General features: G+C 57.1%; 108 protein-coding genes, 1 tRNA gene and 1 pseudogene (2 of these 110 cut by a window edge). 63 read left to right on the top strand and 47 right to left on the bottom strand.

The window, feature by feature from the left end; genetic code table 11:
• Both mgtA and LG383_RS16635 read left to right on the top strand, forming a co-directional pair.
• Positions 1-1,418, top strand: partial view of a magnesium-translocating P-type ATPase gene (mgtA, locus tag LG383_RS16640; RefSeq protein WP_225759725.1) — the 3' portion only. The gene continues 1,285 nt to the left of window position 1, outside the view; 1,418 of the gene's 2,703 nt are visible here — the last part of the coding sequence; its start codon lies beyond the left edge, outside the window; its stop codon occupies positions 1,416-1,418.
• A gap of 229 nt (positions 1,419-1,647) precedes the next feature.
• The gene (locus LG383_RS16635) at positions 1,648-4,032 is read left to right on the top strand and encodes a beta-N-acetylhexosaminidase (RefSeq protein WP_225759724.1); all 2,385 of its coding nucleotides are present in this window, start codon (positions 1,648-1,650) and stop codon (positions 4,030-4,032) included.
• A gap of 125 nt (positions 4,033-4,157) precedes the next feature.
• Here the strand turns inward: LG383_RS16635 and gbpA are convergent, their stop codons facing one another.
• The 5 genes from gbpA to LG383_RS16610 form a co-directional block, all read right to left on the bottom strand.
• A complete protein-coding gene (gbpA, locus tag LG383_RS16630) occupies positions 4,158-5,618 on the bottom strand; it encodes an N-acetylglucosamine-binding protein GbpA (protein WP_225759723.1) in 1,461 nt (486 codons plus the stop codon).
• 184 nt (positions 5,619-5,802) lie between these two features.
• Entirely contained in the window at positions 5,803-6,189 is a 387-nt protein-coding gene (gene ridA / locus LG383_RS16625) for a 2-iminobutanoate/2-iminopropanoate deaminase (protein ID WP_103823057.1), read from the bottom strand.
• A 72-nt stretch (positions 6,190-6,261) separates the two neighbouring features.
• Entirely contained in the window at positions 6,262-6,723 is a 462-nt protein-coding gene (pyrI, locus tag LG383_RS16620; RefSeq protein WP_106994111.1) for an aspartate carbamoyltransferase regulatory subunit, read from the bottom strand.
• A 12-nt stretch (positions 6,724-6,735) separates the two neighbouring features.
• The gene (gene pyrB, locus LG383_RS16615) at positions 6,736-7,668 is read right to left on the bottom strand and encodes an aspartate carbamoyltransferase (protein ID WP_106994112.1); all 933 of its coding nucleotides are present in this window, start codon (positions 7,666-7,668) and stop codon (positions 6,736-6,738) included.
• 34 nt (positions 7,669-7,702) lie between these two features.
• Positions 7,703-7,807: a pyrBI operon leader peptide gene (locus LG383_RS16610; protein WP_181247286.1), complete on the bottom strand. Its 105-nt coding sequence runs from the start codon at positions 7,805-7,807 to the stop codon at positions 7,703-7,705.
• A 203-nt stretch (positions 7,808-8,010) separates the two neighbouring features.
• Here LG383_RS16610 and LG383_RS16605 point away from each other — a divergent pair, with 203 nt between their 5' ends.
• The 5 genes from LG383_RS16605 (at position 8,011) to LG383_RS16585 (ending at position 14,835) form a co-directional block, all read left to right on the top strand.
• Positions 8,011-8,463 carry a YhcH/YjgK/YiaL family protein gene (locus LG383_RS16605; RefSeq protein ID WP_106994114.1) on the top strand — a complete coding sequence of 151 codons (453 nt, stop codon included), beginning with the start codon at positions 8,011-8,013 and terminating at the stop codon, positions 8,461-8,463.
• 245 nt (positions 8,464-8,708) lie between these two features.
• Positions 8,709-9,617 (top strand): dihydrodipicolinate synthase family protein, encoded by a 909-nt coding sequence (locus LG383_RS16600; RefSeq protein ID WP_225759722.1) that lies wholly within the window; start codon positions 8,709-8,711, stop codon positions 9,615-9,617.
• 14 nt (positions 9,618-9,631) lie between these two features.
• Complete coding sequence (gene yagF, locus LG383_RS16595) at positions 9,632-11,599, top strand: xylonate dehydratase YagF (protein WP_225759721.1); 1,968 nt, start codon at positions 9,632-9,634, stop codon at positions 11,597-11,599.
• Between the two features lie 227 nt (positions 11,600-11,826).
• A complete protein-coding gene (locus tag LG383_RS16590; protein ID WP_225759720.1) occupies positions 11,827-13,209 on the top strand; it encodes an MFS transporter in 1,383 nt (460 codons plus the stop codon).
• A 12-nt stretch (positions 13,210-13,221) separates the two neighbouring features.
• Positions 13,222-14,835 (top strand): glycoside hydrolase family 43 protein, encoded by a 1,614-nt coding sequence (locus tag LG383_RS16585; protein ID WP_225759719.1) that lies wholly within the window; start codon positions 13,222-13,224, stop codon positions 14,833-14,835.
• Between the two features lie 4 nt (positions 14,836-14,839).
• On the opposite strand, the gene LG383_RS16580 is transcribed toward LG383_RS16585, so the two are convergent.
• Entirely contained in the window at positions 14,840-15,598 is a 759-nt protein-coding gene (locus LG383_RS16580) for an IclR family transcriptional regulator (protein WP_225759718.1), read from the bottom strand.
• A 267-nt stretch (positions 15,599-15,865) separates the two neighbouring features.
• On the opposite strand from LG383_RS16580, the gene LG383_RS16575 reads away from it, so the two are divergent.
• Positions 15,866-16,228, top strand: a complete 363-nt coding sequence (locus LG383_RS16575; protein WP_225759717.1) for a hypothetical protein — start codon at positions 15,866-15,868, stop codon at positions 16,226-16,228.
• Positions 16,229-16,295: 67 nt separating this feature from the next.
• On the opposite strand, the gene argF is transcribed toward LG383_RS16575, so the two are convergent.
• Entirely contained in the window at positions 16,296-17,300 is a 1,005-nt protein-coding gene (gene argF / locus LG383_RS16570) for an ornithine carbamoyltransferase (protein ID WP_225759716.1), read from the bottom strand.
• A gap of 164 nt (positions 17,301-17,464) precedes the next feature.
• Here argF and rraB point away from each other — a divergent pair, with 164 nt between their 5' ends.
• The 7 genes from rraB to LG383_RS16535 all read left to right on the top strand — a co-directional run bounded on the left by rraB (position 17,465) and on the right by LG383_RS16535 (position 23,519).
• A complete protein-coding gene (gene rraB, locus LG383_RS16565; RefSeq protein WP_166181443.1) occupies positions 17,465-17,887 on the top strand; it encodes a ribonuclease E inhibitor RraB in 423 nt (140 codons plus the stop codon).
• Positions 17,888-17,889: 2 nt separating this feature from the next.
• On the top strand, positions 17,890-18,693 hold the full coding sequence (miaE, locus tag LG383_RS16560) for a tRNA isopentenyl-2-thiomethyl-A-37 hydroxylase MiaE (protein ID WP_370635170.1): 804 nt from the start codon (positions 17,890-17,892) through the stop codon (positions 18,691-18,693).
• Positions 18,694-18,727: 34 nt separating this feature from the next.
• A complete protein-coding gene (locus tag LG383_RS16555) occupies positions 18,728-19,459 on the top strand; it encodes a topoisomerase II (RefSeq protein WP_225759714.1) in 732 nt (243 codons plus the stop codon).
• A gap of 104 nt (positions 19,460-19,563) precedes the next feature.
• Positions 19,564-19,648 (top strand) — tRNA-Leu (locus LG383_RS16550).
• Between the two features lie 151 nt (positions 19,649-19,799).
• The gene (locus LG383_RS16545; RefSeq protein ID WP_225759713.1) at positions 19,800-21,059 is read left to right on the top strand and encodes an integrase arm-type DNA-binding domain-containing protein; all 1,260 of its coding nucleotides are present in this window, start codon (positions 19,800-19,802) and stop codon (positions 21,057-21,059) included.
• A gap of 699 nt (positions 21,060-21,758) precedes the next feature.
• Positions 21,759-22,859 carry a hypothetical protein gene (locus tag LG383_RS16540; RefSeq protein ID WP_225759712.1) on the top strand — a complete coding sequence of 367 codons (1,101 nt, stop codon included), beginning with the start codon at positions 21,759-21,761 and terminating at the stop codon, positions 22,857-22,859.
• Between the two features lie 9 nt (positions 22,860-22,868).
• Positions 22,869-23,519 carry a hypothetical protein gene (locus tag LG383_RS16535; RefSeq protein ID WP_225759711.1) on the top strand — a complete coding sequence of 217 codons (651 nt, stop codon included), beginning with the start codon at positions 22,869-22,871 and terminating at the stop codon, positions 23,517-23,519.
• A gap of 435 nt (positions 23,520-23,954) precedes the next feature.
• On the opposite strand, the gene LG383_RS16530 is transcribed toward LG383_RS16535, so the two are convergent.
• On the bottom strand, positions 23,955-24,209 hold the full coding sequence (locus tag LG383_RS16530) for a helix-turn-helix transcriptional regulator (protein WP_225759710.1): 255 nt from the start codon (positions 24,207-24,209) through the stop codon (positions 23,955-23,957).
• Between the two features lie 200 nt (positions 24,210-24,409).
• Here LG383_RS16530 and LG383_RS16525 point away from each other — a divergent pair, with 200 nt between their 5' ends.
• From LG383_RS16525 to LG383_RS16515, 3 genes are all read left to right on the top strand, one after another.
• Complete coding sequence (locus LG383_RS16525) at positions 24,410-24,718, top strand: helix-turn-helix domain-containing protein (RefSeq protein ID WP_225759709.1); 309 nt, start codon at positions 24,410-24,412, stop codon at positions 24,716-24,718.
• A gap of 204 nt (positions 24,719-24,922) precedes the next feature.
• Positions 24,923-25,951: a hypothetical protein gene (locus LG383_RS16520; protein WP_225759708.1), complete on the top strand. Its 1,029-nt coding sequence runs from the start codon at positions 24,923-24,925 to the stop codon at positions 25,949-25,951.
• Positions 25,952-26,245: 294 nt separating this feature from the next.
• Positions 26,246-27,913 carry a hypothetical protein gene (locus LG383_RS16515; protein ID WP_225759707.1) on the top strand — a complete coding sequence of 556 codons (1,668 nt, stop codon included), beginning with the start codon at positions 26,246-26,248 and terminating at the stop codon, positions 27,911-27,913.
• A 111-nt stretch (positions 27,914-28,024) separates the two neighbouring features.
• On the opposite strand, the gene symE is transcribed toward LG383_RS16515, so the two are convergent.
• Positions 28,025-28,357, bottom strand: a complete 333-nt coding sequence (gene symE / locus LG383_RS16510; RefSeq protein WP_106996103.1) for an endoribonuclease SymE — start codon at positions 28,355-28,357, stop codon at positions 28,025-28,027.
• Between the two features lie 383 nt (positions 28,358-28,740).
• Here symE and LG383_RS16505 point away from each other — a divergent pair, with 383 nt between their 5' ends.
• The 4 genes from LG383_RS16505 to LG383_RS16490 all read left to right on the top strand — a co-directional run bounded on the left by LG383_RS16505 (position 28,741) and on the right by LG383_RS16490 (position 30,849).
• Positions 28,741-29,199: an STM2901 family protein gene (locus tag LG383_RS16505; RefSeq protein ID WP_225759706.1), complete on the top strand. Its 459-nt coding sequence runs from the start codon at positions 28,741-28,743 to the stop codon at positions 29,197-29,199.
• On the top strand, positions 29,193-29,525 hold the full coding sequence (locus LG383_RS16500; RefSeq protein ID WP_225759705.1) for a DUF1493 family protein: 333 nt from the start codon (positions 29,193-29,195) through the stop codon (positions 29,523-29,525). Before LG383_RS16505 ends, LG383_RS16500 begins: the two co-directional genes overlap by 7 nt.
• A 21-nt stretch (positions 29,526-29,546) precedes the next feature.
• Positions 29,547-30,032 (top strand): type VI secretion system tube protein Hcp, encoded by a 486-nt coding sequence (locus LG383_RS16495; protein ID WP_225759704.1) that lies wholly within the window; start codon positions 29,547-29,549, stop codon positions 30,030-30,032.
• A gap of 475 nt (positions 30,033-30,507) precedes the next feature.
• Positions 30,508-30,849, top strand: a complete 342-nt coding sequence (locus LG383_RS16490; protein ID WP_225759703.1) for a helix-turn-helix domain-containing protein — start codon at positions 30,508-30,510, stop codon at positions 30,847-30,849.
• 86 nt (positions 30,850-30,935) lie between these two features.
• Here LG383_RS16490 and csiR read toward each other — a convergent pair whose 3' ends face one another.
• From csiR to glaH, 5 genes are read right to left on the bottom strand one after another with little or no spacing between them, the layout of a single operon-like run.
• On the bottom strand, positions 30,936-31,619 hold the full coding sequence (csiR, locus tag LG383_RS16485) for a DNA-binding transcriptional regulator CsiR (protein ID WP_225759702.1): 684 nt from the start codon (positions 31,617-31,619) through the stop codon (positions 30,936-30,938).
• Between the two features lie 45 nt (positions 31,620-31,664).
• Entirely contained in the window at positions 31,665-32,948 is a 1,284-nt protein-coding gene (gene gabT, locus LG383_RS16480) for a 4-aminobutyrate--2-oxoglutarate transaminase (protein ID WP_225759701.1), read from the bottom strand.
• Positions 32,949-32,962: 14 nt separating this feature from the next.
• Positions 32,963-34,411, bottom strand: a complete 1,449-nt coding sequence (gene gabD / locus LG383_RS16475) for an NADP-dependent succinate-semialdehyde dehydrogenase (protein ID WP_225759700.1) — start codon at positions 34,409-34,411, stop codon at positions 32,963-32,965.
• 23 nt (positions 34,412-34,434) lie between these two features.
• The gene (lhgO, locus tag LG383_RS16470) at positions 34,435-35,703 is read right to left on the bottom strand and encodes an L-2-hydroxyglutarate oxidase (protein ID WP_225759699.1); all 1,269 of its coding nucleotides are present in this window, start codon (positions 35,701-35,703) and stop codon (positions 34,435-34,437) included.
• An 11-nt stretch (positions 35,704-35,714) separates the two neighbouring features.
• Positions 35,715-36,692, bottom strand: a complete 978-nt coding sequence (glaH, locus tag LG383_RS16465; protein ID WP_225759698.1) for a glutarate dioxygenase GlaH — start codon at positions 36,690-36,692, stop codon at positions 35,715-35,717.
• 350 nt (positions 36,693-37,042) lie between these two features.
• On the opposite strand from glaH, the gene LG383_RS16460 reads away from it, so the two are divergent.
• The 12 genes from LG383_RS16460 (at position 37,043) to LG383_RS16405 (ending at position 47,801) form a co-directional block, all read left to right on the top strand.
• On the top strand, positions 37,043-38,524 hold the full coding sequence (locus LG383_RS16460; RefSeq protein ID WP_225759697.1) for an APC family permease: 1,482 nt from the start codon (positions 37,043-37,045) through the stop codon (positions 38,522-38,524).
• A 31-nt stretch (positions 38,525-38,555) separates the two neighbouring features.
• A complete protein-coding gene (gene patD / locus LG383_RS16455) occupies positions 38,556-39,980 on the top strand; it encodes an aminobutyraldehyde dehydrogenase (RefSeq protein WP_225759696.1) in 1,425 nt (474 codons plus the stop codon).
• Positions 39,981-40,100: 120 nt separating this feature from the next.
• On the top strand, positions 40,101-40,385 hold the full coding sequence (locus tag LG383_RS16450) for a hypothetical protein (protein WP_106996114.1): 285 nt from the start codon (positions 40,101-40,103) through the stop codon (positions 40,383-40,385).
• An 11-nt stretch (positions 40,386-40,396) separates the two neighbouring features.
• The gene (locus tag LG383_RS16445) at positions 40,397-40,792 is read left to right on the top strand and encodes a hypothetical protein (protein ID WP_225759695.1); all 396 of its coding nucleotides are present in this window, start codon (positions 40,397-40,399) and stop codon (positions 40,790-40,792) included.
• 284 nt (positions 40,793-41,076) lie between these two features.
• Positions 41,077-41,775: a hypothetical protein gene (locus LG383_RS16440; RefSeq protein WP_225759694.1), complete on the top strand. Its 699-nt coding sequence runs from the start codon at positions 41,077-41,079 to the stop codon at positions 41,773-41,775.
• Positions 41,772-42,200 carry a hypothetical protein gene (locus LG383_RS16435; RefSeq protein WP_225759693.1) on the top strand — a complete coding sequence of 143 codons (429 nt, stop codon included), beginning with the start codon at positions 41,772-41,774 and terminating at the stop codon, positions 42,198-42,200. The genes LG383_RS16440 and LG383_RS16435 overlap by 4 nt, the downstream gene beginning before the upstream one ends.
• A gap of 5 nt (positions 42,201-42,205) precedes the next feature.
• Positions 42,206-42,625: a FosA8 family fosfomycin resistance glutathione transferase gene (locus LG383_RS16430; protein WP_225759692.1), complete on the top strand. Its 420-nt coding sequence runs from the start codon at positions 42,206-42,208 to the stop codon at positions 42,623-42,625.
• Positions 42,626-42,979: 354 nt separating this feature from the next.
• Complete coding sequence (locus tag LG383_RS16425) at positions 42,980-44,221, top strand: MFS transporter (RefSeq protein WP_370635199.1); 1,242 nt, start codon at positions 42,980-42,982, stop codon at positions 44,219-44,221.
• Between the two features lie 17 nt (positions 44,222-44,238).
• Entirely contained in the window at positions 44,239-45,390 is a 1,152-nt protein-coding gene (locus tag LG383_RS16420; RefSeq protein WP_225759691.1) for a mandelate racemase/muconate lactonizing enzyme family protein, read from the top strand.
• Positions 45,384-46,280, top strand: coding sequence for a dihydrodipicolinate synthase family protein (locus tag LG383_RS16415; protein ID WP_225759690.1), 897 nt, complete (start codon positions 45,384-45,386; stop codon positions 46,278-46,280). Before LG383_RS16420 ends, LG383_RS16415 begins: the two co-directional genes overlap by 7 nt.
• Positions 46,277-47,170: a 2-dehydro-3-deoxygalactonokinase gene (locus tag LG383_RS16410; protein ID WP_225759689.1), complete on the top strand. Its 894-nt coding sequence runs from the start codon at positions 46,277-46,279 to the stop codon at positions 47,168-47,170. The genes LG383_RS16415 and LG383_RS16410 overlap by 4 nt, the downstream gene beginning before the upstream one ends.
• Positions 47,160-47,801: a 2-dehydro-3-deoxyphosphogluconate aldolase gene (locus LG383_RS16405; RefSeq protein ID WP_225759688.1), complete on the top strand. Its 642-nt coding sequence runs from the start codon at positions 47,160-47,162 to the stop codon at positions 47,799-47,801. The genes LG383_RS16410 and LG383_RS16405 overlap by 11 nt, the downstream gene beginning before the upstream one ends.
• On the opposite strand, the gene LG383_RS16400 is transcribed toward LG383_RS16405, so the two are convergent.
• From LG383_RS16400 to LG383_RS16380, 5 genes are all read right to left on the bottom strand, one after another.
• A complete protein-coding gene (locus tag LG383_RS16400) occupies positions 47,739-48,428 on the bottom strand; it encodes a helix-turn-helix domain-containing protein (protein ID WP_225759687.1) in 690 nt (229 codons plus the stop codon). The two genes, LG383_RS16405 and LG383_RS16400, sit on opposite strands and share 63 nt — an antisense overlap.
• 134 nt (positions 48,429-48,562) lie before the next feature.
• On the bottom strand, positions 48,563-49,384 hold the full coding sequence (locus LG383_RS16395) for an alpha/beta fold hydrolase (protein ID WP_166181463.1): 822 nt from the start codon (positions 49,382-49,384) through the stop codon (positions 48,563-48,565).
• Between the two features lie 30 nt (positions 49,385-49,414).
• Entirely contained in the window at positions 49,415-51,025 is a 1,611-nt protein-coding gene (locus LG383_RS16390; protein WP_225759686.1) for an MFS transporter, read from the bottom strand.
• On the bottom strand, positions 51,022-51,432 hold the full coding sequence (locus tag LG383_RS16385) for a DoxX family protein (protein WP_370635197.1): 411 nt from the start codon (positions 51,430-51,432) through the stop codon (positions 51,022-51,024). The genes LG383_RS16390 and LG383_RS16385 overlap by 4 nt, the downstream gene beginning before the upstream one ends.
• Positions 51,433-51,437: 5 nt before the next feature.
• Positions 51,438-53,309 carry an amidohydrolase gene (locus LG383_RS16380; RefSeq protein WP_225759685.1) on the bottom strand — a complete coding sequence of 624 codons (1,872 nt, stop codon included), beginning with the start codon at positions 53,307-53,309 and terminating at the stop codon, positions 51,438-51,440.
• Between the two features lie 237 nt (positions 53,310-53,546).
• On the opposite strand from LG383_RS16380, the gene LG383_RS16375 reads away from it, so the two are divergent.
• Genes LG383_RS16375 through LG383_RS16355 form a run of 5 tightly spaced genes read left to right on the top strand, consistent with a single transcriptional unit; the run spans position 53,547 to position 60,817 of the window.
• Positions 53,547-54,239 (top strand): hydrolase, encoded by a 693-nt coding sequence (locus tag LG383_RS16375; RefSeq protein WP_106995638.1) that lies wholly within the window; start codon positions 53,547-53,549, stop codon positions 54,237-54,239.
• Between the two features lie 59 nt (positions 54,240-54,298).
• Positions 54,299-54,508 (top strand): DUF1427 family protein, encoded by a 210-nt coding sequence (locus tag LG383_RS16370; RefSeq protein ID WP_032616311.1) that lies wholly within the window; start codon positions 54,299-54,301, stop codon positions 54,506-54,508.
• On the top strand, positions 54,505-54,762 hold the full coding sequence (locus LG383_RS16365) for a DUF1427 family protein (RefSeq protein ID WP_225759684.1): 258 nt from the start codon (positions 54,505-54,507) through the stop codon (positions 54,760-54,762). Before LG383_RS16370 ends, LG383_RS16365 begins: the two co-directional genes overlap by 4 nt.
• A 26-nt stretch (positions 54,763-54,788) precedes the next feature.
• Positions 54,789-55,157, top strand: coding sequence for a response regulator transcription factor (locus LG383_RS16360; RefSeq protein WP_225759683.1), 369 nt, complete (start codon positions 54,789-54,791; stop codon positions 55,155-55,157).
• A 56-nt stretch (positions 55,158-55,213) separates the two neighbouring features.
• Positions 55,214-60,817, top strand: coding sequence for an AAA family ATPase (locus tag LG383_RS16355; RefSeq protein WP_225759682.1), 5,604 nt, complete (start codon positions 55,214-55,216; stop codon positions 60,815-60,817).
• A gap of 9 nt (positions 60,818-60,826) precedes the next feature.
• Here LG383_RS16355 and LG383_RS16350 read toward each other — a convergent pair whose 3' ends face one another.
• The 6 genes from LG383_RS16350 to LG383_RS16325 form a co-directional block, all read right to left on the bottom strand.
• Entirely contained in the window at positions 60,827-61,426 is a 600-nt protein-coding gene (locus tag LG383_RS16350; protein ID WP_106995642.1) for a response regulator transcription factor, read from the bottom strand.
• 288 nt (positions 61,427-61,714) lie between these two features.
• Positions 61,715-62,290, bottom strand: coding sequence for a PIN domain-containing protein (locus tag LG383_RS16345; RefSeq protein ID WP_225759681.1), 576 nt, complete (start codon positions 62,288-62,290; stop codon positions 61,715-61,717).
• Positions 62,290-62,751 (bottom strand): helix-turn-helix domain-containing protein, encoded by a 462-nt coding sequence (locus LG383_RS16340; protein WP_106995644.1) that lies wholly within the window; start codon positions 62,749-62,751, stop codon positions 62,290-62,292. The genes LG383_RS16345 and LG383_RS16340 overlap by 1 nt, the downstream gene beginning before the upstream one ends.
• Positions 62,752-62,906: 155 nt before the next feature.
• Positions 62,907-63,293, bottom strand: coding sequence for a VOC family protein (locus LG383_RS16335; protein ID WP_225759680.1), 387 nt, complete (start codon positions 63,291-63,293; stop codon positions 62,907-62,909).
• Position 63,294: 1 nt separating this feature from the next.
• A complete protein-coding gene (locus LG383_RS16330) occupies positions 63,295-64,452 on the bottom strand; it encodes an MFS transporter (RefSeq protein WP_166181468.1) in 1,158 nt (385 codons plus the stop codon).
• Complete coding sequence (locus LG383_RS16325) at positions 64,449-64,607, bottom strand: hypothetical protein (protein ID WP_166181469.1); 159 nt, start codon at positions 64,605-64,607, stop codon at positions 64,449-64,451. The genes LG383_RS16330 and LG383_RS16325 overlap by 4 nt, the downstream gene beginning before the upstream one ends.
• Positions 64,608-64,705: 98 nt before the next feature.
• Between LG383_RS16325 and LG383_RS16320 the strand changes: the two genes are divergently transcribed.
• A complete protein-coding gene (locus tag LG383_RS16320) occupies positions 64,706-65,476 on the top strand; it encodes a DeoR/GlpR family DNA-binding transcription regulator (RefSeq protein WP_225759679.1) in 771 nt (256 codons plus the stop codon).
• Here the strand turns inward: LG383_RS16320 and LG383_RS16315 are convergent.
• Positions 65,466-66,179, bottom strand: coding sequence for an HAD family phosphatase (locus tag LG383_RS16315; protein ID WP_106995648.1), 714 nt, complete (start codon positions 66,177-66,179; stop codon positions 65,466-65,468). The two genes, LG383_RS16320 and LG383_RS16315, sit on opposite strands and share 11 nt — an antisense overlap.
• A gap of 100 nt (positions 66,180-66,279) precedes the next feature.
• Here LG383_RS16315 and LG383_RS16310 point away from each other — a divergent pair, with 100 nt between their 5' ends.
• A complete protein-coding gene (locus LG383_RS16310) occupies positions 66,280-67,191 on the top strand; it encodes a LysR family transcriptional regulator (RefSeq protein WP_106995649.1) in 912 nt (303 codons plus the stop codon).
• A 65-nt stretch (positions 67,192-67,256) separates the two neighbouring features.
• A complete protein-coding gene (locus tag LG383_RS16305; RefSeq protein WP_225759678.1) occupies positions 67,257-67,859 on the top strand; it encodes an ATP-dependent Clp protease proteolytic subunit in 603 nt (200 codons plus the stop codon).
• A gap of 30 nt (positions 67,860-67,889) precedes the next feature.
• Here the strand turns inward: LG383_RS16305 and LG383_RS16300 are convergent, their stop codons facing one another.
• A complete protein-coding gene (locus LG383_RS16300) occupies positions 67,890-68,186 on the bottom strand; it encodes an SH3 domain-containing protein (protein ID WP_225759677.1) in 297 nt (98 codons plus the stop codon).
• A gap of 206 nt (positions 68,187-68,392) precedes the next feature.
• On the opposite strand from LG383_RS16300, the gene LG383_RS16295 reads away from it, so the two are divergent.
• A complete protein-coding gene (locus LG383_RS16295) occupies positions 68,393-69,514 on the top strand; it encodes a cupin domain-containing protein (protein WP_166181472.1) in 1,122 nt (373 codons plus the stop codon).
• Positions 69,515-69,555: 41 nt separating this feature from the next.
• Here LG383_RS16295 and LG383_RS16290 read toward each other — a convergent pair whose 3' ends face one another.
• On the bottom strand, positions 69,556-69,741 hold the full coding sequence (locus tag LG383_RS16290; protein ID WP_106995658.1) for a DUF2767 domain-containing protein: 186 nt from the start codon (positions 69,739-69,741) through the stop codon (positions 69,556-69,558).
• A 211-nt stretch (positions 69,742-69,952) separates the two neighbouring features.
• Between LG383_RS16290 and LG383_RS16285 the strand changes: the two genes are divergently transcribed.
• The 3 genes from LG383_RS16285 (at position 69,953) to foxA (ending at position 73,543) form a co-directional block, all read left to right on the top strand.
• Positions 69,953-70,186 (top strand): DUF2171 domain-containing protein, encoded by a 234-nt coding sequence (locus LG383_RS16285; protein WP_106995659.1) that lies wholly within the window; start codon positions 69,953-69,955, stop codon positions 70,184-70,186.
• Positions 70,187-70,333: 147 nt separating this feature from the next.
• Positions 70,334-71,314, top strand: a complete 981-nt coding sequence (locus tag LG383_RS16280; RefSeq protein WP_225759676.1) for a helix-turn-helix domain-containing protein — start codon at positions 70,334-70,336, stop codon at positions 71,312-71,314.
• A gap of 120 nt (positions 71,315-71,434) precedes the next feature.
• The gene (foxA, locus tag LG383_RS16275) at positions 71,435-73,543 is read left to right on the top strand and encodes a ferrioxamine B receptor FoxA (protein WP_225759675.1); all 2,109 of its coding nucleotides are present in this window, start codon (positions 71,435-71,437) and stop codon (positions 73,541-73,543) included.
• A 106-nt stretch (positions 73,544-73,649) separates the two neighbouring features.
• Here the strand turns inward: foxA and LG383_RS16270 are convergent, their stop codons facing one another.
• Positions 73,650-75,065: a PLP-dependent aminotransferase family protein gene (locus tag LG383_RS16270; RefSeq protein ID WP_225759674.1), complete on the bottom strand. Its 1,416-nt coding sequence runs from the start codon at positions 75,063-75,065 to the stop codon at positions 73,650-73,652.
• Between the two features lie 176 nt (positions 75,066-75,241).
• Between LG383_RS16270 and LG383_RS16265 the strand changes: the two genes are divergently transcribed.
• Entirely contained in the window at positions 75,242-75,403 is a 162-nt protein-coding gene (locus tag LG383_RS16265; RefSeq protein ID WP_225759673.1) for a DUF1127 domain-containing protein, read from the top strand.
• 93 nt (positions 75,404-75,496) lie between these two features.
• Here LG383_RS16265 and LG383_RS16260 read toward each other — a convergent pair whose 3' ends face one another.
• Both LG383_RS16260 and LG383_RS16255 read right to left on the bottom strand, forming a co-directional pair.
• On the bottom strand, positions 75,497-75,751 hold the full coding sequence (locus LG383_RS16260; protein ID WP_106995664.1) for a DUF4282 domain-containing protein: 255 nt from the start codon (positions 75,749-75,751) through the stop codon (positions 75,497-75,499).
• A gap of 115 nt (positions 75,752-75,866) precedes the next feature.
• Positions 75,867-77,258: a PLP-dependent aminotransferase family protein gene (locus LG383_RS16255; protein WP_225759672.1), complete on the bottom strand. Its 1,392-nt coding sequence runs from the start codon at positions 77,256-77,258 to the stop codon at positions 75,867-75,869.
• A 101-nt stretch (positions 77,259-77,359) separates the two neighbouring features.
• On the opposite strand from LG383_RS16255, the gene LG383_RS16250 reads away from it, so the two are divergent.
• A complete protein-coding gene (locus LG383_RS16250) occupies positions 77,360-77,839 on the top strand; it encodes a carboxymuconolactone decarboxylase family protein (RefSeq protein ID WP_142488079.1) in 480 nt (159 codons plus the stop codon).
• On the opposite strand, the gene LG383_RS16245 is transcribed toward LG383_RS16250, so the two are convergent.
• A complete protein-coding gene (locus LG383_RS16245) occupies positions 77,826-78,728 on the bottom strand; it encodes a LysR family transcriptional regulator (RefSeq protein WP_225759671.1) in 903 nt (300 codons plus the stop codon). The two genes, LG383_RS16250 and LG383_RS16245, sit on opposite strands and share 14 nt — an antisense overlap.
• Before the next feature lie 100 nt (positions 78,729-78,828).
• Between LG383_RS16245 and LG383_RS16240 the strand changes: the two genes are divergently transcribed.
• On the top strand, positions 78,829-80,244 hold the full coding sequence (locus tag LG383_RS16240) for an aldehyde dehydrogenase family protein (RefSeq protein WP_225759670.1): 1,416 nt from the start codon (positions 78,829-78,831) through the stop codon (positions 80,242-80,244).
• A 391-nt stretch (positions 80,245-80,635) separates the two neighbouring features.
• Positions 80,636-81,025, top strand: coding sequence for a hypothetical protein (locus tag LG383_RS16235; protein WP_225759669.1), 390 nt, complete (start codon positions 80,636-80,638; stop codon positions 81,023-81,025).
• Positions 81,026-81,081: 56 nt separating this feature from the next.
• Here LG383_RS16235 and LG383_RS16230 read toward each other — a convergent pair whose 3' ends face one another.
• Positions 81,082-85,167: an autotransporter outer membrane beta-barrel domain-containing protein gene (locus LG383_RS16230; protein WP_225759668.1), complete on the bottom strand. Its 4,086-nt coding sequence runs from the start codon at positions 85,165-85,167 to the stop codon at positions 81,082-81,084.
• A 387-nt stretch (positions 85,168-85,554) separates the two neighbouring features.
• Here LG383_RS16230 and LG383_RS16225 point away from each other — a divergent pair, with 387 nt between their 5' ends.
• The 7 genes from LG383_RS16225 to LG383_RS16195 all read left to right on the top strand — a co-directional run bounded on the left by LG383_RS16225 (position 85,555) and on the right by LG383_RS16195 (position 93,026).
• The gene (locus tag LG383_RS16225) at positions 85,555-86,118 is read left to right on the top strand and encodes a LuxR C-terminal-related transcriptional regulator (protein ID WP_166181486.1); all 564 of its coding nucleotides are present in this window, start codon (positions 85,555-85,557) and stop codon (positions 86,116-86,118) included.
• A gap of 109 nt (positions 86,119-86,227) precedes the next feature.
• On the top strand, positions 86,228-86,695 hold the full coding sequence (locus LG383_RS16220; RefSeq protein WP_225759667.1) for a MarR family winged helix-turn-helix transcriptional regulator: 468 nt from the start codon (positions 86,228-86,230) through the stop codon (positions 86,693-86,695).
• The gene (locus LG383_RS16215) at positions 86,695-87,762 is read left to right on the top strand and encodes an HlyD family secretion protein (RefSeq protein ID WP_166185067.1); all 1,068 of its coding nucleotides are present in this window, start codon (positions 86,695-86,697) and stop codon (positions 87,760-87,762) included. The genes LG383_RS16220 and LG383_RS16215 overlap by 1 nt, the downstream gene beginning before the upstream one ends.
• Entirely contained in the window at positions 87,752-88,819 is a 1,068-nt protein-coding gene (locus LG383_RS16210; protein WP_166181488.1) for a DUF2955 domain-containing protein, read from the top strand. Before LG383_RS16215 ends, LG383_RS16210 begins: the two co-directional genes overlap by 11 nt.
• A 69-nt stretch (positions 88,820-88,888) precedes the next feature.
• Positions 88,889-90,562 (top strand): hypothetical protein, encoded by a 1,674-nt coding sequence (locus tag LG383_RS16205; RefSeq protein ID WP_225759666.1) that lies wholly within the window; start codon positions 88,889-88,891, stop codon positions 90,560-90,562.
• A 242-nt stretch (positions 90,563-90,804) separates the two neighbouring features.
• Positions 90,805-91,860: a hypothetical protein gene (locus LG383_RS16200; RefSeq protein ID WP_225759665.1), complete on the top strand. Its 1,056-nt coding sequence runs from the start codon at positions 90,805-90,807 to the stop codon at positions 91,858-91,860.
• A complete protein-coding gene (locus tag LG383_RS16195; protein WP_225759664.1) occupies positions 91,857-93,026 on the top strand; it encodes a glycoside hydrolase family 105 protein in 1,170 nt (389 codons plus the stop codon). Before LG383_RS16200 ends, LG383_RS16195 begins: the two co-directional genes overlap by 4 nt.
• Here LG383_RS16195 and LG383_RS16190 read toward each other — a convergent pair.
• Together LG383_RS16190 and LG383_RS16185 are read right to left on the bottom strand one after the other, a co-directional pair.
• Positions 92,922-94,202: a DUF445 domain-containing protein gene (locus tag LG383_RS16190; RefSeq protein ID WP_166181492.1), complete on the bottom strand. Its 1,281-nt coding sequence runs from the start codon at positions 94,200-94,202 to the stop codon at positions 92,922-92,924. The two genes, LG383_RS16195 and LG383_RS16190, sit on opposite strands and share 105 nt — an antisense overlap.
• Before the next feature lie 69 nt (positions 94,203-94,271).
• Positions 94,272-95,036, bottom strand: coding sequence for a metallophosphoesterase (locus tag LG383_RS16185; RefSeq protein ID WP_225759663.1), 765 nt, complete (start codon positions 95,034-95,036; stop codon positions 94,272-94,274).
• A gap of 117 nt (positions 95,037-95,153) precedes the next feature.
• On the opposite strand from LG383_RS16185, the gene LG383_RS16180 reads away from it, so the two are divergent.
• Both LG383_RS16180 and LG383_RS16175 read left to right on the top strand, forming a co-directional pair.
• On the top strand, positions 95,154-96,152 hold the full coding sequence (locus LG383_RS16180) for a type IV toxin-antitoxin system AbiEi family antitoxin (RefSeq protein ID WP_225759662.1): 999 nt from the start codon (positions 95,154-95,156) through the stop codon (positions 96,150-96,152).
• Complete coding sequence (locus tag LG383_RS16175; protein WP_166181495.1) at positions 96,115-96,930, top strand: nucleotidyl transferase AbiEii/AbiGii toxin family protein; 816 nt, start codon at positions 96,115-96,117, stop codon at positions 96,928-96,930. Before LG383_RS16180 ends, LG383_RS16175 begins: the two co-directional genes overlap by 38 nt.
• On the opposite strand, the gene LG383_RS16170 is transcribed toward LG383_RS16175, so the two are convergent.
• Together LG383_RS16170 and LG383_RS16165 are read right to left on the bottom strand one after the other, a co-directional pair.
• Entirely contained in the window at positions 96,927-97,562 is a 636-nt protein-coding gene (locus LG383_RS16170; protein WP_225759661.1) for a LysE family translocator, read from the bottom strand. The two genes, LG383_RS16175 and LG383_RS16170, sit on opposite strands and share 4 nt — an antisense overlap.
• A gap of 47 nt (positions 97,563-97,609) precedes the next feature.
• Positions 97,610-98,352 (bottom strand): annotated as a pseudogene (locus tag LG383_RS16165) (helix-turn-helix domain-containing protein).
• Positions 98,353-98,552: 200 nt separating this feature from the next.
• On the opposite strand from LG383_RS16165, the gene LG383_RS16160 reads away from it, so the two are divergent.
• The 4 genes from LG383_RS16160 (at position 98,553) to LG383_RS16145 (ending at position 103,360) form a co-directional block, all read left to right on the top strand.
• Entirely contained in the window at positions 98,553-98,840 is a 288-nt protein-coding gene (locus tag LG383_RS16160) for a BrnT family toxin (RefSeq protein ID WP_225759660.1), read from the top strand.
• A complete protein-coding gene (locus tag LG383_RS16155) occupies positions 98,827-99,129 on the top strand; it encodes a BrnA antitoxin family protein (protein WP_225759659.1) in 303 nt (100 codons plus the stop codon). Before LG383_RS16160 ends, LG383_RS16155 begins: the two co-directional genes overlap by 14 nt.
• A 105-nt stretch (positions 99,130-99,234) precedes the next feature.
• Positions 99,235-100,605, top strand: coding sequence for an NAD-dependent succinate-semialdehyde dehydrogenase (locus LG383_RS16150; protein WP_106995688.1), 1,371 nt, complete (start codon positions 99,235-99,237; stop codon positions 100,603-100,605).
• A gap of 217 nt (positions 100,606-100,822) precedes the next feature.
• Positions 100,823-103,360 (top strand): penicillin G acylase, encoded by a 2,538-nt coding sequence (locus LG383_RS16145; protein WP_225759658.1) that lies wholly within the window; start codon positions 100,823-100,825, stop codon positions 103,358-103,360.
• 93 nt (positions 103,361-103,453) lie between these two features.
• Here LG383_RS16145 and LG383_RS16140 read toward each other — a convergent pair whose 3' ends face one another.
• The 10 genes from LG383_RS16140 to rfbD all read right to left on the bottom strand — a co-directional run.
• Positions 103,454-103,999, bottom strand: coding sequence for a YfaZ family outer membrane protein (locus LG383_RS16140; RefSeq protein WP_225759657.1), 546 nt, complete (start codon positions 103,997-103,999; stop codon positions 103,454-103,456).
• Positions 104,000-104,331: 332 nt separating this feature from the next.
• Positions 104,332-105,285, bottom strand: a complete 954-nt coding sequence (yjiA, locus tag LG383_RS16135) for a GTPase (RefSeq protein WP_106995690.1) — start codon at positions 105,283-105,285, stop codon at positions 104,332-104,334.
• Positions 105,286-105,295: 10 nt separating this feature from the next.
• The gene (locus LG383_RS16130; protein ID WP_032616354.1) at positions 105,296-105,499 is read right to left on the bottom strand and encodes a YbdD/YjiX family protein; all 204 of its coding nucleotides are present in this window, start codon (positions 105,497-105,499) and stop codon (positions 105,296-105,298) included.
• Positions 105,500-105,592: 93 nt separating this feature from the next.
• On the bottom strand, positions 105,593-107,743 hold the full coding sequence (locus tag LG383_RS16125) for a carbon starvation CstA family protein (protein WP_225759656.1): 2,151 nt from the start codon (positions 107,741-107,743) through the stop codon (positions 105,593-105,595).
• Between the two features lie 220 nt (positions 107,744-107,963).
• A complete protein-coding gene (locus tag LG383_RS16120; protein WP_106995692.1) occupies positions 107,964-108,851 on the bottom strand; it encodes a YafY family protein in 888 nt (295 codons plus the stop codon).
• 203 nt (positions 108,852-109,054) lie between these two features.
• Positions 109,055-110,299, bottom strand: a complete 1,245-nt coding sequence (locus LG383_RS16115) for a capsule biosynthesis protein (RefSeq protein ID WP_225759655.1) — start codon at positions 110,297-110,299, stop codon at positions 109,055-109,057.
• An 85-nt stretch (positions 110,300-110,384) separates the two neighbouring features.
• A complete protein-coding gene (locus LG383_RS16110) occupies positions 110,385-112,388 on the bottom strand; it encodes a capsular polysaccharide biosynthesis protein (protein WP_225759654.1) in 2,004 nt (667 codons plus the stop codon).
• 50 nt (positions 112,389-112,438) lie between these two features.
• Entirely contained in the window at positions 112,439-112,987 is a 549-nt protein-coding gene (rfbC, locus tag LG383_RS16105) for a dTDP-4-dehydrorhamnose 3,5-epimerase (RefSeq protein ID WP_225759653.1), read from the bottom strand.
• Between the two features lie 51 nt (positions 112,988-113,038).
• Positions 113,039-113,911: a glucose-1-phosphate thymidylyltransferase RfbA gene (gene rfbA / locus LG383_RS16100; protein ID WP_225759652.1), complete on the bottom strand. Its 873-nt coding sequence runs from the start codon at positions 113,909-113,911 to the stop codon at positions 113,039-113,041.
• Between the two features lie 86 nt (positions 113,912-113,997).
• A protein-coding gene (gene rfbD / locus LG383_RS16095; protein ID WP_225759651.1) for a dTDP-4-dehydrorhamnose reductase crosses the window boundary here: on the bottom strand, positions 113,998-114,029 show its final stretch. The gene runs 856 nt beyond the window's last position; the window shows 32 of its 888 coding nt (coding positions 857-888); its start codon lies off the right edge, out of view — the gene reads right to left on this strand; the stop codon is at positions 113,998-114,000.

Genomic DNA, 114,029 nt, shown 5'->3' with positions numbered 1-114,029 from the left:
AAGCCGCCGCCCGTACCCTCTCAACCCGCTGGCAGAAGGTGGATGAGATCCCCTTTGATTTTGAGCGCCGCCGCATGTCGGTGGTGGTGAGCGAAGAGCAGGGCGTGCATCAGCTGATCTGCAAAGGAGCGCTGGAGGAGATCCTCAGCGTCTGCACGCAGGTGTGGCATAACGGTGAAATTGTCCCGCTGGACGACAGCATGCTGCGGCGCATCCGGCGCGTCACCGACAACCTCAACCGCCAGGGGCTGCGGGTGGTGGCGGTAGCCAGCAAGTTCCTGCCGGCCCGCGTTGGGGATTACCAGCGCATCGACGAATCGGATCTGATCCTCGAGGGGTATATCGCCTTCCTCGATCCGCCGAAAGAGACCACCGCCCCGGCGCTCAAAGCGCTGAAAGCCAGCGGCATTACGGTGAAAATCCTTACCGGCGACAGCGAGCTGGTGGCGGCGAAAGTGTGCCGTGAAGTGGGGCTGGACCCGGGTGAGGTGGTAACGGGCAGCGAGATCGAAACGCTCTCCGACGACGACCTGGCGTCTCTGGCTAAGCGCACCACGCTGTTTGCGCGCCTGACCCCGATGCATAAAGAGCGCATCGTCACCCTGCTGAAGCGCGAGGGGCATGTGGTGGGCTTTATGGGGGATGGCATCAATGATGCGCCGGCGCTGCGTGCGGCGGATATCGGCATCTCCGTCGACGGCGCGGTGGATATCGCCCGGGAAGCGGCGGATATCATTCTGCTGGAGAAGAGCCTGATGGTGCTGGAGGAGGGGGTGATCGAAGGCCGCCGCACCTTCGCCAATATGCTCAAGTACATCAAAATGACCGCCAGCTCCAACTTCGGCAACGTCTTCAGCGTACTGGTGGCGAGCGCGTTTCTGCCGTTCCTGCCGATGCTGCCGCTGCATCTGCTGATCCAGAACCTGATGTACGACGTCTCCCAGGTGGCGATCCCGTTTGATAACGTCGACGAGGAGCAGATCCAGAAGCCGCAACGTTGGGAGCCGGCAGAACTCGGCCGTTTCATGCTCTTTTTCGGCCCGATCAGCTCGATCTTCGACATTCTGACCTTCTGCCTGATGTGGTTTGTGTTCCACGCCAACACCCCGGATCAGCAGACCCTGTTCCAGTCCGGCTGGTTCGTGGTCGGGCTGCTGTCGCAGACCCTGATTGTGCATATGATCCGCACCCGGCGCATTCCGTTCCTGCAGAGCAGCGCCGCCTGGCCGCTGATCGTAATGACGGGGCTGGTGATGGTGCTCGGCATCGCGCTGCCGTTCTCGCCGCTGGCGGGGTATCTGCAATTGCAGGCGCTGCCGCTGAGCTACTTCCCGTGGCTGATGGCGATCCTTGCCGGGTACATGGTTTTGACCCAGATGGTGAAAGGGTTCTATAGCCGTCGGTACGGGTGGCAGTGAAACCTTACCCCTCACCCCGGCCCTCTCCCCAAAGGGGCAAGGGAGAAAAGACGGCTCCGTGCAATCCCCTCTCCCCTATGGGGAGAGGGTTAGGGTGAGGGGAGAGGGATCCGTTTCCTCCCAAATTCAACAACCTGTGATCGCCGTCACCCGCCGCGCTTGACGCTAATTTGCGCACATGTTAACAGAATGTTTTGCCTTTTTTCGGCCCGTCAAATAAGGAACATTCATGTTACGGTACAGCCTCCTGACCGCCGGGCTTATGCTCGGTTTTTCTGCGTTTGCCGCCCCGGCAGGCGATCTCCCCCTGATGCCCTGGCCTGCGAAGGTCGAACGTCCTGCCACTCAGGGCGCGCTGGTCATCAACGATAACTTCTCCGTCAGCGTCACCGGGGACGATCTCGGCGACGCGGTGACCCGTCTGCGTCAGCGGGTGGCGCTGCAAACCGGCTGGACGCTCCGGCCGCAGACCGACAAACCGGAAAAACCGACGGTGACCATCGCCATCGCCCGTAAGGTGGCTCCGCAACCCAAACCGGACAGCGATGAGAGCTACACACTCACCGTCGACGCCAGCGGGGTGGCTATCACCGCTAACACCCGCTTCGGTGCCCTGCGGGCGATGGAGACCCTGCTCCAGCTGATCCAGAATGGCCCGGAGAACACCTCCCTGCCGTGGGTCGCCATTGAGGATGCGCCGCGCTTCCCGTGGCGCGGCCTGCTGCTCGACTCGGCCCGTCACTTTATTCCGCTCGATGACATCAAGCGTCAGATCGACGGCATGGCGGCGGCGAAGCTCAACGTCCTGCACTGGCACTTAACCGACGATCAGGGCTGGCGCTTTGCCTCGAAGCGCTACCCGAAACTGACCGAGCTGGCCAGCGACGGCCTGTTCTACACCCAGGATCAGATGCGCGACGTGGTGCGCTACGCCACCGCGCGTGGCGTTCGCGTGGTGCCGGAAATTGACATGCCCGGCCACGCCTCGGCTATTGCGGTGGCCTATCCGGAATTGATGAGCGCCCCCGGCCCCTATGAGATGGAGCGCCACTGGGGCGTGCTCAAGCCGGTAATGGATCCCACCAAAGAGGCCACTTATACCTTTGCCAGCGCGATGATCGCCGAACTGGCAGCGATCTTCCCGGATCCCTACCTGCATATCGGTGGCGATGAGGTAGATGACAGCCAGTGGAAAGCCAATCCGGCGATCCAGCAGTTTATGCGCGACAACAAGCTGGCCGACAGCCACGCGTTGCAGGCGTATTTCAATCGCAAGCTGGAGACGATCCTCGAGAAAAACCAGCGCCAGATGGTGGGCTGGGACGAGATCTTCCACCCGGATCTGCCGAAGAGCATCCTGATCCAGTCCTGGCAGGGGCAGGACGCGCTGGGCGAGGTGGCGAAGCAGGGCTACAAAGGGATCCTCTCCACCGGCTTTTATCTCGATCAGCCTCAGTACACCGCCTATCACTACCGGAATGAGATCGTGCCTCAGGGGCTGAACAACGTGGACGCGATCACTGACCGCGACAGCGCCCAGAGCTGGTCCTTCACCCTGCCGCGCCTGAAGGGCAAGCCAGTGGAGGGGAGCTTTACGCTGGTGAAAGGCGACACGGGCTGGCGCGGATTTATCGATTTCGCTGGCAAATCCCGGCGGGCGGTGCAGGAGATCGACTGGCGCAGCGACAACCAGGTGAGCTTTACCGTCGATACCTGGATGGGGGAGACCCGTCCGGTGGTGACGGTGAAAGACGACAAGATTGAGGGCTATTTCCTGCTGGGCAACAGCCGCTACCCGGTGACCGGCCAGCGGCTGGATGCGGTGCCGGAAGGGATCGCCCCGGCGGTGCCGGATGCCAGCCAGCAGGCCAATCTGCTGGGCGGTGAGGCGGCATTGTGGGCAGAAAACGTTGCCGCCCCGGTGCTGGATATCAAGCTGTGGCCGCGGGCATTTGCGGTGGCGGAGCGGCTGTGGTCGGCGCAGGAGGTGAACGACGTGGATAACATGTACAGCCGCCTGCAGGCGATGGACAGCTGGTCGACGGTCTCGGTGGGTCTGCAGCAGCATGCCCGCCAGCAGGTGCAGTTCACCCGTCTGGCAAACACCACCGACACCATGCCGTTGAACATCCTCGCTCAGGCGCTGGAGCCTGCCCAGTATTACACCCGCAATCATCTCAAGTTCCAGGCCGGGAACTACGATCTGTTTGAGCCGTTGAACCGCCTGGCGGATGCCCTGGCGCCGGAAAGCAACACCGTGCGGCAGATGAACCGCTGGGCCGAGCGGCTGGTGAGCGATGCGGAAGAGAGTGAAAGCGCCGAGTCGCTGCGTCATCTGTTTACCCGCTGGCAGAGCAATACTCCGGACGCGCTGGCGCTGGCTGAGAACAGCTATCAGTTAAAAACGATGAAGCCGGTGATTCAGACGGTGGATAAACTGGCGGCGATTGGGCTGCGCTTAACGGATCTGGTGGCGCGTCAGGGAACGCTGGATGATACCGAGATTGCGTCGATTCAAGGGGAGCTGGATAAGGCGGCACAGATTCAGGATGAAGTGGTGATTGCAGCGGTTTACCCGCTGGAAAAATTGCTGCGCGCGACGCGCAATCAGTAAAAAATGCCCGGTGGCGCTACGCTTACCGGGCCTGTAACGTCCGCACCAACCCGTAGGCCGGGTAAGGCGAAGCCGCCACCCGGCAAACAGACCGCACAAGCCTGTTTGCCGGGCATCAGGACACCTTACTTCTTCAGGGTCCACGCCATCTGCCAGTGGGAACCTACACCTGGTTCGTACTGGTTAGCGGCAGGTTTGTACTGGACGCAGTAGCCGCTGTATGGCGCTTGCTTACACTGGTACGTTTTGCCATTTTTTGGCTGCAGCACCACGGTACCCGCTTTGTAAGAAGAGAGGTTCTGTGGGAAGGTAAACTCGTAGTTACCCGCTGCACCGTTGTCGGTGTTTGACGCTTCGCCTTCCAGCATCATGTCAATTACGTCCTGCGCGAACATTACGCCATCTTTGTTGGTCGCGTAGTATTTCAGCATGTGGTGACCCGGGGTCACGTCAGTCAGGTTCATGGTAACGTCCTGGTTGGCGTTATTCATATCCTGCTTCACATAACCTTTTTCAGCACCGGCGTGGTTCATCACGCGCGCTTCCAGGTTTACATCACCCTGGGTGTTGACGTGGAAGGTCACGGTTGCCGCGCCATCTTTGATTTTGCTGAACTGCACGTTGGACACAGCGATATCTTCGCTGGCCTGAGTCTGCTGCTCTTCATAAGAGATGGCGACAGATTTCAGCGAGCTGCCGTCTTTCACGTAGACGTTGTTCGCGCCGTGAACCGGGTTAACCACACCGCTTTCATCTTTCATACCGACGCGCACATCACTGTGTGCCGCGTTGATCGCCTGTGCCAGGTCGTAGGACCACTGGCTTGCCTGACCCTGGGACGCAGAGGAGACAGTCAGTTCGGTACGCAGGGAGCTAACTTCGCCATTCGCATCGAAGAAGCGAGCGATAACTTTGTCGCCTGCGTTGATGTTGTTACCAGAGATCTGGCCGTCCAGCGTTTTGGTCCACTCGGAAACTACTGCTGGGGTTTCGTCTGGGGTGACGTTGCCGCCGTTACCGAAATCAACGTCGATCGCCTGGTAGAAGCTGTTAGTGGTATCGGCAATTTCCCATACTGCGTAAATAACCTGGTAGCCAGTACGCTGTGGAACATTACAATTCATTTCCTGACGCTGAGCAGGTGCCTGGCCATTACCGTTAACAGTACAGAATGGGGTGGATTCAAATTGATCGCGGGTCAGCGGTTTATTTGGATTCCAGTCTTGCTTGGTAATATACCAGCGCCAGTTAACAGTTTTATGTGGTGCGGTGTGGAACCAGGTAAATTTATTTGCACCCGCCGTGATCGGGGTTTTGGTCCAGGCATTCAGGCTCTGTTTGTCCAGCTGAGAATACTGGGAAATACCGGCGCTGGCCAGCTGTCCATCCGGTGGCAGTGCGCCAGTCGGGAAGCCGGAAGTGCGTTCTACGCTCTGTGGTTCATATTGCACAGTGCCGCAGTCGATATTTTTACCGAGCTTACACATATAAGCGCGGCTGGCTGGAGATTCTACATAACCATGAGCTAAAGCCGATGAAGCAACCGTGAGTGTGGCAAGTGCCAATGCAATTTTAGACAGTTTCATTTTTTATTCCATTAAAGGGGATTAATGCTTTTTGGGCACGGCTAGTGTCGTCCGGAATAAAAAATTAGTCATTTTAAGCTGCGATGAAAAAGAATAATGAAAATGCTTGAAGGTTATTTCGCTCTGTGTATTCAGGAAATAAAAAAGGCAGCTCAGGCTGCCTTTTGCATATTAAAATCAACTATTAGCGACGCACGGCAATCGCTTCAATTTCGATTTTCACGTCTTTTGGCAGACGCGCCACTTCCACGCAGGAGCGCGCCGGGAAGCTGGCGTTGTGCTCGGTGAAGAAGGCTTCATAGGTGGCGTTAACGGTGGCGAAGTCGTTGAGATCTTTCACGAATACCGTCGTTTTAACGATATCGCCCACTTTCAGGCCAGCGGATTCGACGATCGCTTTGACGTTTTCCAGCGACTGACGCGCCTGCGCAGAGACATCTTCCGGCACGTCACCGGTTTTTGGGTTCACCGGGATCTGGCCGGAGGTGATGATCATGCTGCCAAGATCAACGCCCTGAACGTATGGGCCGATAGCTGCAGGTGCATTTTCCGTCGCGAGTACTTTGGTCATGATTTCTCCTGAATAACAGCGTTATGAATATGCCTGCCATTATAGAGAGGCAGGCATGCATTACCACTGCGATTAGTTGGCCAGCACCACATTATGGGAAAACTCTTTTTCGCAGTATTTACATTTGAGTGCGATGTCATTGGCGCGTTTTTTCACTGCAAAACTGGAGTTTACCGGCTCAGCATGGCTAATGCAGTTGCTGTTCGGGCACACCAGCACGCCGTTAATGCGGTCCGGCAGGCTCGGACGGGATTTACCCACCACTTCGTAGTCGTCAATGCGGTTCACGGTAGCATCCGGCGCGTACAGGGAGAGCTGGTTAACCTGCTCGTCGGTCAGGAAGGTGTTCTCGATTTTGATCAGATCTTTGCGGCCCATCTCGCCGGAAGGCAGGTTCAGGCCGATGGTGATGCGCTGGTCAGTTTCAGTCAGTTTGAACAGGGTCAGCAGCTTGAAGCCCACCTGCGCAGGGATATGGTCAATTACGGTGCCACGTTTGATGGCTTCGACCTGGAGTTTGTTATCGTGTGTCATGGTCATTTCCCCTTACAGAGCTAAGTCGCGATTCAGAACCAGTGCCAGTAACGCCTGGCGAGCGAAGATGCCGTTCCCGGCCTGCTGGAAGTACCAGGCGTGCGGCGTTTTATCCACGTCGGTGGTGATCTCATCGATACGGGGCAGCGGGTGCAGCACCTTCATGTTGCTGCGCGCGCCTTCGAGGTCGCTGGCGCGCAGAACGAACTGTGCCTTGACGTTGGCGTACTCCGAGGGATCCAGACGCTCCTTCTGCACGCGGGTCATATAGAGAATATCCACCTCGGCCATCATCTCTTCGATGCTGGCGTGCAGGCTCCACTGGATGCCTTTCTCATCGAGCATATCGAGGATGTACTGCGGCATCGCCAGCGCGTCCGGAGCGACAAAGTAGAAGCGGTTGCCGTTGAACTTCGCCAGCGCCTGGGTCAGGGAGTGGACGGTGCGGCCATATTTCAGGTCGCCGACCATGGCGATGTTCAGGTTCTCCAGACGGCCCTGGGTCTCCTGAATGGTGAACAGATCCAGCAGGGTCTGGGTCGGGTGCTGGTTAGCCCCGTCCCCGGCGTTCAGTACCGGAATGCCGCCCGAGAACTCGGTCGCCAGGCGCGCGGCACCCTCCTGCGGGTGACGCATTACGATGGCGTCAACGTAGGTGCTGATCACCGAGATGGTGTCCGCCAGAGTCTCGCCTTTTTTGCCCAGCGAGGTGTTGCTGCTGTCGGAGAAGCCCACCACGCTGGCGCCCAGACGGTGGATGGAGGTCTCGAACGACAGACGGGTACGGGTGGAGGCTTCGAAGAAGCAGCTGGCGATCACCTTGTGCTTCAGCAGCTCGGGTTGTGGATTGGCCTTCAGTTTTGCCGCGGTTGCCAGAACCAGCTCCAGCTCTTCACGGCTGAGGTCGTTGATGGAAATGATGTGTTTTTGATAAAGCGGATTCATTTTTATCTCCTGACGCCGGGCAAAAAAAAGCCCCTCAAATGAGGGGCTTCTGGAATAGGGATTGCAACGGGAAGAAAAACGGCAGGCCAGCGTCTGTTTTAAGACGCGCTACGGCACTCTGTCGACCATGTTTGACCATGCTTCCTCCTGGCAAATTGTGGGGCATTATACGCAGCCTGAATGATGGATCAAGCGAATAATGCACACTTTAAGCAACGTAAAGGTTTCCGCGTGCATGGTTATGCGCAAGAGCAAATCCCGGACAAAAAGGGGTGGTATGGCAGCTGAATTTCTCGTATAAAAGTTGAAAATGAAACGATGTTTTATATTGAGGATTTCACCATGATCGTAGGCAACATTCACAACCTCCAGTCCTGGCTACCGCAAGAGCTGCGTCAGGCGATTGAGCACGTTAAAGCGCATGTATCAGACGCGACCCCAACCGGTAAGCACGACATCGATGGTAACAATCTGTTCTTCCTGGTTTCTGAGGACATGACCCAGCCGTTCGAAGAGCGCCGCGCGGAGTATCACGCCCGTTATCTGGATATCCAGATCGTGCTGAAAGGCCAGGAAGGGATGACCTTCAGCACCCTGCCAAACGGCACGCCGGACACCGACTGGTTGGCGGATAAAGATATCGCGTTTCTGCCGAGCGGCGAGCAGGAGAAAACCGTGGTGCTGAACGAAGGCGACTTTGTGGTGTTTTACCCGGGCGAAGTCCACAAACCGCTGTGCGCAGTAGGCACCCCGGCGCAGGTGCGCAAGGTGGTAGTTAAGATGCTGGTAGGGTAATACCTTCCCCCTCACCCTAACCCTCTCCCCGGAGGGGAGAGGGGACTGCACGGTGCGGTCTTTTCCCCCTCGCCCCTTTGGAGAGAGGGCCGGGGTGAGGGGAAATAATTGTGATCCAGCTTAAATTTCCCGCACTCCCTGTTCTCCTCTCATTTACCTGCGCTTTTTCTGCGTCATAGTATGATCGTTAAATAAACGAACGCTGTTCTATAATGTAGAACAAAATGAGTCAGCAAGGAGATCGCATGCAGCAGACCGTACAGTTCTCGGGGATTATTCCTCCCGTCTCCACACTCTTCAGCGCCGACGGTGCCCTGGATAAAGCCGGTACCGCCGCGTTAATCGACAGCATGATCGACGCCGGCGTCAATGGCCTGTTCTTTCTCGGCAGCGGGGGCGAGTTTTCCCAGCTCAACACCGACGAGCGTAAAGCCATTGCCGAATTCGCGATTGCCCATGTGGATCGCCGCGTACCGGTGCTGATCGGCACCGGAGGCACCAACGCCCGGGAAACCATCGAGCTCAGCCAGCACGCCCAAAACGCGGGTGCGGATGGCATCGTGGTGATTAACCCTTACTACTGGAAAGTCTCGGAAGCGAACCTGATCCGCTACTTCGAGCAGGTGGCCGACAGCGTCACCCTGCCGGTGATCCTCTATAACTTCCCGGCGCTGACCGGGCAGGATCTGACCCCGGCGCTGGTGAAAACCCTGGTGGACTCCCGCCGCAATATTGTCGGCATTAAAGACACCATTGATTCGGTGGCCCATCTGCGCAGCATGATCCTCACCGTTAAAGCGGCGCACCCGGACTTTGTGGTGCTGTGCGGCTATGATGATCACCTGTTCAATACCCTGCTGCTGGGCGGCGACGGAGCGATCTCGGCCAGCGGCAACTTTGCCCCGCAGATCTCCGTGAATCTGCTGCAGGCCTTCCGCGACGGCGACCTGGCGCAGGCGGCGCACTATCATCAGACCATGCTGCAAATCCCGCAGATGTATCAGTTGGATGCCCCGTTTGTGAACGTGATTAAAGAGGCGATTGCGCTCTGCGTGCGTCCGGTCTCCACCCACGTGCTGCCGCCTGCCGGGCCGCTGGATGAACCGCGCAAGGCGCAGCTGAAAGCGCTGCTGCAACAGCTCAAGCTCTGCTGAACCGGAAGGTCACGATGTCGATAGAAACGATTTTTACCCCGCAGGATGATGCCTTTTATTCGGTGATCACCCACGCCGCCGGGCCACAGGGGGCGCTGCCCCTGACCCCGCAGATGCTGATGGAATCCCCGAGCGGCAACCTGTTTGGTATGACCCAGAACGCCGGGATGGGCTGGGATGCCAATAAGCTCACCGGCAAAGAGGTGCTGATTATCGGCACCCAGGGCGGGATCCGCGCGGGCGATGGCCGCCCGGTGGCGCTGGGTTACCACACCGGACACTGGGAGATTGGTCTCCAGATGCAGGCCGCGGCAAAAGAGATCACCCGTAACGGCGGGATCCCCTTTGCGGCCTTTGTCAGCGACCCGTGCGACGGTCGCTCCCAGGGCACGCACGGCATGTTTGATTCCCTGCCGTACCGCAACGACGCGGCCATCGTCTTTCGTCGGCTGATCCGCTCCCTGCCCACGCGTCGGGCAGTGATTGGCGTCGCCACCTGCGACAAAGGCCTGCCCGCCACCATGATTGCGCTGGCGGCGATGCACAACCTGCCGACCATTCTGGTGCCGGGTGGCGCCACGCTGCCGCCAACTTTCGGCGAGGATGCCGGGAAGGTCCAGACCATCGGGGCGCGTTACGCCAACCATGAACTCTCCTTGCAGGAGGCCGCCGAGCTGGGCTGTCGGGCCTGCGCCTCCCCGGGCGGTGGCTGCCAGTTCCTCGGTACCGCAGGCACTTCCCAGGTGGTGGCCGAAGCCTTAGGTCTGGCGCTGCCGCATTCGGCGCTGGCTCCCTCGGGGCAGGACGTATGGCTGGAGATTTCCCGCCAGTCCGCGCGGGCGGTCTTTGAACTGGATAACCGCGGCATTACCACCCGCGATATCCTCACCGACAAAGCCATTGAGAACGCGATGGTGATCCACGCCGCGTTCGGCGGCTCCACCAATCTGCTGCTGCACATCCCGGCCATCGCCCATGCGGCGGGCTGCACAATCCCGGACGTCGACCACTGGACGCGCATCAACCGCAAGGTGCCGCGGCTGGTGAGCGTATTGCCCAACGGGCCGGATTATCACCCGACGGTGCGGGCGTTCCTTGCGGGCGGCGTGCCGGAGGTGATGCTCCATCTGCGCGACCTCGGTCTGCTGCATCTGGATGCCATGACCGTTACCGGCCAGACCGTCGGGGAGAATCTCGACTGGTGGCAGGCTTCTGAGCGGCGGGAGCGCTTCCGCCAGTGCCTGCGGGAGCAGGACGGCGTGGAGCCAGACGACGTGATCCTGCCCCCGGAACGCGCCAAAGCTCGCGGGCTCACCTCCACGGTGGCCTTCCCGGTGGGCAACATCGCCCCGGAAGGATCGGTGATCAAGGCCACGGCCATCGACCCGTCGGTGCTGGGTGAGGATGGCGTTTACCGCCATACCGGCCGGGCACGGGTATTTGTCTCGGAAGCCCGGGCGATCAAGGCGATCAAAAGCGGCGAGATCGAGCAGGGCGATATCATGGTGGTGATCGGCGGTGGGCCGTCCGGCACCGGAATGGAAGAGACCTATCAGCTGACCTCGGCGCTCAAGCATGTCTCCTGGGGTAAAACCGTATCGCTGATCACCGATGCCCGCTTCTCGGGCGTCTCCACCGGGGCCTGTTTTGGCCATGTCGCCCCCGAAGCGCTGGCGGGCGGGCCGATTGGCAAGCTGCGCGATAATGACATCATCGAGATCGCGGTGGATCGCCTCTCCCTGACCGGCAGCGTCAACTTTATCGGCACACCACTGGCACCGCTCACCCCGGAAGAGGGGGCGATGGAGCTGGCGCGTCGTCAGCCACACCCGGAACTGCACGCCCATGATTTTTTACCCGACGATACGCGGCTGTGGGCAGCATTACAGTCGGTAAGCGGCGGGACCTGGAAAGGCTGTATTTACGATACCGATAAAATTATCGAGGTAATTAACGCCGGTAAAAAAGCGCTCGGCATTTAATTATTTTTTAGAATAAAACCGTTTGCGGGAAATATTCCGCGGACGGCTTTTTCGTTTCTGTAATTTATCAATATAAACAATCAGTTAAAATATATCGCGTGGCATCACAAAAGCAAAATTACATAATTCAGAAACAAGATATGACCATTGCTGGTTAATTGAACAGCTTATTACACTCCATTAACACGATGTTGTCATTCAGCACACGAAATAAGGGTGTATATCTGATGATGCAATTAACCATGAAAGATAAAATTGGCTACGGGCTGGGTGACACCGCCTGCGGCTTTGTCTGGCAGGCGACCATGTTCCTGCTGGCCTATTTCTATACCGATGTGTTTGGCCTCTCCGCGGGCATCATGGGGACGCTGTTTTTAGTCTCTCGCGTGCTGGATGCGGTGACCGACCCGCTGATGGGGCTGCTGGTGGACCGCACCCGCACCCGTCACGGCCAGTTCCGCCCGTTCCTGCTGTGGGGGGCGATCCCGTTTGGCATCGTCTGCATGCTGACCTTCTACACCCCGGATTTCTCCGCCAACGGCAAAATTATCTACGCCTGCGTCACCTACATCCTGCTGACCCTGGTCTACACCTTCGTGAACGTGCCCTATTGCGCCATGCCGGGGGTGATCACCGCCGATCCGAAAGAGCGTCATGCCCTGCAGTCGTGGCGCTTCTTCCTCGCCGCGGCGGGATCGCTGGCGATCAGCGGTATTGCTCTGCCTCTGGTGGGGATCATCGGTAAAGGCAACGAACAGCTCGGCTACTTTGGCGCGATGTGCGTGCTGGGGCTGAGCGGCGTGGTGCTGCTGTACGTCTGCTTCTTCACCACCAAAGAGCGCTACACCTTTGAGGTGCAGCCGGGATCGTCGGTAGCAAAAGATCTCAAGCTGCTGCTCGGCAACAGCCAGTGGCGGATCATGTGCGCCTTCAAGATGATGGCCACCTGTTCCAACGTGGTGCGCGGCGGGGCAACGCTCTACTTCGTGAAATACGTGATGGACCATCCGGAGATGGCGACCCAGTTCCTGCTGTACGGCAGCATTGCCACCATGTTTGGCTCGCTCTGCTCCTCCCGTCTGCTGGGGCGTTTCGACCGGGTGAAGGCCTTCAAGTGGATTATCGTTATCTACTCCCTGATCAGCCTGCTGATTTTCTTCACCCCGGCCGAACATATGGCCCTGATTTTCGCCCTCAATATTCTGTTCCTGTTCGTCTTTAACACCACCACGCCGCTGCAGTGGCTGATGGCCTCCGACGTGGTGGATTACGAAGAGAGCCGCAGCGGTCGCCGTCTGGACGGGCTGGTGTTCTCGACCTACCTGTTCAGCCTGAAGATTGGCCTGGCGATTGGTGGCGCGGTGGTGGGCTGGATCCTGGCGTACGTCAACTACTCCGCCGGTAACAGCGTCCAGCCGGTTGAGGTGTTAACCACCATCAAAATTCTGTTCTGCGTGGTGCCGGTGGTGCTCTACGTGGGCATGTTTACCATGCTGTCGTTCTATAAGCTCTCGGATGCGCGAGTGGAGGCCATCAGCCAGCAGTTGCTCAGGCATCGCGCGGCGCAGGGCGAGGCGATTCCCGACGCGGCGACGGCACCATCTCATTAAGAAGGAGGCACTATGTACACCATAACTAACCCGATTCTGACCGGCTTCAACCCGGACCCGTCGATGTGCCGTCAGGGCGAGGATTACTACATCGCCACCTCGACCTTTGAGTGGTTCCCGGGAGTGCGTATCTACCACTCCCGCGACCTGAAAAACTGGCGGCTGGTGAGCACCCCGCTGGATCGCGTGTCGATGCTGGATATGAAGGGCAACCCCGATTCCGGCGGCATCTGGGCGCCGTGCCTGAGTTACGCCGACGGGCAGTTCTGGCTGCTCTACACCGATGTGAAAATTGTCGATTCGCCGTGGAAAAACGGGCGTAACTTCCTGGTGACCGCCCCCTCCATCGAAGGCCCGTGGAGCGAGCCGATCCCGATGGGCAACGGCGGGTTCGATCCCTCCCTGTTCCACGACGACGATGGCCGCAAATACTACATCTACCGCCCGTGGGGGCCGCGGCATCACAGCAATCCGCACAACACCATCGTGATGCAGGAATATGATCCGCAGACCTGCACCCTGTCGCCGGAGCGTAAAACCCTCTTTACCGGTACGCCGCTGTGCTACACCGAAGGGGCGCACATTTACCGTAAAGAGGGCTGGTACTATCTGATGGTCGCCGAAGGGGGCACCAGCTACGAACACGCGGTGGTGGTGCTGCGGGCAAAAACGCTGGACGGCCCGTACGAGCTGCACCCGGAGGTGACGATGATGACCAGCTGGCATCTGCCGGAGAACCCGCTGCAAAAAAGCGGGCACGGCTCGCTGCTCCAGACCCACACCGGGGAGTGGTATATGGCCTGGCTCACCAGCCGTCCGCAGCGTCTGCCGGGCATTCCGCTGCTGGGAGCCGGCGGACGCGGATACTGCTCCCTGGGGCGTGAGACAGGCATCGCACGCATCGAATGGCGCGACGGCTGGCCGTACGTGGAAGGGGGTAAACACGCCCAACTGACGGTGCCAGGCCCGCAGATGGCCGAGAGTCCGGGCGTGGCTCAGCCCGACTGGCGGGATGATTTCGACGGCGAGCGCCTCGATCCGGAGTTACAGACCCTGCGCATTCCGTTCGACGATAGCCTCGGCTCCCTGCGGGCGCGTAAAGGCTTTTTACGCCTGTACGGCAACGACTCCCTCAACTCGACCTTCACCCAGTCCACCGTGGCGCGCCGCTGGCAGCACTTCACCTTCCGCGCCGAAACGCGGATGGAGTTCGCCCCGCGTCACTTCCAGCAGAGCGCGGGCCTGACCTGCTACTACAACAGCAAAAACTGGAGCTATTGCTTTGTCGATTTCGAGGAGGGGCAGGGCAGAACCATCAAGGTGATCCAGCTTGACCACAACGTGCCGTCGTGGCCACTGCACGAACAGCCCATCCCGGTGCCGGATGAGGCGCAGAGCATCTGGCTGCGCGTGGAGGTGGATAAGCTGGTCTATCGCTACAGTTACTCCTTTGACGGGGAGCAGTGGCACACCGTGCCCGTCACGTATGAGGCGTGGAAACTGTCGGATGATTATATCGGCGGGCGCGGCTTCTTTACCGGCGCCTTTGTGGGGCTGCACTGCGAGGACATCAGCGGTGACGGCTGCCACGCTGATTTTGATTACTTCACCTACGAGCCGGTATAACGGCTCAGGCCGGGTAGCCCAGGGCGCGTGAGAGCTGGCGCCCGGCCTCCTGCAACTGCTCGCGGAACTGGGTCAGTTCGGCATCATCAACACGCGAGGTCAGGGTCGACAGGCTCAGGGCGGCGATCACCCGGGATTCATGGTTGCGCACCGGAACCGACACGCAGCGCACCCCCTGCTCGTTCTCTTCGCTGTCGAGGGCATAACCCTGCTCGCGGGTTTGCGCCAGCGCGGCGAGTAGCGCCTCGCGTGACGCCAGAGTCGCGGGAGTAAAGGTGGTGTACTGATAACCCTCCAGCAGGGTGTTCAGCTCGGCGTCGCTCAGCCAGGCGATCAGCACCTTGCCGATGGCGGTGGCGTGCACCGGCAGGCGACGGCCAATGCGCGAGTAGGCGATGGCCGCCAGCTTGCCTTCAATCTTCTCGATATAAACCCCTTCGCGCCCGTCCAGAATGCCCAGATGGGTGGTCTGCCCGGTGCGCTCCGACAGCGCCGTCAGCCAGTGCTTCGCCTTCTGGCGAATATCCATGGTGCTCACCACAAAGTGACCGCGCTCGACCAGCTTCATGCCCGGGCGATATTTGCCGTTCTCCGGATTCTGATCGATATAGCCGTGCAGCTGCAGGGTTTTAAGCAGCGAGTGGATCGTGCTCTTGCTCAGGCCCATCTGTTTACTGATGTCGGTGATTTTGAGTTCCGTCGCCTGCTCGTTAAACAGATCGAGGATCTGCAAGGCACGTTCAACAGATTGAATAATAGGCATAAGATCGGCACATCCGCGCTGGAATTAAGGCCAAAACCTACCCTGTTTGCGCTGAAAAATCAATCGACCCGGGAGGCGCGGCCCCGGCCGATCGCAATAACGGCCCTGACGAGCATGGCTGTAAAATTTGACTTAAGTCATATCTAATGCTTATGGATTGCAATTAAAAAGATAGGCTGTGCCTATTACTCATAGGGTAATTGTTCTTTTACACTCATTAACCGTATGGCTTTCCGCATTTTGCATGGCTCGTTTAAAAGGTATTTTATGACTGCTTCGAAAACATGGATCTCTTTGGGTACAATTGCCAGTCCGGCGACTGGAACGTTATTTTCCAAAATTCTTACTCAGCATAATCATAAATATATTCTGTGGTATAACGGCGAGCAGCTATTTAAACCCGGCGACAAAATAGAAGTGTGTTACAACCGTTTATTCGTCAATGACGAGCTATGCGATATCAATATTTTGCAGATCGACAAATACAGTCCCACCCTGTGGCGCGTGATGCACAACATGTCCAGCTGCCCCGGCCATCGCGAGCCTGACAGCAAGACGTGCACTGCTACGGCAAAATGTATTTTTAAAAAGTGCCCCTACGGCAAGACGCGGGTAGCGGCAAATAATTAATATCCCGAACGGATAATATATATATATCAGGAGGGCGCCAACCCTCCCGTCATTTTAAACGCAGAGATTATTCACCCAGCGTGGCGACCATCACCGCTTTAATGGTGTGCATCCGGTTCTCGGCCTGGTCAAATACAATACTCGCCGCCGACTCAAATACCTCGTCCGTCACTTCCATCCCGCCGTGCAGATCGAACTCCTTCGCCATCTGCTGACCCAGGGTGGTCTGGTCATCGTGGAACGCCGGCAGACAGTGCAGGAACTTCACGTCCGGGTTACCGGTCAGCGCCAGCATCTGGCTATTCACCTGATAACCACGCAGCAGCGCAATCCGCTCCGCCCACTTCTCTTTGGCTTCGCCCATCGACACCCACACGTCGGTATAGATAAAGTCCGCGCCCTTCACGCCCGCGGCGACATCTTCGGTGAGGGTGATTTTGCCGCCGTTCTTCTCTGCCAGCGCGCTGCACTCCGCCACCAGGCTCTCTTCCGGCCAGCAGGCTTTCGGGGCCACCAGACGCAGATCCAGCCCGGTGAGCGCCGCCGCTTCCAGCATCGAGTTACCCATGTTGTTGCGCGCATCGCCGGTATAGACCAGCACCATCTCGTTAAACGCCTTACCCGGGAGATGCTCCTGCATGGTGAGCAGGTCCGCCAGCAGCTGGGTCGGATGGAACTCGTTGGTCAGCCCGTTCCACACCGGCACGCCGGCAAATTCCGCCAGGGTTTCGACAACAATCTGGCCATGACCGCGATACTGAATGCCGTCGTACATCCGCCCCAGCACGCGGGCGGTATCCTTAATTGATTCTTTATGCCCAATCTGGCTGCCGCTCGGCCCGAGATAAGTGACGCGAGCGCCCTGGTCAAATGCGGCAACTTCGAAAGAGCATCGGGTACGGGTTGAGTCTTTTTCGAAGATGAGCGCGATGTTTTTGCCAGTAAGCTTCTGTACTTCAATCCCTTTTTTCTTATCGGACTTCAATTGTGCCGACAGGGCAAGCAGGGAGTTAAGCTGTGCAGGGGTAAAATCGAGCAATTTCAGGAAGTGTTTTTTATACAGTTCAGACATTTTATCCTCACATGGCAAAGGCCACTTTTTGAATTAAAATTCAATTTATATGTATCAATATGCAGTTGCAAGCCTGTTTCACAAATCTTTCTTACAAAGGTGGAGGCAAACACATCCGTGTGTGAAAATAGAAGTATCTGCCGCACTTTAAAGAGGAACGAGCCATGGCAAACCCAGAACTGCTGGAAGAACAGCGCGAAGAGACGCGACTGATTATTGAAGAACTGCTGGAAGACGGCAGCGATCCGGATGCGCTGTACACCATCGAGCACCATTTCTCTGCGGATGATTTCGAAGCGCTGGAAAAGCTGGCGGTTGAAGCGTTCCGTCTGGGTTACGAAGTGACAGAGCCAGAAGAGCTGGAAGTGGAAGAGGGCGACACCGTTATCTGCTGCGATATCCTGAGCGAAGGCGCGCTGAAGGCAGAGCTGATCGACGCCCAGGTTGAACAGCTGATGGACCTGGCTGAACGTTTTGAAGTGGAATACGACGGCTGGGGCACCTACTTCGAAGATCCGAACGGCGAAGAGGGTGACGAAGAAGACGACGAAGATTTCGACGAAGACGATAACGGCGTGCGTCACTAAGTATGATTTGCGGCAGCTTCGGCTGCCGCTGTGTTTCAGGAATAACAATGGATTACCCGCAGATACTCGCCCCTGTTCTCAACTTCCTCCAGTGCCCGACCCCGCAAGCATGGATTGATAAAGCCCGCGACCCGGCGAACCTGCCGCTGCTGCTCACCGACCATATGGTGTGCGAACTTAAAGCTGCACAGACCGCGCTGCTATTAGTGCGAAAATACGTTGCCGACGAGAGCGGTGCCGACGCCCTGTTGGAGTGGCTCAAGCCCTATGAAGCCTTTACCTTCCGCGAAGGCCCGGAACCGGATTTTGTCGCCCTGCATAAGCAGATTGGCAAAAGCGTGATGCCAAAGACCGACGACCCCTGGGGCCAGGCGCTCATCGACAGCATGGTGCTGCTGATTAAAGAGGAGCTGCACCACTTCTGGCAGGTGCGCGAGGCAATGCTCTCCCGCAACATCCCCTACGTCAAAATCACCGCCAGCCGCTACGCCAAAGGGATGCTGTCCGCCGTGCGCACCCACGAGCCGCTGACGCTGATCGACAAGCTGATTTGCGGCGCCTATATAGAAGCGCGCTCCTGTGAACGCTTCGCCGCGCTGGCGCCGTTCCTCGACGAGGAGTTGCGGAAGTTTTATTTATCCTTATTGCGCTCCGAGGCGCGGCACTATCAGGACTATCTGACGCTTGCCCAACAGGTCAGCGATGACGATATCTCTCCCCGCATACAGCTTTTTGGCGAAATAGAAGCCACACTGATCTCATCACCGGACAATACGTTTCGCTTCCATAGCGGCGTGCCGGTGTAAACCGGCATAGCTAAAGGAACAAGGATGCGTAACGATGAGAAGAGCGTGGACTCGTATAGCAGTGGTAGCGGTTATCTCCGCAGCAGTGGCCTTCTGGGTTTATTACGACAAGCAGCGCCTGCAGAACACCCCCGAACATCGACTTGATACCGTCCTCAACGCCATGCCCTTCTGGCAGGTGCTGAAGGAGCAGGACCCCCGATTTGTGACACGCATCCGCGAGCAGATCCTCACCATGCACAAAGCGGGGGAGTCTGAGCAGGAGATCATCGACGTGGTCCAGCCGCAGATCCTCGAGCTGCAGATGTCGCGCCTGCAATATGCCCCCGATGCCAATGCGGTGGCCTGGATGACCATCAACATGGAGCAGACCGCCGCCATTCAGAAGGTGAGTGACGATGCCTGTTTCCGCTTCTTATTTCCGGCCGTGAAGGGCGGCGTCAACCCGATGCGGGTGCTGGATAAAAATATGATGCAGCGCCGCCTGCAGGCCGACGCCGACATGATGCGCGCGGGCTGGGGTAAAGATCGCCACACCGTGACCCCGGAAGAACACGCCGCCGCCGTGGAGGATGTGCGCCCGATTATGCAGGACCTCGCCAGCCAGTACGGGGTGGCGATCCAGCTGCTGGTAATGCCGGAGAACGCCGTGGGCAAAGAGAAGCTCACCTGCGAGTTGGTGCAGGCGATGTGGGCCAAGGTGCTTGCGCTGCCGGAGCAGAAGGCGGCGAGGGTGATTCGGCTGGCGGTTACGGAACTGGATTGAGAGGGGCGCTGGTTTTTTGGGCACTTAGCGCGGTTTAGCGCGTCGCCGCTTGCATGGCGGCGCGCGACAGGTATAATCCACAACGTTTCCGCATCCCCTTCAGTGCCGAAGTGGCGAAATCGGTAGACGCAGTTGATTCAAAATCAACCGTAGAAATACGTGCCGGTTCGAGTCCGGCCTTCGGCACCATTAGTACTTCCAAGACCATCCGAGAAAGTCCACCAAACCCTTCAAAATCAATGCTTGCAGCGTTTTTTATGTCCTGAGTCGTCCGAGGTAGTCCGTTGAAATCCGGATGTTATTGGGGGCATCTTAACTTCGATTAGAAATGTGCCCCCAAATGAAGCTCAACGCCAGACAGGTCGAGACCGCAAAGCCAAAAGAAAAAACCTACAAAATGGCCGATGGCGGCGGTTTGTATCTCGAGGTTTCGGCCAAGGGTTCTAAATACTGGCGCATGAAATACAGACGTCCCTCTGACAAAAAAGAGGATCGCCTCGCTTTTGGTGTTTGGCCTACAGTCACGCTTGCTCAGGCAAGAACAAAGCGTGAAGAAGCTAAAAAGCTGTTAGTGCAGGGCATTGACCCAAAAGCCGAACAGAAAGAAGCTCAGGCCGAGAATTCGGGTGCATACACTTTCGAAACCATTGCTCGTGAATGGCATGCCAGTAATAAGCGATGGAGTGAAGACCATCGATCGCGCGTTCTTCGCTATCTTGAGCTTTATATCTTCCCCCACATCGGTTCGTCTGACATTCGTCAGCTCAAAACCAGCCACCTTTTAGCCCCGATTAAAAAAGTTGATGCCAGTGGTAAGCACGACGTCGCTCAGCGCCTGCAACAGCGCGTCACGGCCATTATGCGGTATGCCGTACAGAACGATTACATCGACTCAAATCCAGCAAGTGACATGGCCGGTGCTTTATCGACAACCAAAGCGCGACATTACCCCGCTTTACCCTTTAGCCGCTTCCCTGAGTTTCTTACTCGTCTTGCTGAATATCGTGGCCGGGTAGTGACACGGATCGCGGTTGAGCTTTCCTTACTGACTTTTGTTCGCTCCAGTGAGTTACGTTTCGCACGTTGGGATAAATTCGACTTCGAGAAATCTCTTTGGCGTATACATGCAAAACGAGAAGAAATGAAAGGTGTGCGTTACTCGTATCGTGGCATGAAAATGAAAGAGGAGCATATCGTTCCTCTCAGTCGACAGGCGATGATTTTGTTAGGGCAGCTTAAGCAGATTAGTGGTGATAAAGAGCTGCTGTTCCCAGGGGATCACGACGCGGCCAAAGTTATGAGTGAAAATACGGTAAATAGCGCATTGCGCGCGATGGGCTATGACACGAAAACCGAAGTTTGCGGGCATGGATTTAGAACAATGGCGCGTGGTGCTATGGGAGAGTCAGGTTTATGGAGCGATGATGCGATAGAGCGTCAGTTAAGCCACTCGGAACGTAACAATGTGCGTGCGGCGTATATTCATACTTCTGAACATTTGGATGAGCGTCGTTTGATGGTGCAGTGGTGGGCTGATTATCTAGATGTAAATCGCGACTCACATGTAACCCCTTATGATTTTGCTAAAATTATAAAATAATAATTGTGTTTTTATTTATTATGGTTTTTTGTTTCTGAAATATTAGGTCATTTTTTTCGTAAAGATCTAAGGTTGTATTTAGTATTACCAATAATTTTTTCATGTAATTAAGAGCTTGCGTAAAAGTTAAATGAAGAAATTATAAGAAAGGCATATGTTTAATATATTGCCTGTGTTGTATATCTCTAGTAATGACATGCAGTTTGATTGCTTGCAACTTTCGACCCTTTCGCGTCCTTCTGAGGTTTCGAGGGGTCATTGGTCTGAGAATGTATCAGTGCATAGTCTTGGGCAATTCCTGCAGAGCGGATGAAATCCAAACGAGAGCAACTTGCTCATCATTCACTACGGGCTATAGATAATTTGCAAGTCATGGAGCCATCAAAAATTCATTTTTACTGGTAGATGTGATCCGAAGCAACCTATGAACCGTCAAACGGAGAATGCCGCTTTGAAGCGTATAGGCTAAGAAGGTAGACTGATCATTCATGGGATGCACTACAGAGCCAGTATGGCATTGAACGAGCTAGGTTTTAGTGAGGCTGCAATCACTCAAGTGGCATTGCCTATCTCACTCAATGTGAAGAACTGATGGAAGGGCTGGGGGAGCAATGCCTTTCGCAATTCTCATCCATGGCAACAAGTGGCCCACACCAAATTTGATGTTTTGTTCATTAAAACACACAGCAAGGGTTTGATATGTACATTCAAGATATTCCTAAGGACTCAAAGTTTTGGGTTGTTCGCTCTGGTGATGGCGGTATGTTTTACGACCACTTTGTTCATAATTCCATCGCAGCAATAGGTCACATTGATGCCATGGACTTCAACGATCAAATTTTCAGCGATAAAGATGAAGTAGTTAAACTAGTCCTTAATTACAAAAATACTTTGCTTGAGAAAAAAGAATCACTTGCATCTGCATCTAATAAAGCAGGTCAAGTTCTTCGTTTTATTAATGAAATGTCGATCGGTGATATAATTATCACCCTTGATGCAAAGAGAATCATTGTCGGTAAAATTACATCAGATCCTTATAAGGATGTTGATAGTGTAACACTAATGAATGTTGATGGTTCTACAGACGAAAAAATACTTAAATTTAGTCTTAGAAGAAAAGTTGAATGGGGTAAAGTACAGTTTCGGGAAAAGTTACCTTTGGCTATTAATAACAGCTTTAGAGCTAATCAAACAGTTTTTTCCGCGAATGAACATTGGAAGGAATTAAACCACTGGCTGTCTGTTGCATTTATTTCAGACGGTGAGGCTTATATTTCCTCTCGTATTGAACAAAAAGATGGGATTAACAATTTTGATATTGCTCAATACTCTATTATTATAAATAAAATTGAGGCTATTGCTGAAACGATTGTTAATAGTGGTAATCTTAATGATGATAAACAGCTCCTAACTATTTTTGAAGAAAAATATAAAGAGCTACGAAAATATAGATCATTTACAGTTACGACACAGCAGGTGTTTCTTTCTCCAGGGGATCTTTGGGCAAAAACTTCCGGAAGTCGTACCAAAAGTCTATTGGTAGTTTGCACGTTTTTAGTGATGTTTAACATACAGCCAACTTTTGCAGATAAAAATGATGAGATATTTTTTGAAAATAACTATGATTCTATTTCTTTGTTAATTAATAAAGTTAAAGATGATGAAAGTTTTGAGGAAGTGAAACACGGATTAGCATTAAAGGTTCCCGCGCAAAAACTAAACAAAAAAAATAAACCCGCAAATCCTCAGAAAAAAAGCTATGATGACGATGTAGAACCAGATGACTTTGAGGGTATTTAAGAGGTGATTATGGGGTTCATAAAAAAATGGTGGGATAACCATGATAAATCGAATAATTTTTTATCTGGTATCCATTACGTAGTCATTTCAGTTGCCATCATAATTGGTGGCGTGTGGGCTTTGTACACTTTTAACGCATTGCAAATGGCTAGCAATGCGGAACTCCAATTAAATAAAGCTAACGAAGAATTAAAGCAAATTAAAGAACAGATTAAGGGAACAGACTCTAGTAGTATTGCTATTAATGTTACTCCCTTAAAAACTCAGTTAGGGATGATTGTTAATGTAACTATAAAAAATAACGGTAAGCGGCCGTTGTCTTTTGACACATCTAAAGGTGCTGTAATTATATATAAGGTAAGCGCCAATGGTGATAAGGTTGAACAATCTGAGTCTTTCATGCCTAATCTTTATACGGTTTTAAGAGATAAAGAGGGTGATCCTGAATCAAAAAGTAAGTCATTATCTAAAACTCACGTATTGATCGGGGCAGAAAAAACTCTTAGCTATATCGTTGGGCTGAAAAAAACAGGAGTATACTACATTACGTTTAGATCAACCCCTGACGATAATTTTGATGGAGAAGATCTTAAAAACAACAAGCCTGTTGAATGGTTCGCTTCTACGTATGTTGAAATAACTTCTCCAAAAATAAAGTGAATAAGTAGCTTTAAAATTTAATTATTCCAGAGTGTAGCTTGAGAGCAAAGGTGCTCTCATTCCTTATATGACAATATAAATGTTTGATTAGCAGTGTGACATTTTTTTTGAGGTTTTAATTTTTTATTTTTAAAACTTATTATATTGTGATTTCGAATGGCAGATAATACTAATTATTTTAATGGTGCATGTAAGAAAGGCGTAATGTGTTAGATGCGACGTTCTTTCCAAAAAGAATCACCCCGCGCCAGTAGTTCTCCAGCGTAGGGTCAGCCTGGTAAAATTCCATCAATGAAATCCTGTTACGGTGGGTGAGGTAGCTAACTACCGAAACCTGTAACAGGATCACATAACAAATGAAGGGTGATGTAAACCGTGAATCTATCGAATTGATGAATTTGTGAGGTGGTTCAGTGGATGGTACGCGGGCAGGGGTTACGCCACTCTCTTCCTTATCAGTAACCGACGATCCACAAGCTCCCCATCCTTATAATATCGACTCGGCCAGATCTCCTCCGGCGAAACGCCAATCGCCTCAGCGATAATAAGTTCTACTTTAGGCCACGGCCTCTCAAGCGCGTTAGATAATGTTGAAGAACTCAATCCCGCCTCCCTGGAGAGCGCAGCAAGGGAAGTCCCTTTCTTTCTTAACGACGCGATGATGTCAGCTTTATGCCAGTCCATTTTCATGTGCTTTTCCTTTTGTCAGCTATCTATGAAGAAAAGACTACGTTATTCGTAGCGTAAGGTGAACACTGAAAACTACGTTTATCGTAACTCTGGAAAGAGGATCGAGTTTTTGTGAAATAAGCATGTATGCAGGAGAGAAAATCATAAAGCTACGTTTTGCGTAGTATCCGCTAAGTACAATAACTACGACTATCGTAGCTATGAACGAACTTACTACTCATAATCAAATCTTTAGTCGGCGTCTTAAAGAAATACGTCTGGCGAAAGGGTTATCTCAAAAACGTCTCGGTATCCTTGCGGGTATCGATGAGTTTGTCGCAAGCACGCGCATTAACCGGTATGAAAAGGGCGTCCATCAGGCAAACATCGAAGTTGTGCAGCAGCTTTCTGCTGTGCTTGAAGTTCCCCTGGCGTATTTCTATACCGAAGATGACGACCTGGCATCGCTACTTTTGGGCTGGATAAAAATGGATGCTGAAAAGAAAAAGCGCATTCTGGCGTTGATGTGATCCCGTTCATTTTAAACCGCAGCGAGCGGCCAACGGCATAACATAAAGGCGACCACCGACGCCTTACTCACTTATCTGATTTCTCAGCCTCTCGAAGCCTTCGCCGATATCACTCCAACACCTTTAATCAGGTGACCAAATTTACTCTGCCATTCCCATCACCTATATTTTAATGCTCTGCAAGCCGCTCACAGGAAAGGGAAAATGACGCAATGCTGGTGGAAAGATTTATTGGATCGCAATAATCGCTGGCAGGGGCTGGAGCTGACGGTCCGGGCTGAGCAGCATCCCGGTCATGCCATGGAGATGCTCAGCGGCCACCATGGGCGCATGGCATTGCAGTTTCAGGGCGAGACGCTGTTCTGGGCCACAGTATTGAAAGATCATTCCGGCGTCTGGCTGGTCTTTAACGCAGATCATCCCGGTCAGCAGGCGCTATTACCATCAGTGACCTCGGCAGATGTGGAGTCGATTAAAGCGCAGGGCGCGCAGGCATGGATAGGCGAATGGTGTCGCTACTTTGCCCGGCGGCTGATGGATTCGCCAGCGCCATTGCTGACTGCCGGCCGTTGGCTGTTAAGGCCTATGGCACCGGTAAGTCGCTCCACGCAACCCTCTGTACCCATCGCAGACTGGCGATTTGATTCCCCAGCCAGCGCCGGAAATATGGGCTGCGACTGGGTGCTCTATGGCGAGGACTTCCCTGATTTAGCGGATCCGCAAAAAGTCAGGTACGTAGACTGGTGGTGGGGCGGCAATTTGCTGTTGGGACGTTACCCGATAAACACCGATGCGGGGCGGCTGAAATGGTGGCGTAAAAAATGCCGCGAGGGCGCACTGCCCCCGGTGTTGGTCAGGCACATTGCCGGGCTGGCGTCTTTTGTAATCCTTGATGGTCATTATCGTCTGCAGGCGGCCATTGCAGAGGGGATCCCGCCGCAGTTTTTGGTGCTCAGTGAACTGCATGAGAGAGAGTTTCCCTCCGATCCGCAGCATCAGGAGCGTATTGTCCGTGCGCTGGCGCTACAGCAACGTAAAAACCCCGCATGCAGCGTTGAGGGGATAAATCAGACGCTGATTAATCTCTATGATACCCGCTATCTCTATGCTTCAACCTATAGTCGCGCCCTGCTTGGCGACGGAGAAAACTGGGCGCGGGAAATTGAGGCTTATTTGCATAAACATCAGCTTGGAGAATATCTAAGAAGGATCCTTGAGCGGGTGGAGGTTTAAATCGAAGATGCGCTGAGGCTAAGAGCGCTGGCTCCGGCTTCAGTCCATCAGCAACCTTTAAAAAAATGAGGTTATGCGTTTTTTAGGCCTTTCAGGCGTGGGATGACATTTAATAAAAATGAATTAATTATTGGCTTTACGCGAGGCGTTAATTCAGTTCGATTTCCACTCATTTTGTTTTATATATGCAAGATGCGTCATGCTTAATGCCCCCAACTCCGTTTATTAGTAGTTGCCTGACGTAGGCAAAGCCATATCATTCTGCCGAAACAAATCTCAATTTAGGGAATGAAGATGAAAGACGCGTGGCTGGATACGTGCTCTACCACCATCCAAAACTTCGTGGAACGCTCTACGAGGCTACAGCCAGATAATCTTGAACTGGACCTGGTCGAAAAAATCGATTTTGACTACCAGATTAACTTAAGTCTCGATTTTCGTATTAAGGCTACAGAATATACTCAGGTGGGGAGAGTCAGCCCCGGGAGCGGCACGCGGATTTTTACGGGTAATTTCCAGTACAACGAGGCTCTCCAGGCGGAAACCAGCGCGGTCTTGTCCCGGGCAGAAACACTGCGTGAAGCTCACGCGCTGGTCCTTTCCCAGCCTTACGGGGCTCTTGAAAAAGAGCAAGAAATCTACTCCCACCCAACGCGCCTCTGTTTAATTGAAAACTGCACTAGCTGCAATGGACGCGGACAGGTCAACTGCTCCTGGTGCTATGGTTCTGGTCGCGTGAGCTGCACCACCTGTGGAGGAAGTGGGCAGGTACTGGAACAGCGAAGCCATTTCGATCACTACACCAATCAGTATCGCACGGAGAGCCACTACCGGATGTGCTACACCTGCACTGGCGGTAAGGTGAACTGCGGCCACTGTAGCGGCTCGGGAAACCAGCGCTGTTCCCCCTGCGACGGAACAGGCGAAACAACCCGCATTACCCGGCTTGCCAGCGTGGCCGTGCCTCGTTACCAGTTGATCTACCATCGTGAAGATGTGCCGACGTTCATTAAAGATGGCCTCTACAAAGCGGGCATCCCGGAACTGGCAAGTTATGGCGCCGTTGAGCCGGCAGATTCCAGTATTGATGAGGATTTGCGTAACGTTAATTTTATCTACAACGCCAGCGTACCCTTTGCCCGATTTACGAGCCAGTTACGTCAGGCTCAGCTTGCTGAACAACCTGTTAACTGGGTCGTTTACGGTCGTCATCCGCAGATACTGGATGCGGGACATGTCGTTGAGTTGATGCTGAAAAACGATCTCAATGAGCTTGTCTATCGAAGCACAAAAGGGAAGTTGCTGAACCCGCTTGTTGCGGCGGTTAGCCGTAAAACGGTGGCCACCTTTATGGAATCGGAAGCCCATCAGGACATGCTGGATGCGAACCGTGCGGGTAAATCCGGGGAGATGCTCCGCGAAGCGATGAATCGTGGGGTCACTACGACCTATATTGATGAAGCCCTGACCAGCCTGAAAGCCATTACCCAGGCGGTCCAGAACTGGTCGGTGGTGAAGTGGGCAATCTTCAGCGCGGTCGTAATCTATCTGTTTATGCCTCTGTACACGGCCTATGGCGACATCTGGTTCAACGACATGACAGGACGGGTCTATCTTACCCCGCTCCTGCGCTGGGATAACCAGCATAATTTACTCACTTCCCTGGAAATAATGGCGCGTTACTGTGGCTTATTTATCGCCATCGTTGCCATTGCGATCGCTTTCCTGGGTTATTTATGGCGCAGGGGATGGGTCCGCTGGCGGATGGGTCAGCATCTGGCTAAGTGGGCGGTTAACAGGAAGATTTTACGTAGCGGCTGGTTCATGAGTTTTATTTTGACAAGCCTGCTCACAACGTCCCTGTTACTGTTTTTCCCGATCTGGGTAACAAATGAGGGCGAACTGTTTGGGCAGTATTCCATAATTGAATTCATTCGCTGGGGTGTTCAGTTTATAAAATAATATGACCCGGGCTTCCGGTATGTTTTCAGGGAGCCTCGCTTTTTACCCATCAGCCCGTTTTCTACAAACATGAAAGGCGCCCACCAGCGCCTTTCTCATTTCATCGTTGCCTTAAGCCTTTCGAAGCTTCCCGGAGATCACTCCAACAAAGTCCATTACCTGCTGTTGCTTCTGGTCCGACAGTTGGCTCACCTCACGCATCAGCGTCTCTATCTCTGGCTCTCCCTGGCGGGACGTCAGGATCATGCAGCCCTTCATCACCTTCACGTCCACCTTCGTTCCGGTGCTGAATCCGGCTTCATTGAGCCACAGGCCTTTCATGATAAACGCAGGGATGCGGGTGTAATCTCCATACCGCGTCGCATAACTCACGGTAAATACCCGGTCGTCAGCTTCAAATACTTCTGGTTGCAGCGATTCTGCAATACAATCGATATCAGTCATGGTTACTATTCTCGCTAAATAGTGATTGTGATGAGCGATACGGGCATGTTGGCGCATGCCCGTATTGCGTTAAATAACACCTGTAAATCTAACCAGTAAATAAAAATAAGTCCAGAGTAATATAAAACGTAATAAGCGCGATTAGACTGCTTTAAAATATTAATGCGACGAATGATATGGGGGGTTTAATAATGGTGTTATATGATTTTAGTAACGCATCAGCGTTGAAACATCTCCCGCTTTTAAAATAACTATCGCGAATGATTAATGCTGTTTTCATTTTATATATAGTCTGAATATTATAAAACCATGCACTTTCTCGCAGATTTAATAAACAATACGAGTTTATTATCCCTGCTCAGGATTTTTCAAAGGATTGAAGCATGGATACGACTGAAGAACTCAATGGAACTTATTTTTACGCAGGAATATCTAATCTCACGGCAAGCGGTCTTTTCTTTATGATCTATTGTGAATCTATTGCCGATCATTTTGGTATTGATGATGTGCTGGGTATCGCCGCGCTATACAGTGGCGCTAACAATCAGACGACCAGACAAAAACCCGGAAACGCTCTGGAGGGCACCTCGCGAGCCTCAAAAGCTATGAGGAATTATTTCAAGACAGCAAAATTTCCTTATGGAGTTAAGCTTCCAACGTGGATTGGTGGTTACACGCCATGGACGGTAAAACGCGTTATGGTTACACAAATTAGTACGTTTATAGGAAGAACGATTCCTCTGATAGGAATGGTAATATTAGTTTCGGATGTTTCAATAATCACTTATTGTGCTGTACGTGATTACAACCGCATCGCACGGGGAAATGACAAATTATGGTAGAGGATATTGAACAACGTATCTACGCCCTCGCCAGACGTCATAATGGCGTGTATCTCATCAATAACGAGAAAAAGCAAAAGCTACTCAACGCAGATACAGACATCGATACTGATATGTTGCTTGATGTCGACGAGGCCGAAGAACTCATGGAGGAGTTTTTTAGAGAATTCAGCGTTGATAGGGGAAGCTTTAATATAAAGGTCTACTATCCCGATGAGCCTTTTTCCTGGAATCTTTTCAAGAAATCTACACCTATTCCTGTGCCCGATTTCACTATTGGCATGTTAATCGAATCAGCAAAAGCCGGGAAATGGTTATACGACTAATCATAAGCAAGGAGCTAAAAAATGGCGGTACCTGTACACTTATTTTTGACTGATGACGGCGGCGCAATGATTCGCGGTTCTTCTGATGTTCAACATCGTGAAGGGAGCATTGAGCTGCGCGGATTGCATCACAGCTTAAATCTTCCTACCGATCCGATGACAGGTAAGGTGACTGGCACGAGACAGCATTCACCTTTTCAATTCACCAAAGAACTCGATAGCGCTTCACCCTATCTCTTCAAGGCCGCAGCAACGGGGCAGACACTCAAGGCTGCTGAGTTCAGGTTTTATCACATTGATTATGCAGGGCAGGAAGTCGAGTATTACCGAATCACCCTTGAAAATGTAAAGGTGATATCTGTAAGCCCAATAATGCACGACACGCGAGGCTGTCCGGGAACAGGTCATATGGAAGAAGTCGCTCTTAACTATGAGAAAATTACCCACCTGTACAAAGATGGCAACCTGTTAGCCCATGACGCATGGAACGAGCGTCCAACAGCATAAGGGAAAGTTGGCTATTCATTTGCCTCCGGCAAAGCCAGCGTTATTGCTGGCTTTGTCCATAAGAAGGGAGGCTCGAATGAGCCCCAAATTAATTAACACGCTAATCAGCGTGCCTTTAATGAGTGTGATTATTAGCGCTTATAACGCTATTACCCGTACAGCGAAGCCTGCTGAGATCCCACTCGAGTGGGCGTTATCCACATTAAGACGTTCGCGAAAGTAGCTCTTTATACTTTCCTGTTTTGGGCGCTGATCCTTTTTCTATCCTGGCAAACCCTGTTTCCTGATAATCAAAATTTACCGCTTTTATTGCAGTCGCGTTTTAGGTCTTTAACCTGTTTTTGACGTCAATTTGCTACTGGTTCATCACGAAAAAATTCACTAATAAAAGGCGCTTTTATCATGGCTGAGTCCGCTTACACGCGGCTTATGGACGGATGGGCAGCAGCTATCAAAGCCTGTTTTAAGGTGCAACATGAAGCGTACACAGAAGAATTTACTCTCTACTGATTTGAGCCGTCAGCTATCTGACCTGGGCTATGTGCTGGCGCAAAGCCGTATTGCACGAAAAATTCCGCAGTCTGATGTCGCGGTACGCGCCAATATCAGCCGTAACACAATCAGTCGTATCGAGAATGGCGACGCCGGTGTCGCTATCGGTCAGATTTTGCGTTACCTCGATGTGGTGCGTCCCGGGGCAACGCTTGCCGATGTCATGATGAAAGAAGATAACGCCGTACTGGCGGTGGAGAACTTACGCCGCCCTCGTCGGGCACGGCCATTGAGTGACAAGGAACTGGAAGAATATGATTTTTGAATATATCGCGGAGATTGGAGTGGCTTAATTGCACCTGAAAAAGCACCTTAACCCGATAACGCCTGTTTTAAGGTGCCTTTAACTTTTCAGGTCGCCAAACCCACCCCCATCGCCCCCCTAATTATCGGAATCGGCGTCAGCAAATGCTGATACATCAATTCCCCCGCCTCATCCGCATCCCGCGCCAGCACCGCGTCCATCAGCTTCTGATGCTCCACGTGCTTCTCCTCCAGCATCGCCACCGACAGCACAGTCTTCCGCAGCCACACATACCGATACCGCGCCGCCAGGTCGAACAGCCGCTCCCGCATCTGCATCAGATACTGCGACCCACACCCCACCACAATCGCGGTATGAAACGCCTGATGCCGCTGGTCCCACTCGTCCAGCATCGTCTCGCTGGCGTCGCGGGATTCCAGTTTGTTCAGCAGATGCATCCGGGCGAGGAGGTCGGCTTCCCACTCTTCGCCGCCGCGCTCGATGGCGAGGCGCACCAGCATCGCCTCCATATTGGCGCGGGCATCAAAGATATCGAGCAGCTCCTGTTCGGACATCGGGGCCACCCGGTAGCCTTTCTGGTTAATGACCGTGACCAGCCCCTCGGCAACCAGCTGCGACAGCGCTTCGCGCAGCGGACCGACGCCCAGTTCATACCGGGAGGTCAGCAGGCTCATCCGCAGCTTCTCATCCGGGTGATACACCCCGCGGATAATGTCGTTCTTCAGCCAGCGGTAGCCATCGATGGCCGTTGCCTGGGAAATGATGGTCATGGTCGTGCTCCTTGAATACGGCCCGGCCTGCACCGGGCGTAAAGATTAACCCTGCTTCGCCTCGTCAAAACACGCGGCGATAATTGCCAGCCCCTGCTGAAGCTGCGCCTCTTCCACGGTCAGCGGCACCAGGATGCGCAGCACGTTATGGTACGGGCCACACGAGAGCAGGATCAGCCCTTTGTCCCGCGCCAGGGCCACAATCTGCGCCGTCAGGGCGGCGTTCGGTTTATGGTGGTCGCCCTCCTCAAACAGCTCGATGGCGATCATCGCCCCCAGGCCGCGAACGTCGCCAATCTCCGGGTGTTTTTCGGCGATAGCCAGCAGACCTTCACGTAGGGTGTTGCCTAACTTGTTGGCTTTGCCCAGCAGATCGTCCTGCTCGAAGACTTTGATTACCGCCAGCGCGGCGGCGCAGGCGATCGGGCTCCCGGCGTAGGTGCCGCCCAGCCCACCCGGAGCGATGGCGTCCATCACTTCGGCGCGTCCGGTGACGCCCGCCAGCGGGAAGCCGCCGGCAATGGATTTGGCGAAGGTGGTGATATCCGCCGCCACGCCCATCTGCTCCATGGCGAAGAAGGTCCCGGTGCGGCCCGCGCCGCTCTGTACTTCATCGGCGATCAGCATGATGCCGTGCTCGTCGCACAGGTCGCGCAGGCGCTGCATAAAGGCCGGGGAGGTGGCGTAGAAGCCGCCTTCACCCTGCACGGGTTCGATCACGATGGCGGCGATATCTTCCGGCGCGGCATCGTTCTTGAAGATGCGATGGATGCTGGCGATGGCGTCGTCATCGCTGATGCCGTGCAGGGCGCACGGATAGAGCGCGCGATAGACGTGGCCCGGCATTAAGCCCATACCCGCTGAGTAAGGGTTCACTTTCCCGGTCAGCGACAGGGTGTAGTGGGTGCGGCCATGATAGGCCCCGGTAAAGGCGATGGTGCCGTTGCGCTTAGTCGCCGCGCGGGCAATCTTCACCGCGTTCTCGACCGCTTCGGAGCCGGTGGTCACCAGCAGGGTTTTTTTCGGGAAGTCCCCCGGCACTTTCTGGTTCAGGGTTTCACAAAGCTCCAGATAAGGTTCATAGGCCAGCACCTGGAAGCAGGTGTGCGACAGCTTTTTCAGCTGCTCTTCCACGGCGCTGACCACCTCCGGGTGCAGATGCCCGGTGTTGAGCACCGCAATCCCTCCGGCAAAATCAAGATACTCACGGCCTTCGACGTCCCACACCCGGCAGTTCTCGGCCCGGGCGGCAAAGATAGGGTGGATCTGACCCACGCCGCGGGGCACGGCATTGCTACGACGCTGCATTAACTCTTTGTTGGTGCTCATTGGATGCTCCTGAATTAAAGGCCGATGCACATATATTTGATTTCTAAGTAATCTTCGATGCCGTATTTGGAACCTTCCCGACCCAGGCCGGAGGCTTTGATCCCGCCGAACGGAGCCACTTCGTTGGAGATAATCCCGGTGTTGATCCCGACGATGCCGTACTCCAGCGCCTCGCCGACGCGGAACACGCGGCTCAGATCGCGGGCATAGAAATAGGCGGCGAGGCCGAACTCGGTGTCGTTAGCCATATGGATAACATCTGCTTCATCTTTAAAGCGGAACAGCGGCGCCAGCGGGCCGAAGGTCTCCTCTTTGGCCACTTTGGCATCACCGGGTACATCTACCAGAATAGTCGGTTGGAAGAAGTTGCCGCCGAGTTTATGCAGCGATCCACCGGTAATAATCCGCGCGCCTTTCTCCAGCGCGTCGGCAATGTGTTCTTCGACCTTATCCACCGCCTTGCTGTCGATCAGCGGCCCGATAGTCACGCCCTGAGTCAGGCCGTCGCCAATCTGCATCTTAGCCACCGCCTGCTGGAGTTTTTCGGCAAAGCGGTCGTAGACTCCGTCCTGCACGTACAGGCGGTTGGCGCAGACGCAGGTCTGCCCGGCGTTGCGGAACTTCGAGGCCAGCGCCCCTTCCACGGCCTTATCGAGATCGGCATCGTCAAAGACAATAAAGGGTGCGTTGCCCCCCAGCTCCAGGGAGACCTTTTTGATGTCCTTCGCGCACTGGGCCATCAGCTGGCGGCCAATCTCGGTCGAGCCGGTAAAGGAGAGCTTGCGCACCAGCGGGTTGCCGGTCAGCTCATTGCCGATGTCGGACGCCGAACCGGTCACCACGTTAAACACGCCTGCCGGGATCCCGGCGCGGTGCGCCAGTTCCGCCAGCGCCAGCGCGGAGAACGGCGTCTGGCTGGCGGGTTTGAGGACCATGGTGCAGCCGGCTGCCAGGGCCGGGCCGGCCTTGCGGGTGATCATCGCCGCCGGGAAGTTCCACGGGGTGATGGCCGCCGTCACGCCAATCGGCTGCTTAATCACGATTAAACGCTTGTCCGCCTGATGGCCTGGAATGGTGTCGCCGTAGACGCGTTTTCCCTCTTCGGCGAACCACTCAATAAAGGAGGCGGCATAGCTGATCTCACCTTTGGCTTCCGCCAGCGGTTTGCCCTGCTCGAGGGTCATCAGCTGAGCCAGATCGTCCTGGTTGGCCATCATCAAATCGAACCAGCGGCGCAGAATGTTGGCGCGCTCTTTGGCAGTGAGCGCTCGCCAGGCGGGCAGGGCGCGGTTCGCAGCCTCAATCGCCTCCCGGGTCTCGTCGGCGCCCATTTTCGGCACGCTGCCCAGGGTTTGGCCGTTCGCCGGGTTGGTCACAGCGAGCGTCTCACCACGGTGGCCGTCGCGCCACTCTCCTTCTATATAAGCCTGCTGGCGGAATAAGCTGGGATCGTTGAGTTGCATGATGGCTTCCTGTCTCAGAATGATTAACGGGTAAACGCGGCATGTAAGGTCTCCACACTACCGGCTGCCCGCAGCGCACGCCCGGGGTTGTGCTGGCTGGCCAGTAAGGTCTGCACTTTGCTGACGATATGGGCACCAATCGGGATCGCCGACGTCGCTGCCGGAGAGGGGGCATTACAGGTATGGATGGTTCGCGGCGTGGTGACAAATAAAAAGTCGTCGATCAGCTTACCTTCTGGCGAAACTGCCTGCGCCCTCACACCCGCAGGCCAGGGGTGCAGATCTTTTACCGTCAGGCTCGGGCAGTACTTCTGCACCAGCTTCAGATAGCCGCTTTTGCACAGGGAGTTTTTCATCTCACCCAGGCCCGAGCGCAGGTTGTTCTGCAATACGCGGCGGATGCCCGTTGAGCCAATAATTTCCAGCATATCGGACAGGGAGAAATCGCCCTTGCGGTAACCCTCGCGCTTAAAGGCCAGCACCGCGTTCGGCCCCACCGTCACACTGCCGTCGATCATCCGGGTGAGATGCACCCCGAGAAAGGGCATCGCCGGGTCGGGGATGGGGTAGATAAGGTGGTTGACGATCTGATTGTGCTCCGGCGCGAGGCGGAAATACTCCCCGCGGAACGGGCAGATAATAAACCCGGGGTCGATACCGAGCATCTTCACTAGCCGGTCGGCCATCAGCCCGGAGCAGCTGATTAAGGTGGAGGCTTCAAACTCGCGTCCGTCATGGGTGTGGATCACCACCCCGTCGGCGTGCTCTTTCAGGCCGCAGACCTCGGCGCGATAAAACACCTCTCCGCCCTTCGCCTGAAAGCGTTTCGCCATCGCCGCCGCGACTTCGCGATAGCTGACGATCCCGCTGGAGGGGACAAAAATCCCGCCCAGCCCGGTGATGTTCGGCTCACGCTCGCGCAGTTCGGCGGCGCTGAGCCACTCGCGCTCGATGCCGTTGGCGGCAGTGCGATCCCACAGGGCCCGCATCCGTTCCATTTCGAGTCCGGAGGTGGCCACCAGCATCTTGCCGCAGGTGTCGTAGCGAATATTATTTTGATCGCAGAAGGCTTTGGTCGCCCAGTTCCCCGCCAGGCAGAACTGCGCCTTCAGGCTGCCGGGGGTGTAATAGACCCCGGCATGGATCACCCCGCTGTTGTGCCCGGTCTGGTGGCTGGCGGGGCCTGCCTCCTTTTCAAGCAGCGCAATGCGGGCGTCCGGGTAGAGTTCAATCAGCTGCATGGCGGTGGACATGCCGATAATGCCGCCGCCGATAATCACGAAGTCATACATCCGCGCCATCCCTACTGATGAGTCTGATAGTGAGTAGTGGCGTAGCTGATATAGCCCCGCTGGCGCATCAGCTCCCGGCGCAGATCCGGGTGCGGGGTAAAGCGATCCCGGCCGTGCAGCCAGAACATATTGTTGATCAGCAGGAATTTACCCACCGGAACAGGAACGGAAACGATGCTTTTGCTGCTCTCGAGCGCGTCAGAAAGTTCGCTCAACCAGACGCCCTCCTCAAAATCTTTCGGCTGGACGAACTGGTCGATATAGCGCATCACCGGGCGGCCCTGCTGGTCGACGTCAAACACCGAGTGGAAGACATCCGCGGCCACGTTTTTACTCGGGGGTGCCGTCCAGCGCAGAGGGCGACGGGCCAGCGGATGGCTGAAGAATTTATCCAGCGATTCCCAGTCGTCGAGATGCAGCAGCAGGGAGTTGCCGCCCTGCATGTTCTGCTCGTCGATCTTCATCATCAGCACGTAGTCGGTGACTTCGTCGACGAAGGTGCCGTCGTTGTGCAGCTCCAGCACGCGGTGGGGCTGGCGCAGATAGCTGTCGGAGTTATCAACGTTTTTCACCGTAAAGCGGGCGTAGTACTGGCCGCTCATGGCGTCGTAATTTGAGCGGCCAATCAGGTGCGCGACCGCGGTGGCAATCTTCACCATCTCGTCGGCCTGGGCGACGTTATCTATCCCCTCGGCGTCGATCAGCAGCGCCCCCTGGTCCCGGCTGAGCAGGGTGTTCAGCAGCAGGGGCTGGAGCTGATTGCCGCACAGGTCATCGAGGATCTTCGCCACCCGAAAGCGCAGGAACGATTTGTACTCCAGGGCCTGAATGGGCCACTGCTCCACCTCCCGCAGGAACTGCTGCGTGACCTCCGCTGAGAACGTCAGCTCCAGCAAACGCGGAGACTGCACGGATGTCGCGATGCTGAAACCGGTGATGGTCCGGGACAACGCCTCGTCGGGCTGTTTAACGGCGGTAAGTGCATTCATCAGAATCAATCCTCTCAGAAAGTTTCAGGAGCAGGGCAGTGCATTTCGTAGCCATAAATTAAAAATATCTACATTTTTAAGAAATGGGCCTGTTCCGCAGTGAATGTTTGAATTTTGTGATGAAGGCGTGAAAAACGGCGAAATGGCGGGGAAAATGCATGTACAGGTAGAGATGTGAAAAACCTCGCGTGATGCGCCTCACGGAAAATCAGGGTTATCATTAACAAAAACGTGACATATCCATACAAATCTTAACAAATCGCCCGAGCGACGCTGTACGGCCTTGAGGCGCTCTTCTATACCTTGATTCGTGTTACCTGCGACTCAACCACATCACAGAGAATAAACGTATGGAACAGACTTCTGGCAATAAAAGTGAAGCAATTCATAGCGATACTACACAGCATTTCAACCGCTCCATCGGCCTTATCTCTAACTTTTCGCTCGGGTTCACCTACCTCTCACCGCTGACGGCGGTCTACTCCCTGTTCGCGCTGGCGGTGACGCTGGCGGGGCCACCGGCGATCTGGTGGATCCCGATAGTGGCCTGCGGGCAGCTGCTGGTGGCGCTGGTGTTTGGCGAAGTGGCGTCGCAGTACCCGATCACTGGCGGTCTCTACCCCTGGGCGCGCCGCCTGTGGGGCCGTAAATATGCGTGGATCGCCGCCTGGATCTACCTCTGGGCGCTGGTGGTGACCATTACCTCGGTGGCGGAATATACCGCTACCTTCGTCGGGTCGCTGTTCGGCTTTGAAATTTCGGCTGGCAATATGCTGATCACCTCGGTGGTGCTGCTCCTGCTGATGATGGCGGTGAACATGTCGGGCACCAAAAACCTCGCCCGGGTCGCCCGGATTGGCTTCTGGTGTGAGATCGTCAGCGTGATTGCGCTGGGGATTTATCTCCTGCTGTTCCACCGCGCGCAGCCCTTCTCGGTGGTCTTCGACTCGATGGGGGTGATCGCCAAAGACGGCAGCTACCAGCCCGCGTTTATGGCGGCGGCGCTGATCGGCCTGTTTATGTTCTTCGGCTTTGAAGCCTGCGGCAACGTGGCGGAAGAGGTGAAAAACCCGAGCAAAAAGATCCCGATCGCGATGATCCTCAGCATCGTGTTTGGCGCCCTCTCGGCGATGGTCTCGATCCTCGGCTACCTGCTGGCCTCCCCGAACCTGATGAATATCGTCAACGGTCAGATCGCCGATCCCATCCTGGCAATCCTCAACGAAGCCCTCGGCGAGACCGGTGCCACGGTGTTTATCATCATCGCGGTGATCGCCATGCTGTCGTGCATCCTCTCCCTGCAGGCCGCGTTAAGCCGCCTGATCTTCTCCTTCTCCCGCGACCAGATGCTGCCGGGTAGCGCCTGGATGTCGAAGCTGTCGAAAAACAGCGTCCCGGACAACGCGATGATCGTCAGCTGCCTGTTGCCGGTGCTGATCTGCGTGTGGGTTTACTTCCAGCCGGACAACCTGGCGCGCATCACCGCCTTTGCGGTTATCGGCATCTACATCTCCTTCCAGATGGTGGTGCTGGCGGCGCTGCGCCAGCGGCTGAAAGGCTGGAGACCGGCCGGGGAGTGGAGCGTCGGCGGCTGGGGGATGCTGGTCAATATCCTGGCGCTGGCCTACGGCCTGTGCGGCATCTGGCTGCTGGCGCAACCGGCCGAGAGCGCGAGCTTTATCGACCGCTGGACGGTGCTGGTGGGCCTGGCGGTGGTGGTGATCTCCGGCCTGATTTACATGGCGCTGGCCCGTCCGTTCGGGCGCTCGAACGCGCCGGAAAATGACGCGATTGAGCATGCAAAACGCCTCAACGCAGGACAACCTCTGTAATTCCCGGAACATAAAAACAATGGAGTCGGCTATGCAAGACAACTTATTGATTAATGGCGAACTGATTGCGGGTTCAGGTGAGAAGCAGCCCGTCTATAACCCGGCCACCGGCGAGGTGCTGCTGGAGATTGCCGAAGCCAGCCCGGAGCAGGTGGATGCCGCGGTGCAGGCCGCCGATCGTGCCTTCCGCCAGTGGGGCCAGACCACGCCGAAAGCGCGTGCCGAATGCCTGCTGAAACTGGCGGATGTTATCGAGCAGAACGCCGAAACCTTCGCCAGACTGGAGTCGCTGAACTGCGGCAAACCGCTGCACTGCGTGCTGAACGACGAGATCCCGGCCATTGTCGATGTGTTCCGCTTCTTCGCAGGTGCCACCCGCTGCCTGAACGGCCTCGCCGCCGGGGAGTACATGGAAGGGCACACCTCGATGATCCGCCGCGATCCGGTGGGCGTGGTGGCCTCTATCGCCCCCTGGAACTACCCGCTGATGATGGCGGCGTGGAAGCTGGGCCCGGCGCTGGCGGCAGGGAACTGCGTGGTGCTCAAGCCGTCGGAGATCACCCCGCTGACCGCCCTGAAGCTGGCCGAACTGGCCAAAGATATCTTCCCGGCAGGGGTGATTAACGTCCTGTTTGGTCGGGGTAAAACCGTGGGCGACCCGCTGACCGGCCACGACAAAGTGCGGATGGTCTCCCTGACCGGCTCTATCGCCACCGGGGAGCACATCATTTCCCACACCGCGCCGTCGATTAAGCGCACGCATATGGAGCTGGGCGGCAAAGCGCCGGTGATCGTCTTTAACGACGCCGACATCGACGCGGTGGTCGAGGGCGTGCGCACCTTTGGCTTCTACAACGCCGGGCAGGACTGCACCGCGGCCTGTCGCATCTATGCCCAGAAAGAGGTCTACAACGCGCTGGTGGAAAAACTGGGCGTCGCCGTCGCCAGCCTGAAAATGGGCGCCCCGGAGGATGAGACCACCGAGCTGGGACCGGTCAGCTCCGCCGCCCATCTGACCCGCGTCAGCGAGGCGGTAGAACGCGCCAAAGCCCTGCCGCACATCCACGTGGTCACCGGCGGCAACGTGGCGGGTGGCAAGGGGTATTACTTCCAGCCAACCCTGCTGGCCGGGGCGAAGCAGGAGGACGAGATTATCCAGCGCGAGGTCTTCGGCCCGGTGGTGAGCGTCAGCGTGTTCGATGACGAAGAGCAGGTGCTGGAGTGGGCCAACGACTCACAGTACGGCCTGGCCTCATCGGTCTGGACTCAGGACGTGGGTCGCGCGCACCGTATGAGCGCCCGCCTGCAGTACGGCTGCACCTGGGTGAACACCCACTTTATGCTGGTAAGCGAGATGCCACACGGTGGGCAGAAGCTGTCCGGCTACGGCAAGGATATGTCGATGTACGGGCTGGAGGATTACACCGTGGTACGGCATGTGATGGTGAAACACTAATATTATCCGGCGGCAATATCGGCTGATATTGCCGCCGGAACGGATATATACATTCTATATGGATCATTTTTTCGCCTCTCTATATACTTTGCATATAGCTGTAAAGAAGAGAGGATAATCATGCCCACCCCAACCCGTACCGCGCCGAAAAAATTCCTGTTTCAGCTCCGTTCCGTTGATAACGAATTTGGCGTCAGCGAGGACACCTTTGCTCGTCTGATGGCAGAGCTCTCCCTGAACCAGACCGAGCTAGTCCATAAGGCGTTACGCAACCTTGCCAAAGAGGTGCTGCCCGCCTACCAACAGGATGATGGCCCGCTAACCGACGCACAACACGCTGCCGTCAAAAAACTGTCAGGCCTCGATATTGCCGAGGACGATCTGGACTCTCCGTTATTTAAATAAGCAGGATGCTTATGACTAATAATTACAACCCGTTACCGGCAATCGGTGACATTATCTGGTGTAAGTTTCCTCAACATGAGGATCTGGGTCATCCGGGGCCAAAAGCGCGCCCCGGCCTGATTTTAAATGTCTTCCCGGATCTTCATGCTGTCCTGATTGTCTACGGCACATCCCGAACGGAACCTGTTTATAAAGGCGAGTTTGTGATCGATACCCAGCTTGAAACGGCAGGGTTAAGTTGGCCGACGAAGTTTGATCTTAATCGGCTGCAAAAGCTGCCTTTTAATACGGAGTGGTTTGCAGTAGCGCCGGGCGTGGAGATCGCTACGCCGTTGCCCAAAATGGGCGTGATCCCGCCAGTGTTTATTCCGGTTATGCGTGCCGCCTGGGCTAAAAGAGGGCAGTAGGCATTGCCCGGCGGCGCTTCGCTTGCACGGGCCTACGAGTTTTGTAGGCCGGGATCGCTACGCGTCACCCGGCGTAAATGCTGGTGAGCGATAGAGAATAATTCCACTGATTCTTAATACCGAAATAATTAAGCAACCTATGCAATGATAAAATCTGCTGAATAAAGCGTAATAACGTGTTTATAAGATTGTTCGGGTTAAATTCCGAATAATTAAGCCTGGAATAGACAACAATAAAATAGAGTACGTACCATCAGAGCTTTACGTCTGTAAGGATATATATCGTGAGTTCAAGACAAGATATCAGGGATGGAGCCGACTTCGATCATTCCTCAAGAGGACTTATTTATACGGATGTGCTGGGGTGGATAGATATGGGCCACGCTCGTGGCGACGATGTCGAAGAGCTCAGAAGACAGTTCATGCAGGGTGAGAGTAGCGGGCGGGATTACTATGTCGTGATGTATCGTCAGGATATGCACATAGCTAAATTTGGCTCTCGAGTGGGTATTGGAAGATTCGCCAGATGGGAAATCAAACGCGGCCGCGATATGCACGATATCAATCGTATGATGTTGGCGATGATGATGAGTACCGCGTTGAATTTCGAAGACTTACAAAGCTTTCGGTTATTTACCTGGTACACTGACAGCGGCTTCAGTGGAGAGGATTTAGTTTCTGACTTGTTTGGATTCTATCGTGCTATCACGCCAGGATTCTATGCCGATCAGGTGAAGCCTGTAAGCCATGAATCTGCGTTACGGCGCTGGGATTACTACGGAGCTATTGGTTCTTTTAAAAATCGAGGTTTTAAACCCATCATTTTTCCTGATCCGGACGACCCTTGTGTTAAGCACGTACCTTACATCGCTGAACTTCCCATGTTTATGAGATGGTTATATCCCTGGGATGATTTTACGTCTGGCATCGTCAATGTCCTTACAGAAAATGGTACAGCATTTAGCTATAAAGGAATTAGATGATGCTTACCACTTTTGCTAGATCCCTCATTGCTATATCCATCACCGCATTAATCCTCTGCGGGTTATTTATCTCTCTCATCGCATCAAACATAAACGGGGTGACGGTTTACAAAGAAACCGACCGTTATAACTATTACTCTCTCACCTACAATGAAATTCAAAACGCGCCAAGAATCTCGCAAAATTATTATTTTGAATCTCAACCCGGCGACGGATACGCGCCATCAAATGCCATCATTTTCAAAGACGCCACCAACCCAGAACCACTGCGAGCTTACCTGGTAAACTTAGGGTACGTCAGAGAGCAACGCAGGCTGCGTGGAATGGAAGTGTGGTGCCAGCCGGACAAAGAGGGCAAAGCTCGCTTCTATTTATACGTCGATAAACATGCTAAAGAAGTGACATTAACCCTTATTCAGGACTAGCCCCCATGCTCCACGCCCTTAACCATCTGACCCTCGCCGTCAGCAACCTGTCGGCCAGCATCGCTTTCTGGCGCGATCTTCTTGGTCTGCGCCTGCACGCTGAATGGCACACCGGGGCATATCTCACCTGCGGCGATCTCTGGCTCTGCCTGTCATATGATGAAACCCGAAAATTCGTCCCGCCGCAGAGCAGCGACTACACCCACTACGCGTTCTCCATCGATCCAGAACACTTCGAAAGCTTCACGCAAAAGCTTCAAGACGCTGGCGTCACCGTCTGGAAAGAGAACAAAAGCGAAGGGGAGTCGTTCTACTTTCTTGACCCGGATGGGCACAAGCTGGAACTGCACGTAGGGGATCTCGCCGCGCGGCTGGCGGCGTGTCGGGAGAAGCCTTATGCGGGAATGGTCTTTACGTCGGCCTGATGCCCGGCGGCGCTGCGCTTGCACGGGCCTACAGGTTTCGTAGGCCGGGTAAGCGCAGCGCCACCCGGCGTAAAAGTTTTCAGGCCAGTTCGGGTATATAGCCTCAGCCCGTTTTCTCACTGTTTCACTATGTGAAACATTTCGCTCGACGCTTCTTTGATTCCCCTCACGCATCCCGATCCTGCGCTCGTCAGCCTCTGCGGATTCCTTACACTCAGCTTCATAACAATCACGTCACATTTGTTGACTCCTTTCCTGACCTCAGGAGGTTATATGGCTAATACCGACTCTGAATTCGCAGGGGATTACGCCCCTGCCGGGCAGCAAGCGCCCGCCCAAAGCCGTACCAAAATGATGCTCTCGGCGGGCATCGGGCATTTTATCGAGTGGTTTGATTTCGGGCTTTACGGCACCCTGGCGGCGATTATCGCCACCAACTTCTTCGCCAGCGGCGATCCGGTCATCGGGCTGCTGAAATCCTTCGCGGTCTTCGGCTCTGGCTTTCTGATGCGTCCGCTGGGCGGGCTCTTCTTTGGCTCGATGGGTGACAGACAGGGGCGGCGCAAGGTGCTGGTGACCGTCATCGTCATCACCTCCTGCTCCACCTTCGTGATGGGCATTTTGCCGACCTGGCATCAGGTCGGGATACTCGCCCCGGTGCTGTTGGTGATTACCCGTCTGGTGCAGGGCTTTGCCGCTGGCGGTGAAAGCTCAGGCGTCATTACCTATCTGGCCGAAAGCGCCAAACCCAACCGGCGCGCTACGCTCACCTGCTGGAGTGAAAACTTCAGTTTTATGGCCTTCGTCTGTGGCTCCGGGCTGGTGCTGTTTCTCACCCATACCCTCGGCGAAAGTGCCATGAACGACTGGGGCTGGCGCATTCCGTTCCTGCTGGCGGCCCCACTGGGGTTAGGCGGGCTCTATATGCGCCGAAATATGGAAGACTCCAGCGAATTTAAAAAGCTGAAACAGACCGGCAAGCTGGAGAAATCGCCCCTGCGCAAATCGCTCTCCACCTCTTCACGCGCCTTGTTGTTCTGCACCGGCTTCGTGGTGGTAAAGGCGGTCAGCAGCTGGGTGCTGCAGTCCTTTATGCCGGGCTATCTCTCGACCCATTTGCACTACAGCAAAACCGACGCCTATCTCATCACCACGCTCGGATTACTGAGCGTCGCGGTCTGTATGCCGATCACCGGCTATCTCTCCGATATCTGGGGGCGCCGCCCGCTGATGCTGATGGGCTGTGGGGGCTTCATCCTGCTCACTTACCCGGCAATGCTGGTGATGAGCCAGGGATCGGTGGGTTCCTCCATCGCGGCCATGAGCATGCTGGGCATCTTTGTCGCCATGTTTAACGGCGGCTGCGGCGCGGCGATGGTTGAACTGTTCCCGACCGCCATTCGCTACGGCAGCATCGCCATCGCCTACAACCTTACCGTGGCGATCTTCGGCGGCGTCACGCCGCTGGCCTCCGCCAGCCTGATCTCGCTAACCGGCGATCCGCTTTCCCCTGCGTGGTACGTGATGATCACCGCGCTTATCTCATTCATTGCCGTGTGGCTGGCCAAAGAGACCGCCGGCAAGGTGCTGGATTAACTGTTCCCGGAGTTGTTATGAAAATACGTCACGTTGAATGTTTTCCGCTGAAGATTACCCCAAAGCAGGCCTATCTCGGGGGGAGCGTTGAGGGGCACGACAGCGATTACTACTATCGCCCGGAGTACCGCTGCGTCTACTCGCGCAAAATGGAGACCTGCCTGGTCAAAATTACCACCGACGACGGCTGCGTCGGGTGGGGAGAGGCGCTGGCCCCGGTGGTTCCGCAGGTGATCGCGGAACTTATCACCCAACTTTTTGCTCCGCTGCTGATCGGGCAATCGCCTTTTTCAAGCGGGGTGCTGAACGCCCGCATGTACGATGCCATGCGCGATCGCGGCCATATCACCGGCTACCATATCGATGCCCTTGCCGCCGTGGATATCGCTCTGTGGGATCTCAAAGGCAAGCTGCTCGACCAGCCGGTGTGGCAACTGCTTGGTGGCGCTTATCGCCAGACGATCCCCTGTTATGTTTCCGGGCTACCCGAGCCGGACCTGCCCGCCCGTTGTCAGCTGGCGAAACGCTGGCAGGAGAAGGGCTTTAATGCCGTCAAGCTGGCGCTGGGCTACGGCGTGCGGGAAGACATTGCCAACGTGAAGGCCATACGTGAAACCCTGGGCGAAGAGGCGCAAATCTTCCTCGATGCCCACTGGAATTACAGCGTGGCAGAAGCCGCCGAGCTGGCGACGGCGTTGCGCGAATTCGGCGTCGGTTTTCTCGAAGCGCCATTGTTGCCGGAAGATGTGGCAGGGCACCGTGAGCTGCGGGCCAAAAGCCCGGTGGCGATTGCGCTGGGCGAAACCGAGCGCACCCGCTACCAGTTCAAACCCTTTATCGAGCAGCGGGCGGCGGACATTCTACAGCCGGACGTGGGCCGCACCGGCATCAGCGAGCTGATGCACATCGCCTCGCTGGCGGAGACCTGGAACCTGAAGGTCGCCCCGCATCTCAGCGTCGGTCTTGCGCCCTGTATCGCCGCGTCGCTGCACGTCGCCGCCGCCATCCCCAATCTCTACATGCTGGAGTATCAGCCTCCGGTCTTTGAGATTGCCAACCAACTTCTCACCACGCCGCTCATCTGCCAGCAGGGGGCGTATCAGCTGCCGCAGGGGCCGGGGCTGGGTATTGAAATCAATGAAGACGCCGTCATGGAGGCAACATGTTAAAAGGCAACGTACCGATTCTGGCCACCGCGTTTGATGCAGAGGGCGAAGTGGATTTCGCCTCGATTGAGCGGCTGGTGAAATTCCTCCTGCAACAGGGCATCGATGGCCTGGCGCTGTTCGGCAATGCCTCTGAAGGCTATGCCCTGACCCTGGGCGAAAAAGAGGCGCTGTTCGCCTGCGTGAAAAACCTCACCGGCGATCTGCCGCTGGTGGCCGCCGCCGGGGGAGCCGCCTCTGCGGTGGCGATAGAAGATATCGCCCGGATACAGCGCTGGGGGGCGCAGGTGGCGATGGTCAATCCGCCGTCGGTGGTGAAACCTGGCCCGGAGGAGATCGTTAATTTTTACCGGGAGATCTGCGCGGCCTGCGATATCGACATCATGATTCAGGACGCGCCGCTGATGACCGGGGTAAACATCCCGGTGGCCACGCTGGTCACGCTGTGCCAGTCGTTTCCGGCTATCAAGTACATCAAAGTGGAGCAACCGCCCACCACGCTGAAAATCACCGCCCTGAAGCAGGCGCTGGGCGACAGCGTCGGGCTGTTCGGCGGCCTGAACGCCGGTTTTCTCTACGAAGAGCTACGCCGCGGGGTGATCGGCACCATGCCCGCCTGCGAATTCCCGGACGTCATCAACATGATTTTGCAGGCCTGGCAGCATAACCCGCGGGAAGCGCAGTCGCTCTTTTACCGCTATCTTCCCTTCCTGCGCTATGGCGTGCAGCCGGGCATCGGCGTGGCGATCCACAAAACCGTGCTGCACCGGGCGGGGATCTTCACCACCGACGTGGTGCGCGAACCGGCCAAACGGCTGGACGCGGTCACCCGCGACGAGTTGCAGGATCTCACCGACGCGCTGCCGCTGGCGGTGTCTGGAGCGCGGGTATGAATTACATTGCCGTTGACTGGGGGACCAGCAATTTTCGGGCGATAAGCGTGCGCGACGGCCAGGTGATCCGCACCGTGCAGGAGACCTGCGGCGTGGCGAGCTGCGAGCGCGCTGAATTGCCGTCGATCCTGCGTAAGCAGTTGCTGCGGCTGGAAGAGGCCTGGGACCCGCATCTGCCCATGCTGCTGTGCGGCATGATTGGCAGCAATATTGGTATTGCCGATGCGGGCTACATGGCGTTGCCGCTGAGCTTCCGCGACCTGCTGGGTAAGGGCCGCGACTTGCCCGGTATCCTCAGCAACCCGCTGACCTTGCGACCCGGTATCTGCGATCCGCGGGCTAACGAAGTCTGCCGTGGCGAAGAGATGCAGTTAGCCGGGGCCATCGCCCTGACGGACGCCTGCACCTTTGCCGCCGTGGGCACCCACAGCAAATGGATGACCATTGACCGCCAGCAGCAGCGCGTGACGGGCCTGCGCACCCTGATGACCGGCGAGCTCTATCACCTGGTGTTAAATCATTCGGTGGTGGGTAAAGGGCTCCCCCCTCAGGTGACCTCCGCCAGCGCCTTCAGCGAGGGCGTCGCCGTGGCGCAATCGGTCGAGGCCGGGCAGGGCGAGCTGGTGAGCGAGCTGTTCCGCTGCCGGGGGCGATACATTCTGGGGGATCTCGACCCGGCCAGCGCCGCAAGCTGGCTCTCTGGCCTGCTGATCGGACACGAGATCCTGCGCGGTCACCCGGGGAATGCGCGCGTCTGTTTTATCGGCAGCCGTGCCTTGCTTCCCCTCTACCAGCAGGCCTGCGAGCAAATCGGGCTGCCCTGTTCCACCCTCGAGGCGGAAACCGCGCTGATTGCCGGGCTCAATGAGGTATTTCGACATGATGGTTAGCGCCGGGATTATTGCGATTTTACGTGGCATCACCCCTGCCGATTGCGTGGAGCAGGCGGCCTGCCTGCGCGATCATGGCATCACCACTATTGAGATCACCACCAACTCACCGGAGTGGATCACCAGCCTGCGACGGCTGCGTGATGCCTTTGGCGATGGGGTGACGGTGGGCGCTGGCACAGTGTTAACGCCAGAGCATGTCGCGATCTGCGCCGCCGCCGGGGGGCAATTTATCCTCACCCCCAACCTCGATCTGCGGGTGATCCACGCGGCAAAAAGCCAGGGGCTGGGGGTGTGCGCCGGGGTGATGACGCCCAGCGAGATTTTCAGCGCCTGCGAGGCGGGGGCCGACGTGCTGAAGATTTTCCCGGCCAGCGCCCTACCGGAAAACTATCCGCAACTGATCAAGGGCCCGCTGTCAGCGCCGGTGCGCTTTTCGGCGGTGGGGGGCGTGGACGTCAATAACGCCGCCGATTACCTGCGCTACTACGACAGCGTGGGGATCGGCAGTGCGCTCTATCGCCCCGGGCAGCCGGTCGCCGCCACGGCGGAGCGCTGCGTGCAACTGCTAGAGGGGCGGGAGCGCGGCGCCGCTGATTTTGCGCGCGGCAGAGATCAGAAAATGGCGTAGTTTGTCGATGTCCAGCTTATCGCCCTGGATGTTCGACAGGGCGATGGCGGCCTGCATTCCCGGAATAATGCAGGCCATCCGGTAATCCGTTTCGTTAAAGGTTTTACCAAACACCTGATGGCGCCGGGCCTCTTCGATATCGCGTTTAAGCAGTTGATAATCGTGTACGCCGAGGCGCGCCACGATCTCTTCGTCACTCATGGCCGACAGCAGTTTGATGCCAATCACCGAGTCATGCACCGGAAAAGATTCGTAGTTTCCGATGGCTCTGGCGATGCTTTTGCCGCCGCGGGTATGAATGAGATAGACCACGTTTTTGCCGCTTAACACCCCCACGACAATCGACACCGAGTGGCTGCCGGTCTCCTCCAGCATCTCCAGCACGGCGGTATAAAACGCCGAATTATGGATCGCGTTCGCCGAGAGACGATGGATGCCCATCCCCAGGCTGTACTTGCGCCTGGCGTCCTGCTGCACCATCTCCAGCGCCAGTAGCGTTTGCATCAGGCGGGAGACTTTCGCCGGATCCAGCCCCATCTCACGGCCAATCTCACGAATACCAAAAGCACGACTCCCTGTTGCCAGCAGATTCAGGCAACGGAATGCGTCAAAGACAGTGCTGTTCATCTCACCTTCCGGGCAATGTATTCAGTGAGTTGAGTGTAAGGCGAGAAGGGGAGGAAAAGTATTGTCGGCAACGACGAGTGTGAACACGACGGGAAAAAAGATAACCGGGGAGCTCACGCTCCCCGGGCAACGCCTTACAGCGACTTCACAAACGTCAGCAGATCTTCGTTCAACTGGTCCTGATGGGTCAGCGCAAAGCCGTGCGGTGCATTGTCATACACCTTCAGTTCCGCCTTGCTAATCAGCTCCGCCGCCACTTTGCCGGTGGTTTCGAACGGTACGATCTGGTCGTTGCTGCCGTGGATCACCAGCGTCGGCACGTCGACTTTCGCCATATCCGGGCGGAAGTCGGTTTCGGCGAAAGCGGTCACGCAGTCGAGGGTGCCTTTCAGCGACGCCAGCAGGGCGATGTTCAGAGTCTGGGTCAGGCCGCCTTCAGAGACGTTTTGCCCGGCGTTGAGGCCGTAGAACGGGGTGGCGAAATCGCTGATGAACTGGGCGCGATCTTTCAGCAGTCCGTCACGAATACCGGCGAAAACAGACTGATCCACGCCCTGCGGGTAAGAGTCGGATTTGCCAAAGATCGGCGTTACCGCACCCAGCAGCGCCAGGCCCGCCACGCGCTCGGTGCCGTAGGTGCCGATATAACGGCTCACGTCGCCGCCGCCCATCGAGAAGCCCACCAGCGTCACGTCGCGCAGATCCAGCGTGGTGATCAGGTCGTTGATGTCGGACGCAAAGGTGTCATAGTCATAGCCATTCCACGGCTGATCCGAACGGCCAAAGCCGCGGCGATCGAAGGCGATGGCCCGGAAACCGCGCTCAGCCAGATAGTTAAGCTGGCTGTCCCACATGTCGGCATCCAGCGGCCAGCCGTGGCTGAACAGAACCGGTTTACCTGCACCCCAGTCTTTGTAGTAAATCTGAGTACCATCTTTCGCTTTAATCGTCGCCATAGTCTCTTCCTCAAAAAGTTGTTTTAGGTTTTAAACCGGCGCCACCAGATAACGGGTCGCCGGGGGTGCATCGCCCTGATGAAAAGCCAGCACGCGGCTTTGCAGCAGGTGGTCATTCATGGTGTGACGCTCCTGCAGGCGCAGGTGTTCAACCCAGGATCCCATCAGGAAGGTCTCGATATAGAGACCCGGCTGGTCGATATCTTCATACACCGCCCAGCTGATGGCGCCCGCGCGGCGGCGCACCCGGCGCAGCTCATGGACGGCCTGCAGGAAATCGCTTACCGCTTCAGGATCAATCAGATACTCACAGGAGACCAGAACCGGGCCGCGCTCGTTGGGGATGCTCTCCCGCGCGTCGTCGGCAATCAGGCCGCTGGTGTCGAGGTTCAGGTTGGGATCTTTCTCCAGCTTCCAGCGCAGCGCCGTGGTGCTGGCCAGCAGCATCCCGATCGTCGCCACACAGAGTGACGTGGCGGTGTTAACGTGCGAGGCAATCTGTCCCCAGATGGCGCTGCCCGCGGTCATCGAGCCGAAGAAGACCGTCAGATAGACCGCCAGCGCGCGGGCTTTTACCCAGCGTGCGGCGCTGCGCTGCGCCCCCAGGTTGAGGGTGGAGAGCACCGCGATCCACGCAAAGCCGGTAAAGAACTCAAACAGGTTCAGCAGCCAGAAGTGGCGCACAAAGGCCAGAGCCAGCATGGTGAGGGCGAAGACCAGGCTTGCCGCCACCATCAACTGGTCGGCGTTCAGGCGCTGGCGCAGACGCGGCAGCAGCACCGCTCCGGCAATCGCGCCGAGCCCGATGCAGGCCAGCATCGTGCCGTACCCCGCCGGGCCAAGGCCCAGTTCCCGACGCGCCACCAGCGGCAGCAACGCCCAGCCCGCGCTGGCGAAGACGAAGAACGCCACGGTGCGGATCAAGACGTTACGCAGCACCGGGGCAGCGTGGACGTAGCGCACCCCGGCACGCACCGCCGAGAAGAAGTGCTCCGGCGGCAGGCGCTGCACGGATGCCGCAGGCTTCCAGCGCCACAGCACCCAGGCCACGCCCAGCACCGACAGGGCGTTGAGCATAAACACCATCCACGGCCCGGCCAGCGAGAGTAAAAAGCCCCCCAGCGCCGGGCCGATGGCGCGACTGATGTTCACCCCGAGCGAGTTCAGCGCTACCGCCGGGCCCAGCTCCGCCTTGCTCACCAGATCCGGGACCACCGCCTGGAACGGCGGCGAACTCATGGCGCTGCCGACGCTCAGCAGAAACGCCGCGCCCAGCAGCACCGTCGGCGTGACCTGCCCGGTAAAGCTCAGAACCGCCAGCCCTGCGGCGGCAATAAACATCCACAGCTGGGAGAAGAGCAGGTACTTACGCCGGTCGACGATGTCCGCCATCACCCCGGAAGGCAGGGCGAAGAGGAACATCGGCAGGCTGCTCGCCGCCTGCACCAGGGCGATATCCAGCGGATCGGCGCTCAGCGTCAGCATGCTCCAGTTGACCCCCACGTCGCTCATCCAGGAGCCAACGTTGGAGACCACCGTGGCGATCCACAGCATGCGGAATACCCGCTGGTGCAGCGGCTGCCAGGTGGACATCGTCGGGGCAGGCGGATGTTCCACATGCGCGTCGGTAATCTGGGTCATGCGAATCTCTCCGTGACACGCGAGCGTACCCGCCACGCGCCGGGGCCGGTGATCGCCAGCGTCGTAAAGATGATCAGCAGCAGCCAGCCAAACTGGCCTTCAGCAATCGACCAGCCCGGATGCACCACCAGCATCGCCACCAGCAGCACGGCGATGATCGGCACGCAGGCCAGCCGGGTCGCCACGCCGAACAGGATCAGGATCGGGCAGATCACTTCGGCGACGATCGCCGGGATCAGGCTGAAATACGGCCCGAAGCCAAAGGGATCTTCGATCCGCGTCAGTTCTTCGCTGAAATGCAGCACCTTCGGCAGGCCATGCACGTACAACAGCAGCAGGCTGCCGGTGATGCGCAGGAAGAACAGCCCCAGGTCAATCCGGGGCAGGGTCTGTGTGTGTGAGTTCATCATGATTAAAACGCGAAGCAGCTGCAGCCCAGCGCTCCCCAGAAGGCGTTATCGTCGGACACCGGCATCTCTGCGCTGCGGGCGAAATCATGCCCGTGGTTATGCACCCCGCACGGGCCGCTGCAGTGGTGCACAGCCTGCATTCCCACGCGGGTGGCCTGTGGTGGCGCGCTGCGGTAGTGACCTGGCACTTTGACCACCGGCGACCACTCCGGTAATACCGGGATGGATGGCGGGGCCAGCGGGCCGAAGCTGCCTGCGGCGTAGACGATGTTGCCATCCACCACCGTCAGCACCGACTCGATGCCTTTGATCTCCTCTTCCGGCACGCGGAAGAAGTCTTTGCTCAGCACCGCAAGATCCGCGAGCTGGCCTTTTTTGATCTGGCCTTTCTGGCTCTGCTCGTTGGAGAACCACGCGCTGCCCTGGGTCCAGAGCATCAGGGCAGTGTCGCGATCCAGACGGGCGCTGTGATCGTACATCTGCATCCCGCCCACGGTGCGGCCGGAGACCAGCCAGTAGAGCGCGGTCCACGGGTTGTAGCTCGCCACGCGGGTGGCGTCGGTGCCCAGCCCTACCGGCACGCCGGTCTCCAGCATCCGGGTGACCGGTGGCGTGTGGCGCACCGCTTCCATCCCGTAACGCTCGGCGAAGTACTCGCCCTGGAAAGCCATGCGGTGCTGCACGGCGATGCCGCCGCCGAGGGCCTTGATGCGGTCGATGTTGCGCTGGGTGACGGTCTCGGCGTGGTCGAAGAACCAGTGCAGGCCGTCGAAGGGGATCTCGCGGTTAACTTTCTCGAAGACGTCCAGCATGCGGCTGATGGACTCATCGTAGGTGGCGTGCAGGCGGAACGGCCAGCGGTGCTCCACCAGATGGCGCACCACGCGCTCCAGCTCGTCCTCCATGCCAGGGGCCAGATCCGGGCGCGGCTCGAGGAAATCTTCGAAGTCGGCAGCGGAGAAGACCAGCATTTCGCCCGCGCCGTTATGGCGGAAGAAGTCGGTGCCCTGGCCCGGCTTGAGCATATCGGTCCACTTCTCGAAATCTTCCAGCTCGTGGCCGGGACGCTGGGTAAACAGGTTGTAGGCGATGCGGATCGTCATCTGCTTTTTCTCGTGCAGCTCGGCGATCACCTCATAGTCTTCCGGGTAGTTCTGGAAACCGCCGCCCGCATCAATGGCGCTGGTCAATCCCAGACGGTTCAGCTCGCGCATAAACTGGCGGGTGGAGTTCACCTGCTGTTCCAGCGGCAGTTTTGGCCCTTTGGCAAGGGTGGCGTAGAGGATCATGGCGTTCGGACGGGCGATCAGCATCCCGGTCGGGTTGCCGTTGGCGTCGTGCTGGATCTCACCCCCCGGTGGGTTCGGCGTATCTTTGGTGTAACCCACCACCTTCAGCGCCGCGCGGTTGAGCAGGGCGCGATCGTACAGGTGCAAAATAAATACCGGGGTATCCGGCGCGGCGGCGTTGATCTCGTCCAGGGTCGGCATCCGGCGCTCGGCAAACTGGAACTCGTTCCAGCCGCCCACCACGCGCACCCACTGCGGGGACGGGGTGCGCAGAGCCTGCTCTTTCAGCATCCGCAGGGCGTCGGCCAGCGACGGCACGCCTTCCCAGCGCAGTTCGAGGTTGTAGTTCAGCCCGCCGCGGATCAGGTGCAGGTGCGAGTCGTTCAGGCCGGGAATAGCGGTGTGGCCTTTGAGATCCACCACTTTGGTGGCGTCGTCGTGGTACTGCATTACTTCCGCAACGGTGCCCACTTCAAGGAATTTGCCGTCGCGCACGGCCACGGCTTCGGCAAGCGGGTTTTCACGATCGACGGTATGAAACTGGCCATTCACCAGAATCAAATCTGCTTTAGCAGAGGAAGTCATAACTGCTCCTGACTGAGAGGGGAAATGTCAGGATTATTGGAACCGGTTACCGGAAAAAACCAGTTATACAATGGGATAGCTATACCAAAGTATAACTATACCTGCGTATAACTATACGAAAGGTTAATTATACAAAGAGATAATTACGCCAGCGCGGAGAGTCATCCAGGATACAGGTATCGCATCGTCGCCGCGTCGTGCGACGGATTTCACCTGTTCACCTCACTGGATACCATTATGTCTAACTCAAAACTCGAAGTGTTAACCCCGGATAACTGTCAGATGATCTTCATCGACCAGCAGCCGCAGATGGCGTTTGGCGTGCAGTCTATCGACCGTCAGGTGCTGAAAAACAACGTGGTAGGGCTGGCGAAAGCGGCCAACGTGTTCAACATCCCAACCATCATCACCACTGTTGAAACCCAGAGCTTCTCCGGCAACACCTTCCCGGAACTGCTGGACGTCTTCCCGGGGAAAGACATTCTTGAGCGTACCTCCATGAACTCCTGGGATGACCAGAAAGTGCGTGACGCCCTGAAAGCTAACGGCAAAAAGAAAGTGGTGGTTTCCGGCCTGTGGACTGAAGTGTGCAACAACACCTTCGCCCTGTGCGCAATGCTGGAAGGCGACTACGAGATCTACATGGTGGCGGACGCGTCCGGCGGCACCTCGAAAGAGGCCCACGACTTCGCGATGCAGCGCATGATCCAGGCTGGCGTGATCCCGGTTACCTGGCAGCAGGTATTGCTGGAGTGGCAGCGTGACTGGGCGCACAAAGAGACCTACAACGCGGTGATGGATATCGTGCGTGAGCACTCCGGCGCCTACGGCATGGGCGTGGATTACGCCTACACCATGGTGCACAAAGCCCCATCTCGCCAGAAGAGCGAGCACGAAACCCTGGCGCCAGTCCCGGCTCCGGTTCGCTAAGTTTTCAGCGGCAGGCTGGGCCCTCATCCGGCCTGCCGCTGACCTCTCTGGAGTCCACCATGAGTACTGGGTTAATTTCCCTTGCGGCAGGCGTGTTAATCGGCCTGCTGTACGCGTTGCTGAAAGTCCGTTCCCCCGCACCGCCTGCGCTGGCGCTGATTGGCCTGCTGGGGATGCTGGCAGGCGAACAGGCCACCCGCCATTTTCTGCATGCTGATGACACCGCGCAAAAAGCGCCCGTCACCCTCTCCACAGGAGCCTCGTCATGAAAGCCTGGGTCGTTTCGCTGAGCTGTGGAATTCTGGCAGGGGTGATTTATGCCGCAATTGATGTACACTCGCCCGCGCCACCCGTTGTCGCCCTGTTAGGGCTGTTTGGCATGCTGGTGGGGGAACAGCTGATCCCGATTGGCCGCCGCCTGTTCAGCCGTCAGCTGACGATGAGCTGGTTTCGCCATGAGTGCGTCCCCAAAATCAGCGGCACTCCGCCTCCACCCCGTCCCGGTGACGGTAGCGAGGGTTAATCACGTTTCGTTTGAGGAAAGAGAGCATGCCGCAGCGCATAGCCATCATTGATGATGAACGGTCTGTTCGCAGCGGGTTAAGCAACCTGCTGCAGTCGGAGGGGTACGCAACGGAAGCCTTCGACTCGGCGGAGTGTTTTCTCAGCCACCCCACCGCGCTGACAGACGCGGCGCTGGTGATTGTCGACATCCGCCTGCGAGGGATGACCGGGCTGGAGATGTTCGACAAACTGCGCCTTATCGCCACTTCGCCGCCCCCGCTTATTTTTATCTCCGGTCATGCGGATGACAATATCCAGCGCTACGCTGTTGATCACGGCGCCGTTGCTTTTTTGCGCAAGCCGATTAATGTCGATGTGCTGCTGGCGCACATTCAGCGCGCCCTCACCACCTGACAACACCTGCAAACCGCCCCACGCGAACCATTAATGAAGAACAATAAGGAACGTGGATGAACAATACATCGCTGCCTGCACTCTGGCCCGCCCCCGGAAATTTATCCGAAGGGCGGGCTTTTGTGCTTAAAGAAGACGTCATTTTTACCCCGCTGGGGCAGGAGGGGAGCCTCTGCTGGCTGAATGCCCGCCTGCCCAGCTCCGGCGGGTCGTTTATCATCGCCACCGGGGTGAGCGATGAAGAAGAGGCCAGCGCAACGCGCCTGCTGCGCAACGAGTTTGCCCTGCGGGAGTACCTGAGCGACGACTGGGCTATCCGCCCGGTGGCCAGCACGCAGTACCACGGGCGCTTTGCACTGGTTTATGCCCCCTTTTCATTTGTGCTGCTAACCAGGATTGTCGGCGCGCCGATAGCCTGTATCCAGAGCTTTCTCGATCTGGCGATCCGCATCAGCCTGCCTTTACGCCTGATGCACCTGCGCAACCTGGTGCACGGGGATATCAAGCCCGGCAATATCTTTATTCACGATGACAACAGCTGTCGGCTGGGAGGCTTTGGCCTGTCGTCCGGCACCTCAGAAGAGCTACAGCAGGCGCGGCTGACGACCATCGGCGGCACGCCCGCCTACATGTCGCCGGAGCACACCACTCGCACCCATCGGGCGGTGGACAGCCGCAGCGATCTCTACAGCCTGGGGGTGGTGTTCTACGAACTGCTCACCGGCAGCCTGCCGTTTGAACTGAGCGGCGAGGATCAGGGCAAGTGGGCGCACTATCACATCGCCTCCGAACCGCGCTCTCCCGACGCGGTGTACCCCGGCGTGCCCGCCATGCTGTCGGCCATCGTTCTCAAGCTGCTGGCAAAAAAACCGGAAAATCGCTACCAGACCGTCGACGGCCTGATTGCCGACCTGCGCCGCTGCCAGGCCACCCTCAGCGACGACGGGGAGATTGCCGTCTTTCCCCCTGGCCTGCAGGATCGCTCTCCGGCATTTCATCTCACCGACACCCTTTACACCGCCCATCCCCAGGCGGCGGATCTGATCCACGCCTTTGACCGGGTGAGCCGCGATAAGCTCGCCGGATTTGTGGCCATCAGCGGCCCGTCGGGGATCGGCAAATCCTCGCTGATCGCCTCCGGGCTGAAAGCGTTGCAGCACCGCAGCGTGCTGCTGGCGGTGGGCAAGGTGGATCAGTTTTCCCCCACGCTGCCCTATGCGGCGCTGACCTCGGCGTTTCGTACCCTGGTGCTGCATCTGCTGGGGCTGTCGGCGGAGGAGGTGGCCCAGTGGAAGGTCCGTCTGTCGCGCGAGCTGGAGGGCTACGAAGCCTTAGCCGTCAGCCTGGTGCCGGAGCTGCGGCTGCTGCTGGAGAGCAAACCGCGCTTCTCCAGCGACACTTTCTCCATCGATGCCCGGGCGCGCTTCAGCCACATGGTGCTGGCCCTGGTCAACACCTTCGCCAGCGCGGGCAGCCCGCTGGTGCTGCTGCTGGACGATATCCACTGGATCGACCCCGCCAGCCTGCAAATTCTCGAGTATCTGCTGACCCATGGCGGCACCGTGCCGCTGCTGATGGTGGTGGCGCACCGGGATGCCTGCTCGCTGCCGGACAATGTCCTGCACAATCAGCTGGCCAGCCTGCACCGGGCTTCGCGCAATACCACCGAGCTGCGCCCGGAGCCGCTGTCGGTGAAGGCGGTATCGCGCTGGCTGGCGAGCATCTTCCATACCCGCTCGGCGAACACCGCCGATCTGGCCGGGCTGATCCACGAAAAAACCGGCGGCAACCCGCTGTTTGTGCATGAGTTCTTCCGCCGCATCGTTGATGACGGGCTGGTGACGCACAATAAATATCAGGATAAGTGGCACTACGATCTGCACGCCATCCGCATCCGGCACTACACCGAAAACGTGGTCACCCTGGTGCTGCAGCAGCTGGAGGAGATGCCGGAAGAGACCCGGCGGCTGTTGGGCAGCATCGCCTGTCTCGGCGGCAGCGGCGAGCTGGAGATGGTCTGCCGCGTGGTGGCGATGTCGGTGCCGGAGATCCGCTATGCCCTGCACCCGGCGGTGACGGCGCAGCTGCTGACCCTCAGCGACGGCAGCTATGCTTTTACCCACGACCGGGTGCAGGAGGCGGCTTTCGCCCTGCTGGATAATGCCGAGCGCAGCCGTCTGCACCTTACCACCGCCAGCCTGCTGGCGGAGTCGGCCCGTCAGGCGGCGGGCAACGAGATCCTGTTCCGCGCCGTGCATCACGTCACGGCGGCGCTGGACTGTATTCAGCCTGCGCCCCAGCGGGAGATGTTCCGCGAGCTAAGCCTGCTGGCGGCCCGCCGCGCCCGCCGCTCGGGGGATTACCTCTCGGCCCTGAGCTATATCCAGACCGCCCGCGCGCTGGGCAACGCCGGTGCGCTGCCGGAGAGCGCCAGCGACTTCACCCTGGACAGCGAGGAGGCCGGGTGCCAGTTCGCGCTGGGCAATCTCGACAGCACTCGTCAGCTGTGCGACCGCATTCTCAACTCCCCCGGCGGGCTGGCGGAAAAAGCGCGGGCGGCCAACCTGCTGGCCGAAGTTTATATGCGCCAGTCCGACAACCGGCTGGCGCTGGAGGCGACCCTGAGCTGGCTGGCGGTGTTTGGCATTCACGTCAGCCGCTACCCGGAAGCCGCCGAGTGCGACGAGGCCTGGCACAGCCTGTGCAACCGCGTCGGCGATAACCCGCAGGGCCACTTTGCCGGGCTGCCGCTGATGAACGACGGCGACACCGAAGCGGTGATGAATCTGCTCAACAGCGCCTGCGTGTTCGCCAGCTTTACCCGCTCGCGTCTGCATTTCGTTCTGCTGTGCCGGATGATGCACCTGACCCTCGATCACGGCATTACCGGTGCCTCCGCCCCGGCGATCGCCTGGTTCGGGGTGCTGATTGGTCACCGTTACGCCGAGTATCGTCTCGGGTTCCAGTACGGCATCCTGGCGCGGGATCTGGTCAACCGCCACGGCTTCGACGCCTTTGAGGCCAAAACCCTGCTGCCGCTGGATCAGCTCAGCGTCTGGACCCAGCCGCTCTCCTGGGCCATCGAGTGCGCCAAAGCCTGCTTCACCTCCGCCGTGACCCACGGGGACATGACGATGGCCTGCTTTGCCGCCTGCCATCAGGTGATCAACTTCCTCACCCGGGGCGATCACCTCGACGGGGTGTTGACCAGCATTGAGCGCGGGCTGGCCTTTGTGCGCAAAACCCATTTCCAGGACGTGGAGGCGATCCTGATGATCCAGCGCCACTACGTGGAGCACCTGCGCACCCCGGTGAGCGGCCACTGGACCGCCATCGACGTGCTGCCGGAGTCCCTGCTGCCTGCCGCGCCAGAGCAGGCCACGGAGCAGACCTCCACCATGCTGTTCTGGTTCTGGCTCTACCGCGGGATGGCCCACTTCGCCTGCGGCGAGTTTCCGCAGGCGGCCGATAACCTCGCCCAGGCCGGGCGATTTGCCTGGTCCGCGCCGGGCCATATTCATCTGATGGATTACCATCTTTACAGCGCCCTGACGCTCTCCCAGCAGCTGACCCCGGAGACCTTTTCCGCCGATCTGCGCCGTCAGATCCACCTGCATTACGACAAAATCGTGCTCTGGGCGCGGATCAACCCCGGCACCTTTGCTGATAAAGAGGCGCTGATCTACGCCGAGATCGTGCGGCTCGACGGCATGAACAGCATCGCCCTTGAGCAGTACGAGAAGGCGGTGCGCCTGTCGCGCGAGGGGGGCTTTAACGCTTTTAATGCTCTGGCCCACGAGCTGGCGGGACGCTTCGCCCACGCCTGCGGCTATACCACCGCCGCCGATGCCCATTTCCGCGGGGCGATGACCGCCTGGGGCCGGGCCGGAGCGCAGTCTAAAGTGCGCCAGCTGGAGCGGGATTTCCCCTACCTGCTGACCCCTGGTCAGGCCAACGCCTGGGACACGGTGACCTTTGCCCGCAACGAGGAGATTCGCGATCTGCAGAGCGTGATCAAGGCCTCGCGCGCCCTGTCGGAGGAGATCAACCTCGAGCGGCTGATCGAAACTCTGATGACCATCCTGCTGGAGCGGGCCGGGGCCCAGCGCGGCTTTTTGATTCGGGTGAATGACAACAACATCCCGGAGATCGAGGCCAGCGCCAGTACCACCACCGACGGGGTGCGGGTGCAGATCCGCAAACAGGTGCCTCTGGCCACCGACATGCCGCTGACGGTACTGGCGGCGGTGATCCGCACCGGGCAGGAGATCCACACCGGCAAGCCGGAGGAGTTCCACCCCTTCAGTCAGGACCCGTATCTGGTGACCTCCGGCGCGGCGGTGATGTGCGTTCCGATGTTCAAGCAGGCGCGGCTGGTGGGGGTGCTCTATCTGGAGAACCGTCTGATGCCGGAGGTCTTTACCGTGGAACACTCCCGGGTGGTGAGCCTGCTGGGGGCACACGCCGCCATCTCGCTGGAGACCGCCCGCCTGTATGCCGAGCTGCTGGAAGAGAACCTCCAGCGCCGTCGGGTTGAGAAAGAGCTGCGGGCCAGCCAGACCTCGCTGATGCTCGGGGAGCAGATCAGCCACACCGGTAGCTGGCGCTGGGAGCTGCAGCAGGATCTGATGTTTATGTCGGAAGAGTACGCCCGCATCCTCGGCCTGCCCGAAAAGCAGAAGATGATCTCGATGGCCGAGTTCCTGACGTTTGTGCATCAGGATGACTATCCGCGCATCAGCACCCTGGTGACCGAGAGCGTGCGCGATGGCCTGACCATGCGCGCCGAGTTCCGCATCATCCGTGCCGACGGCGCTACCCGCACCATTCTGGGGATTGGCGATCCGGTGGGGGTGGGCAGCGAAGTGAACGAGTATTACGGCATCATCACCGACATCACCACCCAGCGGACGGCGGAAGACGCCATGCGGGTGGCGCAGGCCGAGCTGGCCCGCGTCGCGCGCGCCACCACCGTCGGGCAGCTCACCTCGTCGATAGCCCATGAGATCAACCAGCCGCTGATGTCGATTGTCGCCAACGCCGGGGCCAGCCTGCGCTGGCTCAACCGCGATCCGGCCCGGCTGGATAAGGCCCGCATCGGGCTGGAGGAGATCGTCTCCGAGGGCGAGCGGGCAGGGGAGATCATCCGCAGCCTGCAATCTCTCACCCGCAAGCAGGACCCGGCTTTCGCCCGCATCGATCTGCACCATCTGGTGCGGCACATCATCACCCTGTCGCGCAGCGAGCTGGAGCAGCGACGCATCAGCGTCAACTATGCCCTGGCGGCGGCGGACAGCTTTATCGTGGGGGACAGCGTGCAGATCCAGCAGGTGCTGCTGAACCTGGTGATGAACGCCGTGGAGGCGATGGCTGAGATCAAGGATCGTCCCGGCACTCTGCTGCTGTCGACCTCGAACCCGGAGGGCGGGGGGATTACCTTTGAAATTGCCGACAGCGGCACCGGCATCGGACCGGGGCTGAGCGAGCGCATCTTTGACTCGTTCTACTCCACCAAAGCCCAGGGGATGGGGGTGGGGCTGACCATCAGCTACAGCATTATCGAGCGGCACCGGGGCAAGCTGACGGCCCGCAATCGCGAGCCGCACGGCTGTATTTTCGCCTTTACCCTGCCGCTGGCAGCGAGCGAGGAATTACTCTGACGGCAGGCTTCAGGTCAGGCGCTCGGCGGCCCTGACCAGATCCGCCAGCGAGCGGGCCTGCATCTTGTCCATCACCCGGCGACGATGGACTTTAACGGTGATTTCACTCACCCCCAGCTCGGCGGCAATCTGCTTGTTCAGCAGGCCGCTGATCGCCAGCTGTAACACCTGCTGCTCGCGCGGGGTGAGGGAGAGATGGCGCTGCTTGAGGGAGTACTGCTCCCGCAGGTGCGAGGCGTTATCTTCCGCCAGCTTCAGCGCCGCACCAATGGAGTCGATCAGATCGTTCGACGCCACCGGTTTGGTAAGAAATTCGTATGCGCCACCCTTCATCGCCTTCACCGACATGGGAATGGTCCCGTGCCCGGTGAGGTAGATAATTGGGATTTCGCGCCCACCGGCCTTCAGGGCATCCGCCACCTCAAACCCGCTGATGGTCGGCATCTGCATATCGAGGATCACGCAGGAGGGCACATCTTCAAAGGTGTGTTGCAGAAAAGATTCTGCCGAAGAAAAATCGAGGGCGTTCAGCCCGGCAGACTCCAGCAGCCCGACCACGGACCGCCTGACAGCGTGATCATCATCAACGACGTAAACAATGTGTTCCATTAATAGCCCCAATGATTCAGCCTGACAGAGATGAGAGGATTTTCGCTCAGCGTGAAAACCACCCCCTGATGTTCAAGCGATTATGGTGGCAGCCTTCGAACGCAACTACTCTAACACATTAATTATCATTATCATTTAACAATATGATAACTATATGAAAGCAATATGTGGTTTTTCAAAACCGCTTTTCACATTGAGTAAGCGTAGGCCAGAATTGGTTAAATTGTCGGCAATTGATAAGGGGTGAGTGATAAACGCAGTGGGTTCAGGCGCATGCCGCAGAGAGGGCTAAATCATTACTCTATATTTTTCCAGCTCAGTCACTGTTTTCGGCAAGCCCAGCTGTAGCAGGCCTTGCAAAAATTGGTCTGGGGTGAGGGGCGGATGACGCAGATGCGAACGCTGCATTCTCACCGCCTCGAGAACCAGCGCATGGTTCAGGTCAAAAAGGTCTGATAAGAACTCATCAGGGTGAAGCGCTTCGACATCAAATTCAGCGAGGTTTCCGCCAGGAAAATCGACAAGGTTGTAGGTCACAATCACTTCGGAATCCGAACGAATAGCTGCGGCGAGCACATGCCTGTCATCCTGATCCGGCAGGTTAAGGCCATCAATAATGCTCTCATACCCTGATACGCAGGCGTCGCCGAAGGCTTTATTCATTAGCATTTCGGTGCGCTTCAGCTGGTCTGGGGTGATATCAGGGCGATTAATAAGCAGATTTCGCTGCCATTCATCGTGTATCTGGGTAGTCCATTTGGGCTGATATAAGCCAGTCTTCCCTATGTGCATGAGAAGATCCCGCAGCATTGATGGGTATAGCACGCAGGCATCAAGAACGACGGGATAGGGTGAGTGTGTCATCAGTAAAAGCCAAGCTCCTGACTTTGTTCCGCCAGCTCGCGAAGTGCTTGTATGCTTTCTGCATCACGCTGATCTTTGTACTTCATCAGGTCTGCAAAAAGAATACGGCGATGACGGCCAGTTTTATGGAACGGTAGCTTGCCTTCCTCGAGAAGTTTCACCATATGTGGGCGAGAAACATTCAGGATATTGGCTGCTTCCTGCGTAGTTAGTTCGGCATGCACAGGCACAACCTGGACGGCGTTGCCCGCAGCAAGTTCACCGAGAATACTCATCAGAAGCGTCAGTGAAGAGGTTGGCAGCTCTATTTGATGAGTGACATCCTGTGCATCCTGGATCGTAATTTTTTGCGTTTCCTGCTTTGTGGACAGAAACGTAGCAAGCTCCCTTTGTCCGCGTACAGCTGCCTCAATCTCCTTTGGAGCCGGTAACGTAAGGCTGTTCAGAAGTGAGTTTGTCATTTCAGTATTCCAGTAGTGTCGAGTTTCATGTTTACGGTGAGTAAAAGTACACCATAGAGAACTGTAATCGAAACAAACGAAAAGCACAACAAACGAAATAAACGAAAAAGCCCCGCATTGCGGGGCTTTTACTCCAGGTAGTATTCAGTGGGTACTCACTCCCCCACCAGCTCAATACGGTTCCCATCCGGATCCGCAATCACGGCTTCGTAATAGCCATCCCCGGTCATTCGCGGGGCGCTCAGTAGCGTGTTGTTTAACCGCGCCTGCTCCGCCATGCGATCCACATCCCCTTTGCTTCCGACGTTCAGGGCGATATGCGCCCAGCCGATAAACTCCGGGTGGGCGGGGGCATCGGGCAGATCCGGGACGGTCATCAGCTCGATGGTCGGCCCGTCGCTGAGGGTCATAAAGTGCGATGCAAATCCCGGGCGGTTTTTACTCAGGTAGCGCTCGTTACAGCGTGCGCCAAACACCGTTTCCCAGAAGTGGACCTGGGCGTCCAGGTTGCGGGTCCAGAGTGCGACATGTGCAATATTCATCTTATCCCTCGCTGCGGGCGGGTTGGTTGGCGGTGACGGTCACAGACAGCGCGGCGACGACCAGCATCAGCACCATAATGACCATAAACGCCTGGGTTAATGAGGTGGCATGCGCCACGTAGCCGATAATCGCGGGTCCGGCGAGCACGCCGAGATAGCCCAGCGTGGTGATGGCCGGTACGGCAACCGCCTGCGGCATGCGGGTCTGACGGCCAACGGCGGAGAACATCACCGGCACGATATTGGCGCAGCCGGCACCCACCAGCACGTAACCGACCAGCGACAGCTGCCACTGCGGGACAAAGGTCACCAGCGCAAAGCCGACGGCAGCCACCAGCGCGCCGCCGACCACCGCGCGCAGGGCGCCGGTACGGGCAATCAGTTTGTCGCCGGTTAAGCGGAAAAGGGTCATCGCCACCGCAAAGCAGGTGAAGCCCAGCCCGCCCAGCGACTCCGGTACGCCGCGCACTTCGGTCAGGAACACCGCGCTCCAGTCCAGCACCGTCCCTTCGGCAAGAAACACCGCAAAGCAGATGGCACCAATCAGCAGCACCACGCCGCGGGGTACGGCAAAGGCCGGGCCGGAGGCAGGGTTGGCCCACGGCAGCAGCCCTTTCAGGCTGGCGGCCAGCATCAGAATGACGCTCAGGATGATGATCAGGCAGGCGGCAAAGGCGCTGGCTCCGAGGGTCAGCAGCAGGGTCATCGCCCCCGCGCCCGCAATCCCGCCGACGCTGTACATACCGTGAAAACCGGACATCACCGGCGTGGGCGAGTCGCGCTCGACGATGATCGCCTGAATGTTCATGGCGCAGTCCGTCACCCCCACGCCCACGCCGAACAGCAGCAATGCGGCGGCGAGCAGGCGCGGATCCGGAATGATCGCCAGCAGAGGCGTGGTGAGCATCACGATCGCCAGCGCGGTGACAATCACCCGACGGCAGCCGTAGCGGCTGGTCAGCATCCCGGTGAGCGGCATCGCAATCAGCGCCCCCATTCCCAGGCACAGCAGCAGCGAGCCGAGCGTAGCCTCGTTGACACCAGTATTGGCCTTCGCGTAGGGCACCAGCACCGCCCAGGTGGCGGTGACGTAGCCGGCAATAAAAAAGACGATCCGGGTGGCAAGCCGCTGAACGGCGCCGGTGGTCTGCTGGGTCATTTCACATCCTTATAAGGTTTCAGTCCCGGGGAGGCCGGTGTTTTATGCTGCTCCTTTTCCCCGGCGCGCGCATTGGCGGTTACGGGCTCAAACAGGAAGCCGTCATGGGGCCTGGTGGCGGGCACCTGCTGGCGGTAATTATCATCGTATTTCATCGTGACGCTCCGGTTTAAGGCCTGGTGGATTGACAGAGCGCGCTGTCATGCAACATTATGCGCATTGTTGCTCGATTCAAATCCAGAGAAGATAATTTATGCTCGATTATGCAGCTTTCCCGGAACAACGACAAGATCTGATCCGCCAGATCCTGCAGGAAAATGGCAGGGTAGTGTGCGCCGAACTGGCGACCCGGATGCAGGTGTCGGAACACACCATTCGCCGGGATTTACATGAGCTTAGCAAAGAGGGGGTCTGTAAGAAGGTCTACGGCGGGGCGGTATTGCAGCTGGCGGATGCCGGGAATTTCTTTAGCCGCGAGCAAAAAAATTACGCCAAAAAGGTCACGATCGCGCAGAAAGCAGCAACTCTCATCAAAACAGGGAGCTGTATTTTTATTGATACCGGCACCACTAACCTCGCGCTGGCGAAGGCTCTGCCAGCGGATCTTGCGCTTACGGTGGTCACCAACTCTCCGGCGATTGCCACCGAACTGCTGCGTCATCCCCTGTGCGAGGTGATCATCACCGGCGGCCAGATCCAGCGCACCTCCGGCGGCGCGGTGGGGGCCACGGCGGCGAGCCAGATCCAGGGAATTATTTTCGATCAGGCGTTTATCGGCGGCTGCGCGATGGATCCGGGGATGGGGCTGACCGGGTTCGACTTTGCCGACTGCGAGTTCAAGAAGGCGGTGATTGCGCAGAGCAGCCAGACCATTGTGGCGCTCACCACCGATAAAATCCCCGGCGTGGCGCGCTTTGTGGTGGCGAAAAGCCGCGACATCGACGTGCTGGTGGTGGAGGCGAGCCTGGATCAGGAGGCGATCGTGGCGTTTGCGGCGCAGGATGTGAGGATTATCAGCGCCTGAGATTGATGCGTGTTTTCATCATTACCTGATGACCGGGGCAAAAAGAGAGAACCGTATCACCATCCGCGTGTGAAAAGACTTCAACACCTGTGAAATCAGGAATAGTGACTCTGGCACCGCAATCCAGTAATTCTGTTCCTCCGATCCCGACACAATAGGCCCCTGCGGCGTGCGCAGAAGTCACCCCGCTTCTGGAATCTTCGAAGACAAGAGTCTGACTGGCAGGGATCGCAAGGCGCTTTGCGGCGAGAAGGTAGGGATCCGGAAAGGGCTTACCGCGTGATACGTCATCACGTTCGACAATCACTGAAATGCAATCCTCAATCTGAAGCGTAGCCATCACGCGATCGATTTTTTGCCGCCAGCCGCTGGTTACGATCCCTACGCTGACCCCGGCTGCATTCAGGGCAACGATCAGGGGGACAACACCGGGGACAGGATCATAATTGGCAGTATTTTCTACATCAATAACATGCGCCTGCACGTTTTGCTGGGCCGCGAAAGGGAGATCGCCGAAGAGTGCCTGGAGCGTATGAGGACCAGGTTGCCCATGAATATGATTAATAATGTCCTCCCGGGTCAGCGTTTTTTCCGTTATCGCAGCGGCTTCATGCCAGGCGCGCTCAATAACCGCATTGGAATCGATAAGTACGCCGTCCATATCAAATAACACCGCCGCCAACCTGTCTTGTGAATTATCCATTTTGAATCTCCTTTTATTTTGGTGCTGTAATGACCGTTATTAATTATCATGTCACCCAAGACAAGGGTTTGTATAATTCCAATATGTTTGGGTTCGATAAATGGCTGGAATAGATATCAGGCTGCTGCGTGCTTTTGTTACGCTAGCAGATAAAGGGAATTACCAAAAAGCGGCTAACGTTTTGTTTCTGACGCAGCCTGCATTATCTAAGCAGATTAAGCTGTTAGAGCAGATGACGGGCGGGATACTTTTCCAGCGAGGCCGCCATGGTGCAGCGCTGACGAGCGCGGGGAAGCAACTGTATGTCAAAGCGCAGTCACTATTAATCTCTCATGCTGAATTTTTATCATTCGCGCAAGAAATACATAAGGTCAATGCCGGTAAATTAAAGATCGGGTTTGGTATCTCGACATTTCACAGTGCTCCTGTATGGATTAATATTTTTCGGCAAAAATTTCCTCAAAGCGATATCTCTATTAGCCACATTCCTTCTGCCATACAGATGAGGATGTTGCAGGAAGGAACATTACACGTCGGGTTTTTACGATTACCGGTACCTGATTCACTGGCATATAAAGTGTTAAGCGAAGAGCAACTTATGCTTGCTGTGCCCATGGATAGCCATTGTGATCCCGATAACATTCAACAGGTGCTTTTATCGTATCCGTTATTACAAATCGATCCTGCTGCCAGCCCCTGTCTCGCGCACCAGACAGCGTGCTTCGTGCAAAATAATCGCCTTTCCACCGCACCTGTCTCTGCGACAGAAGATCTTCCGTCGTTGCTGGCGCTAGTCGCAGGAAAAAATGGTGTGGCATTTGTACCCGCCGGTATTAGTAATATATTGCCTGCGGGCGTAAGACTGATTTCTCCGGGGACGAAGCAAATATGCTGGCGTATAGGCGTTGCGTGGGATCACAAAATAACCAACCGACTACGAGATGATTTTTTGCAGGTAATTTGTGATAACAACGGATTTTTATCACTTCTCACACGGGATGCGTGTGCCTGACAACCCTTACAGGAAAAACAGGTTACACTCTGACTTTGTGCGCCATAAGCCGAGGTTAAAAAACAATGCAATACCTTCAGAAAAACGACAACACCGAGAAAGCAGAGCAGAAGAATGACGCGGGTGCGCTGCAGCAGAAGCTTCTTGAGTCACGCTCGATCATCATCTCCGGTGAGATTAATCAGACGCTGGCCGAGAAAGTGATCACCCAGTTGATCCTGTTGCAAAGCGTCAGCAACGATCCGATCAAGCTGTATATCAACAGCCAGGGCGGCCACGTGGAAGCGGGCGATACCATTCACGATTTTATTAAATTTATCCGCCCGGACGTGCATGTCATTGGCACCGGCTGGGTGGCGAGCGCGGGGATCACCATCTTCCTGGCGGCGAAAAAAGAGCACCGCTACGCACTGCCGAATACCCGCTTTATGATCCATCAGCCGCTGGGCGGCGTACGGGGTCAGGCGACGGATATCGAGATCGAAGCGCGTGAAATTATTCGCATGCTGGAGCGGGTGAATAAGCTGATTGCCGACGCCACCGGTAAGCCGCTGGAGAAAGTGAAAAAAGATACCGACCGTAACTTCTGGATGTCCCCGGCAGAAGCGCTGGATTACGGTATCGTGGGCAAAATCATTACCCACTATGACGAGTTAAAGCTGGATTAATCCCTGCACGTAGCGCTCATCACCTGAGCGCTAACGCACCTCAAACACCACCGCCGTCCATTTGACTTTAGTGTAGGGCGGAAACGTGGGGCAAGGCTCAATCCGGGTACAGGCACCCGACCAGATAAAGGTATCCTCATCAATCCGGTACCAGTGCGGATTGCCCTGCACCGCATCGCCCACCACTGTCGCCTGCACGCTGATGCGGCTCCCCGCAGGCAGCTCGTCGGCCACAGGTGCGAAAACGGACGGGTTCTGTTTTCGCGTATAGACCCCCATCAGGGTCTTCACACTGGCGGAAACGGGCAGTTCGATAAATGGGCTCATGGCAGGCCTCATAGCAATACACTCTTTGTCATTAACGATATAAGTCGCTCTGTAACTCGCGCTCACGATAAAGCGTGAAACTGTCAAGCTGTGTCATGCGAATGGCTGAATGCAGCAGATTTCATCTCCGCTTGACCCACGACAAGGCAGCCTGGCCCGGCCTCTTTCTATAATCAGGCCCGTTTGTCTTTTCACTGGTGCTAACCATGGCGTATCAACTCAACCTCAACTGGCCGGAATTTCTAGAAAAATACTGGCAAAAGAAACCTGTCGTATTAAAAAACGCCCTGCCCAATTTTATCGATCCTATCAGCCCGGATGAGCTGGCAGGTCTGGCGATGGAGCCGGAAGTGGACAGTCGCCTGGTCAGCCATAAAGAAGGTAAATGGCAGGCCAGCAACGGTCCGTTCGAGCACTTCGACGGTCTGGGCGAAACCGGCTGGTCATTGCTGGCGCAGGCGGTCAACCACTGGCACGCTCCGGCTGCCGAGCTGGTCCGTCCGTTCCGCGTGCTCCCGGACTGGCGTCTGGATGACCTGATGATCTCCTTCTCCGTCCCGGGCGGCGGCGTGGGCCCGCATATCGATCAGTACGATGTGTTTATCATCCAGGGGATGGGCAGCCGTCGCTGGCGCGTGGGGGACAAACTGCCGATGCGCCAGTTCTGCCCGCATCCGGCGCTGCTGCATGTCGATCCTTTTGAGCCGATCATCGACGAAGATCTGGCCCCGGGCGATATCCTCTACATTCCACCTGGATTCCCGCACGACGGCTTCACCCACGAGACGGCCCTTAACTACTCGGTGGGCTTCCGTGGTCCGAACGGCCGGGATCTGATCAGCAGCTTTGCCGATTACGCGCTGGAAAACGATCTGGGCGGCGAGCACTACAGCGATCCGGATTTGACCTGTCGTGAACACCCGGGTCGGGTAGAGGAGTACGAACTCGAACGCCTGCGCAAGATGATGATCGAGATGATCAGCCAGCCGGACGACTTTAAGCAGTGGTTTGGCAGCTTCATCTCCACCCCGCGCCATGAGCTGGATATTGCCCCTGCCGAGCCGGAATATACGTCTGAAGAGGTGCTCGACGCGCTGCTCGGCGGTGAAATCCTGACGCGCCTGAGCGGGCTGCGGGTGCTGAATATCGGCGGCAGCGTCTTTATCAACAGCGAACAGCTGGAAACGGTGGACGCGACGGCGGCGGATGCCCTGTGCCGCTACACCGAGCTGGGCCAGGCGGAGCTCGGCGCTGCGCTGCAAAATCCGGCATTTGTAAAAGAGCTGACCGGTCTGATTAACCAGGGATACTGGTTCTTCGACGAGTGATCGTACCGGCGGCGCAGGGCGCAAGCCCCACGCCGCCAACGTTAAGCCGCGAGGATATGACAGGCTCTCCAGTAATCCAGAAGACGCTCGTCATCGCTTTCTCGCTCGGCTTTGCTTTTCATGGCCCGGGCAAGATTTTCTCTCGACACCTCCTGGCCTTTTTGCACAACCTCTAAAACCGCTTCACCAAGAGCCAGGGATATTTCGGTGTGATTTGCTTCTACCATATATGCCTCCGTGTTGAGTGCGTGATATTAATTATGTCGCACAGTAACGGGCATAGAATATTTCTCGGCACATTCTTATATATTTAATATAACCTCCAGACCGTTGCGTAAATAATGTTTCGAAATGCTAATGAAGCGGTAAATAATGGATTTATGGTCTACAGTTAGTTTCGTATCACAACGCGTAAACACATGATGAGGAGAATTAACCATGGTAAACAAGAGTGAAATCAAGGAACATGCTCCGGTTGTTGCAAGCTGCGGTCACCATGTCGGCACGGTTGACCATCTTGACGGCGAGCGTATTAAGCTGGCGAAAAACGATTCCGAATCCGGCGGCAAACACCATTATATCCCGCTGGAATGGGTCGATAAAATTGACGGCAATAAAGTGGTGCTGAATAAAAATCATGAAGAGACGTTTGCGAGCTGGCAAGAGGCGTAATGCTCTGACGATCCACTTTATTAATATTTGGCTCTGGCGTTTCGCTGGAGCTTAATATTGCTGAAAAGGCGGCAATTTTACCTGCATTGCCGCCGCGCTAAAGGAGTGATACTGTTTTATTTTTAATAGCTTCCTCCAGGCGCAGGCATGTCCAACACAAGGCTCCATAATCCGACCGCTGCAACGAAAAAAACCTTTTCCGTGGCAGACTTTAAGGTATTTGGCGAGCGCTACGGCATTGACTACCGCTTTCCCCTGCTGACCGATACCTGTGCCAACACCAGCCCCGTGCTGCACGGTGATGTCGAAGAGATGACCCTCCCGTCCGGCATTTCGTTAACCCATTCCGATGTACGCGTGCTGCAACCCTATGAAACCACCTCCCGCCACAGCAGCCCCTTGTACGTGCTGGTGGTGCTGGAAGGTTGCGTGACCCTGACCCTCAGCGGCGAAGTTTACTCGGTCCGGCCCGGTATGGCGTTCAGCGCCAGGCTGAGCGAACAGCAGGCGATGTCGGCCCGTCACGATGCGGACATTGCCCTGAAAACCCTCTCCTTTGGCGTCTACCCTGATGATGCCCGCCGTGAAAGCCTGCTCGCCTCTCTGCTGGCGCAGTGGGAGAAACTTAACGCGCCTACCTTTGTCTGGCAGGTACCCGATTTTGTGCTGGCCGGTATTCAGCATGCCCGACAGCGCGAGCGGAGCAGCCTCTCGCGCCAGCTGTTGCTCGAAGGGGTAATGTACCAACTGCTGGGCCACGGCCTGCACCTGCGGGAGCAGCAGGGTACGGCGCTGGCAGCGGCGTCCAGCGGTGAGCACGCCCGGCTGGAGCAGATCCGCCACCTGCTGGAACAGGCCCCGGAGCAGGATTACACCCTCGCCCAGCTGGCGGCCCGGGCGGCGATGAGCCCCAGCAGCCTGCGCAGCAAGTTCCGCCAGGCCTACGGCTGCACGGTGTTCGACTACCTGCGCGACTGTCGTCTGGCGCAGGCGCGGCGCTATCTGCTGGAAGGCCACAGCGTGCAGCAGGCGGCGTGGATGTCGGGCTATCAGCACGCCACCAACTTTGCCACCGCCTTTCGTCGTCGCTACGGCGTCTGTCCCGGCACGATCCGCAGCAGCCGTTAACCCGCTTTTCCCCGATCGCCAACGCTATTGATGCGGTTTGGCATTACGCATACGTACTCTGGCGGCGCGCATAGCTATCTTCCAAATGAAAAAGGTAATAATTCTTATTAACAATTAGAAATGGTTTTGGAGATTTTCATGTTCGCTAAATCGCGGCTGGCACTGGTAGTGGGATGGGTTACCGGGAGCGTTGCACTCCCCCTGATGGCGCAGGAGACGCCGAAAACCGAAACCGTGGTGGTGACCTCGCAAATGCAGAGCGGCGCCACCAAGCTGGCGACCCCCGATATTGAGACCCCGCAGGCGGTGTCGATCGTTACCCGCGAGCAGTTCGAAGAGCAGGGTGCTACCAGCGTACGTCAGGCGGTGAGCTACACCCCGGGCGTCTACAGCAACCAGATCGGCGCCTCAAACCGCTTTGACTACATCGTGCTGCGCGGCTTCTCCGACGGCAGCCTGGACAACGTCTACCTCGACGGCCTGAAGATGATGGGCGACACCAACTCCCACAGCTCGCTGGTGGTCGATCCCTGGTTCCTGGAAAATATTGAAGTGGTGCGCGGCCCGGCTTCGGTGCTGTATGGCCGCTCGTCCCCGGGCGGGATCGTGGCGCTCACCTCGCGCAAACCTTCGTTCGATCCAGGCGGCGAGATCAAGCTGTTCGCCGGGAATAACGATCAGCGCGGGGCGATGTTTGATGTCACCGGCGCGCTGGACGACAACGATCGCGTGGCAGCCCGTCTTAGCGGCATGACCCGCTATGCCGACTCCCAGTTCGATCCCCTGAAGGAAGAGCGTTACGCCCTGATGCCAAGCCTGACCTGGCGCATCACCGATAACACCCGTCTGGATCTGATGGCCTATCTTCACCGCGATCCTGAGGGCGGGAGCCACTCCGGCCTGCCGTACGACGGCACCGTGGTGCCGCATAACGGGAAGATGATCTCCAACACCTTCTTCGAAGGCGAGGATGATTATGACAAGTACGATCGCCGCGAGGAGATGGTCGGCTACAACATCGAGCATATGTTTGACAGCGGCTGGTCGGTGCGCCAGAAGCTGCGCTATCTGCATACCAAAGTGGAGCTGAATCAGGTCTACGCTGCCGGCTGGCTGAACGAAACCGAGCTTAACCGCGGATACTCCGGCTCGGACGAGAAGATGGATGCCATCACCCTCGATAACCAGATCGATGGCAGCTTCGATACCTGGGCGGTGAACCACCGGGTGCTGATTGGCCTCGACTATCAGGATCGCAGCAACAATACCACCGGCTATTACGGCGGTTTCCCGCCGATCAACGCCTTTAACCCGGTGTACGGCGCGAAGCCTGACTACATCACCATGTACAGCCAGGAGAAGCACAAGCTGCGCCAGACCGGCTACTACCTGCAGGATCAGCTCTCGCTGGACCGCTGGCGTCTGACCCTGGGCGGTCGCTACGACCAGGTGAGCGTGTCGAATATCGACAAGCTCAACGATACCCGTAGCGATCTGGATAAAAACAACTTCAGCAGCCGTGCGGCGCTGCTGTACCTGTTTGATAACGGCATCGCGCCGTACATCAGCTACTCTACCGCCTTCACCCCGACCAGCTTTGCCGACGCCAACGGCGATCTGCTGGATCCGATGGAAGGCAAGCAGTGGGAAGCGGGGGTGAAGTTTGAGCCGGAAGGGATGAACAGCCAGTTCAGCGCCTCGGTGTTCCGCATCAACCAGAAAAACATCGCCACCAAAGAGGAGCCGACCGATCCGTACCGCTCTATTGGCGAGATCGAATCTGAAGGGGTGGAGCTGGAAGCGGTAGGGCAGCTGACCGACAACCTGCGTCTGCAGGCGGCCTATACCTACACCGATATTCGCTACAAGAAGAGCAGCCCGGAGGAAGAGGGCAAGCGTGCGGTCTATGCGCCGCGCAATATGGCCAGCGGCTGGCTCAGCTATGACGTCAAAACCGGACCGCTCGATGGCCTGACGGTGGGCTCCGGCGTGCGGTATGTGAACGGCGTGACCAGCGATCGCATGAACACCCATACGCTGCCGTCCTACACCCTGGTGGATCTGGCGGTGGGCTATGACCTGTCGAAGGTCGGGCTGACGGGAGTGAGTGCCCAGCTGAACGTTAACAACCTGACGGACGAAAGCTACGTGGCGGCGTGTAACTCGTTGTCATACTGCTACTTTGGTGCCGAGCGCAGCATCGTTGGCAGCGTGTCGTGGAAGTTCTGATGTGGAGGTAAAAGCAAAACGGCAACCTCGTTGCCGTTTTTTGTGTTTGCTCCCTCTCCCCGTGGGAGAGGGTCGGGGTGAGGGCATCAGGCCGCAATATGCCCCACTACTCCTCCATCGCAATATGAATCGCCTCACCCATCTTCTTCAACGCCTCGCGGTTTTTCTCATTCGGCGGTAACGCCACGTTGATCCGCAAGCAGTTGCGATACTTCCCCGACGCCGAAAACAGCGATCCCGCCGCGGCCTGGATCTTCAGGCGACATAGCTGTTTGCTGACGCACACCATGTCCACCTGTTCCGGCAGCTCCACCCACAGCAGGAAACTGCCCTGCGGGCGCGTGACGCAAATCTCCGCCGGGAAATACTGCCGTACCCAGCAGGTGTAACGCTCCATATTCTGCTGATAAATCTGGCGCATACGGCGCACGTGACGATGGTAATGCCCGTCGCGGATAAACGCTGCCACCGCCATCTGCGTGGCCGGCACGTTAAACCCGCCCGCGGCATATTTCATGTGCATCACCCGGTCGTAATACCGCCCCGGCACAATCCAGCCGACGCGCAGCCCGGGGGCCACGGTTTTGGTAAAGGAGCTGCAGAGCAGCACGCGTCCGTCGATATCTAACGAGTGGATGGTGCGCGGGCGCGGGTACTCCGCCGCCAGCTCGCCGTAAATATCATCCTCCACAATGACAATATCGTGGCGCTGGGCCAGGGCCAGCACCTGACGTTTGCGCGCCTCCGGCATGATAAACCCGAGCGGGTTATTGCAGTTGGGCACCAGGATCACCGCTTTGATCGGCCACTGCTCCAGGGCCAGCTCCAGGGCTTCGATGCTGATCCCGGTTTGCGGATCGGTAGGGATCTCAATCGCCTTGATGTTAAACCCGCGCAGCATCTGCATGGTGCCGTGGAACGACGGCGACTCCACCGCCACGATATCCCCCGGCTGGCATACCGACAGCAGGGCCAGCGACAGCGCCCCGTGACAGCCGTTGGTGATCACAATCTCATCTGCCGCCACCGTCGAGCCGCCGTCCAGCATCAGGCGCGCGATCTGCTCGCGCAGCTCCTGCCGCCCCTCCAGCACGTCGTAGCTCAGCATCTCCCCGGGATTATGCTGGGCAATGCGGCTCATCTCGCGCCACAGTGGCTTCAGGCTCGGCTGGTTCAGATCCGGCGAGCCGCCGCCAAAGGAGATCATCTCCTTATCGGCGCGGGCATCGAGGAGCATCATCACCTCATCCCACTGGGTCACCTCTACCGGGCGCTGCACCGGGCGGGTCATCGCCGGAACCGGCGGCTGCGCTTTGCGCGAGGAGACAAAATAGCCTGAGCGCGGCTGGGGGGTGATCAGCTGTAAATTTTCGAGGATGTGATAGGCCTGCTGTATGGTGCTGATGCTGACCCCGTGCTCCTGGCTCAGCGCGCGCACCGAGGGTAAACGCTCCCCGCTGCGATACAGCCCTTGTTCAATGCGTTGGGCCAGCAGATTGGCCAGATGTTGGTAGCGCGTCATGCTGTATCCTTTGTTTTCACCATACAGATGCAAAGACCAGTACAGATTGCGGCAATAAATGCCATTCAGAGGCATTATTAGCGGATCTGTATGTTAAACAAAAGTTGTTTTTGAATCTGTATTGTCGATCCCGATTTCCGTGATGATAACCACACTGACACGGTGAGGAGCGCATCATGGAATTTTACGAAAACCGGGCCAAACGGCCGTTTGCGGTGTTTATCTGGATCGGGCGGGCGATGAAAAAGTGGTATCGCATTAACCGCACGCGCCGGATTCTGCACGGCATGAGCGATGAGCAGTTAAAGGATGTCGGGCTGTCGCGATTTGATGTGTAGTGTATTGCCCGGTGGCGCTGCGCTTACCGGGCCTACAAACACATCCGAATCGTAGGCCGGGTAAGGCGCAGCCGCCACCCGGCATAAAAGGCATCACTCGACGCCAGGTTTTCCGGTGTTTTCCGCAATACGGCGCAGATATTCGTTATTTTTAAATGCCACCATGATCAGCTCAAACATCACGCGGGTACCGATCAGGCTGAACAGCATCCCGAAAAAGCCAGCGATCAGATGTTCGGTAAACATGGAGTAGATCCCGCCGATGAGGATAAACAGCATGGCGATCCAGTAGAAGAAGACCAGCACGCGCGGCGTTAACAGATAATCGAATCCCAGAAGTGATTTCATTTTTCTTGTCCCTGTAGGTGTTAAATTTGCGCGTTGATTATAAAGGCCGTCGCGGTAATTCATACCTTTATCATTATCTGAATTCAGCCTTTTATGGTGCAAAATCAGGTGGTTGCTATTTAAGAAGATCGCAGGTTTGGATCTTCGGTCGCGTGAGTAGGGCAACGGCCTCGTCATAGCTGCGCACGTTGTTGTACCCCATCACCAGCCCGTAGCGCTTGTCCGACCCGCTGTACCACGCCGACAGGGCATTCACCTGCAGCTGCTGCTGTTGCCAGCAGCGGGCGATCTCCTGGTCGCAGCTGCCTGTGGTTAAAAACGCCACGATATGCATCCCGCCGTCGTTCTGCTCGGTGAAGAACCGATCCCCGTAGACCTCGTGCAGGGCGGCAATCATCCAGTCGCGCCGCTGCTGATAGAGGGCGCGCATCTTTTTCAGATGGCGGAAGAAGTGGCCGTCGTTGAGGAAGGCGGTGAGGATCTTCTGCGTCAGCACCGGCTGGCCGCTGGCGAGCAGATCGGCGCAGTCGTTAAAGGCCGATACCGTGCTGGCGGGCATCACCACATAGCCGAGGCGCAGGGAGGGCATCACCGTTTTGCTGAAGGTACCCATGTAGATCACCCGATCCTGACGATCGAGGCTTTTCAGCGACGGCAACACCTTGCGGGTGTAGTGAAACTCGCCGTCATAGTCGTCCTCGATGATCCAGGCCTCGTTCTGCCCGGCCCAGTCGAGCAGCAGCTGCCTGCGCGGCAGCGAGAGCGTCACTGCCAGCGGGCTCTGATGCGACGGAGTGACAATGGCAAAACGGGCGTCGGCGTGCTGGCGCAGCAGATAGTCGGTGTCCATCCCGGAACGATCCACCGGCACGGTGTGCAGGCGCGGAACGATCCGCCGGAGCAGCTGCTGGCCCATAAAATAGCCCGGATCTTCAAACACCACCTTGTCGTTGCGGCTGGCGAGGGTGTCGAGGATCAGCCGCAGGCTGCCGCTGTAGCCGCTGGTGATCAGCACCTGGTCCGGCGTGCAGGACAAGCCGCGGGAGATATTCAGGTAGCTGGCGATCGCCTGACGCAGGGGAGCCCAGCCCATCACTGGCGGGTTGAGCATCTCCTCCTGACGCATGGCGCGCACCGCCTGGCCCGCCAGCAGCAGCCACTTTTTATACGGGAAACTGTCCAGCGCCGGGATGCCGGGGCGCAAAAAGCCCGCCCGTTCCCGCTGGCTGACCAGCGATTCCGGCAGCTGGCCCGTCAGCGGGTCATCGGGCGGTGGAGGCATGGCGGGGAGGGTTAAGTCCGGGTTGACCCGCGTGCCGCGCGCCCCCTGGCTCACCAGATAGCCCTCGCCGATCAGAATGGCATAGGCGGTTTCAACCGTTTTACGCGCCACCTTCAGCTCTTCCGCCAGCACGCGGATGGCGGGCACCTTGTCGCCGGGTTTGAGGACGCCGCGGGTGATGTTGTCCCGGTAGCGGGTGTAGATGTCGTGATAGCCCGGCTTCATGTCCTACCTCATTTCGCGCTTTTTGTATCTTTTTACTATGTCATGAACGGCGTAGATTTGCCCCATCGCATTTCATATGCCGCACATCAAGAGGAAAGACAATGAGCACTCGCGTTAACCATCATAAAGCCACACCTGCCCTCGCTAAAGCGCTCTCCGACCTGAGCATGGCGGTGAGCCAGACCTCCATCGACCCGGCGCTGAAGCACCTGATCGACATCCGCGTCTCCCAGCTCAACGGCTGTACCTTCTGTCTGGATATGCACTCGAAAGAGGCCAAAATTGCCGGTGAGCGCGAGCTGCGCCTCTACCACCTGACCGCATGGCGCGAGTCACCGCTGTTCAGCGCCCGTGAAAAAGCGGCGCTGGCCTTCACCGAAGCCCTGACCCAGATCGGCCCGCACGGCGTCAGCGACGTGCTATACCGCAGCGTGGCGGAACACTATTCGGAGATTGAGATCTCCGAGCTGAACTTTGCGATCGTGGCGATCAACGCCTGGAACCGCTTAGGGATCACCTCCCGTATGGAACCCGGCGCGCTGGATGGCGCCTATGGCCTGAACAAAGCTAACCTCGAGTAAGACCGCGCTCGCGGATCATCGCCACCAGCGCCCGCAGCCCGGGCGGGACGTGGCGATGCCCGGGGTAGTAGAGACGCAGCCCGGCAAAGGGCTGGGACCACTCCTCCAGCACGCTCACCAGCTCCCCGCTTTCCAGCTCCTGCTGAATATAGAGTTCCGGTAAAAATCCCACCCCCAGACCCGCTTTTACCGCCCGGATTGAGGCAAACAGATCCGAGGTGGCAAAACGCGGCGGCACCGCCAGGGCGATCTGTTCCCCGCGCCGCGCCAGCTCCCAGCGATAGATCCCCCCGTGGGCCATCCGCATACCGATCCCCTGATGATGCAGCAGATCGTCCGGGGTTTGCGGTCTGCCGTAACGGGCAAAATAGTCTGGCGTGGCAGTGACCAGCTGACGAATGTCGGGAGTGAGTGCAACGGCGATCATGTCCTGCGGCACCGACTCCGCGAGGCGCACCCCGGCGTCGTAGCCCTCCGCCACGATATCGATCATTCGCGCTTCGCTCACCGCCTCGACGCGCATTTTTGGGTAGCGGATCATGTAGTCGATCAGCAGCGCATCCAGGAACAGCGCGCCGACATTATTGGGAATATTCAGGCGCAGGGTACCGGCAGGCTCGTCGGTATCGCTGTGGATCTCTTCATCCGCCTGACGAATTTCCTGCAACGCCGGGCCGATGCGCGCCACATAGCGCTGCCCGGCGTCGGTAAGCCCCACGCTGCGGGTAGTGCGGTTAAACAGGCGGGTTTGCAGACGGCTCTCCAGCCCGGCAATGGCGTTGCTCACGGCGGTGGCCGACATCCCCAGCTCCTGGGCGGCAGCGCGAAAGCTGCCGCGACGCACGACAGCCATCACCACTTCCAGCTCGGTCAGTCCTGAACGGTGCATAGATTATCCTGAAAATCGAAACAACCTTTGCAGCATAGCGTGGATTATCGCAACGGAGAAGGCGTGCCAGACTGGGTTCATCCAGCCTGAGGAGGTTTATATGCAGCACATCGAACAGATCTATATCAACGGTGAATTTGTCACCCCACACGGCACTGAGCGTTTTGATCTCTGTAATCCGGCGACGGCGAAAACGATCGGCCAGGTGCGGCTGGCCGACGCGGTGGATGCTGAACTCGCCATTGCCGCCGCGAAAGCCGCTTTTCCGGCGTGGTCGCAAACCACAAAGCAGGAGCGCATTGCCGCGCTGCAACGGATGCAGGCTGCGGTGGCGGCCCGTCACGACGATCTGCTGGAGGCGGTGATCGAGGAGTACGGCGCACCCGCGTCGCGCTCGGCGTGGATGGCACGCTATCCGGCGGAGGTTATTGGCCAGGCGATTACGGCGCTGAAGGCGTTTGAATTCACCACCACGGCAGGCGCAGCCAGGGTAGAGATGATCCCGCTGGGCGTGGCCGGACTGATCACCCCGTGGAACAGCGACGCGGGCTTTATCTGCGGCAAACTGGCAGCGGCGTTGGCCGCAGGCTGCACGGCGGTGATCAAGCCCAGCGAGATGAGCGCCCTGCAGACGCAGATCGTGACCGAGGCGCTGCACGCCGCCGACCTGCCGCCGGGGGTGTTTAACATCGTTACCGGGCGCGGCGACACGGTGGGGGAGACCATCAGCCGTCACCCTCTTGTTGCGAAAATCTCCTTTACCGGGTCAACGCAGACCGGCAAAGCGATCCTGCGCAACGCGGCGGAGAACTTTACCCGCGTCACCCTGGAGCTGGGCGGTAAATCCCCGACGCTTATTCTTGATGATGCCGATATCAACCAGGCCGTTCCGCTGGCGGTGCAGGCCGGGCTGATGAACAGCGGGCAGGCGTGCGTGGCTGGTACGCGCATCCTGGTGCCGCAGTCGCGGAAAGCGGAATTCGAGCAGGCGCTGGCCCAGGCTATCGCGGCGGTCAAATCGGGCGATCCGCGCGATAACGCCACCGAGGTCGGCCCGATGGTCAGTGAAAAACAGTGGCAGCGGGTGCAGGGGTATATTCGCAAAGGGCTGGAGGAGGGCGCGCGCCTGCTCGCGGGCGGGGAAGGACGGCCGGAAGGCACCCGGGACGGCTGGTTTGTCCGTCCGACGCTGTTTACCGATGTGCATAACCAGATGGCCATCGCCCGGGAGGAGATTTTTGGCCCGGTGCTGTGCGTGATCCCGTATCGCGACGAGGCAGAAGCCATCGCCATTGCCAACGACACCGACTACGGCCTGAGCGCGCTGGTGCTGGGCAGTGACGCGGAACGCGCCCGACGCGTGGCGGAGCAGATCCAGTCCGGTCGTGTGCTGGTAAATACCCTCGCCCATGAGCCTGAAGCGCCCTTTGGTGGGTTCAAGCACTCCGGCGTGGGACGCGAGATGGGGGCGTGGGGGATCAGCGCGTTTATGGAACCGAAGTCGCTCCTCGGCTAAAAAACGCCCGACGGCGCAAGCTTGCCGGGCCTACAAAAACACCCACACGGCATCAACCGCACGAACCGTAGGTCGGGTAAGCGCAGCGCCACCCGGCGTCCGGCGCGCCGATGCCCACACGGCACCAACCGCACGAATCGTAGGCCGGGTAAGCGCAGCGCCACCCGGCGTCAGCGCGTAACGCTGCTTCATAATTATTTGCATCGCTTATATGTAATGCTGAATTTATTCATAAATTAAATCTATTTGGTTTGAGAATTTTCGCATCTCTGCTTTTACTATTATCGCCATCGATTAATCTCATGTAGCATAAAAAAATTAGCCTGCGATCCCGCCAGCTAAATAGGGCGTTGTTTAAAAGTGCAATGTATTAACAGGGAGAAGATATATTGTGTCTAAAATGAAGAGTTACGCAGAGAGCGTGCTGTTCCAGAGTATTATTTCATTATCGGAGGGCACAGGGACGGTAGACAGCCTTGCCGCACTGTCCGAAAATTATATATCCCGTCTCGGAAGCAGTGATGTCCCCATTCCGCTGCGCAAAGCGCTTAAAGACGTTAAAGCTCTTCTGGTAGCGCTTATCGAAAAAAACTACAGCCAGACCGCCCATCATGCCGTATGGATAAACAAAAAGCAGTGTCTGCTGACCCTGATTACGGAGTTATATACTGATGTTGTGGCGTGGAATGCGGTTGAACAATATATTTCGGCGTCACAGTTTCTGCTATTTTCTGAAGGGAAAAACGGATCTGAGCGTCATTCGCATAACGCGATAAATTAATATTCGCCTCTGGTTATAAAAGAAAGCCGCATACTCACGTATGCGGCTTATTGGTTTTAGAAGGCGAGCGACCAGGTGGCGCTCATTGTCTGACTGGTGTCGTGCTGAGAGGCATTCACGTTATAGCCCACGCCGAAGGTCATCGTGCCTTTTTGCATTTTGACCCCCAACTGGCCGTTGAAGGCGGTATCGTCCATGATCTCTGCGCGGATGGTATCGCTGCCGCTGATGCCCACGGTGCGCAGGGTATTTTGACTCTCCCGGTCGCCGGTGACGGCAACCACGCCCGCATCGGCCTGAGTACTCATCTTCCAGCCGGAATCCAGCGCGAAGGTTTTAGCCACTTTTACCCCTACCGGGAACTGCCAGATGTTCTGGGTACCTTTATCGGTATGGAAGACGCGTTCATCCTGACCATTTTTGGTATCAAAGGCCTCGGTCGTGAGCTGGTTATAGCGCACGCCCGCATGAGGAATGATATCCAGCACGTCGGTTTCGATCAGGTACTCGCCCCGCACGCCCGCGCTGAACAGCATCCCGTCCACGTTCGCCTTCAGCTTATTGCCTGCTTCCATCCAGCCCGGCTGTTTCTGGTCAACATCGTTGCTGGTCTGGGTCAGGCTGACATCGCCCGTCAGGTTCCAGCGATCCTGGTTCCAGTTCTGGTACAGAGTAACGCCCCAGAAGCTGAAATCATTGTGGGTGGCGTTGACGTCGCCGCGTGAATCGCTGTCGCCATTACCGGCATGGAACGCCGCGCCGCTGCGCAGGGTGCCGTGTTCGGTCTGCCAGGCTTTATCTCCTCCCATCATCAGGCCATAGAATTTGCTGTTCTGGCCGTAGCTCAGGTTCCCGGCGTTCAGGTCGCTGCTGCGCGGGTTACCGTACAGAGTGTGAACCCAGACGCTGGCGTCGGTGTCCGCAGGTTGAAGAGCCAGGTTAGCAACGGAGTTACGCTCCAGGACGGCATCCACCGCCGCATTGCCCGCCGCCCAGGTGTTGTGCTGCACCCCGCCCGCGGTGGCGATCTGCGCCGCGCTGTTGACGGTTCTCACCACCTCATCCACGCTCGCCTGTGGCGTGTCGATGGCTACCGACAGATAACGCGCCCCCGCCTGGCTGGCAGAACGTGAGTTCTCCCCGCTGGCGATAAGCTGATCCAGCGCATGGGTGGTGACTACGCCCGGCAGAACGTCCTGTGCCGCGCGCGCCTTCGTGGTGACCAGCACCGCGCCGTCACGCTCCTCGGTGGTGGCCGTTAGCAGTTTGTTCAGCAGCAGGTTCTCATTCTGCCAGCCGTTTCCGGTGAGATTGACGTCGCTAAAGCCCCGGGCAACCGCGTAGGTCTGGTTGGCCTTCGCATCGGCAACGTAGAGTGCGGCGCTATCCGCCACGTTCAGGCTGCCGTCGGTCGCATTCAGCGCCGCCTGGCCGTTGGTCATCTCTTTGGTGTTAACCATCAGCAGAGAGTGGTCGGCAAAGTCGACAGTATTAAAGGCGGCGTCACGGTCGGCGGAGTTGCCGGTCAGAGAGCCGTCCACCCGCAGCCCGCCCTGGGAGGCGTTAAGGAATTGCGGGGTATGAACAGAGACCGCCGCCGTGATGGCGTTTTCACCCCAGGTTAAGCCGCTCTCAGCGAAACGGGCTTCTGCTGCGGTAGTAGTGGTATCCCCCAGTACCAGCAGGGCGTTCTGACCCACGGTCACGCGACCGTTGATCTCATTGCCGCCACTCGTCACGCGGGAGGCGTTAGCCAGCGTGCCGCCCTCGGTCCATGCCGGGTCGATAAACATCCGCGCACCCTGCAGATCCAAACGTTCTGCCATCAGCGTACCCGCAGCGGTGGCATCACCGACGGTGATCTGCGCATCCTGGCTGGCCGTAAGCTGCCCTGCCTGCAGGGAACCGTTCACCGCCAGCTGAGCGCTCTCCTGCAGCGCCATGTCGCTGTGCAGGGTGGCCTGCTGTTGCACGGTGACCAGGCCACTGCTGATAACGCCGGCCGCGGATCCGCCGGAGACCAGAGTATGGTCGCCTGCCACGATGTTCAGGGTGCCTTCCGAAGCCACGGTGACGGTACCGGTGAGGTGGCCGGTCACATCCTGCATCGCCGTGGTGCCTAAGTTCAGCGTTCCGTTATTGACCGCGACCGCAACAGGCGTATCCGGTGCGTCAGCCACGTCGAACAACGCGCCTGCGGCCCCGGTCAGGGTCAGGGTCTGGTTGCCGCCAATCGCCACTGACGGCTGGCCTTCACCTTCAAACCGCAGCTGTGCCGCGCCAAAGCCGTTACGCACGAATATGGCATCATCGGTGATCGCATCTTTCTCGCCGATGCTGAGCTGGTTTTTACTGGAGGTGACCTGGGTATTAGCCAGCACCGCCTGGGTCATGGCGGCGTCGATCACGCTGGCGGTGCCCGCCACATTATCCGCATTCTGCAGGGTGCCGAGCATCACCAGGCTGTTGCCTTCCGTCGCGCCCAGCAGGTCATTGACTGCCTTCACATAGTCCAGATGGTAGGTGTCATCGGTCAGGATCAGCGTGCTGTCGGTAAAGCTCATGCCCGCGCCGGTCTCGTTATAGCCTTCAGGCAGCAGGGAGGAGGCCGCCAGGTTGAACAGCTGGTCGGAACGGGTTTGCAGCTGGCTATGGTTGACCATGTTCAGCGACGCGCCGCTGCTCAGCGCCAGGGTATCGGCGATCAGTTTGGTGTTATCAAAGGTTAAATTACCGCTGCTCAGCTGCACCGGGGCGGTCACCGTGGTGCCGTTAACGGTCAGGGCGTTGCCCACGTTGGCGTCGGTAAAACCGTCGGTCAGGACCAGGTCGCCCGCAACGGCCAGCGTGCCAAAGTTGCTGAACTGCGTCCCGCCAAACTCAGGCATGTTCGTCAGGTGCAGGGTGCTTGCGTCGCCGCTGCCGTACAGCTGGCCCGCCACCTCAGTGTTATCCAGCCAGAGATCGGAGCGGAGTACCGTTGTGCCTTTCAGATTGACGTCCCCGGAGAGGGTGCTGTCGGTCAGATGCAGATCCACGCTGCCTTTGCCGGTGCTGGCGTCGATATTGCCCGTCAGCACGGAGCGGGTGATATCCATCGCTATCAGTGCGGCTTTGTTGGCAATCAGGTTGCCGTTAAGGGAGGAGTCTGCCAGCGAGGCGGTAATGCTGTCTGAGCCGGAAAGCACCGCATGGCCGACAATGTTGCTGTCGTTGTTGACGGTCAATTGGGTGGTTTTGCCATTGGACATGCTAATGGCGTTACCGTCTTTTTGGGTGGTTTTGGTGATGCTGGAATCCGTAACGGACAGCGTGTTAGTGCTGCCTGAACTGGCGAGCATTACCGAACCTGTTAGCTGGCTACGGTCGACCACAATCGCTTGTGTTTTGTTTTGCATGGCGGCGATATTTGTAATGTCTATCGCATTGGCCGATTTGGCATAGTTGCCGGTAGAATCGATGACACTGTTCTGGACCGTAATCGCGTTATTATTTTTGGTCATACTCAGCAAAATGCCGCCAGTCTGAATACGGCTGTCCTGCACGGTAATATCATGCTCACCCGCCCCGCCCGCGAAGATCCTCCCTTTAACCAGGCTGTTGTTCTGAATATCAATATCAGCATTACCGCTGTCGGCGGAGTCGAGATAAATGGCATTCCCGGCAAGATAGTCCTTAGCTGTCGGAGCCTTATCGATATCATAATGCCTCCCCTTCGTGGCCCCATTCAGGGTTGAAGCGTCAACGACGATATGGGTATGGGTTTGCGCACCCGAATTTCCCGCCTCGATGAAGTCCACCGCGGCATGATTGATCATCTCAACGTTGGCTGTTCCGCCCCGACTGACGTTGATGAAATAGTTGCTCAGATTCGCGCCATCGACGAGAATTTGCTGCGTATCCGAAGCGGTGCGGGAAGGGCCAGAAAAATAAATATTCTGCGCTTTTGCCGTGCTATCAATAGCCCCATCCTGGGTTGGTGCGGTGAAAGACCATAAAGTGGGATTTTCTTTTAATCCGCAGGTTCCTGTATATAACGTTTCCGCGCACGTATTTGCCAGTGCCGGTGACAAAAGAAAACTGCTGCCCAGAATCATACTCATACTGATAGCCAGTTGATTCAGGCGAAATGATTTATTCATAAGGTGTCCCTCTAATTACGTAATCATTTTATTTCGCGATGGCGAATATAAAAATGCATACACCGTTTAATCCTTCGTTACATTTCGCAGCATATCAAAAGAAAATAAAAACAAGGGGCAGATTGCTCTTCCATTGCCTGGAAAAATCTTAAGTGGTCGGATATCTCGCTGTAATAACAGCTTAATAATTACTTCAAATATCTTTTTATGTGAGCAATAGCACGAATTGCTGCTCATTGCTTAGGAATATTCCTACAATCACCGGAAAACTGTTAATTGAAAATAATTACATTCTCAAGGATTATGATTAAATCCACAGTGATGATAAGGATATGGGCAATGATTATAGTATTAACATCCTGTAGATACTTTCAGCAGGGCTTTAACATGCTGGTCGATCGGCTAATGATCGACGCGCCCTCATTTCAACGGGTGCTTTATCTTGATGACATTAAAAAAGCGACGAAAGAGGATCTTGCCCTGACCAAAGCCATTGTGGTGGATTATGGCGAGTCGGATATTAAAGTATTGAATGCGCTGCTGGACGTTAAAAACCGTTACGAGCAGAGCTATTTTATTTTTATTACCCGGGATGTGTGCTACGAAAGCACTATTGAAAATATTCTCATTAATACCATCGCCGATTACACCATCGACTGTAAAAGTGCGGTGCGAAAATTACACGCCTGTCTTACCCACCTTGCACAGGAAGATCAGCCGGTGACTATTTTTAAAAATGCCCGCTGGCATCATCTTGAAAAAGAGCAACGCTTAACCCGTATGGAGACCATGCTGTTGCCCTATATTGTGTCGGGGAAAAAGAATAAAGAAATTACCCGTTACCTGGACGTGACCGGAAAAACCGTCAGCCATCATCGACGCAATATTTATCGAAAATTCGCCGTGACCAATCTGACCGGCTTGTATAAGAAATTTGATCAGCGTGTTTGATCCCGGGAGGGGCCCGCACGCTTTCGCAATTCCTGCTCTTAACATCCTCGTTTCTTGATACTTACCCTGATAACTATTATCTTCTCAGCGTGTGAAGCGAGGTTCCCCCATGCGTGAAGAAGATCTGTTCTGCCGCAGGCCGATGGGCATGCGGATGGCAATGATTGTGCGTCAGTGGCGCGCGGTGATTGACGACGCCATTCTCGAGACCGGGTTAACCCAGTCGAGCTGGACGGTGATGATGCAGCTTGATCAACTGGGGGAGAACGTCTCGGTGAGCGAACTGGCGGAAGTGCAGGGCATTGAACTGCCGCCGCTGATGCGCACCCTTTCACAGCTGGAAAAGCAGGGCTATCTGCTGCGCACCACATCGCCTTATGACAAGCGCATCCGGCTGCTGACGCTCACACCCGAAGGGAACGCGGTGCTGAAAACGCTGACCCGGGTTATCGAAACGTTCCAGAAACGGGTATCGCAGAATATCGCCCCGGAGCATCTGGAGATTTTCAGCGCCACACTTAATCAAATCGCCTGCAATTTGCGGACAATCCGCGAAGAAGATAACAAGACCCAATAATCATGACCCCTGAACAAAAGTTTGCCCGCTGGGTAAGGGTAAGTATTGCCTCTTTCCTGCTGATGTTTGTCTATTTTATCGTCGCCGATATCTGGATCCCGCTGACGCCGGACGCCACGGTGATGCGCGTGGTCACGCCGGTGTCGGCGCGCGTCTCCGGCTATGTGGCAGCGGTGCATGTCCACAACAACAGCCAGGTGAAGAAGGGCGATCTGCTGTTTGAGCTCGACGCGACGCCGTTCCGTAATAAGGTCGAGGCCGCTGAGATTGCCCTGCAGCAGGCGCGTCTCGCCAATCAGCAGCTGGACGCGCAGATCGTGGCGACCCAGGCCAGCCTGAAAACCGCCCAGCTCACCGCCCGCAACGATAAAGTCACCTTCGATCGCTATCAGAAACTCAGCACCCTGCAGAATGTTTCCCAGGCGGATCTGGATAAGGTGCGTACCACCTGGCAGGGCAGCGAGCAGTCGGTGGCGAATCTGCAGGCCACCATCCATCAGCTGCGTATTGAGCGCGGCGAGCGGGATGAACAGCATAACGTATCCCTGCAAAAATACCGCAACGCGCTGGACGAGGCTCAACTCAACCTCGGCTGGACCAAAATCTACGCCGAGGCCGACGGCACGGTCAGCAACGTTCAGCTGAGCCCCGGCTTTTATGCTGCCTCCGGCTCGGCGGCGCTGGCGCTGGTAAACAACCAGAGCGATATCGTCGCCGATTTCCGCGAAAAGAGCCTGCGCCATACCCACCAGAACACCGACGCCGCGGTGGTGTTTGACGCCTTCCCGGGCCGCGTGTTCCGCGCCCACGTCACCAGCAGCGATGCCGGGATTTTAGCAGGTCAGGAGGCAGTCAACGGCCAGCTGTCGGAGCCGGAAACCTCCAACCGCTGGGTGCGTGACGCCCAACGGATGCGCATCCACGTAGCGCTGGACGATACCCTGCCGAAGCACCTCCCGACCGGGGCGCGCGCCACCGTGCAGCTCTACAACAGCGAAGGTCCGTTCGCCCGCTTCTTCTCCGGGATGCAGATCCACCTCGTCAGCCTGCTGCATTATGTCTATTAATACCCTCGCGCGGGTCTTTACCCCGCACGGCAACATCGTCTACACCGCCAACGACTTTCGCCAGACGCTGCGGATCGTGATTGCCGGGATGATTGCCCTGAGCGTGTCGAGCTTCTACAACACCAGTTACGGCGTCTTCTTCGTGATCTACCCGATCATGCTCCTGTCGCTGGTACCGGTGTTTAACCGCCACGTCGCTAAGCAGTTTGTGTTCAGTTCTGCGCTGAACTGTATCGAAATGGTGTTTATTATCGGGTATCTGGCGCAGTGGCCGGTAATTATGACCCTGGTGGTGTTTGGCCTCTACGTGATGCGTTTTCGCTTTATGAGCCAGGGGCCGCTGTTTCTGTTCGGCTCGATGGGGGTAGTGTGTCAGAGCACCATGCTCAACTTTATGAGCTATCCCACCACCAACTGGCACACGCTGCTGTTCTCCAACCTCGAAGCCAGCGTGATGGCGGTGTGCCTGAGCGCGCTGATGCACTACCTGCTGCCGGATGTCGAGCCGCGCACGCCGCCGCCGCGGCTGGAGAAAGACGCCGCCCGGGTGCGCCACGAGTCATTGCTCTCCGGCACCGTGGCGACGCTGATTTTTGTGGTGTTCCAGATAAGCGATCTCAGCGATTCCCTCTCGGCGCTGATGGCGGGAGTACTGATCCTCTTCCCGATGCACTACCGCGGGGCGGTGATGAGCTCCCTGTGGCGCGTGGTCGGGGTGGTGCTCGGCTGCCTCTACATTCTGGTGGTGCAGCTGGTGCTGTACGATCATAGCAGCCATATGCTGCTGATGATGCCCCTGATTGGCCTCGGGCTGGCGTTTGGCGCCCGCCTGCACGTGATGGAGAAGGTGGGGGCCGGGGTCGGTTTTGCCAGTATCACCACCATCGGCATCATGTTCGGCCAGAACATGCACCCGGACGGCGACCTGGTGTTCAGCGACCTCTACCGCATCGTCTCGGTGACGGTGGCGCTGGTGGCGACCCTGACCATGGTGTTCATTATGCATCTGATCCTTAACTGCTTTGCGCCGACGCGCTACGTGATCCGCAATCCGTAGCACACATCTTTCCCGCGTTCTGTGCTATCACTGTCGGTCGATTAACTGGCCGACAAAAGGGATGACGATATGTGGCAGACGCGGGCGCTGGAGCTGAATAATCAGGCGTACTGGAACTGGGACAAGGCCTGCGAGCTGGTTGACTGGGCCGTGGCGCATGATTTTAATACGGTGGTTGTCGGGCAGGTGGATCTGTTCGACAAACTGGTCTCCCCGAAAGGCTACACGCCGCATCTCGACAACGACCGTCTCTCCAGCCAGCAGCGTGCCCGCTGCGTCTACCTCAACCGCCTGGGGCTGCTGTGTCAGCAAAAGGGGCTGCGTTTTTACCTGCAGGCCAAAGAGTTCAGCTTCCCCACCGAGCTGCTGCTGGCGCACCCGCATCTGTTTGAGCCGGGCCAGGGCGTGCGGCTCGACGTCGATTTCTGGTGCGGATATCTGACCCGTAAAATCGCCCTGATCTGCCAGCGCATTCCGGCTCTCAGCGGCCTGCTGGTGGCGATCTCCAGCACCGATGGCCTGCTGCCGGTGTCCCGCCCCAACTGGGAGTTGCAGGCGGAGGGTGAGGTCAATCCGGCACAGCGCGATGAACGCGCTCTGGCGATCTACAGCCGCTGCTTCAATGCCATGACCCGCACCATGCAGGCTGAGAACAAGCACCTGGTGCTGCGGGTGTTCCCGGCAGGCAACCACGATCTCAACAACGTGCTGGAGGCGATTCGCCCCCTGCCACAGAGCGTCAGTGTCTCGATCAAACTCACCCCGGAACGTTTCTGGCCCTCGTTTCCCAATAACCCGGCGCTGCTGGCGGTGCAGGAGCGGGAGGTGTGGGCGGATATCGATCTGGTGGGGGAGGAAGTCGGCTGGGGTGTACTTCCCTGGCTGCGCATCGACGAACTGCAGGGCCGCCTGCTGTGGTGCCGCTCGAACCCGGCGATCCGCGGCGTGGTGTGCAAAACCAGCTGGGAGGGGGTCGATAACCACTGGGTGATGGGCACCCTGAGCGAGTGCAATCTGGTGGCCTGTAGTCGGATAGTCACCAGCGATGGCCGTCATCTCAGCGTGGCGCAGCTGCTGAGCGACTGGCTGGATGAGCGCTACGGCTGGCGCCCGGATGGCGAGACTTTTGACACCTTCCGATCCCTGCTGGAGCAGGCGGGGCAGGTGCTGTACGGCGCCCTCTACGTGCGCGATCACGTGTTCCATCGCCACAGCCAGGTGCCGGAGAGCTACAGCCAGGCGGTGTGGAGTCTCTACGGCCAGCTCAACCGCAACCACTGGCTGCCGGGATCGGAGCGCGATATTTTCTTCAGCGCCAGCGACGTGGAAACCTCTTCCGCGTCGCTGTCGCGCATTGCCCGCGAGAAGGATGACGCCCGGGATGCCTCAGAGGCGTTGCAGGAACAGGCCCTGCGCTTTGCCGACACCGCCGCGTTCCCCTGGGCGCTGAAACGCCGCTGGCTGGAGGAGTGGCAGGGCTTTGCACTCTACTGCCATCTGTTTGTTCACGCCCAGAAAGCCTTCTTTACCCTGCGCTTTGCCCGGGAAGTGGAGAACAGCTGGAGCATGCGCGAGATCTGCCAGATCAACATTCAGGAGCTGTATCGCAGCGCCGCCGAGCTGGACGATTTCTGCCTGAAACATGCCGATGCCTCCCCCGGCCTGCACGTGTTGTTCGATGCCTCCCGCGTGCGATCTCTGGCGGACAGCCTGAGCGACGAGCTAAAAGCGCTGAAGGGCTAGTTTGTGTGATGCGTATCACGTCGGTGGGGTTGGCTTATAAAACCGGCGTGATTTTTCTCATCTTTTTCTCTCTCCATCCGCGGCGGAATGCGATCCGCATCACGCTCCGCCTCCCCGTCGCGGCCAGTTTGTGAGTTGCCGGGCAGTTCCCGCTAATCCCCGCCTCCCGCTGCTCGCGGCAGATATCGAATCTGCTGATGATAGCGGCGCAATGTATTCGTTTTGCGAGAGATGAGGAAGATATGTCCCAGGGTGACTGGCAGTTAGCACAGGGCGACGCGCTCACGCGTTTTCTGGTTTCAGCCGCAAAAGCAGAGCGCTTTGCCGAGTTTTATACCGGTGAAACGGACGATCCTGCCCGTGAGGTGGGGCCGGATGCGGTGTCGTTTTGCCGCCGTGTGTTTCTACAGACGCACGCCCGGCGGCATGTCGATCCCGCCCAGGCGCTACCGTGCCGGGAAGCCGTTGTTGGGGTCGATAACACCGTCGCTTTTTCGGGGTTTCGCCCGCAGGCCTACCATCTGCAGCGCTGGCTGAGGGTGGATCTGTTCGCGCCTTATCGCGGGATTTTTACCTTTCGTGTGGCGACCTGCGGCGGGGTATGGATCTGGAATGGCGGCGAGCTGCTGGCGTGCTTCACCCCTTTTACCCGCAACAGATTGCAGCATACCGACGTTCAGCTGGCGCTGAACGCGGGCCGAAACAGCCTGCTGATCCATCTCGATGAGCTCTTCGAGCGCGAGACACTTTTTGCCCTGCAGATGATCTATCTCGACGAACCCATGCTCGGCGTCGCGCTGCCGGAGGCGTGTCCGCCGATCGCGCCGCCAGCGGTTTGCGAGCCAGCCCAGGACGACAGCGCCCGCCGTCTGCTGACCCTGATGGCGCAGCGCGAGTATGGTCCGGAACTCGACGCCCTGCTGCTGCGCACCCTGAAGTGCGTCAGCGGCCGGGAAGAGGAGTCGGTGTTCGCACTGCTGGCGCTGCTCTCCCTCTGGCATCGCCACCGGGGGGAGTACTTCCCCCGGATGCTGTGGCGGCGAGTGAAATCCACGGTGCTGGGCTATCGCTACTGGCACGACGAACGGGGCTGCGATGTGATGGCGTTCTGGGGGGATGAGAAGGTGCTCGCTTTCCAGACCGCGCAGTATCTGGCGGGGCAGCTGTTCCCGGAGGCGCTGTTTATCGCCTCGGGCCGCCGGGGGCATCAACAGCAGCGCCTGGCGCTGATGCGCGCGGCCGATGCCCGGGTGCTACGGGCGCAGGCAGAGGCATACCTTACAGGGACGAAAGCATGAACAAAGAACAGCAGATGAAGACTCTGGATCGCGTGGTGCGCGGGTTTTGTCGCCTGAAAAATCTCGATGAGGTGGGCGTCGGGAACGGATTCGCCATCAACTTCGAAGAGTGGGAGTGGGAGATTGGCGTTGGGCTGTATGGCTTCTGGCGCTTTGCGGAGCATCAGCAGGATGCCGTTCTGCAGCAGTCGATCCTCGCCTGGTACGAGGGGCAAATTACCAGAGGGCTGCCGGAGATACAGATCAACACCACCGCGCCGATGATCGCCCTGGCGCTGGTGGCCGGACATCATCAGCGCCAGGATCTGCTGGAGACGGTCAGCGACTGGGCTGACGCCCTGCAGCGCGATCTGCCCAAAACGGAAGAGGGCGGGTTCCAGCACGTGGTGAAAGAGCAGCCCAACACCGGCCAGCTGTGGGATGACACCCTGTTTATGACCTGCCTGTTCCTCGGCGTGGCGGGCATTGTGTTGAAGCGTCAGGATCTGATCGACGAGGCCAGCTACCAGTTTCTGCTCCACACCCGCTACCTCAGCGATCCGGTCAGCGGCCTGTGGTATCACGGCTGGACTTTTGTCGATAAGCACCACTTTGCCGGGGCGTTCTGGGCGCGGGGTAATGCGTGGATCACCGTCGCCATTCCGGAGTTCATCGCGCTGATGGGCGAGCATCTGGATGCCAGCGTGCGTCGCTATTTGTCGCAGGTGGTGTCGCGGCAGGTGCGCAGTCTGTGCGAACTGCAGGCGGAGAACGGCATGTGGCACACGGTGCTCGACGATCCGCTTTCGCCCCAGGAGTCCTCCGCCACGGCGGGCATCGCCTGGGGCATGCTGCGCGGGATACGGATGGGGATGCTGGATGCGTCCGTCAGCGCGCATGCCCTGCGCGCCTTCGAGGCGGTGATGGCGCGTATCGACGACGAGGGCATCGTGCTGGAAGCCTCGCGCGGCACTATGCTGGGCTGGGATATTCAGTACTACTGCGATATCGCCATGGCCCCGGTGCCCTATGCCCAGGCGTTAACCATCCTGCTGCTGCTGGAGTACGAGCAGGGCGGCTGGCTATCGGCCGATCAGAGGCAGGACCTCGGGCAGTTGCGAGAGCAGGAACAGAATCAGCCCGATGGTGCCGCCCACCAGGGTGCCGTTGACGCGGATAAACTGTAAGTCTTTGCCGATGTTGAGCTCAATCTGCCGGGACATATCTTTGGCATCCCAGCCTTTGACCGTATCGCTGATATGGCGGGTCAGGAACGCGGCAAACTCCGGCGCCACGCGATGGGCAGCCTGCTCGAGGTGTTCGTTCAGCGAGGCGCGCAGGTTGGTATCCGCCACCAGGGTTTCACCAAACCACAGCCCGGCGTTGGCGAGGCGCTGCTTGACGCGGGAGTCGTCGCTCTGCATGTCAGCCTTCAGCCACTGGCGCAGGTCGGCCCACATCTCACCCAGATAACGGTTAAAGGCCTCGTCGTTCTTCAGATATTCTTTGATGTTCTCCGCTTTAGCCGCGGTTTCAGGATCGTTTTTCAGGTTTTCCACCAGCTTCAGCACCGCGCGATCGAAGGCCTGACGGATCTGGTGGGTGCGGTCATGGCTGACGTCATCCAGGATGGCATTCACCGCATTAGAGACCAGCTCGGCGCTCTGATCCCCCAGCCACTCGGTGGGCAAGATCATCGCCTTGCGCGGGTGTTCGGTCTTCAACCAGTGGACGATTTGCGCGGCGATAAAGTCGCGGGTGGTGTCGCGCTGCAGGAGCGTAATCAGACGATTAATCACCGCGTCCAGCAGCACCTGATGACGGTTATTTTTGGTCATGCTCTCCAGCATCGCGGCGCTGGTTTCGCTGAAATCGACCTTATCCAGCGCCTTGTGTACCGCCCGCTTGAGCATGCGCTGAATGCGCCCGTCGTCGGTCAGCTCAAGGAAGCCGCTCATCACCTGCATGATGTGCTGCCCGACGCGCTGGGCGTTATCCGGCTGGCTGAACCAGTTGCCGATCAGCAGTGCTGGTTCATGTTTGCGAATCAGCGCCACCAGCGACTGGGTATCCAGAAATTTCTCCTGCACGAACTGGCCGAGATTATCGCCAATCCGGTCTTTATTACGCGGGATAATCGCCGTATGACGCGAAATAAACGGGATCGGCACCCGACGAAACAGGGCCACCACGGCAAACCAGTCAGCGAGAGCACCGACCATCGCCGCTTCGGCAATGGCCTTCACCCCCCGCACCCAGAAGGTCTGCGGCAGGAAGAGGGTGGCGATAAAGGTCGCGGCGGCAATCAGCAGCAGCGACAGCGCCAGGAGCTTGGCGCGTTTGAGTTCAGCGAGTTTTTCCATAGGGTTAAGGATAGAGGGAAGCGGCGAGAAGATGCAAAATAGTTCTGTTTGTTCACGATTTGACTTTGTTCATGTTTCGTGAACATTATGTATTCGTGAACAGTCAAGGGAAGTTATTGTCAGCCCGGCACTGCATAAACAGAGCGTCTCGCTCGCGGTATCGAATAACCCGAGCCCGGACTGAGGGTGGCGAGGTGGCAGGCCAAAATCCAGGTTCAGCGTGTTTTCACGTAAACAACGTGACGGCTCCACCGGCGTATGGCCGCAAATCACTAAATCGATACCGGCGACAGGTGTTGAGACTGTGAGTCTGCGGCGACGGCGGCCAACGAGACAGCTGTGATGCGCGGCGGGATGTTGTTGCCAGAGCGCCTGTAAGAATTCGTCGAAATGATGCATGTTCTCCGGGATTTCGGCGTGAAGCACCGCAAGACGTCGCTCGCCCGCAGAAACTAAAATCACCATGGGCAGATTTTCTATTTTCTTGCACAGCGCAGCCCGTTCATCTTCGGCCAGGGCAAAAAACCAGCCGCCTCCGTCAGCAATGATCTGTTCTTTTTTCGACATTTTGGCTGAATGGCTGGCCCGGTGCCAGTTGATAAGATTCTGTTCATGATTGCCGCGCACGGAAAAAAACCATGGGTGGTTAAGCAGATGCAGGCACTCCAGCGGTGAATCGCCGCGATCAAAAAGATCGCCAGTGACGATGAGGCGATCGCGCTGGGGCTCGAAATGAACGTGGCTGAGTAAGGCTTCCAGCATCGTCCAGCGGCCGTGTAAATCCCCGAGGATAAAATCCCGTCCGGCCGTGTCTGGCAAAAGTGAAACAATCATAAGGTTTCCATTCCGTTGAACCTGTGGATACTAAAACATCAGTTGCAGGTAGCGAAGGTTTGTTCATAAAATAGCAGCGTTCATGATGCGTGAACAATAAAAGGGCGTGAACAAGCGATGACGGAAAACGATATTATAGAGAGTCTCTTTGACCAGCTTCCCGCGGAGCTGAGATTTCTTGATTTTGTCTCCTCGCAGTCCGGGAAAGACTACGGCGACGACGGCATTCTGAAGATGAGCATCCCTGGCAGTGAAGCGATCGCTTTTAATGTGGAGATAAAAACGCAACCACGACGATCCTGGCTTGAGCAATGGCACATGCGGCATCAAAACGATCCCTTGCCACCCCTGGTTGCATGCCTTTACCTCTCTCCCGCACTTCAACAGTACTGCGTCGAACATAATATCAACTTTATTGATGGGGCAGGAAACGCCCGAATTGTGGCCCCCGGCATCTATATCCATATCAGCGGCAAGAAGGGGGAACGGGCCACGCCTTCAGGCACCGTCTCTGTCGGTATCATGAAACTGCTGTTTGTTTTGCTCGCGGATGACAAGGCCATTAACTATACCTATCGGGAGATAGCGCAACTGGCGGGAATTTCGCTGGGCATGGTCAGCAAAGGCTTTGATTATCTGGAGAGTAAAAACCTCTACCGCGTGAGTCAGGGCGGACGGCGTTTAACCCGTGTTAACGATCTCTACTGGCTGTGGGTACAGGAATATCCTTTAGTGTTGCGGCCCAAACTGAAGACGCTGAAGATGCAGGGTGAAGTGCAATGGAGTGACAACCTGTTATTAGCGGGTGAATGCTGGTCGGGGGAGGTTGCAGGTCACATTCTCAGCGGGGGGTATTTGCATCCGGAAAACGTGAAATTATTTACCCCTTACAGCTTCAATGAGCGGCGGAAAAAACTTGATATGCGTCCCACACCCTCCGGAAATTGGGAGTTGATTGAGTGCTTCTGGGGAGAGACATTTCCTGTACGCGAAAATGAACGCGCCTGGGCGTTGTTAACCATCGCTGAGCTACTGGCGACCAATGACGATCGCAACATTGAGACAGCGAGAAAAATTAATGAAAAATACCTTCACATTACAAAGCCCACTGTCTGAGAACATTAGCGCCACGCTGGCGCGTATCTCGACCGTTTGCCGCGAGGCGCAATGCGACTTTTTTGTTGCCGGTGCGATGGCACGTGAAGTGGTATTAACGCATCTTTATGGCCGAAATAGCGGACGGCATACGCGTGATATTGATATTGCTGTCCTTATTCATCGCTGGGACGATTTTCATGCGCTAAAAGCGGCTATGCAGGCGCAGGGGGCAATTGAGATACCGGGTAAAGTGCAGCGCCTGTTATGGGAAGGGGTCGAGGTCGATATTTTACCCTTCGGCGAGATTGCACGGGGCAATGAGATCCTCTGGCCGCCGGAGCTGGACGTGGCGATGTCCGTCGAAGGGTTTGAAGAGGCATATGCTAATACCCTGACGATTGAGATACCCGGTTGCGGCGACGTGCGTTTCTGTTCCTTGCCTGGACTGCTGCTGCTAAAACTCTTCGCCTGGCGTGAGCGAGGGGATGAATTTACCAAAGACGCCATTGATATCCACAAGATCCTGCATGAGTATCATCACGTTGAAGAGTCTCGTCTTTACGATAACGGCGAATGGGGCGATAGCGTGGAGTGGGACCCTGAACGCATGGGTGCGCTGCTGGCGGGCAGCGATGTGGCCGCACTGATGACCGACGAAAACCGAGCCAGCCTTCAGCAGTTTGATATGCAAAAACTGGTAGATGCCATGGTGCGGCAAAACCTTGATGTGAATGCGGCGCACGTTGAAAACCTGGTCAGTGATTTCTGGCGCACGCTGCTGGAAACACCCGCTTAAAAACGCATGACTATTATCCAGGTACCAAACCCTATCAGCACCACCCCTGCCACGCGCTCAATCTTCCAGAGGTTGTTGCTCAGCCGCCGTTGTACGCTGGGCAGGGCGATAAACGACACCACCGCCAGATCCCACATCAACACCACCGTGACCATCCAGATCCCGCTGACCGACTGCTGCAACAGGGTGACGTTCGGGCCGAGCAGCGCGGTCATCAGCGCCAGATAAAAGAGCGCGTTTTTCGGATTTAACACCGCCGACCCCAGCCCCAGCAGGAACTGTCGGTGCCAGGAGGGGCGCTCCGGCTCGGCCCTATCCAGTGCCAGCGTGCGGGCGCGGCTTTGCGCCAGATGCCAGCCGATCCACAGCAGATACAGCGCGCCCAGCAGTTCAATAATACTGAAAAGCAGCGTGAACTGACGCAGCGCGCTCCAGCCCAGTATCACCAGCAGGATATAGAGCCCGTTACCCGCGGCGATCCCCACGCACAGCCCGGCGCTGCCGCGCAGGCGGTGGCGGGCGGCGAAGCCCATCAGCAAAAAGAAATCCGGGCCGGGGCTGAGCAGGGCGACAAAATGCGCCAGCGCGAGGGCCAAAAAAGCGGGCGGGAAGAGAGTGGTTAGCAGTTCCATAGTGACCTCATCAGCAAAACTGAGGTCAGGCTACGCCGACGCGGGCGCTAATTATTGTCGGATATTGATCGGCCGGTGGCGTACTGGCGTGGGGTGGCGGCCGTGTAGCTGACAAAGGTTTTATGGAAGTGGCTCTGATCGGCAAAGCCGCTCTGGTAGCTGACGTCGGCAATGTCATCCCCGGCACGCAGGCGCGCTTTGGCGAACTCTATCCGTGAGATGGCAAGAAAAGAGCCCGGCGTCAGGCCGGTATCCTGCTTAAAGGTTCTGATAAGCGTCTCTTTGCGCAGTGAGAAGCGTTGGGCTAATACGTCCAGCGACGCGGTGTTTGCAGGCTGTGGCGTAGCGTCTGCTGAAGCGCAAGGCTGGTGGGGCGAAGCGGGGAGGACGGCGTTGACCGGGCGGCAAGCAGGGAGAGAAGCCTGTCGATGGCCGGGGCTGAAAGCGTTTCAACGACGGTCAGATACTGGCGAAACAGCGCCTCATTGCGGATCACCTGCATGGCGGGCTGAAGGTCGGTTTCCAGATAGAGCATATGGTAACTGCGCGGCTGTCCGGCGATCGGATTACAGCTGTGCGGCATCTGCGCGGGGATAACAATCAGATCGCCAGGGTAAAGGGTGAACGGCTCGCCGTTGCAGGTGCAGCAGGTTTGCCCCTCCAGGATGGCACCAATGGACAGCTGTGCATGGCTGTGACGCTTATAGGCCAGGGTGCTTTGCCAGGTGCTGCGTAGCTCCACGCCGGGCTGGCGAAGGAAGGTCTGATTAACGTGGCGCGTGTGGGTCATGGTGATTACCGGTAAGAGGGATAAGGGGGTTATAGCATGATGGGGCCATAATCCCTCTCTTCATTTTGGCAACTTCCCGTACACATTGCATTTTTTCTCGAGCATGCTTCCAGAATTGTTGATTCATCGGTGAATGTGAGTGTGTTTTTTAATCTTATTGTATAGTCTTTTTTGTATATACAAAAACAAGGGAGTAGACTATGCCAACGGAGTTTGAGTGGGATGCAAACAAGGCGAAAAGCAATCTGCATAAACACGGGATCCGCTTTGAAGAGGCAGTATCCGTTTTTGACGATCCTTTTCATTTATCAAGACAGGATCGCTACGTAAATGGTGAGTATCGTTGGCAAACGATAGGTTTGATTAACGGCGTTGTGGTGATCGTTGCCGTACATACCGTTCGTTTTGAGAGTGGGGCTGAAATTATTCGTGTGATTAGCGCCCGTAAGGCAAATCTGAAAGAGAGGAATCTTTATGAGCATCATTAAGCATAAACGCGGCGAGGCAGAACAGCCTGGTCCACAGCGAGAAGCTGAACTGAATGCGCTGGCCAAAAAGCGGGATGATGAGATCGACTACAGCGACATCCCTGAAACGACCGATGAACAGTGGTCTGATGCGGTGCGCGGCAAATTTTATCGCCCGCTAAAAACCCAGGCTTCGGTGCGTATTGATGCCGATGTCATGGAGTGGCTCAAACGTCCCGGGAAAGGTTATCAAACTCGCCTGAATGCCATTTTGCGTGAAGCTATGTTGCGTGAACTCAGCAAAAAATAACCGCTGCCACCCACCGGGTGGCGCGCCATGTATACCTAACTTTACCTGCAAACCCAGCCATTTTGACTACCCTTAATACCCAACGCGGTAAAAAAGGAGGCAACAATGGCCTATCAGACAGTGAATCCTGCCAACAACAAACTCATCAAAGAATATCCTTCTCATACCGATGCTGATGTCGAAGCGGCACTGAGCACCGCTGATGCGCTCTACCACTCCGACTGGTCGAAGGGCAGCATGGATAAACGCCTGGCGGTGCTGCATAAGCTGGCGGATCTGATTGATTCCCGTACCGAAGAGCTGGCGAAAATTGCCAGTGAGGAGATGGGTAAACTCATTGCCCAGAGCCGCGGCGAGGTTAAACTCTGCGCGCAGATCGCCCGCTACTACGCGGATAACGCGAAGCAATTTCTTGCCCCGGTGAAATACCCGTCTGAGATGGGCGAGGCGTGGGTGGAGCATCACCCGATTGGCGTGGTGATGGCCGTCGAGCCGTGGAACTTCCCTTATTACCAGCTGATGCGCGTTCTGGCCCCGAACCTGGCCGCGGGTAACCCGGTGATCGCCAAACATGCGAGCATCGTTCCGCACTGTGCCGAGACTTTCGCCCATCTGGTGCGTGAAGCTGGTGCACCGGACGGGGCATGGACTAACCTGTTTATCTCTTCAGATCAGGTAGCAACTATCATCGCGGACGATCGTGTGCAGGGTGCGGCCCTGACCGGGTCCGAGAAGGCTGGTAGCATAGTGGCCGCGCAGGCGGCGAAGCACATCAAGAAATCGACCCTCGAACTGGGCGGCAACGACGTGTTCGTGGTCCTGGACGATGCGGATCTGGAGAAGGCGGTGAAGATCGGCGTCAACGCGCGCCTCGCCAATGCCGGGCAGGTCTGTACCGCCGCCAAGCGCTTTATCCTGCATGAGAAGGTGGCCGAGCAGTTCCTCGAGAAATACACCGAGGCATTCCGCAACATCAGGATCGGCGATCCGCTGGACGAGAGCACCCGGCTGGGGCCGCTGTCCTCAAAAGATGCGCTTGAGACCCTGACGAAACAGGTGGACGAGGCGGTGAAGAATGGTGCGACGCTGCATTACGGCGGCAAACCGGTCCAGCGCGAGGGCAGCTTCTTTGAGCCGACCATTCTGACCAACATCACCCGGGATAACCCCGCCTATTTCGAAGAGTTCTTCGGCCCGGTAGCGCAGATCTACGTGGTGAAAAATGATGACGAGGCAGTGAAGCTCGCCAACGACTCGCACTACGGTCTGGGCGGCGCGGTGTTCAGTAAAGATATCGATCGCGCTAAAAAGATGGCCTCGAAAATCGAGACCGGGATGGTGTGGATTAACTGGCTCACCGATACCGCTGCAGAACTGCCTTTTGGCGGCGTGAAGCGCTCCGGTTACGGGCGTGAGCTGTCGGATCTGGGGATTAAAGAGTTTGTGAACCAGAAGCTGGTGGTGATTCGCCGCTAGCTATTTTCCCCTCACCCTGACCCTCTCCCCACTGGGGAGAGGGAATAAACCAGTAGTCGCTAATAAATGATTCGAATAAATGTGATTCAGCATTATATTTGTGTCACAAATTAGCTAGCGCCCTCACAGTTCGTAGAGAAACTATCCCCCTGTTCTGGCTATGCATTGACCTGTTGCTAGTATGAATTCGCTAATCATACACCTGCAAGAGGATACAATGATAAACAGAAATCGTATGATCGTGAACTGTATTATGGCCTCCCTGGCCTGTTCATGGACCCTGACAACGCAGGCGGAAAGCGCCTCTACCGCAGTAAAAATCGTACGTGATGAGTACGGTATGCCCCATATCTACGCCGATGATACTTACCGTCTGTTTTATGGCTACGGCTATGTCGTGGCACAGGATCGCCTGTTCCAGATGGAGATGGCGCGGCGCAGCACCCAGGGTCAGGTGGCGGAAGTGCTCGGCAGTACCTTTGTTAAATTCGACAAGGATATCCGCCAGAACTACTGGCCGGATTCGATCCGGGCGCAAATCGATGCGCTCAGCGCAGATGATAAAGCCATTCTGCAGGGCTATGCCGACGGGATAAACGCCTGGATCGATCGGGTAAACAGCGACCCTGACAAACTCCTGCCGAAGCAGTTCACGACCTTTGGCTTCACGCCGAAACATTGGGAAGCCTTTGATGTGGCGATGGTGTTTGTCGGCACCATGGCAAACCGTTTTTCAGACGCCACCAGTGAAATCGATAACCTTGCCCTGCTGACCGCGCTAAAAGATAAGTATGGCGACAAAGGGATGGCAGTCTTTAACCAGCTGAAATGGCTAGTAAACCCGGCGGCGCCGACCACCATCGCCCCGCAGGAGAGTCAGTACCCGGTTAAATTTGACCTCACCACCACGCAAACCGCCGCCCTGTTGCCGCGTTACGATATGTCGCCGCCTATGCTGGATCGACCGGCCAAAGGTGATGATGGCGGCCTGCTGGCGCTGACCTCGGCGCAGAACCGCGAGACGATCATGGCCCAGTTTGCTCATGGCGGGGCCAATGGCCTGGCGGGCTATCCCACGACCAGCAATATGTGGGTGTTGGGCAAGGGCAAAACCCAGGATGCCAAAGCGATCATGGTCAATGGCCCGCAGTTCGGCTGGTATGCGCCAGCCTATACCTACGGCATTGGGCTGCATGGCGCAGGTTATGATGTCACCGGCAATACGCCGTTCGCCTATCCGGGGCTGGTATTCGGCCATAATGGCACCATTTCCTGGGGTTCAACTGCCGGATTCGGCGATGATGTCGACATTTTTGCGGAACAGCTCTCCGCTGATAAACCCGGGCACTACCTGCATAACGGCGAGTGGATCAAGATGCTCAGCCGCGAAGAGAAAATCGCCGTGAAAGACGGGCAGCCTGAGACCTTCACCGTTTATCGCACCCTGCATGGCAATGTGATCAAAACCGACCCGGCCACGCAAACGGCTTACGCCAAAGCGCGCGCCTGGGATGGCAAAGAGGTGGCATCCCTGCTGGCATGGACCCATCAGATGAAGGCCAAAAACTGGCAGGCGTGGACGCAGCAGGCGGCGAAGCAGGCGCTGACCATCAACTGGTATTACGCCGATATCGACGGCAACATCGGCTATGTGCATGGCGGGGCTTACCCGCAGCGTCAGCCGGGACACGATCCGCGTCTGCCGGTGCCGGGTACCGGGAAGTGGGACTGGCAGGGCCTGCTGCCGTTTGATCTCAATCCTAAGGTCTATAACCCTAAATCGGGCTATATCGCCAACTGGAACAACTCACCCCAGCAGGGCTATCCGGCTTCGGATCTGTTTGCCTTTTTATGGGGCGGGGCAGATCGCGTTACCGAGATTAGTCAGCTTATCGATAAACAACCGACCTTCACCTATGAGCAGGCCTGGGATCTGATTCGGCAGACCAGCCGTCAGGACCTGACCCGTCGCCTGTTTTTACCTGCTCTGCAAAACGCGACCGCGCAGCTGCCTGCCAGCGACCCACGCCAGCAGCTGGTGAAATCGCTCAGCGACTGGGATGGCGTGAATCATCTCCATGATGATGGCAAAACCCTGCAACAGCCAGGTTCGGCGATCCTCAATGTCTGGCTGACCAGCATGCTGAAAAAGACCGTGGCAGCAGCCGTACCGCAACCATTCGATAAATGGTATAGCGCCAGCGGCTACGAGACCACGCAGGATGGGCCGACCGGATCGCTGAACATCAGCGTGGGGGCGAAATTGCTGTATGAAGCCTTACAGGGGGAGAAGTCCGCGATCCCGCAGGCCGTTGATCTGTTTGGCGGCAAGCCGCAGCAGGAGGTGATCCTTGCCGCGCTGCAGGATACCTGGCAGACGCTGTCGCAGCAGTACGGCAACGATATGGCGCAGTGGAAAACCCCGGCGATGGCGTTGACCTTCCGCGCGAATAACTTCTTTGGCGTGCCGCAGGCGGCGCCGGAAGAGGCCGTGCATCAGGCGGAATACCAGAACCGTGGCACGGAAAACGACATGATTGTCTTCTCGCCGACATCGCAGGAAGCGCCGGTGCTGGCGTGGGACGTGATGGCACCCGGACAGAGCGGTTTTATCGCCCCGGACGGTACGCCGGATAAGCATTATCGCGATCAGCAGAAACTGTATGAAACCTTCGGGCGTAAACCGCTGTGGTTAACCCCGCAGGAAGTGGCGGCGCATCAGGAGTCGCAGGAGATATTGCAGGTGCAGCGGTAAGAGTGGGGCCGTTTTGCCCGGCGACGCTGCGCTTGCACGGGCCTACAGTTTTGTAGGCCGGGTAAGCGCAGCGCCACCCGGCAGTTTTTTTGGTTAGAAGCTTACGCCGCCGCCAACATAGGCGCCGTCAATCAGGGTGTGGTTTGGACGACCGTCTTTGCCGTCAACGCTCACGTGGCGGTAACCCACTTTCAGCGTAACAGGTTTAACTGGCGTCCAGCTTACGCCGCCGTTAGCTTCAACGTAGTTTTTAACGCTGTTGTTCAGGCCGTCTGGTGCCACGTAGCCTTCACCAAACACGTTGATGCTGTCGGTCAGCGCTACGTTCACGCCGCCACCGACCGGGAATGCCACGCCGTTATCGCCTTTTTTCGGGCCGATGTAGATCGCTTTCGCACCGGCATTCAGCATCACCGGGCCGACTTCAAAGTTGTAGCCTGCGCCAACGCCACCGGTCTGGGTGCCGTCATCGGTATTTTTCAGCCAGTTGCTTTCGGCATACAGGCCGGAAGAGGATTTACCCATTTCCACATTCAGGTTGGTGAAGTTTTTACCCTGTTCAATGCTGCCGCCCATGGCCAGAGCAGAACCTGATACAGCAGTCAGCGCAGAAAGGAGAAGGATATTAAGCTTTTTCATGTTTTATGCCTCGTCATCAAATTAATCTGAGGGCACCTTAACAAGCGACGTTTATGACTGCAAATGTGATCGGGGTCGGATTTTTATGCTGATTGTGTGAATTTATTTCAGTGTTATTGTTGCGGAATGGTGACTTTGTTGCGGGGTCAATCTTTGATTTAAGCGTGTTTAAGATCGATTTAGTTTATTCCCTAAACAGACGCTGAATAGCGCACAGATAAGCGTGTGCGGCGGAATAATGAAGATGAGTTTACTTACGCAAGCCGATTTGAGTTTTACAGTTTCTAACCTTTATTTACACTCCCTTTGGGTGAAAAAAGGGAGTGCCGATGTTATTTCTTCAATTCAGCAAACCCCGCGCGGATCTCCTCTTCGGGCAGTTCAATCCCGATAAACACCATCACGCTGTGCGGCGTTTCCTCGCCCCACGGGCGGTCCCAGTCGGCGCTGTAGAGCCGCTGCACGCCCTGGAACAGCAGGCGGTTTGGCTCGCCGTCGATCCACAGCATCCCTTTGTAGCGCAGCAGTTTGTCGGCAAACGACAGGAGCAGGTTCTCCATCACCCGGGAGACGTCGCTAATATCTACCGGATAATCCAGCTCGACCACGATAGAGGAGACATCGTTCTGCTTGTCAGCCATAAAGTGGAAGCGCGGTTTAGCGGTGACGTTCTCTTCCAGCATAAAGCCGTTGGTGTTGAACAGCTGGGCGAGATCGATATCGCCAAAGGTCACGGTGTAAATTGGCGCGCGGGCGTTGATGCGCCCTAAACGTTCGCGCAGTTTTTCGCTCTCACCCGCCACGTCGGTTTTGGTCAGCAGGATGCGGTCGGCGTAGCCCACCTGCGACTGGGCGATGGTGAACTGGTTCATCTGGTCGTCGGCGTGGACCGCATCGACCAGGGCGATCACGCCGTCCAGCAGGTAGCGCTGGCAGAGGATTTCGTGGGAGAAGAAAGTCTGGATGATCGGGCCGGGGTCGGCCATGCCGGTGCACTCAATCACCAGGCGGTCGAAGTCAATCTCACCCCGATCGCGGCTGTCGAGCAGGTCGAGCAGGGCATCTTCGAGTTCATTTGAGCGGGTGCAGCAGATGCAGCCGTTGGTCAGGGTTTTGATCTGAGTGGCGCGATCGCCAATCAGCTGGTCATCAACGGAGACTTCCCCGAACTCGTTTTCGATAACCGCGATTTTAAAGCCGTGTTGTTCGTTGAGGATGTGGCGCAGCAGGGTGGTTTTGCCCGCGCCGAGAAAACCGGTGAGTAGGGTAACGGCAATCGGTGTCATGGTCTCTCCTTTAGCAGCAGCGTACGCCGCCTTCTCCTCCTCCGCCGTAGCGCGCTTCCTGACGCTCGCGGAAGAATTCATTGTAGGTCATGTACGGCTTATCCGGATGGTTGGTCTTCATATGTTCAACGTAGTTGTCATAGTCCGGGATGCCAATCAGCATTTTCGCCGCCTGACCGAGGTATTTTTTAGCTTCGCCTAAGTTACCAAACATTGTGTCATCCAGATAGAAAAAGCCCGGCGAGGGCCGCCGGGCGTTGTTTCCCCTCACCCCGGCCCTCTCCCCAAAGGGGAGAGGGGGAAAGGATTAATGGTGTGAAGAGGTCTTCACGCCGCCTTCCGGCACCGGCACATACGGGGTCTCTTTGTCCGTACGGTCGTCGGCGTTACGCACTTTCATCCAGGTTTTGATGCCGTAGAAGATGATGCTGTACACCACCACCAGGAACAGAATGCTCAGACCCGCGTTGGTGTAGTTGTTCACCACGATATGGTTCATGTTGGCAATCTGCTGCGCCGTCAGCTCGTCGCCTGCCGCAATCTTCTCTTTGTACTGGTTAGCCATAAAGAAGAAGCCTTCCAGCTGCGGGTTGGTGCTGAACAGTTTCAGACCCAGCGCCCAGGTGGTGCAGAGCAGCAGCCACAGAGCCGGGACCACGGTCACCCAGATGTACTTGGTACGCTTCATCTTCACCAGCACCACGGTACCGAGCACCAGGGCTACAGCTGCCAGCATCTGGTTAGAGATCCCGAACAGCGGCCACAGGCTCTTCACGCCGCCCAGTGGGTCGACCACGCCCTGATACAGCAGGTAGCCCCACAGCCCGACGCAGCCCGCCGTACCCAGAACCCCTGCAACCAGAGAGTCGGTTTTCTTCAGGAACGGCACGAAGTTACCCAGTAAGTCTTGCAGCATAAAGCGGCCTGCACGGGTACCGGCATCCAGCGCGGTGAGGATGAACAGCGCTTCGAACAGAATACCGAAGTGGTACCAGAAGCCCATGTCCGCCCATGGCAGCACTTTGTGGAACACGTGGGCAATACCTACCGCCAGGGTTGGTGCGCCACCGGCACGGTTCAGCACCGACGGTTCACCGATGTCTTTCGCGGTCTGCATGATCTGCTCAGGAGAGATCACGAAGCCCCAGGAGCTGACGGTTGCCGCCGCGTGGGCGCTGGCGTCTTTCAGCTGCGCCATGATCAGCGCCGTGTTTTCACCGCCCATCTCATGCAGGTTCGGCATGGTAATGCCCAGACCGGCTGGCGGGGTGTTCATCGCGAAGTAGAGACCCGGCTCGATGATGGACGCTGCCACCAGGGCCATGATCGCCACGAAGGACTCCATCAGCATTGCGCCATAACCGATCAGGCGAGCGTCGTTTTCGTTCGCCAGCAGCTTCGGCGTGGTGCCGGAAGCAATCAGGGCATGGAAGCCAGACACTGCGCCACAGGCGATGGTAATAAACAGGAACGGGAACAGCGCGCCTTTCCACAGTGGACCGGTACCGTCAATGTACTGGGTCACCGCAGGCATTTTCAGCTCCGGGTTGATGATCACGATGCCGATCGCCAGCCCGACGATCACGCCGATTTTAAGGAAGGTCGCCAGGTAGTCACGCGGGGCCAGAATCAGCCATACCGGCAGCAGGGCAGAGACAAAGGCATAGCCAACCAGCACGAAGGTGATGGTAGTGTCTTTGAAGGTCAGCGCCGGGCCCCAGTACGGGTCGTGCGCAATCACGCCGCCGAAGTAAATGGAGGCCACCAGCAGCACAATCCCGATCACCGACACTTCACCCACGCGACCTGGACGCAGGAATCGCATGTAGATCCCCATGAACAGCGCAATCGGTACGGTGGAGCAGACGGTGAACACGCCCCACGGGCTTTCGGCCAGGGCTTTCACCACGATCAGGGCCAGCACCGCGAGGATGATGATCATAATCAGGAAGCAGCCGAACAGGGCGATGGTGCCTGGCACGCGGCCCATCTCTTCTTTGATCATCTCACCAAGAGACGCGCCGTTACGGCGGGAAGAGATAAACAGCACCATAAAGTCCTGCCCCGCCCCCGCCAGCACCACGCCGGCGAGCAGCCACAGGGTACCCGGCAGGTAGCCCATCTGTGCAGCCAGCACCGGGCCGACCAGCGGGCCCGCGCCGGCAATGGCGGCAAAGTGGTGGCCAAACAGCACGTAGCGGTTGGTTGGCACGTAGTTCAGGCCGTCATTGTTAATGACCGCCGGAGTGGCACGCGTCGGGTCGAGTTTCATGACCTTCTGCGCGATATAGAGACTGTAGTAGCGGTACGCTACCAGATAGACCGATACCGAGGCTGCCACGATCCACAGGGCGCTGATGTGCTCGCCGCGGCGCAGGGCCACGACGGCAAGGCAACAGGCACCGAGGATCCCGAGCAGCAGCCAGGGTACGTGCTTAAGTAGTTTTTTAGTGTCCATAATAAAACCTGGTTTTTTAGATGAAAAAAAGGGTCAGGGTTCGCTGTGAGAGATATTGAGTAATGCTGAGGCGATCTTGCCAGAGCCTTACGCGCGTAAAGGAAGGTAAATCGGTGAGTGGTTGTATGGCGGGATGAGCGGTCAAAGGCGAGGGCGAGTGGTTCAGGCTCGCCGTCGCAGGGGGAAATAGTGTGAAGGGGATCACGCCGTCAGGCGCGGTTCACTCCGCGCTGGCCAGATAGTTTTCTAAGGTGCCGACAAATTTCTGCTTAAGCCAGGCCGGTTCCAGCACCTGTATGTTGGGCAGCCAGTAGAAGAGCAGCGGCAGGATCTGGTTCTCATGTGCGGCATGGCAGCGCAGGGTGATCCCCTGGCGCTCTTGCGCCAGAATTTGCTGACCAGGGAGCAGATCGCGGCGCGTAAAATAGTGCGCAATGCTGGTGGGAATAAATACGTCTACCTCAAACGTCTCTTCGCTGACCCAGGGATCGAGGTTTTTTTCCAGCAGGTCGAGGGTGTCATTATCCGGCGTGAAGGTTTCGCTACGAATATCCAGCCACTGGATCAGGCTCAAAGAAAACGATTTCAAACGCTTTTCTTCGGTAGCTTGTAAATACCATATGTTCTTTTTGTTAATTACTTTATAGGGATTAATCTGTCGGGACTTTCCTTTATACAGGATCTGGCAAACCTGCTGGCCCTTAATCGCCTTTTCAAAGGCGGCTAACAGGGCGTGAATATCTTTGGGTCCCGTGCGCTCGGCATCGTTGCCGAGGATCATAATATGGTTTTCCTCGACCCGTGACTCCAGCTTGTCCCAGAACTCACGGCCCGTTGACGGGAAAAAATCATCCACATTCAGAAAGTTAGCAATGACATGATGCAGTCCCGGGCCTGACTGACCCGGACGGGTATGAATAAGCCGGTACTGCCCGTCTCCGCAGCGTTCCACAATGGGCGAAAGTGCATTCAGATCGCGATAGACCGTGCGCTCAGTAATATTAAATTTATGCATCAATGCCTGGCGGGTAACCACGCCGTGTAAATGAAGCTCCAGCAGAATATCAACCAACCTTTCAGCCGAGCGACTCCTGGTCGGAATTGTCATATTAGCTTCCCGTTATTTAAACCATTGCCGTGAATTATGCCGGTGCGGCTGACAAAATATGTCAGTACAGAATTGGGCATAAAAATTTGTCTTAGGTTATAACGGCCAGTTTCGGGATAAACATTAGGGATTTTTGCAACGAAGGGATAAAAGCGGGGGATAGATCGGATTCGCCGGGGCAAATTCCCCGGCGTGGGGAGGAATTATCGTTCGAGTTCGGAATCGGCAAGCGGTGTCGTCAGAGGGACTTCTGTCGGAATGTTAAGCCAGTCGGACTTGCCGTAAAAGACGGCGTTGATCTGCGTGTGATAGAGCAGATGAGTACGAAAACGCTGGAACAACTTTTTATCCGGGGCGAAATTCGCCTGCCAGAACTGGTTCAGCGGCCCCTGCCAGGTTAACCCTTCGATGTCGTACAGCGCTTTGCCCATCACCTTGAGCGGTTTGTTATGGATCAACGCCGACAGGCCTGCCGTGCTGTTGACGGTGATCACCCCCCGGGTGTGAGTCAGCAGAGCGGGCAGGGAGAGATCGTGGACGTAGATCACCCGGCCCGTAATGTTGTACTTCTCGGTCAGCTTGTTGATCAGGGTGCCGTAAAAACGATGGCCGCGATCCATCGGGTGATGCTTGAACACCAGATGGCGCTCTTTCGACGCATGGCGGGCAAAGGAGCGGATCACGGTTTCGATATAGTCACGCACGTCTTTATACGGGCTGTGGTGAATAATCTGGCTGTCGTTATAGACCTGCAAAATCGCCAGGTAGTATTCGTTATCCAGCGTGCCGGTGATATGGCTCAGCATGTTGCGCTGCTGCCAGCGGTACCACAGCTTACGGCGACCGGCGCGGAACCAGCAGCGCATCTCGTACCACGGGGAGAACGACTTGTGGTGGCGGTAGCCGCGGTAGCGATGGCGGCCAAACCAGCCCGCCGCATAGTAGAGCATGGCATGAGCGGCACGGTTAAAGGAGCTAGGCTTCCACGGCGTCGGGGTTTTTACCTCCGGCAGCGGCTGCTCGCGATAATACTTCGCATCGACAGGCATCGACGAGAAGGCGTTCACGCCCCCTTTTTCCAGGGTGATGTAGAACGGCCGGAAATAGCCCTCTTCAAACGCCAGGAAATCGATGGATTTGCTGCGGGCCCACTTCTTCGCTTCGATGTGCATCGGCCGGCAGTCACCAAAACAGACGATGGTGTCGAAGGCGTAGGTTTTGTGTAACTCGCGCAGCCAGAAGGCAAAATTCTTCACTGAGCCGGTGTAGTGCAGCGCGGTCTCTTTCGCGGCATACCATGAGTCCCCGGCATTAAAGCAGACCTGCTTCACTTCACGGTGGCTGCTCTGCAACCAGCTTGCCAGACGTGAAAAGCAGGGGCCCATCGGTCCTTGTAGTAACAGATATCGACGGCCATTCAGCAGATGGCGGATAGCTTGCTCTTCCATTATTTTTCCCAGATCGGTCCGTTGATGAACAGTGTGTAACGGCTTGATGACCGCTTTTCTTTAATAAATCAGGATAAATAGTTCGCTAGCGAAGTGTCTGCGCGAGATAGCTCAGCTTGAGCTGCCAGCGTTGCCAGCGGCTGGCCTTCTGTGACGAGGAATTTCCCTGCACCGCCAGCTGACGGATCAGCTGCTCCGGGCTCATCCACAACCCGCTCTGCCAGTCGATATAACGCGGATAGGCCACCAGCGTCAGGTAGACCAGCGCGGCCAGCGGCAGGGTACGCTGACGGCGCTCAGCAGGGTGGATATCTTCGGTCAACCCCCAGCCGCTGTAGAACGGCTGGCCCCAGGTGGTAACCTTCACCCCCTGCACCAGCGCTTCGAACCCGCTGAGGGAGGTCATGGTGTGCAGCTCGTCGACATGGGGATAGAGACTGGTCAGGCCAAGATCCAGCACCTGACTGTCCACGCAGCTCGCCAGGCATTCGGCCGAGATGGCACCGGCCCGGTTGCCCGCCACCACGTCCGGGTGCGGTTTAAACAGGATATGCGCCTCGGGCCGGGCAGCGCGCACTGCCCACAGCAGCTGCTCGTTGCTGCGGATCACCGGGCTGCCGGTGAGGATCGAGGCATCGCCATCGACCTGGCCCACCACCAGCACCAGCGAACGTCCGTCGCCGGGCGGCGTGAAGGGCTGGACGGTGCCAACGTTATATTTGCTGACCCCATGCTGGCGGAGCAGATCCACCAGCGCCGCACCGCGCGCCAGCGCCTGCTCGTTGAGCGGCTGCTCATTAAGTAACTGCTCCAGCCCGCTCGGACGGCGGCTGTCGAAATAGATCCCCACCGGATCGATGGAGAGCGAAGAGGGGCGGCACAGGTTCGATCCCAACCCCCGGGAGCGGATAAAGCCATCTTCCACCCGGATCGGGTTTGCCAGCTCAGGATAACGGCTGCCCCAGACCAGCACCTGCTCGTCGGCGGCCAGCTGTGCAGGCGGAGTGCGCACGAAGCGCAGCTCCGTGGCCAGCGGCTGGCAGAAGGCGCGCATAAAGGCGCGCTTCCACAGGGAGAAACCCACCATATAGAGGCGGCGATAGCGCGGAGTCGGGGTCAGCTGACCCGCTATGACCTCCAGCACCTGCTCCACTTCGCAACGCTGGCCCAGGACCGGATCCAGATAGCGGGGATAGAGGATTAACGCCGCCACCACCAGCTGTGGCAGGCTAATTTGGGCCTGACGACGTTCACACTGTTTGCTGTCGTGGGTCAGCCCCCAGCCGGCGTAAAACGGCATGCCGAAGCAGTACACCGCTTTGCCCAGCAGCAGGGCTTCAAACCCCATCTGCGAGGAGACGGTATAGACCGCCTCCACCTCATTCAGCAGGGCATGGGGATGGCAGTGCTCGGTGACCAGCTCCACGTCGTCCAGCTGCATCTGCGCCAGCACGCCGCGCTTCTTGCCCAGCCGGGTATCCGGATGGGTGCGCAGCAGCAGGCGGGCGTCAGGGTGATTTCGCCGCGCAGCCGCGACCATCTCAATAAAATCCGCCTCGCTGGCGAGCGCACCGGGGATGGAGAGATCCCCTGCCACCTGGTCGATCAGCAGCACCTTAGGGCGAGCGTCGTTGTGCAGACGGGCAGCCAGCGCGTCGGGCAGGCCGCTGTCGGCGGCATAACAGTTGTACTTGGTGATGCCCAGGCGCAGCAGTTCAGAGATGAGCGCGTCGGCCCGCGCCAGCATGCTGTCATCGCACGGCGTGGCGATCAGCTGCTCCAGGCGGCTCGGCTGGCGAGCGTCGTAGTAAATGCCCACAGGATCGGCGATCAGCGAGACGGCCTTGCCCCCTCTGGCGGGGTGGCCGATATACCCGATAAAGCCATCCTCCAGCTGCCAGTACGGCAGGCCGAGATCCTGGGCTTTCTGTTTGATCTGTCGGGTATTGGCTTTCTGGCCCCAGCCGACCAGCACATCGTCCTGCGCCAGCCGCATGCCCGTTTTAAAGGCGTGTATCGGACGGCCAAGCATCGGCTCGAGCTGTGCTTTTCGGGCCAGGATCCCGGCTGAACCTGTGTAAAATTTCATGTGCGCTCTGTGCATCAGAAAACGCCCCGCGTCACTGCGGGGCGTGTGACTCAGAAGTACTCTGCGTCAGGGAAGGATTTGGCAATGCTGTCTTTGGCGGAGGTGAGGATCTCGCTGTCGATTTCTGGCCATGTAATTCCGATGGTCTCATCGTTCCAGCGGATGCCGCGGTCGCTCTCCGGCGCATAGTAGTTGGTGGTTTTATACAGGAATTCTGCGGTGTCGCTCAGGGTCATAAAGCCGTGGGCGAAACCTTCCGGGATCCACAGCTGACGCTTGTTCTCACCCGACAGATGCACGCCCACCCACTGACCGAAAGTCGGGGAGTACTGGCGGATATCCACCGCCACGTCGAACACTTCCCCGGCCACGCAACGGACCAGTTTGCCCTGCGCATGGGGCGCCAGCTGGTAGTGCAGGCCACGTAACACGCCCTTTGAGGACTTGGAGTGATTGTCCTGGACGAAGTTTACGCTGCGGCCAATGGCGGCTTCGAACTGCTGGTGGTTAAAGCTTTCGAAGAAGAAACCACGGTCATCGCCAAACACTTTTGGCTCAAAGATAAATACGTCGGGAATTGCGGTCTGAATTACGTTCATGATGACGGCCTGATTCATAAATGGGGCAGTTCGCCCCAGGAAAAACGGTGACTACTTAAGCATTTTCAACAGATATTGCCCGTACGCATTCTTCGCCAGCGGCGCGGCTAATTTGCGCACCTGGTCGGCATCGATAAACTTCAGACGGTAGGCAATCTCTTCAGGACAGGCCACTTTCAGCCCCTGACGGGTTTCGATGGTCTGGATGAAGTTGCTGGCCTCAATCAGGCTCTCATGGGTGCCGGTATCAAGCCAGGCATAACCACGGCCCATCATGGCAACTGACAGATCGCCCTGCTCAAGGTAGATGCGGTTCACGTCGGTGATTTCCAGCTCGCCGCGCGGCGATGGTTTCAGGCTTTTGGCAATCTCAACCACGCGGTTGTCGTAGAAGTAGAGGCCGGTTACCGCATAGTTGCTCTTCGGTTCCAGCGGCTTCTCTTCCAGGGAGATCGCGGTACCTGCATGGTCAAACTCCACCACGCCATAACGCTCAGGATCATGTACATGATAGGCAAAGACGGTGGCACCCGCAGGTTTCGCCGCGGCGGCTTCCAGCTGTTTCTGCAGATCGTGACCGTAGAAGATGTTGTCGCCCAGCACCAGCGCGCAGTCGTCGCTGCCAATGAACTCTTCACCGAGGATAAAGGCCTGAGCCAGACCGTCGGGGCTTGGCTGCACTTTATACTGCAGGTTCAGGCCCCACTGGCTGCCGTCGCCGAGCAGTTGCTCAAAGCGCGGGGTATCCTGCGGGGTGCTGATGATCAGGATATCGCGGATACCTGCCAGCATCAGGGTGCTCAGCGGGTAGTAGATCATCGGTTTGTCGTAGATCGGCAGCAGCTGTTTGCTCACCGCCATGGTGACCGGATAGAGACGAGTCCCTGACCCACCGGCCAGAATAATACCTTTACGCTTGTTCATAATCCTTCATTCTTCTGTTTGGTTACATGTTCCGGGAGGGCAAAACGCCCTACAACAAGGCATGCATAGCATACCCTGAGTTGCATTTATTTCCCGAGAATTTCGGCCAGCATGCGAT

It is taken from the genome of Leclercia sp. Marseille-Q4284, from assembly GCF_916618945.1.
Classification (GTDB): domain Bacteria; phylum Pseudomonadota; class Gammaproteobacteria; order Enterobacterales; family Enterobacteriaceae; genus Enterobacter; species Enterobacter tamurae.
This window is presented reverse-complemented; position numbering and strand designations above follow the sequence as displayed.

Excerpts from the sequence above, each read along its gene's own strand:
- LG383_RS16635 (WP_225759724.1), top strand. The coding sequence starts at position 1,648 with ATGTTACGGTACAGCCTCCTGACCGCCGGGCTTATGCTCGGTTTTTCT.
- gbpA (WP_225759723.1), bottom strand. The coding sequence starts at position 5,618 with ATGAAACTGTCTAAAATTGCATTGGCACTTGCCACACTCACGGTTGCT.
- ridA (WP_103823057.1), bottom strand. The coding sequence starts at position 6,189 with ATGACCAAAGTACTCGCGACGGAAAATGCACCTGCAGCTATCGGCCCA.
- pyrI (WP_106994111.1), bottom strand. The coding sequence starts at position 6,723 with ATGACACACGATAACAAACTCCAGGTCGAAGCCATCAAACGTGGCACC.
- pyrB (WP_106994112.1), bottom strand. The coding sequence starts at position 7,668 with ATGAATCCGCTTTATCAAAAACACATCATTTCCATCAACGACCTCAGC.
- LG383_RS16610 (WP_181247286.1), bottom strand. The coding sequence starts at position 7,807 with ATGGTCAAACATGGTCGACAGAGTGCCGTAGCGCGTCTTAAAACAGAC.
- LG383_RS16605 (WP_106994114.1), top strand. The coding sequence starts at position 8,011 with ATGATCGTAGGCAACATTCACAACCTCCAGTCCTGGCTACCGCAAGAG.
- LG383_RS16600 (WP_225759722.1), top strand. The coding sequence starts at position 8,709 with ATGCAGCAGACCGTACAGTTCTCGGGGATTATTCCTCCCGTCTCCACA.
- yagF (WP_225759721.1), top strand. The coding sequence starts at position 9,632 with ATGTCGATAGAAACGATTTTTACCCCGCAGGATGATGCCTTTTATTCG.
- LG383_RS16590 (WP_225759720.1), top strand. The coding sequence starts at position 11,827 with ATGATGCAATTAACCATGAAAGATAAAATTGGCTACGGGCTGGGTGAC.
- LG383_RS16585 (WP_225759719.1), top strand. The coding sequence starts at position 13,222 with ATGTACACCATAACTAACCCGATTCTGACCGGCTTCAACCCGGACCCG.
- LG383_RS16580 (WP_225759718.1), bottom strand. The coding sequence starts at position 15,598 with ATGCCTATTATTCAATCTGTTGAACGTGCCTTGCAGATCCTCGATCTG.
- LG383_RS16575 (WP_225759717.1), top strand. The coding sequence starts at position 15,866 with ATGACTGCTTCGAAAACATGGATCTCTTTGGGTACAATTGCCAGTCCG.
- argF (WP_225759716.1), bottom strand. The coding sequence starts at position 17,300 with ATGTCTGAACTGTATAAAAAACACTTCCTGAAATTGCTCGATTTTACC.
- rraB (WP_166181443.1), top strand. The coding sequence starts at position 17,465 with ATGGCAAACCCAGAACTGCTGGAAGAACAGCGCGAAGAGACGCGACTG.
- miaE (WP_370635170.1), top strand. The coding sequence starts at position 17,890 with ATGATTTGCGGCAGCTTCGGCTGCCGCTGTGTTTCAGGAATAACAATG.
- LG383_RS16555 (WP_225759714.1), top strand. The coding sequence starts at position 18,728 with ATGAGAAGAGCGTGGACTCGTATAGCAGTGGTAGCGGTTATCTCCGCA.
- LG383_RS16545 (WP_225759713.1), top strand. The coding sequence starts at position 19,800 with ATGAAGCTCAACGCCAGACAGGTCGAGACCGCAAAGCCAAAAGAAAAA.
- LG383_RS16540 (WP_225759712.1), top strand. The coding sequence starts at position 21,759 with ATGTACATTCAAGATATTCCTAAGGACTCAAAGTTTTGGGTTGTTCGC.
- LG383_RS16535 (WP_225759711.1), top strand. The coding sequence starts at position 22,869 with ATGGGGTTCATAAAAAAATGGTGGGATAACCATGATAAATCGAATAAT.
- LG383_RS16530 (WP_225759710.1), bottom strand. The coding sequence starts at position 24,209 with ATGAAAATGGACTGGCATAAAGCTGACATCATCGCGTCGTTAAGAAAG.
- LG383_RS16525 (WP_225759709.1), top strand. The coding sequence starts at position 24,410 with ATGAACGAACTTACTACTCATAATCAAATCTTTAGTCGGCGTCTTAAA.
- LG383_RS16520 (WP_225759708.1), top strand. The coding sequence starts at position 24,923 with ATGACGCAATGCTGGTGGAAAGATTTATTGGATCGCAATAATCGCTGG.
- LG383_RS16515 (WP_225759707.1), top strand. The coding sequence starts at position 26,246 with ATGAAAGACGCGTGGCTGGATACGTGCTCTACCACCATCCAAAACTTC.
- symE (WP_106996103.1), bottom strand. The coding sequence starts at position 28,357 with ATGACTGATATCGATTGTATTGCAGAATCGCTGCAACCAGAAGTATTT.
- LG383_RS16505 (WP_225759706.1), top strand. The coding sequence starts at position 28,741 with ATGGATACGACTGAAGAACTCAATGGAACTTATTTTTACGCAGGAATA.
- LG383_RS16500 (WP_225759705.1), top strand. The coding sequence starts at position 29,193 with ATGGTAGAGGATATTGAACAACGTATCTACGCCCTCGCCAGACGTCAT.
- LG383_RS16495 (WP_225759704.1), top strand. The coding sequence starts at position 29,547 with ATGGCGGTACCTGTACACTTATTTTTGACTGATGACGGCGGCGCAATG.
- LG383_RS16490 (WP_225759703.1), top strand. The coding sequence starts at position 30,508 with ATGAAGCGTACACAGAAGAATTTACTCTCTACTGATTTGAGCCGTCAG.
- csiR (WP_225759702.1), bottom strand. The coding sequence starts at position 31,619 with ATGACCATCATTTCCCAGGCAACGGCCATCGATGGCTACCGCTGGCTG.
- gabT (WP_225759701.1), bottom strand. The coding sequence starts at position 32,948 with ATGAGCACCAACAAAGAGTTAATGCAGCGTCGTAGCAATGCCGTGCCC.
- gabD (WP_225759700.1), bottom strand. The coding sequence starts at position 34,411 with ATGCAACTCAACGATCCCAGCTTATTCCGCCAGCAGGCTTATATAGAA.
- lhgO (WP_225759699.1), bottom strand. The coding sequence starts at position 35,703 with ATGTATGACTTCGTGATTATCGGCGGCGGCATTATCGGCATGTCCACC.
- glaH (WP_225759698.1), bottom strand. The coding sequence starts at position 36,692 with ATGAATGCACTTACCGCCGTTAAACAGCCCGACGAGGCGTTGTCCCGG.
- LG383_RS16460 (WP_225759697.1), top strand. The coding sequence starts at position 37,043 with ATGGAACAGACTTCTGGCAATAAAAGTGAAGCAATTCATAGCGATACT.
- patD (WP_225759696.1), top strand. The coding sequence starts at position 38,556 with ATGCAAGACAACTTATTGATTAATGGCGAACTGATTGCGGGTTCAGGT.
- LG383_RS16450 (WP_106996114.1), top strand. The coding sequence starts at position 40,101 with ATGCCCACCCCAACCCGTACCGCGCCGAAAAAATTCCTGTTTCAGCTC.
- LG383_RS16445 (WP_225759695.1), top strand. The coding sequence starts at position 40,397 with ATGACTAATAATTACAACCCGTTACCGGCAATCGGTGACATTATCTGG.
- LG383_RS16435 (WP_225759693.1), top strand. The coding sequence starts at position 41,772 with ATGATGCTTACCACTTTTGCTAGATCCCTCATTGCTATATCCATCACC.
- LG383_RS16430 (WP_225759692.1), top strand. The coding sequence starts at position 42,206 with ATGCTCCACGCCCTTAACCATCTGACCCTCGCCGTCAGCAACCTGTCG.
- LG383_RS16425 (WP_370635199.1), top strand. The coding sequence starts at position 42,980 with ATGCTCTCGGCGGGCATCGGGCATTTTATCGAGTGGTTTGATTTCGGG.
- LG383_RS16420 (WP_225759691.1), top strand. The coding sequence starts at position 44,239 with ATGAAAATACGTCACGTTGAATGTTTTCCGCTGAAGATTACCCCAAAG.
- LG383_RS16415 (WP_225759690.1), top strand. The coding sequence starts at position 45,384 with ATGTTAAAAGGCAACGTACCGATTCTGGCCACCGCGTTTGATGCAGAG.
- LG383_RS16410 (WP_225759689.1), top strand. The coding sequence starts at position 46,277 with ATGAATTACATTGCCGTTGACTGGGGGACCAGCAATTTTCGGGCGATA.
- LG383_RS16405 (WP_225759688.1), top strand. The coding sequence starts at position 47,160 with ATGATGGTTAGCGCCGGGATTATTGCGATTTTACGTGGCATCACCCCT.
- LG383_RS16400 (WP_225759687.1), bottom strand. The coding sequence starts at position 48,428 with ATGAACAGCACTGTCTTTGACGCATTCCGTTGCCTGAATCTGCTGGCA.
- LG383_RS16395 (WP_166181463.1), bottom strand. The coding sequence starts at position 49,384 with ATGGCGACGATTAAAGCGAAAGATGGTACTCAGATTTACTACAAAGAC.
- LG383_RS16390 (WP_225759686.1), bottom strand. The coding sequence starts at position 51,025 with ATGACCCAGATTACCGACGCGCATGTGGAACATCCGCCTGCCCCGACG.
- LG383_RS16385 (WP_370635197.1), bottom strand. The coding sequence starts at position 51,432 with ATGAACTCACACACACAGACCCTGCCCCGGATTGACCTGGGGCTGTTC.
- LG383_RS16380 (WP_225759685.1), bottom strand. The coding sequence starts at position 53,309 with ATGACTTCCTCTGCTAAAGCAGATTTGATTCTGGTGAATGGCCAGTTT.
- LG383_RS16375 (WP_106995638.1), top strand. The coding sequence starts at position 53,547 with ATGTCTAACTCAAAACTCGAAGTGTTAACCCCGGATAACTGTCAGATG.
- LG383_RS16370 (WP_032616311.1), top strand. The coding sequence starts at position 54,299 with ATGAGTACTGGGTTAATTTCCCTTGCGGCAGGCGTGTTAATCGGCCTG.
- LG383_RS16365 (WP_225759684.1), top strand. The coding sequence starts at position 54,505 with ATGAAAGCCTGGGTCGTTTCGCTGAGCTGTGGAATTCTGGCAGGGGTG.
- LG383_RS16360 (WP_225759683.1), top strand. The coding sequence starts at position 54,789 with ATGCCGCAGCGCATAGCCATCATTGATGATGAACGGTCTGTTCGCAGC.
- LG383_RS16355 (WP_225759682.1), top strand. The coding sequence starts at position 55,214 with ATGAACAATACATCGCTGCCTGCACTCTGGCCCGCCCCCGGAAATTTA.
- LG383_RS16350 (WP_106995642.1), bottom strand. The coding sequence starts at position 61,426 with ATGGAACACATTGTTTACGTCGTTGATGATGATCACGCTGTCAGGCGG.
- LG383_RS16345 (WP_225759681.1), bottom strand. The coding sequence starts at position 62,290 with ATGACACACTCACCCTATCCCGTCGTTCTTGATGCCTGCGTGCTATAC.
- LG383_RS16340 (WP_106995644.1), bottom strand. The coding sequence starts at position 62,751 with ATGACAAACTCACTTCTGAACAGCCTTACGTTACCGGCTCCAAAGGAG.
- LG383_RS16335 (WP_225759680.1), bottom strand. The coding sequence starts at position 63,293 with ATGAATATTGCACATGTCGCACTCTGGACCCGCAACCTGGACGCCCAG.
- LG383_RS16330 (WP_166181468.1), bottom strand. The coding sequence starts at position 64,452 with ATGACCCAGCAGACCACCGGCGCCGTTCAGCGGCTTGCCACCCGGATC.
- LG383_RS16325 (WP_166181469.1), bottom strand. The coding sequence starts at position 64,607 with ATGAAATACGATGATAATTACCGCCAGCAGGTGCCCGCCACCAGGCCC.
- LG383_RS16320 (WP_225759679.1), top strand. The coding sequence starts at position 64,706 with ATGCTCGATTATGCAGCTTTCCCGGAACAACGACAAGATCTGATCCGC.
- LG383_RS16315 (WP_106995648.1), bottom strand. The coding sequence starts at position 66,179 with ATGGATAATTCACAAGACAGGTTGGCGGCGGTGTTATTTGATATGGAC.
- LG383_RS16310 (WP_106995649.1), top strand. The coding sequence starts at position 66,280 with ATGGCTGGAATAGATATCAGGCTGCTGCGTGCTTTTGTTACGCTAGCA.
- LG383_RS16305 (WP_225759678.1), top strand. The coding sequence starts at position 67,257 with ATGCAATACCTTCAGAAAAACGACAACACCGAGAAAGCAGAGCAGAAG.
- LG383_RS16300 (WP_225759677.1), bottom strand. The coding sequence starts at position 68,186 with ATGAGCCCATTTATCGAACTGCCCGTTTCCGCCAGTGTGAAGACCCTG.
- LG383_RS16295 (WP_166181472.1), top strand. The coding sequence starts at position 68,393 with ATGGCGTATCAACTCAACCTCAACTGGCCGGAATTTCTAGAAAAATAC.
- LG383_RS16290 (WP_106995658.1), bottom strand. The coding sequence starts at position 69,741 with ATGGTAGAAGCAAATCACACCGAAATATCCCTGGCTCTTGGTGAAGCG.
- LG383_RS16285 (WP_106995659.1), top strand. The coding sequence starts at position 69,953 with ATGGTAAACAAGAGTGAAATCAAGGAACATGCTCCGGTTGTTGCAAGC.
- LG383_RS16280 (WP_225759676.1), top strand. The coding sequence starts at position 70,334 with ATGTCCAACACAAGGCTCCATAATCCGACCGCTGCAACGAAAAAAACC.
- foxA (WP_225759675.1), top strand. The coding sequence starts at position 71,435 with ATGGTTTTGGAGATTTTCATGTTCGCTAAATCGCGGCTGGCACTGGTA.
- LG383_RS16270 (WP_225759674.1), bottom strand. The coding sequence starts at position 75,065 with ATGACGCGCTACCAACATCTGGCCAATCTGCTGGCCCAACGCATTGAA.
- LG383_RS16265 (WP_225759673.1), top strand. The coding sequence starts at position 75,242 with ATGGAATTTTACGAAAACCGGGCCAAACGGCCGTTTGCGGTGTTTATC.
- LG383_RS16260 (WP_106995664.1), bottom strand. The coding sequence starts at position 75,751 with ATGAAATCACTTCTGGGATTCGATTATCTGTTAACGCCGCGCGTGCTG.
- LG383_RS16255 (WP_225759672.1), bottom strand. The coding sequence starts at position 77,258 with ATGAAGCCGGGCTATCACGACATCTACACCCGCTACCGGGACAACATC.
- LG383_RS16250 (WP_142488079.1), top strand. The coding sequence starts at position 77,360 with ATGAGCACTCGCGTTAACCATCATAAAGCCACACCTGCCCTCGCTAAA.
- LG383_RS16245 (WP_225759671.1), bottom strand. The coding sequence starts at position 78,728 with ATGCACCGTTCAGGACTGACCGAGCTGGAAGTGGTGATGGCTGTCGTG.
- LG383_RS16240 (WP_225759670.1), top strand. The coding sequence starts at position 78,829 with ATGCAGCACATCGAACAGATCTATATCAACGGTGAATTTGTCACCCCA.
- LG383_RS16230 (WP_225759668.1), bottom strand. The coding sequence starts at position 85,167 with ATGAATAAATCATTTCGCCTGAATCAACTGGCTATCAGTATGAGTATG.
- LG383_RS16225 (WP_166181486.1), top strand. The coding sequence starts at position 85,555 with ATGCTGGTCGATCGGCTAATGATCGACGCGCCCTCATTTCAACGGGTG.
- LG383_RS16220 (WP_225759667.1), top strand. The coding sequence starts at position 86,228 with ATGCGTGAAGAAGATCTGTTCTGCCGCAGGCCGATGGGCATGCGGATG.
- LG383_RS16210 (WP_166181488.1), top strand. The coding sequence starts at position 87,752 with ATGTCTATTAATACCCTCGCGCGGGTCTTTACCCCGCACGGCAACATC.
- LG383_RS16205 (WP_225759666.1), top strand. The coding sequence starts at position 88,889 with ATGTGGCAGACGCGGGCGCTGGAGCTGAATAATCAGGCGTACTGGAAC.
- LG383_RS16200 (WP_225759665.1), top strand. The coding sequence starts at position 90,805 with ATGTCCCAGGGTGACTGGCAGTTAGCACAGGGCGACGCGCTCACGCGT.
- LG383_RS16195 (WP_225759664.1), top strand. The coding sequence starts at position 91,857 with ATGAACAAAGAACAGCAGATGAAGACTCTGGATCGCGTGGTGCGCGGG.
- LG383_RS16190 (WP_166181492.1), bottom strand. The coding sequence starts at position 94,202 with ATGGAAAAACTCGCTGAACTCAAACGCGCCAAGCTCCTGGCGCTGTCG.
- LG383_RS16185 (WP_225759663.1), bottom strand. The coding sequence starts at position 95,036 with ATGATTGTTTCACTTTTGCCAGACACGGCCGGACGGGATTTTATCCTC.
- LG383_RS16180 (WP_225759662.1), top strand. The coding sequence starts at position 95,154 with ATGACGGAAAACGATATTATAGAGAGTCTCTTTGACCAGCTTCCCGCG.
- LG383_RS16175 (WP_166181495.1), top strand. The coding sequence starts at position 96,115 with ATGAAAAATACCTTCACATTACAAAGCCCACTGTCTGAGAACATTAGC.
- LG383_RS16170 (WP_225759661.1), bottom strand. The coding sequence starts at position 97,562 with ATGGAACTGCTAACCACTCTCTTCCCGCCCGCTTTTTTGGCCCTCGCG.
- LG383_RS16160 (WP_225759660.1), top strand. The coding sequence starts at position 98,553 with ATGCCAACGGAGTTTGAGTGGGATGCAAACAAGGCGAAAAGCAATCTG.
- LG383_RS16155 (WP_225759659.1), top strand. The coding sequence starts at position 98,827 with ATGAGCATCATTAAGCATAAACGCGGCGAGGCAGAACAGCCTGGTCCA.
- LG383_RS16150 (WP_106995688.1), top strand. The coding sequence starts at position 99,235 with ATGGCCTATCAGACAGTGAATCCTGCCAACAACAAACTCATCAAAGAA.
- LG383_RS16145 (WP_225759658.1), top strand. The coding sequence starts at position 100,823 with ATGATAAACAGAAATCGTATGATCGTGAACTGTATTATGGCCTCCCTG.
- LG383_RS16140 (WP_225759657.1), bottom strand. The coding sequence starts at position 103,999 with ATGAAAAAGCTTAATATCCTTCTCCTTTCTGCGCTGACTGCTGTATCA.
- yjiA (WP_106995690.1), bottom strand. The coding sequence starts at position 105,285 with ATGACACCGATTGCCGTTACCCTACTCACCGGTTTTCTCGGCGCGGGC.
- LG383_RS16130 (WP_032616354.1), bottom strand. The coding sequence starts at position 105,499 with ATGTTTGGTAACTTAGGCGAAGCTAAAAAATACCTCGGTCAGGCGGCG.
- LG383_RS16125 (WP_225759656.1), bottom strand. The coding sequence starts at position 107,743 with ATGGACACTAAAAAACTACTTAAGCACGTACCCTGGCTGCTGCTCGGG.
- LG383_RS16120 (WP_106995692.1), bottom strand. The coding sequence starts at position 108,851 with ATGACAATTCCGACCAGGAGTCGCTCGGCTGAAAGGTTGGTTGATATT.
- LG383_RS16115 (WP_225759655.1), bottom strand. The coding sequence starts at position 110,299 with ATGGAAGAGCAAGCTATCCGCCATCTGCTGAATGGCCGTCGATATCTG.
- LG383_RS16110 (WP_225759654.1), bottom strand. The coding sequence starts at position 112,388 with ATGAAATTTTACACAGGTTCAGCCGGGATCCTGGCCCGAAAAGCACAG.
- rfbC (WP_225759653.1), bottom strand. The coding sequence starts at position 112,987 with ATGAACGTAATTCAGACCGCAATTCCCGACGTATTTATCTTTGAGCCA.
- rfbA (WP_225759652.1), bottom strand. The coding sequence starts at position 113,911 with ATGAACAAGCGTAAAGGTATTATTCTGGCCGGTGGGTCAGGGACTCGT.